At 66.6% G+C, this 115,343-nt stretch carries 87 protein-coding genes (2 of these 87 only partly in view); 42 read left to right on the forward strand and 45 right to left on the reverse strand.

The genetic code is table 11. The annotated features are described in order from the left end of the window. The 6 genes from ACZK2R_RS09470 to cueR all read left to right on the forward strand — a co-directional run. On the forward strand, positions 1-697 hold the 3' portion of the coding sequence (locus ACZK2R_RS09470) for a glucokinase family protein (protein WP_125892819.1). The gene continues 326 nt to the left of window position 1, outside the view; only the last 697 of its 1,023 coding nucleotides appear in the window; its start codon lies beyond the left edge, outside the window; it ends in the stop codon at positions 695-697. A gap of 51 nt (positions 698-748) precedes the next feature. Beyond that, positions 749-1,747 (forward strand): glycosylasparaginase, encoded by a 999-nt coding sequence (locus ACZK2R_RS09475; RefSeq protein ID WP_180837000.1) that lies wholly within the window; start codon positions 749-751, stop codon positions 1,745-1,747. Beyond that, positions 1,744-2,475, forward strand: coding sequence for a copper homeostasis protein CutC (locus tag ACZK2R_RS09480; RefSeq protein ID WP_049424717.1), 732 nt, complete (start codon positions 1,744-1,746; stop codon positions 2,473-2,475). The genes ACZK2R_RS09475 and ACZK2R_RS09480 overlap by 4 nt, the downstream gene beginning before the upstream one ends. A gap of 403 nt (positions 2,476-2,878) precedes the next feature. Next, positions 2,879-5,836: a TonB-dependent receptor plug domain-containing protein gene (locus ACZK2R_RS09485; protein ID WP_125892815.1), complete on the forward strand. Its 2,958-nt coding sequence runs from the start codon at positions 2,879-2,881 to the stop codon at positions 5,834-5,836. Positions 5,837-6,009: 173 nt separating this feature from the next. Further along, positions 6,010-8,511 (forward strand): heavy metal translocating P-type ATPase, encoded by a 2,502-nt coding sequence (locus ACZK2R_RS09490; RefSeq protein ID WP_125892813.1) that lies wholly within the window; start codon positions 6,010-6,012, stop codon positions 8,509-8,511. An 11-nt stretch (positions 8,512-8,522) separates the two neighbouring features. After that, positions 8,523-8,978 carry a Cu(I)-responsive transcriptional regulator gene (gene cueR, locus ACZK2R_RS09495; protein ID WP_125892811.1) on the forward strand — a complete coding sequence of 152 codons (456 nt, stop codon included), beginning with the start codon at positions 8,523-8,525 and terminating at the stop codon, positions 8,976-8,978. A 79-nt stretch (positions 8,979-9,057) separates the two neighbouring features. Here the strand turns inward: cueR and ACZK2R_RS09500 are convergent, their stop codons facing one another. After that, on the reverse strand, positions 9,058-9,252 hold the full coding sequence (locus ACZK2R_RS09500; RefSeq protein WP_021204511.1) for a heavy-metal-associated domain-containing protein: 195 nt from the start codon (positions 9,250-9,252) through the stop codon (positions 9,058-9,060). A gap of 200 nt (positions 9,253-9,452) precedes the next feature. Next, complete coding sequence (locus tag ACZK2R_RS09505) at positions 9,453-12,530, reverse strand: TonB-dependent receptor (RefSeq protein ID WP_125892809.1); 3,078 nt, start codon at positions 12,528-12,530, stop codon at positions 9,453-9,455. A gap of 1,059 nt (positions 12,531-13,589) precedes the next feature. Between ACZK2R_RS09505 and ACZK2R_RS09510 the strand changes: the two genes are divergently transcribed. The 6 genes from ACZK2R_RS09510 to ACZK2R_RS09535 all read left to right on the forward strand — a co-directional run bounded on the left by ACZK2R_RS09510 (position 13,590) and on the right by ACZK2R_RS09535 (position 23,510). Further along, positions 13,590-16,055 (forward strand): GH92 family glycosyl hydrolase, encoded by a 2,466-nt coding sequence (locus tag ACZK2R_RS09510; protein ID WP_125895902.1) that lies wholly within the window; start codon positions 13,590-13,592, stop codon positions 16,053-16,055. A 96-nt stretch (positions 16,056-16,151) separates the two neighbouring features. Further along, entirely contained in the window at positions 16,152-17,201 is a 1,050-nt protein-coding gene (locus ACZK2R_RS09515; protein WP_049424705.1) for a LacI family DNA-binding transcriptional regulator, read from the forward strand. Positions 17,202-17,317: 116 nt separating this feature from the next. Continuing rightward, positions 17,318-18,574: an L-fucose:H+ symporter permease gene (gene fucP / locus ACZK2R_RS09520; protein ID WP_373695424.1), complete on the forward strand. Its 1,257-nt coding sequence runs from the start codon at positions 17,318-17,320 to the stop codon at positions 18,572-18,574. A 7-nt stretch (positions 18,575-18,581) separates the two neighbouring features. After that, positions 18,582-19,577, forward strand: coding sequence for a carbohydrate kinase family protein (locus ACZK2R_RS09525; RefSeq protein ID WP_032130344.1), 996 nt, complete (start codon positions 18,582-18,584; stop codon positions 19,575-19,577). Next, positions 19,574-20,800, forward strand: a complete 1,227-nt coding sequence (locus ACZK2R_RS09530; protein WP_100468325.1) for an AGE family epimerase/isomerase — start codon at positions 19,574-19,576, stop codon at positions 20,798-20,800. The genes ACZK2R_RS09525 and ACZK2R_RS09530 overlap by 4 nt, the downstream gene beginning before the upstream one ends. Before the next feature lie 91 nt (positions 20,801-20,891). Continuing rightward, on the forward strand, positions 20,892-23,510 hold the full coding sequence (locus tag ACZK2R_RS09535) for a beta-mannosidase (protein WP_180837627.1): 2,619 nt from the start codon (positions 20,892-20,894) through the stop codon (positions 23,508-23,510). A gap of 86 nt (positions 23,511-23,596) precedes the next feature. Here the strand turns inward: ACZK2R_RS09535 and mtnC are convergent, their stop codons facing one another. The 5 genes from mtnC to ACZK2R_RS09560 all read right to left on the reverse strand — a co-directional run bounded on the left by mtnC (position 23,597) and on the right by ACZK2R_RS09560 (position 29,103). Continuing rightward, complete coding sequence (gene mtnC, locus ACZK2R_RS09540; protein ID WP_043397315.1) at positions 23,597-24,292, reverse strand: acireductone synthase; 696 nt, start codon at positions 24,290-24,292, stop codon at positions 23,597-23,599. A 3-nt stretch (positions 24,293-24,295) separates the two neighbouring features. Next, entirely contained in the window at positions 24,296-24,853 is a 558-nt protein-coding gene (locus tag ACZK2R_RS09545; RefSeq protein WP_125895900.1) for a 1,2-dihydroxy-3-keto-5-methylthiopentene dioxygenase, read from the reverse strand. 91 nt (positions 24,854-24,944) lie between these two features. After that, the gene (locus ACZK2R_RS09550) at positions 24,945-25,586 is read right to left on the reverse strand and encodes a methylthioribulose 1-phosphate dehydratase (RefSeq protein WP_049424694.1); all 642 of its coding nucleotides are present in this window, start codon (positions 25,584-25,586) and stop codon (positions 24,945-24,947) included. Between the two features lie 531 nt (positions 25,587-26,117). After that, the gene (locus tag ACZK2R_RS09555) at positions 26,118-27,545 is read right to left on the reverse strand and encodes an amino acid permease (protein WP_032128776.1); all 1,428 of its coding nucleotides are present in this window, start codon (positions 27,543-27,545) and stop codon (positions 26,118-26,120) included. 82 nt (positions 27,546-27,627) lie between these two features. Beyond that, entirely contained in the window at positions 27,628-29,103 is a 1,476-nt protein-coding gene (locus tag ACZK2R_RS09560) for an amino acid permease (RefSeq protein ID WP_121503164.1), read from the reverse strand. Positions 29,104-29,236: 133 nt separating this feature from the next. Between ACZK2R_RS09560 and ACZK2R_RS09565 the strand changes: the two genes are divergently transcribed. Beyond that, positions 29,237-29,851 (forward strand): NUDIX hydrolase, encoded by a 615-nt coding sequence (locus ACZK2R_RS09565; RefSeq protein WP_125895397.1) that lies wholly within the window; start codon positions 29,237-29,239, stop codon positions 29,849-29,851. A gap of 77 nt (positions 29,852-29,928) precedes the next feature. On the opposite strand, the gene serA is transcribed toward ACZK2R_RS09565, so the two are convergent. Beyond that, on the reverse strand, positions 29,929-31,170 hold the full coding sequence (gene serA, locus ACZK2R_RS09570) for a phosphoglycerate dehydrogenase (RefSeq protein WP_125895396.1): 1,242 nt from the start codon (positions 31,168-31,170) through the stop codon (positions 29,929-29,931). A gap of 169 nt (positions 31,171-31,339) precedes the next feature. Here serA and ACZK2R_RS09575 point away from each other — a divergent pair, with 169 nt between their 5' ends. From ACZK2R_RS09575 to ACZK2R_RS09585, 3 genes are all read left to right on the forward strand, one after another. Next, a complete protein-coding gene (locus tag ACZK2R_RS09575; RefSeq protein WP_125895395.1) occupies positions 31,340-32,728 on the forward strand; it encodes an FAD-binding oxidoreductase in 1,389 nt (462 codons plus the stop codon). A gap of 62 nt (positions 32,729-32,790) precedes the next feature. After that, entirely contained in the window at positions 32,791-33,090 is a 300-nt protein-coding gene (locus ACZK2R_RS09580) for a DUF2388 domain-containing protein (protein WP_125895394.1), read from the forward strand. A 40-nt stretch (positions 33,091-33,130) separates the two neighbouring features. Next, positions 33,131-34,927, forward strand: coding sequence for a DUF7844 domain-containing protein (locus ACZK2R_RS09585; protein ID WP_125895393.1), 1,797 nt, complete (start codon positions 33,131-33,133; stop codon positions 34,925-34,927). Here the strand turns inward: ACZK2R_RS09585 and ACZK2R_RS09590 are convergent. Both ACZK2R_RS09590 and ACZK2R_RS09595 read right to left on the reverse strand, forming a co-directional pair. Continuing rightward, on the reverse strand, positions 34,905-35,981 hold the full coding sequence (locus ACZK2R_RS09590; protein ID WP_125895392.1) for an ATP-binding protein: 1,077 nt from the start codon (positions 35,979-35,981) through the stop codon (positions 34,905-34,907). The two genes, ACZK2R_RS09585 and ACZK2R_RS09590, sit on opposite strands and share 23 nt — an antisense overlap. Next, positions 35,981-36,697: a response regulator gene (locus ACZK2R_RS09595; protein ID WP_020424480.1), complete on the reverse strand. Its 717-nt coding sequence runs from the start codon at positions 36,695-36,697 to the stop codon at positions 35,981-35,983. The genes ACZK2R_RS09590 and ACZK2R_RS09595 overlap by 1 nt, the downstream gene beginning before the upstream one ends. 129 nt (positions 36,698-36,826) lie before the next feature. Here ACZK2R_RS09595 and ACZK2R_RS09600 point away from each other — a divergent pair, with 129 nt between their 5' ends. The 4 genes from ACZK2R_RS09600 to ACZK2R_RS09615 all read left to right on the forward strand — a co-directional run bounded on the left by ACZK2R_RS09600 (position 36,827) and on the right by ACZK2R_RS09615 (position 42,319). Then, a complete protein-coding gene (locus ACZK2R_RS09600; RefSeq protein ID WP_125895391.1) occupies positions 36,827-37,975 on the forward strand; it encodes an efflux RND transporter periplasmic adaptor subunit in 1,149 nt (382 codons plus the stop codon). A gap of 36 nt (positions 37,976-38,011) precedes the next feature. Beyond that, positions 38,012-41,161 carry a multidrug efflux RND transporter permease subunit gene (locus tag ACZK2R_RS09605; RefSeq protein ID WP_125895390.1) on the forward strand — a complete coding sequence of 1,050 codons (3,150 nt, stop codon included), beginning with the start codon at positions 38,012-38,014 and terminating at the stop codon, positions 41,159-41,161. Next, a complete protein-coding gene (locus tag ACZK2R_RS09610; protein ID WP_125895389.1) occupies positions 41,142-41,534 on the forward strand; it encodes a nuclear transport factor 2 family protein in 393 nt (130 codons plus the stop codon). Before ACZK2R_RS09605 ends, ACZK2R_RS09610 begins: the two co-directional genes overlap by 20 nt. A gap of 83 nt (positions 41,535-41,617) precedes the next feature. Then, positions 41,618-42,319: a COG3650 family protein gene (locus ACZK2R_RS09615; protein ID WP_180837626.1), complete on the forward strand. Its 702-nt coding sequence runs from the start codon at positions 41,618-41,620 to the stop codon at positions 42,317-42,319. Between the two features lie 154 nt (positions 42,320-42,473). On the opposite strand, the gene yeiP is transcribed toward ACZK2R_RS09615, so the two are convergent. From yeiP to ACZK2R_RS09640, 5 genes are all read right to left on the reverse strand, one after another. Then, complete coding sequence (gene yeiP / locus ACZK2R_RS09620; RefSeq protein ID WP_005409468.1) at positions 42,474-43,040, reverse strand: elongation factor P-like protein YeiP; 567 nt, start codon at positions 43,038-43,040, stop codon at positions 42,474-42,476. Between the two features lie 49 nt (positions 43,041-43,089). Beyond that, positions 43,090-43,860: an SDR family oxidoreductase gene (locus ACZK2R_RS09625; protein WP_049457458.1), complete on the reverse strand. Its 771-nt coding sequence runs from the start codon at positions 43,858-43,860 to the stop codon at positions 43,090-43,092. Positions 43,861-43,960: 100 nt separating this feature from the next. After that, positions 43,961-44,857 (reverse strand): hydroxymethylglutaryl-CoA lyase, encoded by an 897-nt coding sequence (locus tag ACZK2R_RS09630; RefSeq protein ID WP_049400129.1) that lies wholly within the window; start codon positions 44,855-44,857, stop codon positions 43,961-43,963. After that, positions 44,854-45,255, reverse strand: coding sequence for a VOC family protein (locus ACZK2R_RS09635; RefSeq protein ID WP_180837625.1), 402 nt, complete (start codon positions 45,253-45,255; stop codon positions 44,854-44,856). The genes ACZK2R_RS09630 and ACZK2R_RS09635 overlap by 4 nt, the downstream gene beginning before the upstream one ends. A gap of 2 nt (positions 45,256-45,257) precedes the next feature. Next, complete coding sequence (locus ACZK2R_RS09640; RefSeq protein WP_107432688.1) at positions 45,258-46,046, reverse strand: enoyl-CoA hydratase-related protein; 789 nt, start codon at positions 46,044-46,046, stop codon at positions 45,258-45,260. A gap of 119 nt (positions 46,047-46,165) precedes the next feature. Between ACZK2R_RS09640 and ACZK2R_RS09645 the strand changes: the two genes are divergently transcribed. From ACZK2R_RS09645 to ACZK2R_RS09655, 3 genes are read left to right on the forward strand one after another with little or no spacing between them, the layout of a single operon-like run. Continuing rightward, positions 46,166-46,420: a FeoA family protein gene (locus ACZK2R_RS09645; protein WP_032128790.1), complete on the forward strand. Its 255-nt coding sequence runs from the start codon at positions 46,166-46,168 to the stop codon at positions 46,418-46,420. Further along, the gene (gene feoB, locus ACZK2R_RS09650; RefSeq protein ID WP_180837624.1) at positions 46,417-48,282 is read left to right on the forward strand and encodes a ferrous iron transporter B; all 1,866 of its coding nucleotides are present in this window, start codon (positions 46,417-46,419) and stop codon (positions 48,280-48,282) included. The genes ACZK2R_RS09645 and feoB overlap by 4 nt, the downstream gene beginning before the upstream one ends. Next, positions 48,282-48,536, forward strand: coding sequence for a DUF6587 family protein (locus tag ACZK2R_RS09655; RefSeq protein ID WP_180837623.1), 255 nt, complete (start codon positions 48,282-48,284; stop codon positions 48,534-48,536). The genes feoB and ACZK2R_RS09655 overlap by 1 nt, the downstream gene beginning before the upstream one ends. Positions 48,537-48,605: 69 nt before the next feature. Here ACZK2R_RS09655 and ACZK2R_RS09660 read toward each other — a convergent pair whose 3' ends face one another. From ACZK2R_RS09660 to ACZK2R_RS09675, 4 genes are all read right to left on the reverse strand, one after another. Beyond that, the gene (locus ACZK2R_RS09660) at positions 48,606-49,067 is read right to left on the reverse strand and encodes a DUF4304 domain-containing protein (RefSeq protein ID WP_180837622.1); all 462 of its coding nucleotides are present in this window, start codon (positions 49,065-49,067) and stop codon (positions 48,606-48,608) included. 116 nt (positions 49,068-49,183) lie between these two features. Further along, on the reverse strand, positions 49,184-49,765 hold the full coding sequence (locus tag ACZK2R_RS09665) for an NAD(P)H-dependent oxidoreductase (RefSeq protein ID WP_180837621.1): 582 nt from the start codon (positions 49,763-49,765) through the stop codon (positions 49,184-49,186). A gap of 55 nt (positions 49,766-49,820) precedes the next feature. Next, complete coding sequence (locus ACZK2R_RS09670) at positions 49,821-50,216, reverse strand: MerR family transcriptional regulator (RefSeq protein ID WP_180837620.1); 396 nt, start codon at positions 50,214-50,216, stop codon at positions 49,821-49,823. 4 nt (positions 50,217-50,220) lie between these two features. After that, positions 50,221-50,982 carry a 3-oxoacyl-ACP reductase gene (locus ACZK2R_RS09675; protein WP_429000076.1) on the reverse strand — a complete coding sequence of 254 codons (762 nt, stop codon included), beginning with the start codon at positions 50,980-50,982 and terminating at the stop codon, positions 50,221-50,223. 138 nt (positions 50,983-51,120) lie between these two features. Here ACZK2R_RS09675 and ACZK2R_RS09680 point away from each other — a divergent pair, with 138 nt between their 5' ends. From ACZK2R_RS09680 to recJ, 6 genes are all read left to right on the forward strand, one after another. Continuing rightward, a complete protein-coding gene (locus ACZK2R_RS09680) occupies positions 51,121-51,801 on the forward strand; it encodes a 4-hydroxy-tetrahydrodipicolinate reductase (RefSeq protein ID WP_478478353.1) in 681 nt (226 codons plus the stop codon). 308 nt (positions 51,802-52,109) lie between these two features. Beyond that, on the forward strand, positions 52,110-53,237 hold the full coding sequence (gene carA / locus ACZK2R_RS09685; RefSeq protein WP_005413213.1) for a glutamine-hydrolyzing carbamoyl-phosphate synthase small subunit: 1,128 nt from the start codon (positions 52,110-52,112) through the stop codon (positions 53,235-53,237). Between the two features lie 148 nt (positions 53,238-53,385). Beyond that, on the forward strand, positions 53,386-56,628 hold the full coding sequence (gene carB / locus ACZK2R_RS09690) for a carbamoyl-phosphate synthase large subunit (RefSeq protein WP_180837619.1): 3,243 nt from the start codon (positions 53,386-53,388) through the stop codon (positions 56,626-56,628). A gap of 8 nt (positions 56,629-56,636) precedes the next feature. Further along, positions 56,637-57,101 carry a transcription elongation factor GreA gene (gene greA, locus ACZK2R_RS09695; RefSeq protein ID WP_026347191.1) on the forward strand — a complete coding sequence of 155 codons (465 nt, stop codon included), beginning with the start codon at positions 56,637-56,639 and terminating at the stop codon, positions 57,099-57,101. Positions 57,102-57,105: 4 nt separating this feature from the next. Continuing rightward, positions 57,106-58,023 (forward strand): phosphoglycerate mutase, encoded by a 918-nt coding sequence (locus ACZK2R_RS09700; RefSeq protein ID WP_180837618.1) that lies wholly within the window; start codon positions 57,106-57,108, stop codon positions 58,021-58,023. 160 nt (positions 58,024-58,183) lie between these two features. After that, positions 58,184-59,941 (forward strand): single-stranded-DNA-specific exonuclease RecJ, encoded by a 1,758-nt coding sequence (recJ, locus tag ACZK2R_RS09705; protein ID WP_180837617.1) that lies wholly within the window; start codon positions 58,184-58,186, stop codon positions 59,939-59,941. Between the two features lie 83 nt (positions 59,942-60,024). Here recJ and ACZK2R_RS09710 read toward each other — a convergent pair whose 3' ends face one another. Then, positions 60,025-61,074: a DUF1176 domain-containing protein gene (locus ACZK2R_RS09710; protein WP_180837616.1), complete on the reverse strand. Its 1,050-nt coding sequence runs from the start codon at positions 61,072-61,074 to the stop codon at positions 60,025-60,027. A gap of 131 nt (positions 61,075-61,205) precedes the next feature. Between ACZK2R_RS09710 and ACZK2R_RS09715 the strand changes: the two genes are divergently transcribed. Then, positions 61,206-64,115: a VIT domain-containing protein gene (locus ACZK2R_RS09715; RefSeq protein ID WP_180837615.1), complete on the forward strand. Its 2,910-nt coding sequence runs from the start codon at positions 61,206-61,208 to the stop codon at positions 64,113-64,115. A 114-nt stretch (positions 64,116-64,229) separates the two neighbouring features. On the opposite strand, the gene ACZK2R_RS09720 is transcribed toward ACZK2R_RS09715, so the two are convergent. Next, a complete protein-coding gene (locus ACZK2R_RS09720) occupies positions 64,230-65,432 on the reverse strand; it encodes an acyltransferase family protein (RefSeq protein ID WP_180837614.1) in 1,203 nt (400 codons plus the stop codon). A gap of 175 nt (positions 65,433-65,607) precedes the next feature. On the opposite strand from ACZK2R_RS09720, the gene ACZK2R_RS09725 reads away from it, so the two are divergent. The 3 genes from ACZK2R_RS09725 to ACZK2R_RS09735 all read left to right on the forward strand — a co-directional run bounded on the left by ACZK2R_RS09725 (position 65,608) and on the right by ACZK2R_RS09735 (position 68,601). Further along, positions 65,608-66,468: a LytTR family DNA-binding domain-containing protein gene (locus tag ACZK2R_RS09725; protein ID WP_107432702.1), complete on the forward strand. Its 861-nt coding sequence runs from the start codon at positions 65,608-65,610 to the stop codon at positions 66,466-66,468. A 70-nt stretch (positions 66,469-66,538) separates the two neighbouring features. After that, positions 66,539-67,664 (forward strand): peptide chain release factor 2 gene (gene prfB / locus ACZK2R_RS09730; protein ID WP_097048047.1). Its coding sequence is split into 2 segments (ribosomal slippage): positions 66,539-66,613 and positions 66,615-67,664, totalling 1,125 coding nucleotides; the frame shifts between segments, so codons are not numbered across the junction. Positions 67,665-67,818: 154 nt separating this feature from the next. Then, positions 67,819-68,601 (forward strand): helix-turn-helix transcriptional regulator, encoded by a 783-nt coding sequence (locus tag ACZK2R_RS09735; protein WP_180837613.1) that lies wholly within the window; start codon positions 67,819-67,821, stop codon positions 68,599-68,601. A gap of 228 nt (positions 68,602-68,829) precedes the next feature. On the opposite strand, the gene ACZK2R_RS09740 is transcribed toward ACZK2R_RS09735, so the two are convergent. Then, positions 68,830-69,744 (reverse strand): IS110 family RNA-guided transposase, encoded by a 915-nt coding sequence (locus ACZK2R_RS09740; protein ID WP_180838801.1) that lies wholly within the window; start codon positions 69,742-69,744, stop codon positions 68,830-68,832. Between the two features lie 689 nt (positions 69,745-70,433). Here ACZK2R_RS09740 and ACZK2R_RS09745 point away from each other — a divergent pair. The 5 genes from ACZK2R_RS09745 (at position 70,434) to ACZK2R_RS09765 (ending at position 79,450) form a co-directional block, all read left to right on the forward strand. Beyond that, positions 70,434-71,819, forward strand: a complete 1,386-nt coding sequence (locus tag ACZK2R_RS09745; protein WP_180837612.1) for an NAD-dependent succinate-semialdehyde dehydrogenase — start codon at positions 70,434-70,436, stop codon at positions 71,817-71,819. A 63-nt stretch (positions 71,820-71,882) separates the two neighbouring features. Next, entirely contained in the window at positions 71,883-73,523 is a 1,641-nt protein-coding gene (locus tag ACZK2R_RS09750) for an acetolactate synthase large subunit (RefSeq protein ID WP_180837611.1), read from the forward strand. Between the two features lie 360 nt (positions 73,524-73,883). After that, complete coding sequence (gene lysS, locus ACZK2R_RS09755; protein ID WP_478488033.1) at positions 73,884-75,380, forward strand: lysine--tRNA ligase; 1,497 nt, start codon at positions 73,884-73,886, stop codon at positions 75,378-75,380. 205 nt (positions 75,381-75,585) lie between these two features. Beyond that, complete coding sequence (rpfG, locus tag ACZK2R_RS09760) at positions 75,586-76,725, forward strand: cyclic di-GMP phosphodiesterase response regulator RpfG (protein WP_006364528.1); 1,140 nt, start codon at positions 75,586-75,588, stop codon at positions 76,723-76,725. A 1-nt stretch (position 76,726) separates the two neighbouring features. Continuing rightward, on the forward strand, positions 76,727-79,450 hold the full coding sequence (locus ACZK2R_RS09765; RefSeq protein ID WP_258015762.1) for a response regulator: 2,724 nt from the start codon (positions 76,727-76,729) through the stop codon (positions 79,448-79,450). A gap of 12 nt (positions 79,451-79,462) precedes the next feature. On the opposite strand, the gene rpfF is transcribed toward ACZK2R_RS09765, so the two are convergent. The 5 genes from rpfF to betI form a co-directional block, all read right to left on the reverse strand. Then, complete coding sequence (gene rpfF / locus ACZK2R_RS09770) at positions 79,463-80,332, reverse strand: diffusible signal factor synthase RpfF (RefSeq protein WP_012480080.1); 870 nt, start codon at positions 80,330-80,332, stop codon at positions 79,463-79,465. A 199-nt stretch (positions 80,333-80,531) separates the two neighbouring features. After that, the gene (locus ACZK2R_RS09775; RefSeq protein WP_180837610.1) at positions 80,532-82,208 is read right to left on the reverse strand and encodes a long-chain fatty acid--CoA ligase; all 1,677 of its coding nucleotides are present in this window, start codon (positions 82,206-82,208) and stop codon (positions 80,532-80,534) included. A gap of 222 nt (positions 82,209-82,430) precedes the next feature. Then, entirely contained in the window at positions 82,431-84,113 is a 1,683-nt protein-coding gene (gene betA, locus ACZK2R_RS09780; RefSeq protein WP_180837609.1) for a choline dehydrogenase, read from the reverse strand. 101 nt (positions 84,114-84,214) lie between these two features. Beyond that, on the reverse strand, positions 84,215-85,687 hold the full coding sequence (gene betB / locus ACZK2R_RS09785; RefSeq protein ID WP_478445782.1) for a betaine-aldehyde dehydrogenase: 1,473 nt from the start codon (positions 85,685-85,687) through the stop codon (positions 84,215-84,217). 38 nt (positions 85,688-85,725) lie between these two features. Continuing rightward, on the reverse strand, positions 85,726-86,316 hold the full coding sequence (gene betI, locus ACZK2R_RS09790) for a transcriptional regulator BetI (protein ID WP_005416394.1): 591 nt from the start codon (positions 86,314-86,316) through the stop codon (positions 85,726-85,728). Positions 86,317-86,486: 170 nt separating this feature from the next. On the opposite strand from betI, the gene ACZK2R_RS09795 reads away from it, so the two are divergent. Beyond that, positions 86,487-88,037, forward strand: a complete 1,551-nt coding sequence (locus ACZK2R_RS09795) for a BCCT family transporter (protein WP_180837606.1) — start codon at positions 86,487-86,489, stop codon at positions 88,035-88,037. A 188-nt stretch (positions 88,038-88,225) separates the two neighbouring features. Here ACZK2R_RS09795 and acnA read toward each other — a convergent pair whose 3' ends face one another. After that, positions 88,226-90,979 carry an aconitate hydratase AcnA gene (gene acnA / locus ACZK2R_RS09800; RefSeq protein WP_125895862.1) on the reverse strand — a complete coding sequence of 918 codons (2,754 nt, stop codon included), beginning with the start codon at positions 90,977-90,979 and terminating at the stop codon, positions 88,226-88,228. Positions 90,980-91,281: 302 nt separating this feature from the next. Here acnA and ACZK2R_RS09805 point away from each other — a divergent pair, with 302 nt between their 5' ends. The 3 genes from ACZK2R_RS09805 to acnB are packed head-to-tail and all read left to right on the forward strand — an operon-like array spanning position 91,282 to position 94,546. After that, complete coding sequence (locus ACZK2R_RS09805; RefSeq protein ID WP_005409505.1) at positions 91,282-91,506, forward strand: AbrB/MazE/SpoVT family DNA-binding domain-containing protein; 225 nt, start codon at positions 91,282-91,284, stop codon at positions 91,504-91,506. A gap of 6 nt (positions 91,507-91,512) precedes the next feature. After that, positions 91,513-91,911, forward strand: a complete 399-nt coding sequence (locus ACZK2R_RS09810; RefSeq protein ID WP_008267153.1) for a type II toxin-antitoxin system VapC family toxin — start codon at positions 91,513-91,515, stop codon at positions 91,909-91,911. A 43-nt stretch (positions 91,912-91,954) separates the two neighbouring features. Then, the gene (acnB, locus tag ACZK2R_RS09815) at positions 91,955-94,546 is read left to right on the forward strand and encodes a bifunctional aconitate hydratase 2/2-methylisocitrate dehydratase (RefSeq protein WP_032129839.1); all 2,592 of its coding nucleotides are present in this window, start codon (positions 91,955-91,957) and stop codon (positions 94,544-94,546) included. A 273-nt stretch (positions 94,547-94,819) separates the two neighbouring features. Here acnB and ACZK2R_RS09820 read toward each other — a convergent pair whose 3' ends face one another. The 17 genes from ACZK2R_RS09820 to ACZK2R_RS09900 all read right to left on the reverse strand — a co-directional run. Next, a complete protein-coding gene (locus ACZK2R_RS09820) occupies positions 94,820-95,893 on the reverse strand; it encodes a protein-glutamate methylesterase/protein-glutamine glutaminase (RefSeq protein ID WP_125895860.1) in 1,074 nt (357 codons plus the stop codon). Next, the gene (gene cheD, locus ACZK2R_RS09825) at positions 95,890-96,486 is read right to left on the reverse strand and encodes a chemoreceptor glutamine deamidase CheD (RefSeq protein WP_008264676.1); all 597 of its coding nucleotides are present in this window, start codon (positions 96,484-96,486) and stop codon (positions 95,890-95,892) included. Before cheD ends, ACZK2R_RS09820 begins: the two co-directional genes overlap by 4 nt. Then, positions 96,483-97,352 (reverse strand): CheR family methyltransferase, encoded by an 870-nt coding sequence (locus ACZK2R_RS09830; RefSeq protein WP_050509861.1) that lies wholly within the window; start codon positions 97,350-97,352, stop codon positions 96,483-96,485. The genes cheD and ACZK2R_RS09830 overlap by 4 nt, the downstream gene beginning before the upstream one ends. 37 nt (positions 97,353-97,389) lie before the next feature. Continuing rightward, the gene (locus ACZK2R_RS09835; protein ID WP_180837605.1) at positions 97,390-99,663 is read right to left on the reverse strand and encodes a methyl-accepting chemotaxis protein; all 2,274 of its coding nucleotides are present in this window, start codon (positions 99,661-99,663) and stop codon (positions 97,390-97,392) included. 737 nt (positions 99,664-100,400) lie between these two features. Next, positions 100,401-102,779, reverse strand: a complete 2,379-nt coding sequence (locus tag ACZK2R_RS09840; RefSeq protein ID WP_125895427.1) for a methyl-accepting chemotaxis protein — start codon at positions 102,777-102,779, stop codon at positions 100,401-100,403. Positions 102,780-102,880: 101 nt separating this feature from the next. After that, a complete protein-coding gene (locus ACZK2R_RS09845; protein ID WP_010482470.1) occupies positions 102,881-103,264 on the reverse strand; it encodes a hypothetical protein in 384 nt (127 codons plus the stop codon). Between the two features lie 136 nt (positions 103,265-103,400). After that, positions 103,401-103,892 (reverse strand): chemotaxis protein CheW, encoded by a 492-nt coding sequence (locus ACZK2R_RS09850; protein WP_049401162.1) that lies wholly within the window; start codon positions 103,890-103,892, stop codon positions 103,401-103,403. Positions 103,893-104,134: 242 nt separating this feature from the next. Beyond that, positions 104,135-104,908, reverse strand: a complete 774-nt coding sequence (locus tag ACZK2R_RS09855; RefSeq protein ID WP_032129226.1) for a flagellar brake protein — start codon at positions 104,906-104,908, stop codon at positions 104,135-104,137. A gap of 158 nt (positions 104,909-105,066) precedes the next feature. Then, positions 105,067-107,316 (reverse strand): methyl-accepting chemotaxis protein, encoded by a 2,250-nt coding sequence (locus ACZK2R_RS09860; RefSeq protein ID WP_478487979.1) that lies wholly within the window; start codon positions 107,314-107,316, stop codon positions 105,067-105,069. Positions 107,317-107,670: 354 nt separating this feature from the next. Then, positions 107,671-109,659, reverse strand: coding sequence for a chemotaxis protein CheA (locus ACZK2R_RS09865; RefSeq protein WP_032129224.1), 1,989 nt, complete (start codon positions 109,657-109,659; stop codon positions 107,671-107,673). Positions 109,660-109,704: 45 nt separating this feature from the next. Further along, positions 109,705-110,070: a response regulator gene (locus tag ACZK2R_RS09870; RefSeq protein WP_005409521.1), complete on the reverse strand. Its 366-nt coding sequence runs from the start codon at positions 110,068-110,070 to the stop codon at positions 109,705-109,707. Beyond that, complete coding sequence (locus ACZK2R_RS09875; protein WP_014037092.1) at positions 110,067-110,375, reverse strand: STAS domain-containing protein; 309 nt, start codon at positions 110,373-110,375, stop codon at positions 110,067-110,069. The genes ACZK2R_RS09870 and ACZK2R_RS09875 overlap by 4 nt, the downstream gene beginning before the upstream one ends. 287 nt (positions 110,376-110,662) lie before the next feature. Continuing rightward, positions 110,663-111,865: a chemotaxis protein CheW gene (locus ACZK2R_RS09880; protein ID WP_180837602.1), complete on the reverse strand. Its 1,203-nt coding sequence runs from the start codon at positions 111,863-111,865 to the stop codon at positions 110,663-110,665. Then, complete coding sequence (locus ACZK2R_RS09885) at positions 111,862-112,644, reverse strand: ParA family protein (protein WP_180837601.1); 783 nt, start codon at positions 112,642-112,644, stop codon at positions 111,862-111,864. The genes ACZK2R_RS09880 and ACZK2R_RS09885 overlap by 4 nt, the downstream gene beginning before the upstream one ends. 4 nt (positions 112,645-112,648) lie before the next feature. Next, positions 112,649-113,665, reverse strand: a complete 1,017-nt coding sequence (motD, locus tag ACZK2R_RS09890; protein ID WP_180837600.1) for a flagellar motor protein MotD — start codon at positions 113,663-113,665, stop codon at positions 112,649-112,651. Position 113,666: 1 nt separating this feature from the next. Beyond that, on the reverse strand, positions 113,667-114,407 hold the full coding sequence (locus ACZK2R_RS09895) for a flagellar motor protein (RefSeq protein ID WP_010482457.1): 741 nt from the start codon (positions 114,405-114,407) through the stop codon (positions 113,667-113,669). Positions 114,408-114,508: 101 nt separating this feature from the next. Next, positions 114,509-115,343: the 3' end of a chemotaxis protein CheA gene (locus ACZK2R_RS09900; RefSeq protein ID WP_132810051.1), read on the reverse strand. 998 nt of this gene lie beyond the right edge of the window; only the last 835 of its 1,833 coding nucleotides appear in the window; its start codon lies off the right edge, out of view; it ends in the stop codon at positions 114,509-114,511.

A 115,343-nucleotide genomic window follows, 5' to 3' on the forward strand; every position in this document is an offset into this window, starting at 1 on the left:
GTCCGGCCTGCGCGAACTGCAGCTGATCAATGATTTCGAAGCGGTGGCGCTGGCCATCCCGTACCTGCAGCCGGAAACCCTGGTCCCACTGAATGGTGACGCCGATCCGGCGCAGGCCTTCCCGGCGCTGGTGCTGGGTGCCGGTACCGGCCTGGGTGCCGCGCTGCGTTTCGCCGATGGCGAGCGCCCGGTGCTGGCCAGCGAGATCGGCCATGCCGCGCTCGGCGCCGGCAACGCGCTGGAACTGCAGGTGCTGGGCAAGTTGCTGCAGCGCTGGGCGCACGTGGACAACGAGCGAGTGCTGTCCGGCAGCGGCCTGATGAACCTGTATCCGTGCCTGTGCGAACTGCGCGGTGTCACCCCGGTGTGGACCAGTACCGAGGCGCTGATCGGCGCGGCGCGCAGCGGCGAGGATGCACTGGCGGTGGAAACGCTGCAGGTGTTCTGTGCCTGGCTGGGCAGCCTGGCCGGCGACGCGGCGATCGCCGTCGGCGCGCGTTCGGTGTACCTGGCCGGGGGCATTTCCGCGCATGTGCAGGATTTCCTGGCCGATGGCCGCTTCCGTGAGCGCTTCCTCAACAAGGGCGTGCTGACCGAAGTGCTGCGCCAGGTACCGGTGTGGCGGGTGGAGCACGGCCAGCTGGGTGTGCTCGGTGCAGCGGTCTGGCACGCAGCGCGGCAACCCACGCACGACTGATCGGCAGGGCCGGCATCGGGCCGGCCATGCATTGCAGACTGGGAGGGGACGATGGTGGATCGCAGGCAGTTCCTGCAGGCCGGTGCACTGGCCGCAGGCATGGCGGCTTTGCCGGGCGTGCAGGCGCGCACGCTGGGTGGGGCCAAGGTGGTTTCGACCTGGGACTTCGGCGTGCCGGCCAACCAGGCTGCATGGCAGGTGCTGGCGCAGGGTGGCAGCGCACTGGATGCAGTCGAAGCCGGTGCACGCTGGGCCGAGAGCGAGCTGTGCAACCCCACTGTCGGTCATTGCGGCAACCCGGATCGCGACGGCGTGCTGAGCCTGGATGCGAGCATCATGGATGGCGATGGCCGTTGTGGTGCGGTGGCGGCGCTGGTCGACATCCTGCATCCGGTGTCGGTGGCGCGCAAAGTGATGGAGAACAGCCCGCACGTGCTGCTGGTGGGCGAGGGCGCGCAGCAGTTCGCGGTGCAGCAGGGCTTCGAACGCAAGCACCTGCTGACGCCGCAGGCCGAAGCGGCCTGGCGCGAGTGGCTGAAGACCGAGAAGTACCAGCCACAGATCAATGCCGAGCGCCGCGGTATTCCCGGCAACAGCGACAACCACGACACCATCGGCATGCTGGCGCTGGATGCCAAGGGCCATCTGGCCGGTGCCTGCACCACCAGCGGCATGGCCTGGAAACTGCATGGCCGCGTCGGCGACAGCCCGATCATCGGTGCCGGCCTGTACGTCGACAACGACGTGGGTGCGGCCACCGCCTCGGGCGTCGGCGAGGAAATGATCCGCAACGCTGCTTCGTTCCTGGTGGTCGAACTGATGCGCCACGGACGCTCTCCCGCGCAGGCCTGCCGCGAAGCGATCGACCGCGTGGTGCGCAAGCGCCCGGAAGCGAGCAAGACACTGCAGGTCTGCTTCCTGGCCATGAACAAGCAGGGCGAGGTCGGCGCTTACGCGCTGCATCGCGGCTTTGTCTACGCGGTCTGCGATGGGCAGCGCCAGGATGACCTGTGCGACTCGCCATCGATCTACACGAGCACCCAGACGTGAGCACGCGGCTCACCCTGGAGATCGCCAGCAATTCGCTGGCATCGGCGCTGGCCGCGCAGGCCGGCGGTGCCGACCGCATCGAGCTGTTCGACAACCTGGCCGAAGGCGGCACCACACCGTCGTTCGCCAGCATTGCGATTGCCCGCGAACGCCTGTCGATTCCGCTGTTCGTGCTGGTGCGGCCGCGCCCGGGCGACTTCCACTACGACGGGCTGGAAGCCGAACTGATGCTGCGTGACATCGCGCAGTGCCGCGCACTGGGCTGCGATGGCGTGGTGATCGGCGCGCTGGATGTACAGGGCGGGATCGACGTGGCGCTGTGCCGCGAGCTGGTGCAGGCTGCCGGGCCGTTGCAGGTGACCTTCCACCGTGCCTTCGATGCCGCCCGCGATCTGCCGGCGGCGCTGGAGCAGGTGATCGGGCTGGGTTGCCAGCGCGTGCTGACCTCGGGCGGTCAGGTCAGTGCCGAGGCGGGTGCCGATGTGCTGGCAGGCCTCGTTACCCAGGCAGCAGGCCGCATTACGGTGATGGCTGGTGCCGGATTGGCACCGGGCAACATCGCTACCGTGGCAAGGCAGACCGGCTGCACCGAACTGCACGCCTCGGCCAAGGGCCTGCGCCGCTCGGCGATGCAGTTCCAGAACCCGGCGCTGCGCGGACTGGACCCGGACTGGAGCCAGACCGCAACCGCCACCGTAGCCGCGCTGCGGCAGGCGCTGGACGCCTGATCGCAAGTCCCGGGTCGGATCCCTTCGCAGAAGGGCTCTGACCCCATCTGGATGCAGTCGGGTCAGAGCCCCTCCGTGAGGGGATCCGACCTCGTACGCCGGCCCGCCACGGACAAAATAGTTCCGCGCACGATTGTCGCGATCGTGTCATTGACGTGTGCTCCGTCTTCTCAGCGATGTTTCGCAACCCGTTGATTGTTTTGGATACCTGCAGCCGATAACGGCATTACGCCACGTGTTGCTGCGTCGCCGCATGCCGGGCGTGGTTCAGCTGTGCTTTAGTTTGGATCGATCCACAGGGGAGGGTGTCGGGACGGTCTTGAACCGATCCAGGTGCCCGGATCAGCCGTAGTGCCGCGCCACCACCCGTCCGTGCGTCCACACTTTCGAAGAGCAACCACCCATGGCTCAGATCGTCCGCAAGCGTCGTCACCTGCTGTCCCAGGCCCTGGTCCTGGCCCTGTTGCCCCTGGCGGCCAGCGCGCAGGAGGCCGCCAGTTCGTCCACCAAGGATCTCGACGTGGTCACCGTCACCGGTTCGCGCATCAAGCGCGCCAGCGTTGAAGGCCCAGCGCCGGTCAACGTGATCACCGCCGCACAGATCCAGAAGGAAGGCTTCGTCAGCGTTTACGACGCACTGAAGACGCTCACTGAAGCCACCGGTACCGTCGAGGCGGCCTCGCAGTGGGGTTCGCACACGCCCAATGCCAGCGGCCTGAACCTGCGCGGGATGGGCCCGAACCGTTCGCTGCTGCTGGTCAACGGGCGTCGCGTAGCGGACTACCCGCTGCCCTACGGCGGCGAAACCAACTTCTCCAACTACGGCAACATTCCCGCTGCCGCGGTGGAGCGCATCGAAGTGCTGACCGGTGGCGCCTCGGCCATCTATGGCTCGGATGCGATCGCCGGCGTGGTCAACGTCATCCTGAAGACGAACTACGACGGCGACGAAGTGCGCGTGCGCGGCGGCACCTCCACCGAAGGCGGTCGCGATACCTGGGATCTGTCCTGGGCCGGCGGCAAGACCGGCGACAACTGGAGCGTGACCTACGCGCTGCAGTACACCAAGCGCGATCCGCTGTTCGGCCGTGACCGTCCGCAGATGGACGATGCCGACGATGCGCCGTACCCGTCCTGGAACATGGAACAACGCAAGGTCGGGTTCCGTCCCACCGCCGGCCTGGCGCTGATCGATCCCACCACCGGCCAGCGCCTGGCGCCGCCCACCGGTACCTGCGAGAAGTTCGATGGCGAGTACTACACCGCCGATCGCCTGGTCTACAACTACGCCGCCAACACCATCACCAACACCGGCCGCCTGTGCGGCATGAGCGCCGACTACGCCAACTGGCTGCTCACCGGCGGTGCCGAGAACGTGTCCGGCAACCTGTATGCCACCTTCGATTTCAGCAACGACCTGCAGGCCTGGACCAACCTGGCGGTATACCGTTCCGAAGCGATCTGGGGCACCAATCCGCCCGGCGTGTCGCTGATCGACGATGACAACGGCTACTACTGGGATGCCAACCGCAACCGCCCGATCCTCGGCGTGCGCCAGTTCACCCCGAACGAGGTGGGCGGCCTGGATACGCTGCGCAACACCAACCGCGAACTGTCCTGGGACTGGAGTGTGGGCCTGCGTGGTCGCCTGGCCGATCGCTTCGACTGGAGCGCCACGGTGGGCCGTTCCTACTACCGCGTTGAAGAGCGGCAGAACGTGGTCGACAAGCAGAAGTCGTACGACTATTTCCTCGGCCCGAAGCTGGGCACTACCGCCGACGGCGAGGCGATCTATGCGTTGAACGAATCGCGCTGGTGGAACCCGCTGACGCCGGATCAGTACTGGCAGATGGGCACCGTGGCGAAGAACCGTGCGTCCTCATGGGTCAATCAGGCTTCGGCGGACATCACCGGCGAGCTGTTCCAGGGCTGGGCCGGCCCGATCTCGTTCGCGGCGGTGGCCGAAGTCGCGCAGCAGGGCTATCACCTCAGTCCGGATCCGCGCGCCGGCATCGATTTCGACCTGCAGAACGTCGATCGCGGTGGCGGCGAGCGTACCCGCTATTCGGCCGGCGTCGAGTTCAAGATCCCGCTGCTGGAAAGCGTGACCGCCACTGCGGCCGCGCGCTATGACCGCTATGGCAGCTACAAGGCTGACAACAGCGGCGAAGCGCTGGACATCGGCAGCCAGAAGGAGACCACCTGGAATGTCGGCCTGGAATGGCGCCCGGTGGAGTCGCTGCTGGTGCGTGGCTCCTATGCCACCAGCTTCCATGCGCCGGACATGCACTACCTGCTGGGCCAGCCCAGCAGCTCCGAAGTGCAGACCTATGACCGCCTGCGCTGCATCCAGAGCGGTGCGTACCTGGTCAACAACTGTGGCGTGGGCAATACCGATGTCTGGTACACGTTCGATGTGAACCGGCGTGGCACGCCGCTGCTGCGCTCGGAGACCGGTGATTCGTGGACGGTCGGTTTCGTCTGGGACGTGATGCCCAATCTGTCGGTCAGTGCCGACTACTGGGCAATCAAGCTGGAAGACATGATCGTCGACGTTGGCGCCGACGAGGTGCTGGCCAGCGAAGCGGGCTGCCTGACCGGCAAGAACATGGACGGTACGCCGTGGGCCAATCCGGCCGGTGGCGAGTACTGCGCCGGCATCCTGGCCCGCGTGAACCGTGACAGCAATGGTCGCCTGGTATCGATTGAACGTGGCCCGTTCAACCTGGCCAGCCGCGAAGTGCGCGGCATCGACCTGACCGCACGCTATCGCCTTGAAACCGCGCAGTGGGGCAGCTTCCAGCTCGGCCTTAACTACACCAACCAGATCTCAACCAAGGAACAGCGCTACGCCAACGATCCGAATCCGGAACGCCGCGATCGCGACCTGCGCAGCAAGCTGCGTGCAAGCCTGGCCTGGCAGCGCGGCAACTGGAACGCCAATGTCTATGCCGATCGCATCGGTTCGGTGCCGGGCGTGCGCTATCACTGGGGCACCGATCGCCTGAACAATCCTGGCGGCTGCCTGCCGTTCGCCGATGGTTACGTGCCCAGCGACAGCCCGTCGCTCAACTGCCTGGAGCCGGCGACGCGTCCGGACGGCTCGCCGAATCCGAATCCCAACGCCGGCCAGCAGACGGCGCGCTACTACGGGCGGGTCGGGCCGTTCATCACCTGGAACTTCAACGTGGGCTACCAGGTGACCGAGCACGCCAAGGTCAACGTCTACGTCAACAACGCGTTCAACTCGGCCAGCTGGAACCACAAGGACCCGTACAAGCTGGACTACGATTTCGCCCCGACCCGCCTGCTCGGCGCGGTTGGCCGCGAGTTCGCGTTGGAGTACGTGTTCACCTTCTGAGGCGGACAGCGGGGGCGTCGGGCCTTGATCCGCAAGGCGCCCCCGTCCGCCCGGTAGATCCACGCCATGCGTGGATGAATCCCTTCATGAACCCCGGGGTGGCTGGATTTGACCTTCCCACGATGGCAAGGTTTAGCCTGTCCGCATCCAGAAGGAACCCCGGGAATCCGATCATGAGCACGCCCCGCGCCACTGCAGTCCCCGCAAGCCCGTCCACCATCAGCCTGCCCATTGAGGGCATGACCTGCGCCAGCTGCGTCGGTCGTGTCGAAGCGGCGCTGTCCAAGGTCGAGGGCGTCGGCAGTGTTTCGGTCAATCTGGCCACCGAACGTGCGGATATCCGCGCGTCCGGTCCGGTTGATCGCGCCGCGCTGATCCAGGCGGTGGAGCGGGTGGGTTATGACGTGCCGGCCGGCACCATCGAGCTGGCAGTGGAAGGCATGACCTGTGCCTCCTGCGTCGGCCGCGTCGAGCGCGCGCTGCTGGCGGTACCGGGCGTCAGCCAGGCCAGCGTCAACCTGGCCACGGAGCGTGCGACCGTGCGCGGCGTTGCGGGCGTAGACGCGCTGATAGCGGCCATCGACAAGGTCGGTTATGCCGCCCATGCCATCGAAGCGGGCGTTCAGTCCGATGACGAAGCGGCGGAAAAGAAGGATGCCGAGCGCGCCGAACTGAAACGCGACCTGATCGTGGCCACCGCACTTGCACTTCCGGTGTTCGTGCTGGAAATGGGTTCGCACCTGATTCCCGGCATGCACGAATGGGTGATGGCCACCCTCGGCATGCAGACCAGCTGGTACCTGCAGTTCGTACTGACCCTGCTGGTGCTGGCCATTCCCGGCCGCCGTTTCTACCAGAAGGGTTTCCCGGCACTGCTGCGGCTGGCGCCGGACATGAACTCGCTGGTGGCGGTGGGTACCGCCGCAGCGTTCGGTTACTCGGTGGTGGCGACCTTTGCACCGCGGTTGCTGCCGCCGGGCACGGTGAACGTCTACTACGAAGCAGCGGCGGTGATCGTCGCGCTGATCCTGCTCGGCCGCTTCCTTGAGGCGCGCGCGAAGGGCCGTACCTCGGAGGCGATCAAGCGCCTGGTCAACCTGCAGGCCAAGGTCGCGCATGTGATCCGTGACGGCCGCACGATCGAGATCCCGGTCAACGAGGTTCTGAGCGGCGATGTGGTGGAAGTGCGCCCGGGTGAGCGCGTGCCGGTCGATGGCGAGGTGATCGAGGGCCGCAGCTACATCGACGAGTCGATGATCAGCGGCGAACCGATTCCGGTAGAGAAGCAGCCGGGCAGCAGCGTGGTGGGCGGCACGGTCAACCAGAAAGGTGCATTGACCGTGCGTGCCACGGCGGTGGGCGCGCAGACCATGCTGGCGCAGATCATCCGCATGGTCGAACAGGCACAGGGCTCGAAGCTGCCGATCCAGGCGGTGGTCGACAAGGTCACCCTGTGGTTCGTGCCGGCGGTGATGCTGGCCGCACTGGCCACGTTCCTGGTCTGGTTGATCTTCGGCCCATCGCCGGCGCTGAGCTTCGCGCTGGTCAATGCGGTGGCGGTGCTGATCATTGCCTGCCCGTGCGCGATGGGCCTGGCGACGCCGACGTCGATCATGGTCGGTACCGGCCGTGGCGCCGAAATGGGCGTACTGTTCCGCAAGGGTGAAGCGCTGCAGTTGCTGAAGGACGCGCAGGTGGTGGCGGTGGACAAGACCGGCACGCTGACCGAAGGTCGCCCGCGCCTGACCGACCTGGAGATCGCCGACGGCTTCGATCGCGCCACGGTACTGGCCGCGGTGGCTACCGTGGAGTCACGTTCGGAGCATCCGATCGCCCGTGCCATTGTCGATGCAGCCACCGAGCAGGGCCTCGCATTGCCGGCCATGGTCGACTTCGAATCGGTCACCGGTATGGGTGTACGCGCCAGCGTGGAGGGTGCGCGTGTGGAGGTCGGTGCTGATCGCTTCATGCGCGACCTGGGCGTGGACATCACTGCATTTGCGGCGCTGGCGGCCGAACTCGGCGCGCAGGGCAAGTCGCCGTTGTACGCGGCCATCGATGGACGCCTGGCAGCGATCATCGCAGTATCCGATCCGATCAAGCCGAGCACGCCGGCCGCGATCGCGGCACTGCACCAGCTGGGCCTGAAGGTGGCGATGATCACCGGCGACAATGCCGGCACCGCGCAGGCGATCGCACGCCAGCTGGGTATCGATGAAGTCGTTGCCGAGGTGCTGCCGGAAGGCAAGGTCGAAGCGGTGCGTCGCTTGAAGGCCACGCACGGCCATGTCGCCTTCGTTGGTGACGGCATCAACGATGCGCCGGCGCTGGCCGAGGCCGATGTCGGCCTGGCGATCGGGACCGGCACCGATATCGCGGTGGAGTCGGCCGATGTGGTGCTGATGTCGGGCAACCTGCAGGGCGTGCCGAATGCCATCGCGCTGTCGAAGGCAACGCTGGGCAACATCCGGCAGAACCTGTTCTGGGCCTTTGCCTACAACACCGCGCTGATTCCGGTGGCTGGCGGCGTGCTGTACCCGGTCTGGGGCGTGCTGCTGTCGCCGGTGTTCGCCGCCGGTGCGATGGCGCTGTCCAGCGTGTTCGTGCTGGGCAACGCGCTGCGCCTGCGCCGCTTCCAGGCGCCGATGGCGGATACCCCCGCCGCGAGCCACTGAAGGAGAACCGCATGAACATCGGTGAAGCCGCCAAGGCCTCCAGCGTTTCGGCGAAGATGATCCGCTACTACGAACAGATCGGCCTGATTCCCGCGGCCGATCGCACCGAGTCCGGCTACCGGGCGTACTCGCAGGCGGACATCCACCGCCTGCGCTTCATTCGGCGGGCGCGCGATCTTGGCTTCCAGGTGGCCGAGATCACCGATCTGCTCGGCCTGTGGAACGACACCTCGCGGCACAGTGCCGACGTCAAGCAACTTGCCGAACAGCACATCGCCGACCTGGAGCAGCGTATCGAAAGCATGCGGCAGATGGCCGACACGCTGAAGTCGTTGATCAGCTGCTGTGCGGGCGATGAGCGCCCGGAATGCCCGATCCTGCAGCGGCTGGGCGAGGACGAAGAGACCCTGGCACCGCCGGAGACCGCGAAGACCGGTGCAGTACGGCGCCGCACGCACAAGCACTGACCTGGCGTTGCATACATGAAAAACCCGCCCGGTGCAGCTGCACCGGGCGGGTTTTTCGTTGCAGGCGCAGGCTAGGGGATCAGGCCGTGCGCGGCGGGAAGCCTGCATCGGTCAGCGCCGCCACGATCTGCGCTTCGCTGGCCGAGGTCTGTACCTGCACGCGACGGCTGGCGGGATCTGCCTGCACGCTGGCCTGCGGATCGACCAGCTCGATCGCCTTGGTCACGCTGCGTGCGCAGCCGCCGCAGGTCATGCCTTCCACGTGGAATTCCATCTGTAGCTCCTTCGGTGCTCTTGGGGTGGCGCCAGTGTGCACCTTCCAACATTGGCAGGGTCAAGCGCAGGGCTGAACCGAAGACAAAGCACCAATGAAAACGGCAGCCACCTGTACCAGCGCGGCTGCCGTGGAGGAACGTCCCCGCCAGGGCGGGGCGTGGGTTGCACCGGGGCGGGCCCGGGCAACCCGGTGTTGCCTTAGAACTTCCAGGTAGCGCCGAAGTACAGCTGGCGGCCTGCGTAGGTATTGGAGATCAGGCGTGCCTTGGTGTCGCTTCCCAGGTGCACGCGCTGCTCGGACTTGGTGGCATTGATCACCGAGGCGGTCAGGGTCCAGTCCGGGGTCAGGTTGTAGGCCACGTTCAGATCCAGCTGGTCATACGGCTCGGTGTAGACGGTGAGGCCATTGTTGAGCCCACCGACAACCTGACCGCGACGGTTGAACGAGGCGCGCGCGAGGAACTTCTCGTTCTCGTAGAACACCGTCACGTTGGCTTGGTTCTTGGCGCTGCCGACCAGTGGCGAGGAGCCGATTTCCTGACCGTCCAGAACAATGGAGGCCAGGTTGGTGTCGTTGTAGGTGTAGTTGGCCTGCACGCCGAAGCCGAAATCGAAGGTGTACTGGCCATACAGCTCGACGCCTTGCGAGACACCATCGCGGCCATTGGCCTGGGTCTCGTAGCGCTGCACGTTCACCGCTTCACCGTTGATGACCATCGGCGTGTCGCGCACCACCGGCAGGGTGAAGTTGTCCACGTTCTTGCGGAACAGGCCGACGCCGGCGACCGCGCCCGGCTGGAAGTACCACTCCAGGCCCAGGTCGAACTGGGTGGCCTTGAACGGTTCCAGCTGCTTGTTGCTGCCCTGGCCGACCCAGCCTGCGGTCGATGCGCCACCGGCAACGCGGCGATCATTGACGTACTCCTCGCTGTAGTAGCTCAGTGCACCCGGTGCTGCGATGTCGGTGTAGCCGGGGCGGGCGATCACCTTCGACGCGGCACCACGCAGCACCAGCGTGTCGGTGATGTCCCAGGCGATATTGAAACTCGGCAGTACGTCAGTGTAGGTGCGATCCACGCCGATCAGGCTGTAGGTCTTGCTCTGCGCCAGATCGTGCGGCAGGCGCACGAAGCCGCTCTCGCAGCTGTAGGTCGGGTAGGCCGCAGCGGCCGGATCGGTGCACGCCATCGGTGCGCCGGACGCGTTGTCCAGGAAGTAGTCGTTGAACTTCTCGATCGAGTCGGAGGACTGCGCGAACTGCTTGGTACGCACCACGCGCACGCCGACATTGCCGCGCACGCGTTCGGTGCGGAAGTTGGCCTGGAAGTAGCCCGAGTAGATCTTCTCGTTGACGTTGTAGACGAAGTCTTCCTCGGTGCGGTTGTGAGAACCACCGTAGGTCTTGTTCAGGTAATCGATGTAGGCCGGGTAGTTGATGCCCGGGAACACGTTGGCATTGAAGCCGCCCGCGATGTTGTTGATCGGATTGGACAGGAAGAAGCCCGGCTGCGCGTCGCCCGCAGTCGGATCGCAGCCACTCTGGTAGCGGCTGTTGTCATAGTCGGCCGGGTCGCGGCCCGGGCACACCCAGTAGGTGTTGCCGGTATTGCGGTGGACCTTGCCGTCACGGTACTTGGCGCCGAACTGGATCGAGTCCAGCCAGCCGGACTCGAACAGCTTGGTGACGTCAGCCTGGAAGTAGTTCTGCTTGACCTCGGTGCGCTTCCACGACGAATCGGTCGAGCCGGTGTCGACTTCGGCGATGCCGTTCATCAGCTGCTGCTGCAGGTCGGGCGAGAAGGTGGCCGACGGCGTACCGGTCAGGTCCCAGGCGCTGTACAGGTTGCCCGACAGGTAATCGTTGCCGACCTTGCGGCGCGGCTTGGCCGACATCCGGAAGTTCATCGACGGACCACCTTCGGACCAGGTACGGCCGCCGGTGAACGAGGCCTTCCACAGCGGGCTGATGTCCCAGTCGATGGTCAGGTCAGCGGTCTGCGAGAGCGCCTTTTCCTTGCTGTAGCCACCGGTCAGCTGCGGCGTCGGAACCGTGCAGTCGTCCGGGCCCCAGCCGCCGGGCTTGAGGCCAGCGGCCTTGGCCTGGTCTTCGCTGCAGTAGTAGGTCTTTCCAGCCAGCTTTTCGAACTGGGCGCCGGTAACGGTGTTGCCGCTGGGATCGAAATCCAGGCCGTTGAGCAGGCGGCCGCCGGCCCAGTTTCCATCGCCGTTGAAGCGGGCCATGCTCCATTCCGGAATCTTCAGCATGTTCTGGGTGTAGTCACCCTGCAGCTCGAAGCGGAAGTAGTTGGCCGTCATCGTAACGTTGTCGACCGGCTTGAACTGGAAGGTCAGCTGGCCGCCCTTGCGTTCGCGCTTCTCTTCCTTTACCGCGAAGTTGACCGACGTCGGCATGAAGAAGTCGCTGTAGTTGCCGCCGGTCTGGTTGTTGAAGCCGGACTTGCCCCACCAGTAGTGGATGCCATCCTGCGCCTGCACGTTGCCATAGGCATCGCGCGCCTTGCCGGCGCCATACCACTGGTAGTCCTCGGTGCTGGCTTCCATGGTGCGGGTGGTGCGCTTCTGCTGCGTCACGCCGATCAGCACACCGAAACGCTCGTCCTTGCTGTGCCACGAATACAGGGCCGACGCCTGCGGGTCGATATCGTGGTGGGTATCGGAGGAGGTGCCCTCGAGCGTGACGAAGCCCGAGTTGGATTCCATGTCCAGCGGGCGACGGGTGTGCAGGATGACCGTGCCGCCGATGCCGCCTTCATCGATGCGTGCTTCCGGCGACTTGAACAGCTCGGCGCTGGACAGCATGTTCGACGGCAGCAGGGTGTAGTTGAACGAACGGGTGGCTTCGTCGTTGGTTTCCGACGTGGCCACGTAGTTGCCGTTCAACTGGGTCAGGGTCAGGTCGGGTGCCAGGCCACGCACGCTGACGCTCTTGCCTTCGCCGCCACTGCGGGTGATGACCACGCCGGGCACGCGCTGCAGTGCGTCGGCCACGTTCTTGTCGGGGAACTTGCCGACGTCTTCGGCGGTGATCACTTCGACCACGGCGTTGGCGTCGCGCTTCTGCTCAAGGCTCTTTTCAATGGCGTAGCGGTAGCCGGTGACCTGGACGCTGTCCAGGTTGGTGGCTTCCTGCGAGCCGGTGGAAGCGGCCTGCTGCGCGGCGGCGCCAGCCGGAATGACGGCGGCGGCCAAGGCCAGCGCGATGGCCAGCGCCAGTGCGTCCTGGCCATGCGTACGTGTTGAATGCTTCATTCCCATCTCTCCCTCTCTCCTGGATTGATCCGGTGACGTGGCACGGACAACTTGAATCGATCTAATTTGAAGTGACATTGTCGCTATTGCCATGCAGTGGCAGTAGCACCGTGCGCGTGGCCTGGTACGTCCTGTTGCTGCTCCCCCAACTCCCGGCCATCGCAGTGTCGTTCTTGGATCGATCTAAGCGATGGGCGGGCGTTTTTTAGCATGGGTCGCCCGCGGGCGCATGCTGCTCCGCAATATGGTACTGGCGTGGCGAAGGCATGACGGTTTGCTGAAATCAGTGAAATCGTTTTCGTGCGCAGGGGAGGGTGGGGCGGCAGGGCTGCGCCCTGCACCTGCTGTAGTGCCGGCCGCTGGCCGGCAACAGCCAAAGCCAAAGCCAAAGCGGCTCTGGGTTTCTGCTGGTTTGGCGGGGCGGTGTGGGCTGGCAGGACACGCCGTAAACCCGTCCATGGGGGCTCGATGGCGCCATCCATGGCGCCAACGGTCCTGCCAGCCCACACCGCCCCACCATTGACAGTTTCCCGGTGACGGTTGGATAGGTCCTGGGATCACCGGGGTCATGGGGTCAGATCCGTTTTCCATTGGAAAACGGATCTGACTCCCGATTGATTTCGATATCCGACAGAGATTGATCCACGCATGGCGTGGATCTACTGCAGATCGCGAGAAACTGTCGAAGGCGGGGTGGGTCCGGTTGCGGGGGCGTGAGCCGCATGGATGCGGCGACCGAGCTTACATGGACGTACTTGCAGCGGCCCCCGCAACCGGACCCACCCCGCCTCCCCACAGGAAATCAGCTTCTGCTGTTGCTGTTGCTGTTGCTCCAGCTCGGAGCGGGTGCAGGGCGCAGCCCTGCCGCCCCCCCCCTCTCATGCTGCGCCGCAGAATGCATTCGGCTGAACCTGCATGCTCTACTTGAATCGATCTAAATTCACGGTCTGGTGGGTCGGGCGTCATTCCAGGGGGAGCTTTCTGCCAGTCATGGCGGGGCTCAGCGGAACGGTGCCGGACGGCCCCGGCCGTCTGCCTCCGCCTCATCGACTACAGGAACCCGACATGCGTCCAGTGCCGTCCGCTCCCGCCGTCCCAGTGTCCTCGCGCCCGCTGCTGCGCCTGGCCTGCCTGCTCGCACTGTCGTCAGTGCCGGTGCTGCTGCAGGCCGCGCCGGCTGCGCTGGAGCGCGAGGTCAACACCTTCATCGGCAGCAAGGACGACGGCAACACGTTCCCGGGCGCGTCGGCACCGTTCGGCCTGATCCAGGTCAGCCCGATCGGCAGCCACTATTCGGGCTGGCGCTACGACGACGAGAAGATCCGCGGTTTCGGCCACTCCTTCATCTCCGGCGCAGGTTGCTGGGAGCAGGGCGGGCAGGTGTCGGTGCTGCCGGTGACCGGTTCGATCGGTCCCGGCGGCGATTTCGATACCGGCAACGCGAAGAAGTTTGACCACAAGGCCTATGCCGCGTCGTACACGCATGACGGCGAGATCGGCCAGGCGGGCTATTACAAGGTGCGGCTGACCAGCTACGGCGGCATCGATGCCGAGACCACCGCGCGTACGCGTGCCGCGGCCGAGCGCTACACCTTCAGCCAGCGCAGTGGCGATGGCCACGTGCTAGTCAATGTCGGCCAGGCGAACGAGCGCCACTCGGTGATCGGCAGCGTGGTTGATGTGGTCGGCGACCGCGTGGTGGAAGGCAAGCTGGTCACCAAGAGTTTCTGTGGTGGCCATCAGTACACCACCTGGTTCCGCATCGAGTTCGACCGCCCGTTCAAGGCACACGGTACCTGGGGCGAAGGCGGTGGCCTGCCGGGTGCGCGCCACAGCATGGAAGGCGAGCAGAAGCCGAACGGCGCCTGGCTCAGCTTCGACCTGGCCAAGGGCCAGTCGGTGACGGCGGTCAGCGCGATCTCGCATGTGGACGCCGAAGGCGCGCGCATCAATCTGCGCGCAGACGGCATGCAGGGTGGGGCGCTGCTCGGTTTCGACCGCATGCGTGCGCTGTCCCAGCAGTCGTGGCGCGAGCAGCTGGGTCGGGTGCGTGTGCAGGGCGGTACGTCCGATGACCGCACCGTGTTCTACAGTGCGGCCTACCACGCGCTGCTGCAGCCGATGACCGGCAACGACGCCGACGGCCGTTATCGCGGCTATGACGATGGTATCCACCGCGCCGATGGCTGGACCTATTACGAGTACTTCTCGCTGTGGGATACCTACCGCGCGCAGAACCAGTGGCTGGCACTGACCCGCCCGGACGTGGCGCGTGACATCGGCCGTACCCTGCTGGCGATCGACGAGCAGGGTGGCTGGCTGCCGCGCTGGGGCTATGCCAACTTCGAGACCAACATCATGACCGGCGATCCAGTCACGCCGTTCATGGTCGACCTGTGGCGCTTCGGTGCGCTCAAGGGCCGTGAATCGCAGGCGTGGGATGCGCTGCGCCGCAACGCGTTCGGTACTCCTCCGCTGAACTCGCGCATGGCCGGCCGTTCCGGCAACCCGACCTACCTGGACAAGGGCTACGTGGTCTACGACCGCGCATTCCCATCCAAGGGCATGGACGTCGATCCGCACCACGGCGGTTCGGCCACCTTGGAATATGCGCTGGCCGACTGCGCGCTTTCGCAGATGGCCGATGGCTTGGGCCATGCGCAGGACGCGGCGACGCTGCGTGAGCGCGGCCGCAACTGGCGCAAGGTGTGGGACCCGCAGGTGCGTGACGCCGAGACCGGCTTCACCGGTTTCCCGCGCCCGCGTACCGAAGACGGCCAGTGGTACACGCCGGCCGATGGTCACTACAGCCCGCGCTCGCACCACGGTTTCCATGAAGGCACGGCGTGGCAGTACCAGTGGCTGGCGCAGCAGGACGTGCCGGGCCTGGTCGACGCGATGGATGGCCGCGAACAGGCTGGCCGACGCCTGGATGCGTTCTTCGCGATGGACGCGCTGCAGGCCGACCCGCTCAATGCAGCCCGCAAGGAGTGGGTGGTCGGGCCGTACAGCTACTACAACCAGTTCCGCTACAACCCGAACAACGAGCCGGACCTGCACTCGCCGTGGCTGTACACGCTGATCGGCCAGCCGTGGAAGACCGCTGCGGTAGTGCGCGCCGCGCAGCAGTTGTTCACCAATGCCCCGAATGGCGTGACCGGCAATGATGACCTCGGCACGATGTCGGCCTGGTACCTGTTCAGTGCCATCGGTGTGTATCCGGCGGTGCCGGGCAGCGGCCAGTTCCTGCTGCACACCCCGCGTTTCAGCAAGGTGGAAGTGGACATGGGCAATGGCCGCACCCTGCGCATCGACGCGCCGGGTGCCGATGGCCGTCGCCTGCAGTACGTGCAGGGCGTGAAGGTCGATGGCCAGGCGCATGCGCCGGTGTGGCTGGACTGGAACCAGCTGCAGCAGGGCCCGCGCCTGCAGTTCGCGCTCGACGCGAAGGCGCCGGAGCAGGGCTGGGGTACGGCGGTGAAGGACCTGCCGGTATCGTGGTGCGCGGCACCGGGCAGCCAGCTGCGCTGAGACGGACTGTGCCGTTCGCGGTGACCCAGCGAACGGCACGGCACGACAGGGCCCTGATCCATTAGGCTTGAGCCTCCAGCGGAGTCCGGGAAGACGATGAACGACAACGGCAGCAGTCCCAGCAAGCGCGCCGGCAAGGCGGTGACGGTGACCGACATCGCGCGTGCGATCGGCGTGTCACGGGCAACCGTGTCGCTGGTGCTGCGCGGCAGCCCGCTGGTCAACGTCGATACCCGCGCCAAGGTCGAGGCCGAACTGCGCCGCCAGCGCTATGTCTACAACCGCGCGGCGGCCAACCTGCGCCGGCGGACCTCGTCGAGCATCGCGCTGGTGATCAACGATCTGTCCAACCCGTTCTTCGCCGAATTCGCGTCCGGCGTGGATGAGGCGCTGGGCGGACGCGGTTACGTGACCCTGCTCGGCAGTACCGGTGAATCGCCGGAGCGGCAGCAGGCGGTGCTGTCCACGCTGATGGAGCACACCCCGGCCGGCCTGATCCTGTCGCCGGCCGAGGGCAGCGATACCGCGCTGCTGCGGCAGGCACTAGGTGCCAATGCCAACGTGCTGCTGTTCAACCGCGAGCTGGACGGGGCCGACTGGGATTTCCTGACCCTGGACAACCAGCACGGCGCCTATCTGGCCACGCGCCACCTGATCGAACGCGGCCATCGCCAGATCGCCTTCTTCGGCGGCCACGCTGCATCGAGCTCGTGCCACCAGCGCCGTGCCGGTTTCCAGCAGGCGCTGGCCGAGGCCGGTCTGTCGCTGCCGCCGGGCTGGATGATCGAGTCGGCGCCGAACCGCCTGGAAGCTGCGGCGCGCACCGATGAGCTGTTTGCCGACGGACATCGCCCGAGTGCAGCGGTCTGCTACAACGACACCGTCGCGCTGGGCCTGATGCTGGGCTTGAATTCGCGTGGCATCCGTCCGGGCGGTGACTTTGCCGTTACCGGTTTCGATGATATTTCCGAGGCGTCGGTCGCGGTGCCGCCGTTGACCACGCTCACTGCCGATCCGCGCGAGCGGGGCCGGCAAGCTGCCGCGCTGCTGCTGCAACGACTGGACGAACCGGATGCGCCGCCACGGCGCACGGTTGCGCCGGTGCAGCTGCGCATCCGCGAAAGCAGTGCCGCACGACCGAACTGATTCCTTCGTACACCCCTTCCACGCAACAACGACCTTCCGCGCATCGAGGCGCGTACCGCATGCCGATCTCCGCAACGCCCCGTCCATCGGGTACCTCCAGCAGCCAGGCGCCGGTCATGAATGTCCGTGCTGCTCTGGCGGTTGCCACCACCATATTCTTCATGTGGGGCTTCCTGACCAGCCTCAACGACGTGCTGATTCCGCACCTGAAGGCGGTGTTCGAACTGAATTACACCCGCGCGATGCTGGTGCAGTTCACCTTCTTCGGCGCGTACTTCCTGATGTCGGTGCCGGCCGGTCGGCTGGTGGCCCACCTGGGCTACAAGAAGGGCATCATCGCCGGCCTGCTGATCGCCGGCGTGGGCGCGCTGGGCTTCTGGCCGTCGGCTGCATTGCGCACCTATGAAGCGTTCCTTGGTTCGCTGTTCGTACTTGCCACCGGCATTACCGTGCTGCAGGTGGCAGCCAATCCCTACGTCGCGCTGCTGGGCCCGGAACAGACCGCATCGAGCCGTCTGACCCTGGCGCAGGCACTCAACTCGTTGGGTACCACGCTGGCGCCGCTGTTTGGTGGTTTCCTGATTCTGAGCACCGCAGTGAAGAGCGGCGACGAGATCAACGCGCTGCCCGTGGCCGAACAGATTGCCTACCGTACCGCCGAAGCGCAGTCGGTGCAGGGCCCGTACGTGGGCCTGGCCATCGCACTGGTGCTGCTGGCAGTGTTCGTCTACCTGTTCCGCCTGCCCAGCCTGACCGAGACAACCGAGCAGGCCGACAGCGGCCACCACACGCTGCTGGATGCACTCAAGCATCCGCACGTACTTTTCGGCGTGCTGGCTATTTTCTTCTACGTCGGTGCTGAGGTGTCCATCGGCAGCCTGATGGTGAACTACCTGGCACTGCCGGAGATCGGCGGCATGACTGAACAGCAGGCCACGCACTATGTGTCGGCCTACTGGGGCTGCGCCATGGTTGGTCGCTTTGCAGGTGCGTGGCTGCTGGCCAAGTACTCGCCGCGCGGCCTGCTGGCCGGATTCGCAGTGGCCAATGTGGTGCTGCTGGGCGTCACGCTGGCGTCGGGTGGCAAGGTCGCGCTGTACGGCATCGTGGCGACCGGTCTGTTCAATTCCATCATGTTCCCGACCATCTTCTCGCTGGCCATCGAACGCCTGGGCCCGCTGACCAACAAGGCGTCCAGCCTGTTGATCATGGCCATTGTCGGCGGCGCGATCATCCCGCTGCTGCAGGGCATGCTGGCCGACCGCATCGGTCTGCACCTCAGCTTCGTGCTGCCGGTGGTCTGCTACGTCTACATCATCTTCTACGGTCTGGTGGGTTCGCGCCCGCCGGCTTCCGCAACGCAGGGAGGCTGAGTCGGAAATGGGTGCCATTGTCTGCTTCGGCGAAATTTTGATCGATCTACTAGCGCAGCCGCCGGCCTCGGCCGATACCCCGCGCGCGTTCCTGCAGTACGCCGGCGGTGCGCCGGCCAACGTGGCGGTGGCGGCTGCGCGGCTGGGGGCGAAGACCCAGTTCGTCGGCATGCTTGGCCGCGACATGTTCGGTGACTTCCTGGCCGACAGTCTGGTCGAGCACGGCGTGGGCACGGATTACATCGTGCGCACCGACGCCGCCAAGACTGCGTTGGCCTTCGTCGCGCTGGATGCCAGTGGCGAGCGCAGCTTCAGTTTCTACCGCCCGCCGGCGGCTGACCTGCTGTTCCGTGACAGTGACTTCCAGGCGGAGTGCCTCGACAGCGCGCAGTGCTTCCACGTCTGTTCCAACAGCCTGACCGAGCCGGCCATCGCCGAGGCGACCTTCGCCGGCATGGAGCGCGCCCGTGCCGCCGGTGCGGTGGTCAGCCTGGACCTCAACCTGCGCCCGGCTCTGTGGCCAGCCAACGAAGATCCGACGCCGCGCCTGTGGCAGGCGCTGGAGCGCGCCGACCTGGTCAAGCTGTCGCGCGAGGAGCTGGATTACCTGGCGGCACCGCTGGGTGCCGATGGCGAGTCAGTGGTGCTCAAGCGCCTTCTGGCCGCGCAGGCGCGCTGGGTCATCGTTACCGATGGTGCGGCCACGCTGCACTGGTACACGCGCGACAACCACGGCACGGTCACCAGCTTCCGCGTGGCCACCGTCGATACCACGGCCGCCGGCGATGCCTTCGTCGGTGGCGTGCTGGTCGGCCTGCTGGAGCGTGGTGGGGCGGGCGCAGGCTTTGCCGCGTTCTGCCAGGACCCGGAGGCGATCACCGCCACGCTGCGCTTCGGTGCCGCCGTGGGTGCGCTGGCTGTTACCCGCAAGGGCGCGTTCGCCGCGATGCCCTCGCTCGATGAAGTGCAGCAGCTGCTGCAGGCCCAGGACATTACCGCATGAGCACCTCGCCCGATTTCCGTTCGCCCGCGTTCCTGCGCGCGCATATCGCCGACACGATGGCGTTCTACCACCCGCGCTGCATCGATCCGGACGGCGGTTTCTTCCACTACTTCCGTGATGACGGCAGCATCTACGATGCCAGCCACCGCCACCTGGTGAGCAGCACCCGCTTCGTCTTCAACTATGCGATGGCCTACCGCGAGTTCGGCAATGCCGAATACCGGGAGGCTGTCGAGCATGGCGTGCGCTATCTGCGCGAGGTGCACCGCAACCCGGCCACCGGCGGTTATGCCTGGACCCTGCGCGACGGCAAGGTCGAGGACGATATGAACCACTGCTACGGCGTGGCCTTCGTGCTGCTGGCCTACAGTTGCGCGCTGAAGGCGGGCATCGAGCAGGCGCGCGACTGGATGGACGAGACCTGGCAGCTGCTGGAAGCACGCTTCTGGGAGCCGCAGCATGGCCTGTACAAGGACGAGGCTGACGGCCAGTGGAGCTTCACTGGCTACCGCGGCCAGAACGCCAACATGCACATGTGCGAGGCGATGCTGGCCGCGTTCGAGGCCAGTGGCGAGCAGCGCTATGTCGAGCGCGCGCTGCAGCTGGCCGACAACATGACCCGCCGCCAGGCCGCCAAGGCCGGTGGCCTGGTCTGGGAACATTACGATGTGAACTGGGAAATCGACTGGGACTACAACCTGGACGATCCCAAGCACCTGTTCCGCCCGTGGGGCTTCCAGCCGGGGCATCAGACCGAGTGGGCCAAACTGCTGCTGATCCTCGATCGCCACGTGCAGGCCGACTGGCTGGTGCCGACCGCGCAGCATCTGTTCGACGTCGCCGTCGCACGCAGTTGGGACGACACCCGTGGTGGCCTGTACTACGGCTTCGCACCGGAATCGCGCCGGCAGCCCGGTATGGACGGCGCCCCGATCGGCGGCGACAGCTTCGTCTGCGACGATGACAAGTACTTCTGGGTGCAGGCCGAAACGCTGGCTACGGCCGCGCTGATGGCCAAGCGCACCGGCGATGACCGCTACTGGCAGTGGTACGAACGCATCTGGGCGTATTCGTGGGAGCACTTCGTCGACCACCAGTACGGTGCATGGTTCCGCATTCTCGATGCCGACAACCGCAAGTACAGCGACGAGAAAAGCCCTGCCGGCAAGGTGGATTACCACACCATGGGCGCGTGCTACGAAGTGTTGAACGTCGTGCGTTGAAGATCGTTCGAATGCAGTAGTGCCAGGCCATGCCTGGCAATCCGAAATCGGTAGCGCTGGGTCACGCCCGGCGGAAAAACAGGAGCGCCACGTGCATCGCCTTTCCCTCGTTGTCCGTCTGCTCCTGCTGCTGGTCGCAGCCTCCGCTTTCCCGGCAACTGCAGCGCCTCTGCAGGCGCAGTGGGAATTCCGCATGCTGCCCGGCGACGCCGAGGGTGCAGCCCACCCGGGCCTGCAGCAATGGCGGGCGGCGAAGGTGCCGGGCAGCATGCACACCGACCTGCTGGCGCATGGGCTGATCCGCGATCCGTACGTCGGTGCACCCGAGGCCGAGCTGCAATGGATCGGCCTGGCTGCCTGGGAGTACCGCGCCCGCTTTGACGTGGATGCGGCGACGCTGGCCAAGCCGAATGCCGAGCTGCGTTTCGACGGGCTGGATACCTTCGCCGAGGTCAGCCTCAACGGCAAGCCGCTGCTGCGCGCGGACAACGCGCACCGCACGTGGCATGCACGTGTGGACGGGCGCCTGCGCGCGAGCGGCAACGAATTGCAGATCGTGTTCCGCTCACCGATCCGCACGCTGCTGCCGAGCGTACAGGCGATGCCGCACAAGATTGCCGGCAACTATCCTTCACCCTATGGGGATGAGCCCAAAGACGCGATGGTCGGCAACTTCGCGCGCAAACCGGCCTATCACTTCGGCTGGGACTGGGGCCCGCGCTATGTCACCGCCGGCGTGTGGCGCGGGGTCGACCTGCAGGCCTGGGACGCGCACCGTCTGACCGATCTTGCCGTGCGCACCGATGCATTGAGTGCAGAGCAGGCGAAGCTGGCGGTATTGCTGCAGGTGGAGCAGGGCAGCGCTGCCGGTTCTGCGATGGTCACTGTGGATGTGCAGGATCCGGAAGGCCGCAACGTTGCCCAGGTGCAACGCACGGTGTTGCTGAAGCCGGGCCAGAATACGGTTGAGCTGCCGGTTGAGCTGGCCACGCCGCGGCGCTGGTGGCCGGTGGGCCATGGTGCGCAGGATCGCTATACCGTGAAGGCTCGCCTGGATGGTGGCGGCGATGCAACGCTGGCGCGCGAGCAGCGCATCGGCCTGCGCACGGTCGAACTGCGCCGCGAGGAAGACGGCAAGGGAGGGCAGGGCTTCGCCTTCGTCATCAATGGTGTGGAGATCTTTGCCAAGGGCGCCAACGTCATTCCGTTCGACGCCTTCCCCGCACGCGTCGATGCCGCACGCCTGCGCCAGGTGCTGACCGCCGCGCGCGACGCCAACATGAACATGCTGCGCAACTGGGGCGGCGGCTACTACGAGGACGATGCGTTCTTTGACATCGCTGATGAGCTGGGCCTGCTGGTCTGGCAGGACTTCATGTTCGGCGGCGGCATGCAGCCGGGCTACGATCCGGCCTTCCGGGCAAGCGTGGTGGCCGAGGCGCGCGACAACGTGCGCCGGCTGCGCCATCACCCCAGCATCGTGCTGTGGTGTGGCAACAACGAGGAAGAAACCGCCTGGAAGGACTGGGGCCACGGCCGCGACCTGAAGGCGGCCGACCCGGCATTTGCGGCGAAGGTCTGGCAGGGCTACGTCGACCTGTTCGGCAACGACCTGCGCCAGGTGGTGGGTGAGGAGGGGCTGGGCGTGCCGTACTGGTCCAGCTCGCCCAGCAATGATCTGGATGAGAAGGCCAACGATTCCACCCGCGGCGACAAGCACTACTGGCAGGTCTGGGGCAATCCAGCGCTTCCGGTGCAGGCCTACTTGCGTGAGACCCCGCGCTTCATGTCCGAGTACGGGCTGCAGGCGTGGCCGTCGGTGGCGACGGTGGACCAGATCGCCACCCGCGCCGAGCAGCGCATCGACAGCCCGGTGATCCGCGCGCACCAGAAATTCATGGCCGGCGAGGGCAACAGCCGCCTGCTGCACTACATCGAACTGGGCTACGGCACGCCGAAGGACTTCGAGGACTTCGTCTACCTCAGCCAGGTGATGCAGGCCGATGGCATCGCACTGGCGGCGCTGCATCATCGCGCCTCGCGGCCGTACACGATGGGCTCGCTGTACTGGCAGCTCAACGACGTCTGGCCAGGTGCTTCATGGTCCAGCGTGGACTACTTCGGTCGCTGGAAGGCGCTGCACTTCGCCGCGCGGCGTTTCTTCGCGCCGGTGGCGGTGGCGGCGTTGCGCGACGAGGGCAGTACGCGGGTGCGCCTGATCAACGACGGTGCCGCGCTGGATGCACGCTGGCGGTTGCGGGTGGTGGATGTAGACGGCAAGGTGCTTCGCCGCCGCGAGGAAGCGGTGTCGCTGGCTGCCGCCGGTGTCACCTCGATCGGTGATTTCCGCGACGCCGAATTGCTGGCCGGTGCCGATCCAAAGCGCACGGTGGCCGTGTTCGAACTGCTGCAGAACGGGGCGGTGAGTGCCCGCCAGGTGGTCGGCTTCGTTGAGGCCAAGGATCAGATCCTGCCGCGGCAGAAGCTCAAGGCCAGCCTGTCCATTGATGGCGACCACTACCGTCTGCGATTGGAAAGCGCGGCCTACATGCGTTCGGCGTGGATCGACTTCGGTGCATTGGACGTGCAGGTGGAAGACAACCTGCTGGATCTGCTGCCGGGCGAAACCCGCAACATCGCAGTGCGTGGCCCGGTGGATCTGACGACGCTGCGCGAAGCGCTGAAGGTAAAAACCCTCAACGATCGTTGAGCAAAAAAGGGGACGGAGGGGATTAAGTCGTTTGTGGCCCATGTGTGCCACAAACGACTTAATCCCCTCCGTCCCCTTTTTCTTGCTTACAGCTGGATCTGCTGGAAATTCTCGACCCGCTCGTGGCCGTTGGCGGCCTGGCCGGTGCGCGGCAGCGGGTAGTCATCCAGGCGATCAATCAGGCGGGTCTGCAGGCCGGCTTCGCGGGCAGCATCCAGTTCTTCCACCACATCCGACAGGAACAGGATCTCGCCGGCCGGCACGCCAATGGCCTGCACGATGCGGCGGTAGCTGTCGGCCTCGCGCTTGCCGCCGACTTCGGTGTCGAACCAGCCCGACACCAACGGGCTGAGGTCACCGGCGTCGCTGAAGCCGAAGAACAGCTTCTGCGCCGGCACCGAGCCGGAGGAGTACACGTACAGCGGCAGGCCGGAGGCGTGCCAGCCCTTCAGCACCGGCGCCACTTCCGGGTAGAAGTGCGCGGTGTAGTCGCCGCGGCGGTAGCCTTCGTCCCAGATCAGGCCCTGCAGCGCCTTCAGTGCGGTGTGCTTGCGGTCCTGGTCGATCCAGCCCTGCAGCGTCTCGGCTACCAGGCTGTCCTGGCAGGCGCCGCCGATCTCGGTGGCCACCGCATCCAGCCAGCGGCGGACTTCCGGCTGCTGGCCGTGCTCGGCGACGAACGCGGGCAGCGCCTTGCGGGCATAGGGGAACAGCACGTTCTTGACGAACGAGATGCTGCTGGTGGTGCCTTCGATATCGGTCAGGATGACGCGGGGCTGCATGGATCAGGATGCCTGGGTGGGTACGTAACGGGGGAACTTCTGCGCGATGTCGGTGCCGGTGAAGTGACCGACCCAGCCATCCGGTTCGGTGAAGAAGCGGATCGCCACGAAGCTGGGCTCTTCGCCCATGTCGAACCAGTGGGTGGTGCCATCGGGCACGGCGATCAGGTCGTCCTTCACACACTCGATCTCATAGACCTTGTCACCCACGTGCAGGGTGAACAGGCCGGAACCTGCGACGAAGAAGCGCACCTCGTCTTCCTTGTGGAAGTGTTCGTCGAGGAACTTCCTGCGCAGCTCGGCGCGGTTCGGGTTGTCCGGGGCGATCGAGGCCACGTCCACGCTCTTGAAGCCGCGCTCGGCAACCAGGCGGTCGATGTCGGCGCGGTAAGCGGCGAACACTTCATCCTGGCTGGCGCCCGGTGCGACCGGTGCGGTGGCCTGCCAGCGCTCGAAGGTGACGCCGATCTTCTGCAGCTCGGCAGCGATGACCGCGCCGTCCTGGGTGTCCAGCAGCGGTGATTCGGGGCGGGTGTCGTCGTAGATGCGCAGTCGGCTCATGGCGGCAGCTTGAACGTCTCGGGGGAAGACAGGGTAGCAGGGTGGGCACGAGGTGCAGATTCCGGATCGGCATCTGCACCTGCGTGCGGGTTCAGCCGCGCAGTTTGCGCAGTTCCAGTTCGCAGTGGAACAGGAACTCGAACGCTTCCAGGTGGCGGCGTGCCTCGGCCATGTCGCGGCCCCAGGCATACAGGCCGTGGCCGTCGATCAGGTAGCCCCACAGGTTCTGCCGGTCGAGCAGGTCATCGACCTGCTTCGAAAGCACGTTCATGTCCTGGGTGTTGGCGAACACCGGCACGTCGATGGCCATCTCGTGGGTGCTGTTGCCGGCGAAGGCCTTCAGCAGTTCGTAGCCTTCCAGGCGGATGTGGCCCTGCGGCGCGTACAGGCGCGAGGCGACGGTCTGCACCGGCGAGTGGGTGTGCAGCACGCAGCCGATTTCCGGGAAGCGGCGATACAGCTGGGTGTGCAGCAGGGTTTCGGCGGACGGGCGCAGCGGGCGGCCGACGGCCTGGCCGTCGAAGTCCACCACCATGATGTCGTCCTCGATCAGGCGGCCTTTGTCCTTGCCGGAGACGGTGATCGCGGCGTGGCGGTCATCCAGGCGGTGGGAGAAGTTGCTGCTGGTGGCCGGCGTCCAGCCGGCGTGGGCCAGCTCGCGGACGTTGTCGATCAGCAGCTGGGCCAGTTCGCTCAGGCGCGCGGTGTCGTAGGGGAAGGTGGGGGCGTTCATGCCGTCGATTTTACTGGATTCGGCCAACGGCTGAGCCCCTCGTGGCTGTCTCGCCGGGCTGGATTTCTTGCTTTGGCCGGGCGGGTGGGCTGTGCAGGGGACGCCGTAGACCCTTCCTTGGGGGCTTGGCCGCGGCATCCATGCCGCGGACACCCCTGCACAACCCACCCGCCCGACCACGGACAGGTTCCGTGCGCGTCAGCCACGGAGTGAAGAAGGAAAGGCAGAAGCGGGTCGCGGCGCTGCGCTTGCTCGGAGCCGAGCATGGCTCGGCTCTACAGAGAATTCATTTCCCAGACCGAATTCATCCACGCATGGCGTGGATCCACCGGATGCGCCGGGAGACTGTCATGGGCGGGGAGGCATGGGTTCGCGGGGGTATCCGCGCCATGGATGGCGCGGCTAAGCCTCCATGGACGGATTCACGGCGTCCCCCGCGAACCCATGCCTCCCCGCCAAACCCCTCAGCCCAGCTGTTGCCGTTGCTCCGGCTTCAAAGGCGGGTGCAGGGCCGCAGGCCCTGCAATCCCTTTACTTACCCCGCAGCCGGCTGTGCCGGAACCCGTAGCAGAAATAGATCACGAAGCCGACGAACGTCCACACGCCCATCAGCATCCAGTTGTGCATCGTCATCGCCGACAGCAGCGCAAGGCAACTCAGCACGCCCAGGCTGCAGATCAGCCATGCCATCGGCATGCGGAACGGACGCGGTAGGTCCGGCTGGGTGCGGCGCAGGATCAGCACGCCCGCGCACACCGCCGCGAACGCGATCAGCGTGCCCATCGAGGTCAGCTCGCCGAGGATGTCCAGCGGGAACAGCGCCGCCAGCAGCGCGATGCCGATACCGGTGATCACCGTGTTGATGTGCGGGGTACGGTACTTCGGGTGGATCTTGGTGAACACCGGCGGCAGCAGGCCGTCGCGGCCCATGATCATGAAGATGCGCGGCTGGCCGATGATCATCACCAGCACCACCGAGGACAGGCCGACCAGTGCGCCGACCTCGACCACCCAGCGCAACCAGCCCAGCTGCGGATGCGCGGCCACCGCGGTCACCACCGGCTCGTCGGTGCCCAGCAGTTGGAACGGCACCAGGCCGGTCATCACTGCGGCCATCGCGATGTACAGCACGGTGCAGATCACCAGCGACAGCATCATGCCGAACGGCATGTCGCGCTGTGGATTCTTCGATTCCTGCGCCGCCACCGACACCGCCTCGAAGCCGATGTAGGCGAAGAACACCATCGCCGCGCCACGCAGCACGCCTTCCATGCCGTACTTGCCGGGGCCTTCGTTGGCCGGAATGAACGGGGTCCAGTTGCTGGTGTCCACGTACTTCCAGCCGACCACGATGACCAGCACGATCAGGCCGGTCTTGAGCACGACCATCGCCATGTTCATCGCCGAGGACTTGCTGATGCCGACGTAGCACAGCCAGGTCAGCAGCAGCACCAGTGCGGCGGCCGGCAGGTTGGCGATCGCGCCGGTGGGGCGCAGCTGTGCATCGAGTGGGGCACTGACCAGCGCCGCCGGTAGATGGATGTCGAACTGGCTGAGCAGGCTGAGGAAATAGCCGGTCCAGCTGACCGCGACCGCCGAGGCGGAGACGCCGTATTCGAGCACCAGCATCCAGCCGATGAACCAGGCCGAGAGCTCGCCGAAGGTGGCGTAGGTGTAGGTGTAGGCGCTGCCGGAGACCGGCACCATCGAGGCGAACTCGGCATAGGCCAGCGCGCAGAAGGCGCAGCAGATGGCGGCCAGTACGAAGGACAGCATGATGGCCGGGCCGGCGTGGTTGGCGGCGGCCTGGCCGGTGATGACGAAGATGCCGCCGCCGATCACCGCGCCGATACCCAGGGCAGTCAGCCCCCAGGGGCCGAGGTGGCGGCGCAGGCTCAGGCCGTTGGCGTCTTCATGGGCGGCATGCGGGTGCTTGGTGGCCCACAGTTGCTTGAACATGTGTGGTGGTCTTGTCGAAGCGCGCCATGACCGGCGCGCGGGGAAAACGGACGGGCCGGCGCGAGGCCGGCCCGTAGGCGGATCAGGGCGACTTGGCCAGCTTGCTGTTGCGGATGCCGTAGCCCAGGTAGATCAGCAGGCCGAGCAGGGTCCAGCCAACGAACAGGTGCCAGTGCACCACGAACGCCTGCCAGAACAGGAACAGGCAGGTGGCTGCGCCGAGGGGGCAGATGATCCAGACCGCCGGCACGCGGAACGGGCGGTGGATCTCCGGCTTGGTATAGCGCAGCACCAGCACGCCGATGCAGACCGTGGCGAAGGCCAGCAGGGTGCCCATCGAGACCAGTTCGCCCAGCACGTTCAGCGGTACCAGGCCGGCCAGTGCCGCGGCGATCACGCCGACCACGATGGTGGCGACGTACGGGGTGCGGAAGCGGGCGTGGACCCTGCCGAAGAACTTCGGCAGCAGGCCGTCGCGGGAGATGGTGTAGGCGATGCGGGTCTGGCCCATCATCATCACCAGCACCACCGAGGACAGGCCGGCGATGGCGCCGATCTCGACCAGGGTCTTCAGCCAGGACAGGGTCGGGTAGGGTTCCAGCGCGGTGGCCACCGGCTTGTCGGTGCCCAGCAGGTGGTACGGCATCATGCCGGTCAGCACCGCGCAGACGATGATGTAGACGATGGTGCACACGGCCAGCGAGCCGAGCAGGCCGATCGGCATGTTGCGCTGCGGGTCCTTGGTTTCACCGGCGGCGGTGGAGACCGCATCGAAGCCGATGTAGGCGAAGAACACGATGGTGGCCGCACGGAACACGCCGCTCCAGCCGAACTCACCCGCCACGCCGGTGTTTTCCGGGATGAACGGCTGCCAGTTGGCCGGGTCGATGTGGGCCGCGCCGATGCCGATGAACAGGCAGATGACGGTGACCTTGATCGCCACGATGATCGCGTTGACGAAGGCCGATTGGGTCACGCCCACGTACAGCAGGCCGGACACCGCCGCCACGATCAGTACTGCAGGCAGGTTGAACAGCTTGCCTGAGGCGATGAACTCGCTGCCGGTCCAGGCGATCGGGGCTGCGCTGAGCGCATCCGGGAACGGCATGTGCAGCGTGGTGGTGATGAAGCTGATCAGGTACGCCGACCAGCCCACCGCGACCGAGGCCGAGGCGAACAGGTATTCCAGCACCAGGCACCAGCCGATGAACCAGGCCATGCCCTCGCCGAGGGTGGCGTAGGAGTAGGAGTAGGCGCTGCCGGAGACCGGCATCATCGCCGCGAATTCGGCGTAGCACAGGCCCGCCAGGGCGCAGGCGAAACCGGCGATGACGAACGACAGCATCACTGCCGGGCCAGCGTGGTTGGCCGCAGCCTGGCCGGTCAGCACGAAGATACCTGCGCCGATCACCGCACCCACGCCAAGCAGGATGAGGTGTTTAGCCGTGAGGGTCCGTTTCAACGTGGCTTCGCCGTCCAGGCTGCCTTCGATGGGTTCGCCAGCATCGACGTGCCCGGCCGGTTCAACCGGCTTGACCCTCAACAGAGCTTTCAGCATGCAGTACTTCCTAGTGATCGGATTGGGTGGGCCGCCGATACGTTGCCGGCAACCCTGGAATGGTGAAGGCCGCGCGAACGGCCCGCTGTACCTTAGCCAAAGCTGAAGCCAACGCACAAGCGCAATCGCAACAATGAACGGCGATAATGAGCAGTATTTTTCCAAACGCCGCCCATTCATGAGCCAGACCGCCGAAACCCTTGCCGTGCTTGACGATCGCCTGCGTGGCCTGCTGCGGGACTACGCCCGCCGCGAGCCCGCCCACGACGCATTGGCTGCCGAATTCGGCACATTGTTGGACGATCCGGAAGATCCGTTCCGGCGCGAACGGCTGGCCGGCCACTTCACCGCCAGCTGCTGGCTGGTCAGTGCCGACGGCCAGCGCCTGCTGCTGACCCATCACCGCAAGCTGCAGCGCTGGCTGCAGCTGGGCGGCCACGCCGACGGCGACCGCGACCTGGCCCAGGTGGCGCTGAAGGAAGCCGAGGAGGAGTCGGGCCTGAGCGGCCTGGTGTTGGAAGACCCGGCCATCTTCGATCTGGACAAGCATTGGATTCCGGAGCGCAAGGACGTGCCGGGGCACTGGCACTACGACGTGCGTTTCGTGATCCGGGCGCTGGGTGGCGAGGCCTTCGTGCTCAGCGAGGAATCGCTGGAGCTGGCCTGGCGGCCGGTGACCGAGGTCGCCGCCGATCCGGAATCGGACGAATCCATGCAGCGCATGGCGCGCCGGTGGCTGACGCGCTGAAGAAAAAGGGGACGGAGGGGATTAAGTCGTTTACGCCGCATGTGCCGCAAACGACTTAATCCCCTCCGTCCCTTTTTTCAGTACAGGATGCGCGTGCGCAGCGTGCCCGGAATCGCGGCCAGCTCGTCGCGCACGGCGGCGGCTTGTTCCTCGCTGGCGGTGATGTCGATCACCACGTAGCCCACCTTCGGGTCGGTGCGCAGGAACTGGCCGTCGATGTTGACGTTGTGGCGCGAGAAGATCTCGTTGACCTTGGACAGCACGCCCGGCACGTTCTGGTGGATGTGCAGCAGGCGCAGGCTGTCTTCGTGTTCGGGCAGGGTCACTTCCGGGAAGTTGACCGCCGACAGGGTGCTGCCGTTGTCGCTGTAGCGCACCAGCTTGGCCGCCACCTCCACGCCGATGTTGTCCTGCGCCTCCAGCGTGCTGCCGCCCACGTGCGGGGTCAGGATCACATTGTCGTGGCGGGTCAGCGGCGATTCGAAGATATCGCCATTGCCCTTCGGCTCGACCGGGAACACGTCCAGCGCGGCGCCGCCGACGTGGCCGCTGGCCAGCGCCGCGTCCAGCGCATCGATGTCGACCACGGTGCCGCGCGCGGCGTTGATCAGGTGCGCGCCCTTGCGCATCTTCGCCAGCTCGGTGCTGCCGATCATCCACTGCGTGGACGGGGTCTCCGGCACGTGCAGGGTGACGATGTCGGCGCGGGCCAGCAGGTCGTCCAGGCTGGCCGCAGCACGCGCATTGCCCAGCGCCAGCTTGGTTTCCACGTCGTGGAAGATCACCTGCATGCCCAGCGATTCGGCCAGCACGCCGACCTGGGTGCCGATGTGGCCATAGCCGATGATGCCCAGGGTCTTGCCACGCACCTCATGGCTGCCGCTGGCCGACTTGGACCAGCCGCCGCGATGGCACTCGGCGTTCTTCTGCGGAATGCCACGGGTCAGCATGATGGCCTCGGCAATCACCAGCTCGGCCACGCTGCGGGTGTTCGAATAGGGCGCATTGAACACCGGGATGCCGGCCAGCTCGGCCGCGTCCAGGTCGACCTGGTTGGTGCCGATGCAGAAGCAGCCCACCGCGATCAGGCGCTTGGCCTCGGCCAGCACTTCGGCGCTGAGCTGGGTGCGCGAACGGATCCCGACGATGTGCGCCTCGGCGATGCGCGCCTTTAGTTCGTCCTCGGGCAGCGCCTTGGTGTGCGCTTCGATCTGGCTGTAGCCGGCGGCGCTGAATACCTCCACGGCGGTCTGGCTGACCCCCTCCAGCAACAGCACGCGGATATCCTGCTTCGGGAACGAGGTCTTCTTCGGCGACATGGGGCGACACGGCCAGTGGGACAGGGGCTGACCACTATGCCAGATCGCAGCGACCATGGTGCAGTGCGCAATTGGTTGCATCCGTAGCTATCTGCACGGCTGCGGGGCTGGACGCTGGCGCGTGCCGCTGGCACGCTTGCCCGTTCTTCACGCACCGCGCTGGACCGTCATGACCGATTCCCGCATTGCCTCGCTGCAACAAGCCTGCCCCGGCCTGAAGCTGAAGACCGATCCGTCCGACCTGGAGCATTACGGGCGCGACTGGACCCGGCGCTGGACGCCGGCGCCGCTGGCGATCGCACTGCCGGCCACGGTCGAGGAAGTGCAGGCGGTGATGCGCTGGAGCGCAGGCGAGGGCGTGGCCGTGGTGCCGTCCGGTGGCCGCACCGGCCTCTCGGGTGGTGCGGTGGCCGCCAACGGCGAGCTGGTGCTCAGCCTGGAACGGATGAACAAGGCACTGGCCTACGACGCGGTCGATCGCACCCTGGTGGTGCAGGCCGGCATGCCGCTGGAGGCCGTGCACAACGCCGCGTTGGATCACGGCCTGATCTACCCGGTGGATTTCGCCGCGCGCGGGTCCTGCTCGATCGGCGGCAACATCGCTACCAATGCCGGTGGCATCCGCGTGATCCGCTACGGCAACACCCGCGAGTGGATCGCCGGGCTGAAAGTGGTCACGGCTGATGGCGAGTTGCTGGAGCTCAACAAGGGCCTGATCAAGAACTCCAGCGGCTACGACTTCCGCCAGCTGCTGATCGGCTCGGAAGGCACGCTGGGCGTGATCGTCGAAGCCACGGTGAAATTGACCGATCCGCCGCCGGCCAGCAACGTGATGCTGCTGGCAGTGCCGAGCTTTGAAGTTCTGATGCAGGTGTTCGCCGCGTTCCGCGCGCGCCTGCAGCTGCAGGCCTTCGAATTCTTCACCGACCGGGCGCTGGAGCACGTGCTGGCACATGGCGCACAGGCACCGTTCGACGAGGTGCATCCGTACTACGTGGTGACCGAGTTCGCCGCGGGCGACGAGGCCCAGGAAGCGGCGGCGATGGCCGCGTTCGAGGACTGCATGGGCAATGACTGGGTCAGCGATGGCGTAATCAGTGCCAGCGACGCGCAGGCCGCGCAGCTGTGGCGCCTGCGCGAAGGCATCACTGAGTCGCTTGCCCGTTACAAGCCCTACAAAAACGATGTTTCGGTGCGGATCTCGTCGATGCCGGCGTTCCTGGCCGAGACCCAGGCGCTGATCGGGCAGGCCTATCCGCATTTCGACGTGGTCTGGTTCGGCCACATCGGTGACGGCAATCTGCACATCAATGTGCTCAAGCCGGACGACACCAGCGACGCTGATTTCGTGGCGCAATGCGAGCACGTAACCAAGCTGTTGGCGCAGGTGCTGGCCCGCTTCGATGGCAGCATCTCGGCCGAGCACGGCATCGGCCTGGTCAAGAAGGGCTACCTGGACAGCACCCGCGGCCCGGCCGAGATCGCCCTGATGAAGGCGGTCAAACGCGCGTTCGATCCCCAAGCGCGGCTGAATCCCGGCAAGCTGTTCGACGTTTGAGCCGGGCAAATCCTTCACGCACCCGTTACGCTCCACGCTTCCTAACAACCGGCTTCGAACCGATGACCCGTCCGCTTCTGCTGCTCGCCCTGCTGTCCCTGCCGCTGGCCGGCTTCGCTTCCAGCTTCGCCGGCACGTCGGCCGGTTCGGCCACGGGTGCTTCCTCCGGTTCCTCGGGCAGCAGCTCGGGTGACGACAAGGTGGTGATGGCTGCACGCGACGATGCCGCTGCGTTCGTCGCCAGCGACGGCCAGATCCGTGGCGCTCGCCTGCAGGCGGCGCTTGTCCACCTGCGTGAGCAGAGCACTGCCGCACAGCAGCAGAGCGACCTGGAACTGGCCCGCGCGCTGCTGGCGCGTTGATCCCGCCTTCGGGTAGTGCCGGCCGCTGGCCGGCAACGCCATGACATCTGCACGGAACGCAGCCACGCACGGCGTGGCTCTACTGCTGATCGCTCATGTCGCGCACGCGGCTGATCGCCTGCAGCTCGATCCTGCGGGGCTGAGCCCTGCACAGCAGCAGGTGGCGACGCAGACCCTGACCGACGTACAGTCACTGCTGCCGGAGGGTCTGCTGCGCGCCCTGCCGGCGCAGGTGCAGGTGCGCTGGAGTGATGGCCTTCCCGCCGAGGTGCATGGCCGCGCCTTCGCCGGCCGCATCACGTTGCGCCGCGATCTGCTGGATGATGCCGTGCCCGGTGCGCGCCGCGCACGCCGCAGCGCGCTGGTACACGAACTGAGCCATGTTGCCGACCGTACGGCGGCGAACTGGTCGCGCAGTGTGCGCTGGCGTGATCTGGCCGGATGGCAGCGCAAGCCCTGGCATCTCGGCCGTGGCGGCAATGACTTCCGAGACCGTAGTCCCGATGCGTATGAACTGAAAGATCCGGCCGAGTACCTGGCAGTGAACGCCGAGCATTTCGTGCTCGACAGCGAGTTTGCCTGCCGGCGCCCGGCACTGGCGCAGTGGTACCAGGCCCATTTCGGAACCCCGCCATCGCTGCCGCAGTCGCACTGCGCGACCACGCTGCCGTTGCTGCAGGCTGAATCGGAAGAGGGCGCGGCGTCGTTGCTGCAACTCGACCCGGCACGCGTCTACGCGGTGGACTACCTGTTTGCCGAAGGCAGCGCGCAGCCGATGAGCCGCTGGGGCCACAGCATGCTGCGGCTGGTGATCTGCCGGCCGGGCCGTGCGCCGGGGCCGGACTGTCGACTGGACCTGGAGTACCACCGGGTGCTGTCGTTCCGTGCCTTCGTTGGTGACGTGCAGATTTCCAACTGGCGTGGCCTTACCGGTGGCTACCCGTCGCGACTGTTCGTGCTGTCGCTGCAGCAGGTGGTGGATGAGTACACCAAGGTGGAACTGCGCGGGTTGCAGTCGCTGCCGTTGCAGTTGTCGCCCGGCGAGATCGCCAGCCTGCTCGAGCGCACTGCGCAGGTGCACTGGAGCTATGACGGGCGCTATTACTTCGTCAGCAACAACTGCGCGGTGGAAACCGCCAAGCTGCTGCAGGCGGGTGTGCCGCGGCTGGGGGAGGCCGGGCTGGCCCAGCTGAGTCCGCGTGGTTTGAAGCGTCGGCTGTCGCAGCTGCATGTGCTGGACGAGCAGGTACTCACGGACCGCAATGCAGCACAGGCGCAGGGTTACTACTTCGCCTCGGCACGCGATCACTACCAGCAGTTGTTCGGCGTGGCGGCAGCCCAGCTGGCATTGCCCGCACGCGACGTACGCGGCTGGTTGAAGCTGCCCGCACAGCAGCGTGCGCTGTGGTTGCTGCAGGGCGACCTGCGCGCAAGCGCCGGCCTGCTGCTGCTGGAACAGGCTGCGCAACGCCGCGCCGAGCTGCGCGCGCGCGATGTGCTGAAACGGCGCCTGCTGGCCGCACCGGACAGTGCCGAGACCCGGGGCCTGCGCCAGTTGCTGGAGCAGGGTGGGCAATGGCTGCGCCCGGGTACGCTGCTGGCGGACGGCGGCTACGGGTTGCCGCTGGCCGATGAGCAGGCGGTGCTGGCCGAAGCGGTTGCCACCGCCAGCGCACAGGCGGTACCGGCCTGGCAGGCGCTGCGCGTACAGCTGCGTCAGCAGCTGCCGGAGAAGCAGCGCAACGAAATGGATGCGATCGACGCCAACCTCGCTGCGCTCGGTGCCCGCCTGCGGGAACAGGCCGCTGCACCGGCTACTGGCGCGGCAGTTCGATGACGAAACGGCTGCCCCCGGCACTGCCCGGCGAGCAGTAGACGCGGCCGCCGTGCGCGTCTGCGATGGCCTTGACCACCGCCAGGCCCAGCCCGCTGCCGCCGCCCTGGCGTGAGCGCGAGCCATCGGCGCGCATGAACGGGGTGAAGATGTCGGCGTGCAAGGCCGGGTCGATGCCCGGGCCCTCGTCCTCGATCGCCACCTGCACATGGCCCGGTGTGTCATGCACGGCAATCCGCACCTTGCCCGGGCTGGCATAGCGGCGCGCGTTCTCCAGCAGCGCCAGCAGCGCCTGGCGCAGGCGGGTCGGGTCGCAGTGCGCGTTGTGTTCTTCGCGGCTGGTTTCCAGCTCCAGCACGAAGCCGGCGGCGCGGAACTGGGGATCGACCAGGGTCATCACCGAATGCACTTCGGCCACCACGTCGGTACGTGCGCGGCGCACGTCCAGCCGCGCATTGTCGGACAGGCTCAGCACGCGCAGATCCTCGATCAGTCTTGACAGGCCCTCGACCTGGGCGAGCAGGCTGCGGAACTGTGATTCGTCCGGCTGGAAGACGCCCTCGGCCAGGCCCTGCAGGCGGCCGCGCAGGATCGTCACCGGCGTCCGCAGTTCATGGGCGATGGCTGCATGCCACATCGCACGCTCGCTCTCCACGTGCTGCAGCCGCCGCGCCATGGCATTGAAGTCCTCGACCAAGGTGGCCACTTCGCCCGGCGAGTTTTCCTCGACGCTGGCACGAGCACCGAGGTCGCCGCCCGCGAGCGCGCGCACGCTGTCCACCAGCGAATTCAACGGCGACAGGATGCGATGGGCAAGACGGAACGAGGCGGCGATGGCCAGCGCCAGGCCGGTCAGGATCACGCCGACCATCCATGCCAGTTCAGGGCCGGTCGGCAGCCAGCTTTCCGGTTCCTCGGTAGTGCCGGGGAAGAATTCGACCAGCACCGCATACAGCAGCCAGGACGACAGGATCATCATCACGATGACGCCGATCACCATCAACGACATCGAGACGATGATGTGGCGGCTGAGCCCGGAGCGGCGCAGGCGGGCCATCAGCGGTCGGCCATCAACCGGTAGCCGACGCCACGCACGCTGGCCGGCACGTTGACCATGCCCACTTCATCCAGCTTGCGGCGCAGCTTGCTGACATGGCTGTCGACCGTGCGCTCCAGCGCCTCGCTTTCCGGCAGGCATTCGTGCATCAGTTCACTGCGGCTGAAGATGCGGGTCGGCGCCAGCGCCATGCAGTGCAGCAGCTTGAACTCGGTGAGCGTGAGCAGCACTTCGTGGCTGTAGCCTTCGCCTTCCACGTGTACGGCGTGGGTGGCCGAGTCGATCAGCAGCGGGCCCGCCCGCAGCGCGGTCGGGGCGTCCACGCGCGAGGCGCGCAACGTACGCCGCAGCACGGCGCGCACGCGCGCCGCCACTTCGGCCGGATTGAATGGTTTGACCACGTAGTCATCAGCGCCCATGCGCAGTGCGGTCAGCTTGTCCAGGTCCTGGTCCAGTGCGGTCAGCATGATCACCGGCGTCTCGCCGCGCTGGCGCAGCTGGGTCAGCACGCTCCAGCCATCCAGCCGCGGCAGCTGCACGTCGAGCAGGACCAGGTCGGGGCGGGCACTGCGATGCAGGTCCAGTGCGCTGTGGCCGTCGGCGGCGCGCAGCGTACGCAGTCCTTCGCGTTCCAGATAGGCGGTAAGAATGTCGGCGATCTCGGCCTCATCCTCGACGATCAGGACGAGGGCGGCGAGGGCAGGGGCGGCATGCATGCAGGGGCGGGGCCTTAAGGTGCTTGCCTCCATCGTATCTCCACAGTTCCTCCATCGAAACCCCATCATCGCCACGCACACTGGGTTCTTCAGAACCTATCAGCCGCCCGCGCGGCATTGTGCACAGCAATGAGAACCTTCAGGACTCCGGTCGCGTTGATCGCGGCCCTCGCCCTGGCCATGACGGCCTGCTCCACCCCCGAAGCCACGCCCGAAGCCGCACCCCGCGTGAGCGTGGTTACCGTCGGCCCGCAGGTGGTGCAGCGTGACGACGAACTGCCTGGCCGCGTGGCCGCCGTGCGCACCGCGCAGATCCGAGCGCAGGTGGGTGGCATCGTGCAGCGCCGGCTGTTTGACCAGGGCGCGGAAGTAGACGCCGGCCAGGCCCTGTTCCAGATCGATCCGGCGGCCTTCCGTGCCGATGTCGATTCGGCACTGGCCGCGCTGCAGCGCAGTGAGGCCGCCCTGGGCCGCAGTCGCGTGCAGTCGCAGCGCCTGCATGCACTGGCCGCGGCACAGGCCGTCAGCCAGCAGCATCGCGACGATGCCAGTGCCGAGTACGAACAGGCCCGTGCCGCGGTGAATGAAGCGCGCGCGATCCTGGCCCGTCGCCAGCTCGACCTGCGCTATGCCACGGTCAGCGCGCCGATTGCCGGCCGCATCGATCAGGCGCTGGTGACCGAAGGTGCACTGGTCGGCGTGGCCGATGCCGAGCCGATGGCGGTGGTACAGCAGATCGACCAGGTCTACGTCGATGTGCGCCAGCCGGCGGCCCAGCTGGAATCGCTGCAGCGCAGTGCTGCCGGTGGTGGCGAGCTGCCGGTGACGATCATCGGTGCCGCCGGCAAGCCGCTGCCCGAGCGTGGCCAGATGCTGTTCTCCGGCATCAACGTCGATGCGCGTACCGGTGATGTGATCCTCCGCATCCTGGTCGACAACCCGCAGCGCCAGCTGCTGCCCGGCATGTATGTGCGCGCGAAAGTGCCGCGGGGTGCACCGGCCAGTGCGCTGACCGTGCCGCAGCAGGCCGTGCTGCGCAGCGCCGGTGGCCAGGCTTATGCCTGGGTGATCGGGGGCGATGGCAAGGCGGTGATCCGCACGCTGGAGGTCGACGGCAGCGTTGATCGCCAGTGGCTGGTGCGCACCGGTCTGAAGGCGGGCGAAAAGGTGGTGGTCGAGGGCCAGGAACGCCTGCAGGAAGGCGTGGTGGTCGATGCGCGCGACTGGCAGGTGCCGGTCGCCAGCGCCGGCGCGGTGCAGGCCGGCAGCAAGGGCTGAGCCTTTCCCGGGCCAGCCCCTCCAGGAAAATCCAACATGGCACGTTTCTTCATCGATCGCCCGGTGTTCGCCTGGGTGCTGGCGATCTTCATCATCCTGGCCGGCGTACTGGCGATTCCGCGCTTGGCCGTGGAGCGCTATCCGGCGGTCGCGCCGCCCAGTGTCAGCATCTATGCCAGCTACCCGGGGGCCAGCCCGCAGACGCTGAATGATGCGGTGGTCGGGCTGATCGAGCGCGAGCTGTCCAGCGTCAAGCACCTGCTGTACTTCGAATCGTCGGTGGACACCTCCGGCGAAGCCTCGATCACTGCGACCTTCAAGCCCGGTACCAACCCGGAGCTGGCGCAGGTGGACGTGCAGAACCGGATCAAGGCGATCGAGCCGCGCCTGCCGCGCAGCGTGCGCCAGAACGGCCTGTTCGTGGAGGCCGCCGATTCCGGCTTCCTGATGCTGGTCGGCCTGCGTTCGCCGGATGCCAGCGTCAGCGAGGCCGCGCTGGGCGATTTCATGGCGCGCAACATCATCGAAGAGCTGCGCCGCATCGATGGCGTCGGCCGCGTGCAGCTGTTCGGTGCCGAACAGGCGATGCGCGTTTGGCTGGACCCGACCCGGTTGACCGGCTACGGCCTGACCATGGGCGATGTGGCCACCGCCATCGAGCAGCAGAACCTGGAGATCTCGCCCGGACGCATCGGTGATTCGCCGGGTGTTCCAGGCCAGCGCATCACCGTGCCGCTCAGCGCCGATGGGCAGCTGTCCACGCCGGAGCAGTTCGCAGCCATCGTGCTGCGCGCCGGGGCAGACGGTTCACGGGTGGTGCTGGGCGATGTCGCCCGCGTCGAACTGGGCGCGCAGAGCTATGCGTGGGGCACCCGCGAGGATGGCCACCCAGCGACCGCCGCCGGGGTGCAGTTGCGTCCTGGCGCGAACGCAGTGCGCACCGCGTCGGCGGTCCGTGAGCGCATGGCCGAACTGGCGCCGCTGCTGCCGCGCGGCGTGGAGTCGAGCATTCCGTTCGACACCGCACCGTTCGTGAAGATCTCGATCCAGAAGGTGGTGCAGACGCTGCTGGAGGCCATGCTGCTGGTGTTCGCGGTGATGTGCCTGTTCCTGCAGAACTGGCGCTACACGCTGATTCCGGCGCTGGTCGCACCGATCGCGCTGCTCGGCACCTTCGCGGTGATGCTGGCACTGGGCTTCTCGATCAACGTGCTGACCATGTTCGGCATGGTGCTGGCGATCGGCATCATCGTCGACGACGCCATCGTGGTGGTCGAGGGCGTGGAACGGATCATGGCCGAGGAAGGACTGCCGCCGCGCGAGGCCACCATCAAGGCGATGCGCGAGCTGACCGGCGCGGTGATCGGCATCACCCTGGTGCTGACCGCCGTGTTTATTCCGATGGCGTTGGCCAGCGGCTCGGTGGGCGCGATCTACCGCCAGTTCACCGTGGCGATGGCGGTGTCGATCCTGTTCTCGGCGCTGCTGGCATTGAGCCTGACGCCGGCGCTGTGCGCGACCCTGCTGCGCCCGAATACCCATGGACACCATGGTCGTGTCGGGCTGTTCGGTGCCTTCAATCGTGGCTTCGAGAAGATGACCGGGCGCTACCAGCGTGGCGTGGCCTCGGTGCTGCAGCGCAGTGGGCGGGTGATGGGCGTGTTCGCCGCACTGGTGGTGGCGCTGCTGCTGGGCCTGCACTGGTTGCCGGGCGCATTCCTGCCGGAAGAAGACCAGGGCTATTTCATGACTTCGATCCAGCTGCCGGCCGAAGCCACCGCCGAGCGCACGCTGGCCGTGGTCGAAGCCTACGAGCGGCACGTGGCCTCGCGTCCGGGCATCGGCTCCAACCAGTCGATCCTCGGCTACAGCTTCTCCGGCTCCGGCCCGAGCGCGGCGCTGACCTACACCATGCTCAAGGACTGGAGCGAGCGTGCAGGCGCCACCGCGGCCGGCGAGGTGGAGGCCGCGCAGAAGGCGATGTCCACGATTGCCGAGGGCGAGGTGATGAGCGTGATGCCGCCGGCGATCGACAGCCTGGGCCGTTCGTCCGGCTTCTCGCTCGCCCTGCAGGCGCGTACTGGGCAGAGCCAGGCCGAACTACGCGCGGCCCTGCAGCAGCTGCTGAAGCTGGCCGAGGCCAGCCCGCTGCTGTCCGAGGTGCATGCCGATGGCCTGCCGGCCGGCACCAGCGTGCGGCTGGACATCGACCGGGCCAAGGCCGAGGCGATGGGCGTGGGCTTCGAACACATCAGCAGCACGCTGTCGGCTGCGATGGGCTCGCAGTACGTCAATGACTTCCCCAACAAGGGCCGGTTGCAGCAGGTGATCCTGCAGGCAGACGCCTCGCACCGGATGGAACTGGAGGACGTGCTGAAGCTGTACGTGCGTAACAGCGAGGGCGGCATGGTGGCGCTGTCCGAACTGGTGACCCCGCACTGGACCGAGGCGCCGCTGCAGCTGCAGCGCTATCTCGGCTTCCCGGCGCTGAATCTGTCCGGCGCCCCGGCCTCCGGCGTGTCGACCGGTCAGGCGATGGCGGAGATGGAGCGGTTGGCGGAGAAGCTGCCGTCTGGCTTCACCCTGCAATGGACCAGCCAGTCGCTGCAGGAGCGCGAATCCGGTGCGCAGGCGCCGTGGCTGTTGCTGCTGTCGATGCTGGTGGTGTTCCTGGTGCTGGCGGCGCTGTACGAGAGCTGGTCGATTCCGCTGGCGGTGATGCTGGTGGTGCCGCTGGGCCTGCTCGGCGCGGTCGCCGCCGTGTTGTTGCGCGGCATGCCCAACGACGTGTTCTTCAAGGTCGGCATGATCACGGTGATCGGGCTGTCGGCGAAGAACGCGATCCTCATCGTCGAGTTCGCACGCCAGCTGCAGCAGCAGGGCCGTGGCCTGGTCGAAGCGGCCTTGGAGGCGGCACGGCTGCGCCTGCGGCCGATCGTGATGACCTCGCTGGCTTTCGCGCTGGGCGTGGTGCCGCTGATGCTGGCGCAGGGCGCATCGAAGGAAACCCAGCAGGCGATCGGAACCGGCGTGTTCGGCGGCATGGTCAGTGCGACCGTGCTGGCGGTGTTCTTCGTGCCGGTCTTCTATGTAGTAGTGCAGGGTGCGCGGCAGTGGATCGCGCAGCGCCTGCGCAGGCGCCGGCCGATGCCGGAAGGAATCGTGGATGGAACGGAACATCGTTGAAGATCTGCACGAGCAACAGTTGATGGCGCTGGAGCAGCGCCTGTGCGCAGCGCTGCTGGAAAATGATCACGATGCGCTGACCGCGCTGGTATCGCCGGCCTTGTTCATGATGGACGGCCATGGCGGCCGCATGCTCGACCTGCCGTGGCTGGGCGATTGGCTGGCCGGTGGCCTGCAGGTACGGAACCTGCAGTTGCACGCGGTGGAAACGCTGCTGTGCGGACGCCTGGCATTGTTGTCCAGTGACGTGCGCTTGTCGGTGCGCGGGCAGGGCCAGGAGCGCGAGCTGAAACTGCGCCTGCTGCGGGTCTGGACCTGCAGTTCCGGCGGCAGCGGTGCGCAGTTGTTGTCGATGGCGGTGCTGGCCGCGTGAGTGCGGTCAGGCCGCTTTCAGGCCCCGCTCACCGGCAGGTGGTAGGGTCGAAGATCTCTGTAGTGTCGACAAGGAGTCGAGCCATGCGTGTAGTCCCCAGTCTGTTGGCAGCCTCCCTCGGGTTGGTCCTGGCCGCGTGCCAGCCGGCACAGCCACCCGCTGCGGGCGGCACTGATGCCGCGCCGCCGGCCGCGCCCGAACCGGCTGCCAGCACCGGCGCCGGTACCGGCAGCGAGACCATGTACCGGTGTGGTGATCTGAACGTGCGCGCGACCTTCAATGGCGAGGATGCGGCGACGGTAGTGATCGGCGAACGTACCTTCGCCATGACCTCCGAGCGTGCGGCGTCGGGCGCGAAGTATGGCGATGGCCAGGGCAACAGCTTCTGGACCAAGGGCAGCGATGACGGCCTGTTGAGCCTGAAGGGCCAGGCCGATCGCGAGTGCCATGCGGTCGAAGCCACCGAAGGCGATGGCAGCGCCGGCAATGCCGCGTTCCGTGCCACCGGCAATGAACCCGGCTGGCTTGCAGTCGTTGACGGCGATGCGCCGGGCCTGCAGGTGGAAGTCGATTACGGCGAGCGCCGCTTCGATGTGGCCAAGCCCGCCGAGGGGGCCGACGGATGGAGTGGCAAGGCGTCCGACGGTACCGACGTCAAGCTCAGCTTCCAGCGCACCACCTGCCAGGACGACATGAGTGGTGAGGCGTTCGAGGCCAAGGTGAACCTGACCATCGGCACCCGCCAGTACCACGGCTGCGGCAATTTCGGCGCGAAGCAGCCGTAAGCTACCTGTAGAGCCGAGCCACGCTCGGCTGCAGTCCCTGTCCAACGCACAGCAGCCGAGCGTGGGCTCGGTGCTACCCGACTGCTACATCCGATGGCCTGCCTGCGGCGAGTACGCCGCAGGCAGGGACAGGCAGCCGATCAGCGCGAGGCGCTTAGTCGGCACGGCCAGCGAATTCGCCGGTGGCGGTGTTCACCAGCACGCGCTCGCCGTTGACGATGTACTCCGGCACCATGATTTCGATGCCGGTGTTGAGCTTGGCCGGCTTCGGGCGCTTGGTGGCGGTGCCGCCCTTCAGTTCCGGCGGGGTTTCAATCACTTCCAGCACCACCGAGGCCGGCAGCTGGATCGCCACCGGCTGCTCGTCGATCACCTGCACGTAGATGCCGGTCAGGCCGTCGGTGATGTAGCCGGCGTCGTCGCCGATCACGTCCGCGTCCAGGGTGTACGGGGTGTAGTCCTCGTCATCGAGGAACACGAACGCATCGCCGTCCTTGTACGAATAGGTGGACTGGCGGCGCAGCAGTTCGACCTCGACCAGGTTGTCGTCGGCATCGAAGCTGGCGTCGAGCTTGTTGCCGCCCGGCACGCTGTACATGATGAAGCGGAAGCGGACGTTGCCGCCGCGACCCTGCGGCGAGCTGCGCTCGATGTCGCGGATCTGGTACACGCCGTTGTTGTACTCGACGACGTTGCCCTTCTTGATGTCGTTGGCTTTCATGGTGATCTAGGTCGTTGGGGGAGGGCGCCGTCCCGGCGCCCGGGGGGAATCACTTCGGAGCGAGGCGGGTAGCGCCGTCCAGGCGGATGGTCTCGCCATTGAGGTAGGTGTTGCCGAGGATGAAGCCGACCAGGCTGGCGAAGTCTTCCGGCTTGCCCAGGCGCGACGGGAACGGGATCGACGCGGCCAGCGACTGCTGCACCGCCTCGGGCATGCCGTCGACCATCGGCGTCCAGAACACGCCTGGAGCAATCGTATTGACGCGGATGCCGAAGCGCGACAGTTCGCGCGCCATCGGCAGCGTCATCGACACCACGCCGCCCTTGCTGGCGGCATACGCGGCCTGGCCAATCTGGCCTTCATAGGCGGCGATGCTGGCGGTGTTGATGATCACGCCGCGCTCGCCGTCGGTGCCGGCCTCGTTGTGCTGCATGCGGTTGGCCGCGGCCTTTGCAACGTTGAAGCTGCCGACCAGGTTGACCATCACCGTGCCCTGGAAGCCGGCCAGCGGCATCGGGCCTTCCTTGCCCAGCACGCGGCCAGCGCCGAGGATGCCGGCGCAGTTCATCGCCACGTTCAGGCCGCCGAGGAAATCGTGGGCCTGGTCGATGGCTGCCGAAACGGCCGCTTCATCGCTGACGTTGACGTTGAAATAGCGGGCCTTGTCGGCACCCAGCCCGGCAACGGCGGCTGCGCCCTTGTCGTCGTTGAGGTCGAACAGGGCCACCTTGCCGCCCTGGGCGACGAGGTGCTGGGCCACGGCCAGGCCGAGGCCGGAGACGCCGCCAGTGATCACGGCACGTACGGAAGACAGCTGCATTGAACGGTCCTGCAGGTTCGAGAACCGCCGATTCTAACGGAAGCCGTGACCGCCGCTGTTGTGCACTGCGCCGCCGGTGCAGGGCGGCGCAGTGCAGCGGTCAGCCGGCGGCGGCCAGTGCCTGGCCGGTGCGGCTGGCAGTGGCGCGGCCGAGCAGACCGGCCAGCCAGCGGCCGGTCTCGGCCAGTGCCGGCAGGTCTACGCCGCTGTCCAGGCCCAGGCCCTGCAGCAGGTAGACCACATCCTCGCTGGCGACGTTGCCGCTGGCGCCCTTGGCATACGGGCAGCCACCGGCGCCGGACACCGCGCTGTCAACCACGCGCACGCCTTCTTCCAGGCAGGTGGCGATGTTGGCAATGGCCTGGCCGTAGGTGTCGTGGAAGTGCACGGCCAGTGCCGCCATTGGAATCTCGGCGGCAACCGCCTGTAGCATCGCCCGTGCCTTGCGCGGGGTGCCGACGCCGATGGTGTCGCCCAGCGAGATTTCGTAACAGCCCATCTGGTGCAGGGCGCGCGCCACCCGCACCACGTCGGCCAGTGGCACCTCGCCCTGGTAAGGGCAGCCGAGTACGGTGGACACGTAACCGCGCACGCGCACGCCATCGGCGGCGGCGCGGCGCAGGATCGGCTCGAACCGGGCCAGCGATTCGTCGATGCCGGCATTGGTGTTGGTGCGGTTGAACGCCTCCGAAGCGGCGGTGAACACCGCCACTTCCTCCACGCCCACCGCACGGGCGCGGTCGTAGCCCTGTTCGTTCGGTACCAGCACCGGGTAGTGGATGCCGGCCCGGCGCTGGATGCCGGCGTAGACCTCGGCGGCATCGGCCAGCTGCGGGATCCACTTCGGGCTGACGAAGCTGGTCGCCTCGATGCTGCGCAGGCCGGTGGCCGACAGGCGGTTGATCAGTTCGATCTTGTCCGCGGTGGACACCGACTGCTTTTCGTTCTGCAGCCCGTCACGCGGGCCGACTTCGACGATGCGGACATAGTCGCTCATGCGGCCACCTCGCTGACGGGGCGATGGCAGACCACCTCGATGTTGTTGCCGTCGGGGTCGAGCACGAAGGCGCCGTAGTAGTCGGGGTGGTACCACGGGCGCAGGCCCGGCGCGCCGTTGTCGCGACCGCCGGCGGCGAGGGCAGCGGCATGGAAGGCGTCCACCTGGGTGCGGCTGGCGCAGGCGAAGGCCACGTGCACGCCGTGGCTGGCGGTGCCGCCATTGCCAAGCCAGAAGAACGGCTTGCCCTCGCTGCCGAAGCCGATGTGGTCGTGCGCGCCGGTCTGTTCGGCGGTGACTTCCATCACCACGCCGATCTGCAGCGGCGCCAGCGCCTGCAGGAAGAAGGTCTTGCTGCGCGCCAGGTCGGCGCTGGTCAAACCAAGATGATCGAGCATGTTCAGGCTTCCGTGACCCAGTGGGGCGCGCGCTTGTCGAGGAAGGCGCCCAGGCCTTCCTGGCCCTCGGCGGACACCCGCAGGCGCGCGATCAGGGCGGCATTATCGCGATCCAGGGCATCGCGGTCATGGCTGTCACGCACCTGCCGCACCAGCTGCTTGGCGCTGGAAGAAGCGATCGGGCCGGCCTTGTCGAGCAGGGCCAGCTGGCGCTGCACGGCCTCGTCCAAGCGTTCCGGCTCGACCAGCTGGTGGACCAGGCCGATGCGCAGCGCAGTCTCGGCGTCGAAATGCTCGCCGGTGGCGAACCAGCGACGGGCCTGGCGCGGGCCGATGGCCTCGATCACGTAGGGAGAGATCACCGCTGGCAGCAGGCCGAGGCGGCTTTCGGTCAGGCCGAAGCGGGCCGCGGTGCTGGCGATGGCGATGTCGCAGCAGGCGACCAGGCCGACGCCGCCACCGAAGGCCGCGCCATGGACCCGGGCCAGGGTCGGCTTGGGCAGCTCGTCCAGGGTGCGCATCAGCCGCGCCAGGGCCAGCGAGTCCTCGCGGTTGTCGGCCTCGCTGGCGGCGGCCATGCCACGCATCCACTGCATGTCAGCGCCGGCCGAGAAGGAGGCGCCGTGGCCGGCCACCACTACCGCGCGCACCGCGTCGTCGCGTCCGGCGGCTTCGAGGGCGGCGGTCAGCCGCGCTATCAAGCCGGCGTCAAAGGCATTGTGCAGCTCGGGCCGGTTCAGCCAGAGGGTGAGGACGGCGCCGCTGCGCTCGATCTGCAAAGCATCGTTCATGGGATTCCAGGGTCACTCCATACCTGTATGGATCATAGCGGGCCATTGGTCATGGGCCATGACGCGACGCGGGAATGTTAGAATCGAGAACCATTTACATCCAGCAGAGAATGCGCTAGATGACGCTGTCCGAACTGCCGCTGCACGCCTCGGCCGTGGTCGAGTCCGTGCAGGACCTCCATGCCAACGATGCCATCGCCCGTCGCCTGCGCGAGCTGGGTTTCGTGAAGGGCGAGGAAGTGCGCCTGGTGGCCAAGGGCCCGGTCGGTGGCGAGCCGCTGCTGGTGCAGGTCGGGTTCACCCGGTTTGCGCTGCGGATCAGTGAAGCCAAGCGCGTCGTGGTCGACGCCAACCGCCAGGAGCGTCGCGCATGACCGCTGCAACTTCTACCGCGCCCCTGCGCATTGCGCTGGTCGGTAATCCCAACAGTGGCAAGACCGCGCTGTTCAACCAGCTGACCGGCAGCCGGCAGAAGGTTGCCAACTACACCGGCGTCACCGTTGAGCGCAAGGAAGGCCGCCTGCGCGCGCCGTCCGGCCGCGAGTTCGCCGTACTCGACCTGCCCGGTGCCTACAGCCTGCACCCGGCCAGCCTGGACGAGGCGATCACCCGTGACCTGTGCCGGGGCTTCTACCCGGGCGAGGCTGCACCGGACGTGCTGCTGTGCGTGATCGACGCCACCAACCTGCGTCTGCACCTGCGCTTCGCGCTGGAACTGCGCGAGCTGGGCAAGCCGATGGTGGTTGCGCTGAACATGGTCGATGCGGCCCAGCGCCGTGGCATCCAGGTGGACGTGGCCGCGCTGGAGCGCGAGCTGGGCGTGCCGGTGGTGGAAACCGTGGCGGTGCGCAAGCAGGGCGCCAAGGCCCTGGTCGAGCGCCTCGATGCGATGGTGCCGCACCTGGATGCGCCGGTGCCGGGCCCGGAAGGTGGCATCGACTACCACGCCAAGGTGCGCGAGATCCTGTCGGTGGCCGTGCGCATGCCGGCACGGACCGCCAAAGTCGACGACGCGCTGGACCGCTGGCTGCTGCACCCGGTGTTCGGCCTGATCAGCCTGGCGGTGGTGATGTTCCTGATCTTCCAGGCGGTGTATGCCTGGGCGACACCGTTGATGGACGGCATCGAGGCCGGTTTCGCCTGGCTTGGTGCCTTCGTCGGCAGCGTGCTGCCGGAAGGCCCGCTGGCCAGCCTGCTGACTGACGGCATCATCGCCGGTGTGGGTGGCGTGGTGGTGTTCCTGCCGCAGATCCTGATCCTGTTCTTCTTCATCCTGGTGCTGGAGGAATCCGGCTACCTGCCGCGTGCGGCGTTCCTGCTCGACCGCATGATGGCCGCCGCCGGCCTGTCCGGCCGCTCGTTCATCCCGCTGCTGTCCAGCTTCGCCTGCGCGGTGCCGGGCATCATGTCCACGCGCAGCATCCAGGACCCGCGTGACCGCCTGGCCACGATCCTGGTGGCGCCGCTGATGACCTGCTCGGCACGCCTGCCGGTGTACGCGCTGCTGATCGGTGCGTTCATCCCGCAGAAGACGGTGTGGGGCGCGTTCAACCAGCAGGGCCTGGTGCTGTTCGGCCTGTATGCGGCCGGCATTCTCAGTGCACTGGCGATGTCGTGGATCATGAAGAAGTGGCGCCGCGACAAGAGCGAGCACCCGCTGATGCTGGAGCTGCCGTCGTACCGGCTGCCGCATGTGCGCGATCTGGCGGTGGGCCTGTACGAGCGCGGCATGATCTTCCTCAAGCGCGTCGGCGGCATCATCCTGGCGCTGACCATCCTGCTGTGGGTGCTGCTGTCGTTCCCGGCGGCGCCGGTCGGCGCCACCATGCCGGCCATCGATTACAGCTATGCGGGCCAGATCGGCCATGCGATGGCGGTGTTCTTCGCGCCGCTGGGCTTCAACTGGCAGATCTGCATTGCGCTGATTCCGGGCCTGGCCGCGCGCGAAGTGGCGGTGTCCTCGCTGGCGACCGTGTACGCGCTGTCCGCAGCCGATGACGATGCCGCCAGCCAGGCGCTGACCCCGCTGATCAGCGACGGCTGGTCGCTGGCCACCGCGCTGTCGCTGCTGGTCTGGTACATCTACGCCCCGATGTGCATCTCGACGCTGGCCACCATCAAACGCGAGACCAATTCGTGGAAGACGATGGCCTTCTCGGCGTTCTACCTGTTTGCTGCGGCCTACGTGGCGGCGCTGATCACCTACCAGGTGACCAAGGCGCTGGGAGGCGGCTGATGGATACCGGCCTGCTGATCCAGTACCTGATCATCGCGGTGGCCGTACTGGTCAGTGCCTGGGTGGTGTTGAAGAAGCAGTTCCCCGGCACCGTGCGCAGGCTGCGCGGGGCGCTGGCGCTGGCCCTGCTGAAGCCGGGCCGCGCTGCCTGGCTGCAGGCGCTGGGGCGGAAGATCGCACCGCCGGTGAGCGGAGGCGGTGGCGCCTGTGGCGGTTGCGACAGCTGCGGGCCGACGCCGCCCAAACAGCACTGAATGTGTCCTGGTAGGTGCGAACCTTGGTTCGCACGCTCCTGGAGTCCATCCACGCATGGCGTGGATCTGCTAGACCTCTCTGCGGATGAGCGCGCGGAAGTTCCCGTCCTGATTCAACCGCCGCACCGACTCGCGGTTTCCATGGGTTGCCGCGAAGCCCGCCACGTCGGCAAGGGCATCGAGCAGGAGGCATTTCATCCCATCGCGATTGCCGGCCTCCAGCAGATCATCCAGATCCTGCTGGATGAAGGCCCGGCGCAGGCCCGGCGTCTCTTCGATCCGCCAGTCGACATGGGGCGTGGGAATACTGGAGCGGTATCTGAAGGCGGTTTCAAGGTCGTCAGGCGCGAGGGGATACGCGAGCAGTTCTGGAAAGTAGAGCCCGGCATTCACATAGAAGCCCCGGCTTTCGCTGGCGCGTTGGTGATTGACGACAAGCAGGGCGGCATCCAGCAAGCGGTAGCGGGTCGTCGACGTGCCGGAAAAGCCGGTCTTCCTGGCGCACTTGCTGAAGACAGTCGAGGATTTCATGGGCTTTGCCTGGGCCGTAAGAAGTGCCTACAGCCTTGAGGCGCGGTGCCTGGCGGTCAATTGGCAAACGCGACACATGGAACGTGGCCGGCATTTCATCCACGCATGGCGTGGATCTACCTGGCGCGTGAACCCAGCTCTGCTGCCAGCGCCAGCCACTTGCTGCGTTGTGCTGGGGTACTGCTGCGCACCGCACCGAGACGGCTGACCCGCACCGGGCGGATGCCGCAGAATTCCAGAATGGTGGCGCGGATCTGGGTGATGCCCGGGTCGCGGTAGATCCAGCGGTAGTACCAGGGCGGCGTATCCAGCGTGGTGATCACCCGCGCGCTGCGCCCGGCCAGCAGCCGGTCCCACCACACCGAATCGCGCCGGTAGCGGAAGGCGTACCCCGGCAACAGCACGCGGTCGAAGAAGCCCTTCAGCAGCGCCGGCATCGCACCCCACCAGGTGGGATAGACCAGCACCAGATGGTCGCAGGCCTCGATCGCATCCGCCGCGTCCTGCAGGCCGGCTTCCAGTGGCTGGATCTGGCGGTAGCCATGGCGCAGCACCGGATCGAACTCGAGGTCACCCAATGCGATCAGGCGCACCCGGTGGCCGGCATTCTCGGCGGCCGTGGCGTAGCGCTGGGCGAGGGCGCCGCACAGGCTGTCGCGGTCGGGATGGCCAAGCAGGATCAGGATGGAACGGGACACGGCAACCTCGGGCAATGGAATGTGCGCGAGGTTGGGCTATGCCCCAGGGACAGAGTCAAACGCCAGAGGTGCAGCCGCTGGGTTGCAGGATGCAGTCACTGCTGCCGGAGTGCAGCCATTGCCGCAGTTCGTCGCTGACCTGCTGCAGGTCGAGCTCGACCTGCGCCAGCCGTGCCCGCTCGCTGGCAATGCGGCTGCGCTGCTGCTCAAGCAGGGTCAGCATTGCCTGCCAGTCGAGCCGCCCGTCGCGGCCCTGCAGGCGCGAGATTGCCGCCAGCGTGATACCCAGCCGCAGCGCCTGGCGGATCAGCTGCACCCAGGCCACGTCCTGTTCGCTGTAGTCGCGGTAGCGGTTCAGTCGTGGCACCGGCGGCAGCAGGCCGCGCGCCTCGTACAGTCGGATGGCCTTGGCGCTGGCACCGGTCAGGCGGCTGACCTCGGAGATGCGCATCGGCTCAGTCCCGCACCAGTCCGCCATCCACCACCAGGTTCTGGCCGGTCACCGCGCGTGACCACGGGCTGGCGAAGAACAGCGCGGCATCGGCGAATTCGGTCGGGGTGGTGACGCTGCGCAGTGGGGTGTTGGCGGCGATGTAGTCGAATACCGCTTCGGGTGTGGCGGCGCTGGCATCGGTGGTGCGCAGCAGGCCGCCGGACAGCATGTTGACGGTGATGCCGTGCGGGCCGAGGTCGCCGGCCAGGGTGCGGGTCAGCGACAGCAGCGCGGCCTTGGCGGCGGTGTAGTCGTGGTAGGGCACCACCGGGTTCTGGAACAGGTTGGTGCCGATGTTGATGACGCGACCGAAACGGCGCGCCTGCATCCCGGGCAGGGCGGCCTGCACGGTGTTCAGCGCACCGCGCACACTGCCCTCGAACTGGGCCTGGAAGGCCGGCCAGCCGATGTCGGCAGCACTGTCGCGGGCGTCACCATTGAACGAGAAGGCGGCCAGCGCGTTGTTGACCACGGTGGTGACGCCCTGGCCGAAGTGCGCCAGCGCGTGCTGCAGCATTGCATCGACCTGGGCGCGGTCGGTGACATCGGCCGGCAGCGCGATCGCCTGGCCACCCAGCTCGCTGGCCAGCGCGCGTGCGCCGGCCTCGCTGCGGTGATAGTTGATGATGACGCGGGCGCCCTGTGCGGCGAAGGCGCGGGCGATGTGCTTGCCAAGCCCGCGGCCGGCGCCGGTGACCAGCACCAGCTGTTCGCTGATCTGCATGGTGGAACTGCCATCCATTGCATGAAAGGGCATGCAGCGTAGCAGCGATGGCGCTTGCCGGAGCGGGCGTGCTGCCGCTAGCCTGCGGGCATGAACCAGACTCCCCTGCGATTGCTCATTCATGGCGCTTCCGGGCGCATGGGCCAGGCCCTGCTGCGGCTGGCCGCCGAACACCCCGAAACCCTGCAGATCGTGGCTGCGGTAACCGGCCGTGCGCCGACCCAGCGCGTGGTCGACGGCGTGCCGTTCTTTGCTGCCAGCGAGCTGCCCGGTGCGCCGGCGTTCGACGTGGCGATCGACTTCAGCCTGCCAGAGGGCTTCGACCCGCTGCTGGCGCTGTGCGTAGAGCGGGGTGCGGGCCTGGTTTCAGGCACTACCGGCATCTCCAGTGCCCAGCGCCAGGCGCTGGACGCGGCGGCGGCGAAGATCCCGCTGGTATGGGCCTCGAACTTCAGCCTGGGCGTGGCGGTACTGGACGAACTGGTGGAGCGCGCGGCGCAGGCGCTGGCCGGCTGGGACTGCGATATCGTTGAATCGCACCACACCCAGAAGAAGGATGCGCCATCGGGCACCGCGCTGACCCTGGGCGCGGCTGCGCAACGGGGCGGGGCGGAGCCGCACTACGCCAGCCTGCGTGCCGGTGACATCGTGGGCGAGCACCTGGTGCAGTTCACCGGTCTGGGCGAGCGCATCGAGCTGGTGCATCGGGCCACCAACCGCGACATCTTCGCCCGCGGCGCCCTGTTCGCCGCCCGCCAGCTGCAGGGCCGGGCCCCGGGCAGCTATCGGGTGCGGGACCTGCTGGACGGCCCCCGGTAACGGTCCAGGCCGATGGTAGATGCCAACCTTGGTTGGCAGGCTTTCCGGGAAGCGCCAACCAAGGTTGGCGTCTACCAGGGTCATGGCGGCCCGCATACGCCGCCGGATTGAAATGAATGCGCAATCGCCTGTTCATGAAGTGCGATAACCGCTGGCGCGAGCGCCCCGGCAGCGCTACAATTCGCACTCGCCGAATCACGAAAGCCGGACCGGTCCCAGACCGTACGTCCGCGCTTTTTTGCAACCGGATTTCCGTGAAGCGCAGGCGTGACTTCGGCAGCCCCCTCGGTAGCCAAAGTGAGATTCCCGTGACCCAAGCCGCAATCCTCGTCCTCGAAGACGGCACCGTATTCGAGGGCGAATCCGTAGGCGCGCCCGGCCTGTCCGTCGGTGAGGTGGTGTTCAACACCGCCATGACCGGCTACCAGGAAGTGCTGACCGACCCGTCCTACGCCCGGCAGATGGTCACGCTGACCTATCCGCATATCGGTAACACCGGCATGACCGACCAGGACAATGAAGCGTCCAAGGTGTGGTCGGCCGGCCTGATCGTGCGCGACGTTCCCCGCCGTCCCAGCAACTGGCGCAGCCAGGTGTCGCTGCAGGACTGGCTGATCCAGCGTGGCGTGGTCGCCATCGCCGGCATCGACACCCGCAAGCTGACCCGCATCCTGCGCGAGAAGGGCGCGCAGAACGGTGCGTTGATGGCCGGTGACATCGACGTGGAAAAGGCACTGGAAGCCGCCCGCAAGTTCCCGGGGCTGAAGGGCATGGATCTGGCCAAGGTCGTCACTACCGAGAAGACCTACACCTGGACCGAGGGCCAGCTGGACCTGGATGCCAACGCCTTCGTCAGCGTGCCGGCCAAGTACAAGGTCGTGGCCTACGATTTCGGCGTGAAGACCAACATTCTGCGCATGCTGGCCGAGCGTGGCTGCGAAGTGACCGTGGTGCCGGCACAGACCCCGGCCGCCGAAGTGCTGGCGCTGAAGCCGGATGGCGTGTTCCTGTCCAATGGCCCGGGTGACCCGGAACCGTGCGACTACGCCATCGAAGCGATCAAGACCTTCATCGACGTGAAGATCCCGACCTTCGGCATCTGCCTGGGCCACCAGCTGCTGGGCCTGGCCTCGGGCGCACAGACCATGAAGATGGGCCACGGCCACCACGGTGCCAACCACCCGGTGCAGGACCTGGACAGCGGCCGGGTGATGATCACCTCGCAGAACCACGGCTTCGCGATCGATGAAGCGACCCTGCCGCCGACCCTGCGCGTGACCCACCGCTCGCTGTTCGACGGCACCAACCAGGGCGTGGCCCGCACCGACGTGCCGGCGTTCTCGTTCCAGGGCCACCCGGAAGCGTCGCCGGGCCCGACCGATGTCGGTCCGCTGTTCGACCGCTTCGTGGTGCTGATGGAGCAGGCCAAGGCGTGATCAGTACGCCGCCGGCCCCCCGGTGGCGTCGCGATGGACCGTAAACCCCGCAACGCTGCTGCCGCTGGCGCGGCGCTGCGGATCAAGATTCCTGATCGACAGCGTGCGATCACCCCCCTTGTCACGCTGTACTGACTTAGAGAAGAAAATGCCCAAGCGCACTGACCTCAAGACCATCCTCATCATCGGTGCTGGCCCGATCGTCATCGGCCAGGCCTGCGAGTTCGACTACTCCGGCGCCCAGGCCTGCAAGGCCCTGCGTGACGAGGGTTACCGCGTGGTGCTGGTCAACAGCAACCCGGCCACGATCATGACCGACCCGGAGATGGCCGACGCCGTCTACATCGAGCCGATCAACTGGCAGACGGTCGAGAAGATCATCGCCAAGGAAAAGCCCGATGCGCTGCTGCCGACCATGGGTGGCCAGACCGCGTTGAACTGCGCGCTGGACCTGGCCGACAACGGCGTGCTGGAGAAGTACAACGTCGAGCTGATCGGCGCCAAACGCGAAGCGATCCGCATGGCCGAAGACCGCGAGCTGTTCCGCGTCGCCATGGGTGAGATCGGCCTGGAATGCCCGACCGCCGCCGTCGCCCACACCCTGGACGAAGCGCTGGAGATCCAGACCCGCGTCGGTTACCCGACCATCATCCGCCCCAGCTTCACCCTGGGCGGCAGCGGTGGCGGCATCGCCTACAACCGCGAAGAGCTGGTCGAGATCGTCAGCCGCGGCCTGGAACTGTCGCCGACCACCGAAGTGCTGGTGGAAGAGTCGGTGCTGGGCTGGAAGGAATTCGAGATGGAAGTGGTCCGCGATACTGCGGACAACTGCATCATCGTCTGCTCGATCGAGAACCTGGACCCGATGGGCGTGCACACCGGTGACTCGATCACCGTGGCGCCGGCGCAGACCCTGACCGACAAGGAGTACCAGCGCCTGCGCGATGCCTCCATCGCCGTGCTGCGCAAGATCGGCGTCGATACCGGTGGCTCGAACGTGCAGTTCGGCATCAACCCGAAGACCGGCCGCGTGGTCGTCATCGAGATGAACCCGCGCGTGTCGCGTTCCTCGGCGCTGGCCTCCAAGGCCACCGGCTTCCCGATCGCCAAGGTCGCCGCCAAGCTGGCCGTGGGTTACACCCTGGACGAACTGAAGAACGAAATCACCGGTGGCCTGACCCCGGCCTCGTTCGAGCCGTCGATCGACTACGTCGTCACCAAGATCCCGCGTTTCGCCTTCGAGAAGTTCCCGGCCGCCGATGCCCGCCTGACCACCCAGATGAAGTCGGTGGGCGAGGTGATGGCAATGGGCCGTACCTTCCAGGAGTCGGTGCAGAAGGCGCTGCGTGGCCTGGAAACCGGCAAGGTCGGCTTCGACCCGACCGGCCTGGACCTGAGCAACGAAGAAGACCTGCAGACCCTGCGCCGCGAGCTGAAGGCCCCGGGCCCGGAGCGCCTGTTCTTCGTCGCCGATGCGTTCCGTGCCGGCGTGAGCGTGGAAGAGATCTACGCACTGTCGTTCATCGATCACTGGTTCCTGGACCAGATCGAGGAAATCATCGCGGCCGAAGCCGAAGTCGCTGCCGGTGGCATCGACGCGCTGGACGCCGCCCGCCTGCGCAAGCTGAAGCGCGCTGGCTTCTCCGACGCGCGCCTGGCGCAGCTGACCGGCACCAACGAAGCCGCCATCCGCGCGCTGCGTCGTGCGCACAAGGTGCGCCCGGTCTACAAGCGCGTGGACTCCTGTGCCGGCGAGTTCTCCACCGGTACCGCCTACCTGTACTCGACCTACGAGGACGAGTGCGAGGCCGCGCCGAGCAACCGCGACAAGATCATGATCCTGGGCGGTGGCCCAAACCGCATCGGCCAGGGCATCGAGTTCGACTACTGCTGCGTGCACGCGGCACTGGCGCTGCGCGAGGATGGCTATGAAACCATCATGGTCAACTGCAACCCGGAAACCGTGTCGACCGACTACGACACCTCCGACCGCCTGTACTTCGAACCGCTGACCCTGGAAGACGTGCTGGAAATCGTCGAACTGGAACAGCCGAAGGGCGTGATCGTGCAGTACGGCGGCCAGACCCCGCTGAAGCTGGCGCGCGCGCTGGAAGCCAACGGCGTGCCGGTGATCGGCACCAGCCCGGACTCCATCGACCTGGCCGAAGACCGTGAGCGCTTCCAGCAGCTGGTCGACAAGCTGGGCCTGAAGCAGCCGCCGAACCGCATCGCCCGCAACGACCAGGAAGCCCTGCTGCTGGCCCGCGAGATCGGCTACCCGTTGGTGGTGCGCCCGAGCTACGTGCTGGGCGGCCGTGCGATGGAAATCGTCTACGGCGAAGCCGACCTGGCCCGCTACGTGCGCGACGCGGTGAAGGTGTCCAACGATTCGCCGGTGCTGCTGGACCGCTTCCTCGACAATGCCGTGGAGTGCGACGTCGACATCATTGCCGATGCCCAGGGCAACGTCCTGATCGGCGGCGTGATGGAGCACATCGAAGAAGCCGGCGTGCACTCGGGCGATTCCTCGTGCTCGCTGCCGCCGTACTCGCTGTCGGCTGAAACCCAGGCCGAGCTGCGTCGCCAGGTGGTGGAACTGGCCAAGGCCCTGAACGTGGTCGGCCTGATGAACACCCAGTTCGCGATCCAGACCAGCGATGAAGGTGCCGACACCATCTACCTGCTGGAAGTGAACCCGCGTGCTTCGCGCACCGTGCCGTTCGTGTCCAAGGCCACCGGCATGCCGCTGGCCAAGATCGCCGCCCGCTGCATGGCCGGCAAGACCCTGGCCGAGCAGGGCGCGACCAAGGAAATCGTGCCGGACTACTACTCGGTGAAGGAGGCGATCTTCCCGTTCGCCAAGTTCCAGGGCGTCGACCCGATCCTCGGGCCGGAGATGCGCTCCACCGGTGAGGTGATGGGCGTCGGCCGCACCTTCAACGCTGCCTTCGCGCGTGCGCAGGAAGCCGGTGGCATCAAGGCACCGCCGGTCGGCAAGGCCTTCGTCTCGGTCCGCGATCCGGACAAGAAGCGCGTTCTGCCGGTGGCCAAGGCGCTGCTGGCGCGTGGCTACAGCCTGGTCGCCACCCGTGGCACCGCCGCGTGGCTGCAGCAGCACGGCATGGACTGCGAGATCATCAACAAGGTGGTCGAAGGCCGTCCGCACATCGTCGACTCGATCAAGAACGGCGAGATCGTCTACATCGTCAACACGACCGAAGGTCGTTCGGCGATCAACGACTCGTTCTCGATCCGTCGCGAGGCGCTGCAGCATCGCGTCACCTACTCGACCACCATTGCCGGCGCCAAGGCGCTGGTGGATTCACTGGAATTCCGCGGCACCGGCCCCGTCTGGTCGCTGCAGGAGCTGCACAAGGAGTTGAATGCATGAGAGCCCCCATCACGATGAAGGGCGCGCAGAAGCTGCGCGACGAACTGGATCACCTGAAGTCGGTCAAGCGCCCGAAGGTGATCGCTGCGATCGCCGAAGCGCGTGAGCATGGCGACCTGAAGGAAAATGCCGAGTACCACGCCGCGCGCGAGGAGCAGGGCTTCATCGAAGGCCGCATCAAGCAGCTGGAAGGCGAGCTGTCGCACGCCGAGATCATCGACGTGAGCAAGCTCAATGCCGGCTCGAAGGTGGTGTTCGGCGCCAGCGTGACCCTGGCCGACGTGGAAACCGACGAAGAGAAGAAGTACCAGATCGTCGGTGACCTGGAAGCGGACATCAAGCTGGGCCTGATCGCCATCTCCTCGCCGGTGGCGCGCGCGATGATCGGCAAGCTGGAAGGCGATTCGATCGTGATCGACGCCCCGGCCGGCCAGCGCGAGTACGAGATCGTCAGCGTCAGCTACGTGGACTGACCCGGTGGCAACGGCGACCCTGCTGTTGCCCGCGCGCAGCCGCTTTGCCGCGGCTGCGCTGCCTGATGACGTGGCGCGTGCCCTGGGCCGCGCCAACGCCTCGCAGTTCGAAGCCGGCGAGCGGGCACAGCTGCAGCGCCATTTCACGGTCGCCGCGCCGCACTGGCCGGTGGCCGCACTGAGCCGCCAGCGTGACGTCGGCGATGCTGCCGGCGCGTGCTGGCTGCGTGCCGATCCGGCCTGCATGGTGCCGGACATGCACGGTGCGCGGATGATGGCCTATGGCGAAACACTGCGGCCGACGCTGGCCGACAGCCTGGCCCTGCTGCCGGTGCTGCAGCCGTTGTTCGCCGATGCCGGGTTCGTGCTCGACGCGCCCGATCCCTCGCGCTGGTACCTGCGGCTTCCGATCGACCTGGCCCTGCCGGACTTCGACAGTCCGGACGAGGTGCTGGGCGATGACCTGTTCTCGCACCTGCCGGAAGGCGAGGGCGGTCGCCGCTGGCGGGCGCTCATGACCGAAGCGCAGGTGCTGCTGCACAACCATTCCTGGAACCAGCAGCGCGCCGCGCAGGGACAACAGCCGATCAATTCGCTGTGGTTCTGGGGCGGTGGCGTGATGCCAGTGTCGGTCAACACGGCGCATGCGCAGGTGCGCAGTCGTGATGCCCTGCTGCAGGGCCTGGCTCTGGCGGCGGGCGTGGCCGTGGATGGCGAGCAGGCGGTGGATGCACTGGTCGACCTGCGCCAGCTGCGCTCCCTGCAGCAGCTCGGCAATGATGCGATCCGGCCACTGCTGGCCGCGCTGAAACGCGGCGAGCTGCAGCGACTGGTGCTGGATTTCGAGGATGGCCTGCAGTTTCAGCTGGATCGTGGCCAGCGCTGGCAGTTCTGGAAAAAGCCGCGGCAGCTTCACGATTGAGCGGGATCGGATCCGTTTTCCATGGGAAAACGGCTCTGACCCCCGATGTTTGCCGGGGTTGCCGGCCAGCGGCCGGCACTACCGCCGGAGCCGGGCGCAATCCCGCCAGCCTCTCCCACGCGCGGTATCATCCCTCTGTCTTTCGTAACCGGCGATGCCGATGTCCCTTGCCGCCGATGCCGTGCAGCCCTCCTCTGATACGCCGACGATCCGCCGCCGCGATGCGGTTGCGCCCGCCAACTGGCCGGAGGGCACTCTGCCGTTGCTGGCGCGGCTCTACGCCAGTCGCGGTGCCGGTACCCCGGAGCTGGCGCTGCCGAAGCTGGGCAGCCTGCATGCGCCCGAGCTGCTGACCGGCATCGACGATGCAGTGGGCCTGCTGGTCGAGGCCATCGCCAACGATAAGCGCATCCTGGTGGTCGGCGATTTCGACTGCGATGGTGCTACCGCCTGTGCGGTCGGTGTGCGCGGCCTGCGCATGCTCGGCGCGCAGCATGTTTTCCACGCGGTGCCGAACCGCATGGTGCACGGCTATGGCCTGTCGCCGTCGCTGGTGGAGGAGCTGGTCGCGCTACAGCCGGACCTGCTGGTCACGGTCGATCACGGCATTGCCTGCCACGCGGGCGTGACCGCGGCCAAGGCGCGTGGCTGGCAGGTGCTCGTCACCGATCACCATCTGCCGGGCCCGCAGCTGCCGCCGGCTGACGTGATCGTTGATCCGAATCTGGACGGCGACGCCTTCCCCAGCAAGTCGTTGGCCGGTGTCGGCGTGATCTTCTACGTGCTGATGGCGCTGCGCCGGCAGATGCGCGAGGCCGGCGTCTTTGCCGATGGCAAGGGGCCGGACCTGACCACGCTGCTGGACCTGGTGGCGGTCGGCACCGTTGCCGACCTGGTGGCACTGGATCCGAACAACCGTGCGCTGGTCAGTGCGGGCCTACGCCGTCTACGCGCAGGGCAGGGCTGTGTCGGCCTGCGTGCGCTGATCGAAGCCAGTGGCCGTGATGCCGCGCGACTGACGGCCACCGATATCGGCTTCGCACTCGGCCCGCGCCTGAACGCTGCGGGCCGGCTGGAAGACATGGCGCTGGGCATCGCGCTGCTGCTGACCGAAGACCCGCGCCAGGCGCGCGAGATCGCGCAGACGCTGGAGCAGATCAATTCGGAACGGCGCGCCGTGCAGCAGTCGATGACTGACGACGCCGAGCAGGCGTTGACCCGCGTGGTGCTGGACATGGCCGGCCAGCGACCGGTGGCGGCCTGCCTGTTCGACGCCGATTGGCACCCGGGCGTGGTCGGCCTGGTCGCGTCGAAGATGAAGGATCGCCTGCATCGCCCGGTGATCGCCTTCGCGCCTGCAGAACCCGGTGCCGACACGCTGCGTGGCTCGGCGCGCTCGATTCCCGGCCTGCACATCCGTGACGCACTGGCGCTGGTCGATGCGCGGCATCCGGGACTGATCGAACGCTTCGGTGGGCATGCCATGGCGGCTGGATTGAGCATGCGGCTGGATCACGTCGATGACTTCAAGGCGGCCTTCGTGGCTGTCGTGCTGGAAATGCTCGACCCCGCAGCATTGCAGCAGCAGGTTCTCAGCGACGGCGAACTGGCCGCAGACGAGCTCGACCATCGCCACGCCGATGCGTTGCGCCTGGCTGGACCGTGGGGCCAGGGCTTCCCCGAGCCGCTGTTCGATGGCCACTTCGAAGTGGCCAACTGGCGCGTGTTGAAAGAGCGCCACCTGAAGCTGGAACTGCGCCTGCCCGGTGTACCCGGCACGATCAACGCGATCCATTTCGGCGGCTGGCACGGTAACGCGCCCGGCCGTCATGTGCATCTGGCCTATCGGCTGGCCTGCGATGACTATCGTGGCGGCAGCGCCATCCAGCTGATCGTCGAGCACTGCCTGCCTGCATGAAAAAGGGGACGGAGGGGATTAAGTCGCTTGTGCCTTGTTTGCCACTTGCGACTTAATCCCCTCCGTCCCCTTTTTCTGTGGCGTCAGCGGACCTCGCTGACCAGCATCGGCAGTTCCCAGGTGCCACCGGGCACGCCCCGGCATAGACCCGGTGCCACCTCGGACGTCGCGATGAAGTTCGTCCCGTCCCACGTCCAGGTTGCGTGCGAAATGCAGTCAGCGAGGCCGCGGCCCTTCTGCGCGGCAATGATCTGGCCGTCGGTGTAGTCGATCGCATCGCTGGTCACCCATTGCGCCTGGAACGGCGCCTGCGGGCTGGCGACCCAATAGCCATCGCCGATGTTGTAGGCCCCGCGCCAACACGGGACCGTGACCAGCACATGCTGCGCGTCCAGGCGCCGGACCTGCAGCGGGGAGTTGCTGAGCGGAACGTCGGCATCAGTTTCCTGCAGGCCTTCGCAGCTGTCGTCCTCCAGCGTGGCGCGCAGTGCTGCGCGCAGGGCGGGTGAGGCGGCCAGCCGAGCAAACGCGGGATCATCCGGAGTTGAGTCCAGGGTAGCGGCCTTGCGCACAACCGGCACCGGCAGTGCGGCGGGGACGCTGGATTCAGGCGTGCTGCCCTTGCGCATCACGGCGCCGGGCGTGCCGAGGCGGCCCTGGTACTCATCGATCTTCAGCAGTACCGCCGCGGCACCCTTGTCCGACAGCGGCCAGCGATGGCCAGCGCCATCGGTCACGCTGATTCCACCGCCGCGCACCAATGCGTAAAGCAGTGCGCTGGTCTGCGCAGCAGTCAAGCTGTGCCTGCCTGCGCTCTTCAAGGGAGCAAGGACACCCAGGTCCTGTTGCTGGATGCGCAGATGCAGCGCGCCCTTGGGCTGGGTCTGGCCTTCTTCCGGCTGCAGCGTCAGGCGGCCCTGGATGGCCTGATCCGGGCCGCCCTTGCGGGTGAGCAGCACACTCAGGGTGCTGTCATCGTCGGTGGCGTAGCCGGCGGCGCGGCAGGTCAAGGTGTTGTCACAGGCCACGACCCAGTCGTGGTGCTGGAAATACAGGCTTTTGGCCGGAGCCGCAGCAAGGGCCGTCAGGGGGCAGGCCAGTGCCAACAGAGTGGCCAGCAGGGGCAATCGCATCGGCATCCTTGCGCGTGTGGGAGCGTGGGGCATGGTGCCTGTGGATGGGGGCAAAGAAAAGCCGCGCACGGTCCAACCCCATTCCGGCTGTCCGTGCGTTCAAATGTCCACGATCCCTCTGGAGCCCTGTCATGGTCTTCGTCCGTTGCTGCGCTGTGTTGTTGCTGGCCCTCGCGGCCGGGCCTGTCGGCGCTCAGTCGCCACGCATTGCCAGGCCGCAAGCCACCACCCCGCTGTTGATTGCGCCCGCCGCCGAACAGCCGGTGCAACTGCAGCGCGCCCGCATCGAAGGCGAGGTCCAGGCCGGCGTCGCCCAGACCCGGATCACCCTCGAATTCCATAACCCGAACCGGCGCGTGCTGGAGGGCGAGCTGCAGTTCCCGCTGGCCGATGGCCAGCAGATCACGGGCTTCGCGCTGGACATCAACGGTGAACTGCGTGACGCCGTGCCGGTGCCCAAGGACCGTGGCCGCCAGGTATTCGAGGAAATCGCCCGCCGCGGTGTCGACCCGGGCCTGCTGGAACAGACCGCCGGCAACCAGTTCCGCCTGCGCATCTATCCGCTGCCGGCCGGTGGCAGCCGACGCGTGCAGCTGGTGATTCGCGAACCGCTGGCCTTCGCCGGCCAGGGCTGGCAGTGGACGCTGCCGCTGCAGTTCGCCGCTGGCGCTGCATCGGTTGAGCTGAAGCTGCAGGCGCCGGAAGCGGCCACCGCAGGTACGGCTCCGTTCCGTATCAACGCAGGCCGGCTGCAGTGGCAGGGCAGGGGCGCGCAGTTGCCGGCGCAGCTGCAGTGGAGCCTGCCGGCGGCACGTCAGGCACAGGTGCAGGTGGCACCCTGGCAGGATGGTCACTACCTGCTGGCGCAGCTGCCGGTGACGGTCAGCCGCACGCCGCGCACGCTTCCCAGCGAAATCGGCCTGCTGTGGGACGGTTCCGGTTCGGCGGGCCAGCGCGATCGCACACGTGAGTTCGCCTTGCTGGATCGCTATTTCGCAGCGCTGGGTGACGGCACTGTGGCATTGACCGTGCTGCGTGACCGTGCCGAACCGATGCGTCGCTTCCGTGTCCGTGCAGGCAACTGGAGCGAGCTGCGTGCAGCACTGCAGGCCGTACGCCCTGACGGTGCCAGCGCGCTGGCGCAGTGGCAGCCGCAACCGAGCGTGAAGGAATACCTGCTGGTCAGCGATGGCCTGCTGACCTATGGACCGGAAGCACTGCCAGCACTCGCACCGCAGCAGCGCCTGTTCGCGGTCAGCAGTGCTGGTGCGCGAACCGATGTAGTGCGCCTGCGCGGCTGGAGCGAAGCGCATGGCGGTCGCTTTGTCGCGCTGGGCAAGGATGTTGATGCGGCCGCTCGCGAACTGCTGTCGTCGCCGTTGGACGTGCAGGTCGATGCGGGCCGTGGCGTACAGGATGTTGTGATCGATCGTCGCAGCGAGGCCGAAGGCTGGCTATGGCTGCATGCCCGCCTTGCGGCGGACGGCGTGCCGATGCGGGTGCGCGTGGGCGGCGGTGAATGGCAGGCGCTGCCGGCAACGCAGAAGCGTGACGACGGTGAGCTGCTGGCCGGCTTGTGGGCGCAGGCCCGTCTGCAGCAACTCGGCGCCGACCGCCGAGGCAACCGCGAGGCAATGCAACTGCTGTCGCAGCAGTTCGGCCTGGTCGGACCGGACACCTCGCTGATCGTGCTGGAGACCCTGGAGGACTACCTGCGCTACGCGATCCGCCCGTCCGGCAAGCTGCGTGCCGAGTACGATGCCCGCTTCGCACGGCAGGTGAGCGATCGCGCCGCTGCCGATCGCCAGCGCCTGGACCAGGTTGCCGCACGTTGGAAGGAGCGCCAGCAGTGGTGGAACCGAAGCTGGCCGAAGGGAGCGCCTCCGCAGTTGAAGGGCGGGGCGCTGGAAGTTGCATCCGCGGACTACGCGATGGACTCGGCGCCGGTGGCGATGCTCGCCGCGCCGGCCCCTGCGGCACCACCCGCGCCGGCACCGATGGCCGCCGCCGAGCAACGCATGGAAGCCAGCAGCGCGCGTGCACGTCGCTCAGCGTCCGCATCGAACAAAGCACTGGATGTGGTCGCGCTCACCGGCAGCGTTGTCGCTGCATCCGCTGCCGCCAACGAGGGCGAGCTCGGCATCCAGCTGGCGGCCTGGCAGCCGGATTCGGCCATCGCCCGGCGGCTGCGCCAGGGCCCGGCGTCGCAACTGTATGACCGCTACCTGGCCGAGCGCGATGCACATGCCGACAGCAGCGCGTTCTTCCTCGATGTGGCCGATCTGTTGCTGGAGCAGGGCCAGCGCGAACTTGCACTGCGCGTGCTGTCGAACCTGGCCGAGATGGACCTGGACAACCGCCACCTGCTGCGTGTGCTCGGCTACCGGTTGATGCAGGCGGATGCCCCCGCGCTGGCGGTGCCGGTGTTCGAGCAGGTGCTGGCGATGGGCCAGGAAGAACCGCAGAGCTTCCGCGATCTTGGCCTGGCACTGGCGGATGCGGGCAAGCCGCAGCAGGCGTTGGCGCCGCTGTATCAGGTGGTGGTGCGGCCGTGGGACAACCGCTTCGACGGCATCGCCCTGATCGCGCTGGATGAGCTGAACAACCTGGTGGCACGCAGCACGCCACGGCTGGATACCCGCAGCATCGACCCGCGCCTGCTGCAGGCGATGCCGCTGGACCTGCGCGTGGTGCTGTCGTGGGATGCCGACAACAGCGACATGGACCTGTGGGTGACCGACCCGAACGGCGAGCGCGCGTACTACGGCAACCGCCTGACCTACCAAGGCGGGCAGATGTCGCAGGACTTCACCGGCGGCTATGGCCCCGAGCAGTTCTCGCTGCGCAATGCCAAGCCCGGCAAGTACAAGGTGGAGGCCAATTACTTCGGCAGCCGCCAGCAGCTGGTGACCGGTGCGACGACCCTGATGCTGCGGCTGACCACGCACTGGGGCACGCCGAAGCAGAAGGACCAGATGGTCACGATGCGGCTGAAGGACCGCGCCGAGACCGTGCTGGTGGGCGAGTTCGAGGTGAAATGATCGATCCCGGGCTTTTGTAGAGTCGAGCTTGCTCGACTGCCTCAAGGTGGAGCCGAGCCTCGGCTCACGGCAGAAGCAGCCGAGCGCGGGCTCGGCTCTACAACGGCACCGAACTCAGCGCGCCGTTGCGGCGCGTGCAATCGGCGACGCTGGCGGATCGGCACGGAGGCCGAACAGCGGCCGCAGCCAGCGCGAGCGGCGGATCAGCAGCTCGTGGATCAGCAGGCAGCCGCCGATGGTACCGGCCAGCAGCAGGGCCGGTTCCATCCACGGGCCCAGTTGCAGTGGCTTGAGCCAGAACAACAGCACGATGATCAGGCTCTGGTGCAGCATGTACCAGGGATAGATGGCCTCGGTGCAGTACCGCAGCCAGCGGAACGGGCGATCAAGGAACACCTTTCCCCAGCCCAGGATGGCCAGCAGCACGGTCCAGACGTACAGCGACTGGCTGGTCCGGACCTGCAGGTCCCAGAACGGTTCGGGCCATTGCCGCAGGGGGGAATCGGCCGCCAGCACCTGGCCAAGGATGCGCAGGCCCATGTACCAGCCGACCGCCGCCAGTGCCAGCCACAGCGTGGTGCGGCGCAGGGCCACCACCCGTTCCCAGAACAGTGGCTCGCGACTCAGCAGGTAGCCGGCCAGGAACACCGTGGCGTACTTCGCGTGCTGGTACCAGTCGCCGAGCAGGGCATTGGTGGACGGATAGATCGGCTCCAGCCAGATCACCCAGGCCAGCAACAGGGCGAACGGAATGCCAATCAGCAGCGCGGGCGAGGCTGCAACGCGTGCCATCGCGCCGCGCACTACTGTCGTTCCCAGCAATGGCATCAACAGGGCCAGCGCCAGGGTGTAGTTCCACAGGTAGGCCAGGTACCACAGGTGGTTCCAGGTGATGCCGTACTGCCAGCCGGCGAAGCTGCCTTCCGGCCAGGGCCGCACCTGCCAGTAGCGCAGCAGGAAGTGGCCGAAGCCCGGTGCCACATGGCCGTTGGACACGCCTTCGCAATACGGCTGGATCGGTACGATCACGAACATGCCGAACAGCAGGGGCAACAGCAGCTTCCAGGTGCGCAGGCAGGCGAAGCGCAGCAACCTGCCTTCGGGTCGCATCAGCGCGATGGCGATGCCCGAGATCAGGAACAGCAGTGACATCCGCCAGCGATTGACGAACACCATCGGCCACTGCAGCCATTCGGCCGTGTGCACGCTCTTGAGGTGGAAGCCCCAGTCGTCCACATAGGCCATGGCGGTGTGATAGAGGATCAGCAGGGCGAAGGCGAACACGCGCAGGGCGTCGATGTCGTGGCGTCGGGTCATGGGGGTGGTGTGCCGGAGAGTCGAGCCAAGGTGACGCCGCCCGGTCCGAGCAGCGACTTCCAAGGGGCCGCCGGAAGCCGCGCAGTGACCAATGGCGGGGGTGGTGGGACCAATGGAGCCGCTACCCTCGGTCCCTTGAGGCAGGCTGGAGCACCGCAACGACATGGATGCAGCAATGACCCAGGGCCGACCACCGCGCTGGCGCACGTCAACCCGCCTGCTGGTATGGGCGGCCATCCTGTCCGCTTCAGCAGTGACCAATGCGCTGGTGGAAGTGATGGATGCCGGTCGCCGTGGTGCCGATCTGGGTTTGTGGGAGCCGATGATCTGGGAGTTCAGCAGCCTCGTCCCGATCCTGCTGACCCTGCCGCTGCTGTGGCGGGCCTGCGAGCGTTGGCCGCTGCATGCCGATACCTGGAAGCAGCGATTGCCGCTGTATCTGCTGGCCAGCGTCGGCTGGTCGCTGCTGCACGTGGTGGGGATGATGCTGCTGCGGCACCTGGCCTATGGAGCGCTGGGCTATCGGTACCAGGACGATGCCGGCTGGCTGGAGCGTTTTGCGTACGAATACCTGAAGGATGTACGCACGTTTGCGATGTTCGTGGCACTGGAGCACTTTGCGAGCTGGTTTGGCCGGCGCCGGCAGGGTGAGGCGCACCTGCTGGCCGAGCCCGATGTCGGCCCGCCGGTGGAGCCGGTCGAGCGCCCCCAGCACTTCCTGGTGCGCAAGCTGGGCAAGGAGTTCCTGGTCGCCACCGCCGACGTGGAGTACGCCCAGGCGGCGGGGAACTACGTGAACCTGCGGGTACGCGGCCACGACTACCCGCTGCGGATCACCATGGCGGTGCTGGAGCAGCGGCTGGATCCGGGCGAGTTCCTGCGCCCGCACCGCAGCTGGCTGATCCATCGCGGCCAGCTGCGCTCGATCGAGCCGCTGGACGGGGGCGAGGCCCTGCTGCACATGGCCGATGGAGCCAAAGTGCCCTGCAGCCGGCGCCAGTTGCCGTTGCTGCGGCAGGCGCTGGGGGCAGGGTGAGGCCCTCATTCCGGGCATCCCCGGCCTGCGGTATCATTACCAGTCATCTTTTGAATGCATAACCGCCGACATGATCGAACTGAATCCTGTCCGCCAGCGCATCACCGATCTGACCGATCGCGTGCTGTCGCTTCGGGGGTATCTTTGACTACGACGCCAAGAAAGAGCGTCTTGAAGAAGTAACGCGGGAGCTGGAAAGCCCCGACGTCTGGAACAACGCCGAATACGCCCAGAACCTGGGCCGCGAGCGTTCCAGCCTGGAAAAGACCGTGGGCGGCATCGCCTCGGTGCTGGACGGCCTGGCTGATGCCACCGAACTGCTTGAGCTGGCTGAGTCCGAACAGGACGAGGACACCGCGCTGGCCGTGGTCGCCGACCTGGACAAGCACCAGTCGCACGTGGAGAAGCTGGAGTTCCAGCGCATGTTCTCCGGCGAGATGGACAATGCTGCCGCGTTCGTCGACATCCAGGCCGGTGCCGGTGGCACCGAAGCCCAGGACTGGGCCGAGATCCTGCTGCGCATGTACCTGCGCTGGTGTGAATCGCGCGGCTGGAAGACCGAGCTGATGGAAGTCTCCGGTGGCGACGTTGCCGGCATCAAGTCGGCCACGCTGCGCGTGGAAGGCGACTATGCCTACGGCTGGCTGAAGACCGAGACCGGCGTGCACCGCTTGGTGCGCAAGTCGCCGTTCGATTCGGACAACCGACGCCACACCAGTTTCACCTCGGTGTTCGTGTCGCCGGAAATCGACGACAACATCGACATCACCATCAACCCGGCCGACCTGCGTACCGACGTGTACCGTTCGTCCGGTGCCGGTGGCCAGCACGTGAACAAGACCGAGTCGGCGGTGCGTATCACCCACATCCCGACCAACATCGTCGTGGCCTGCCAGACCGGCCGCAGCCAGCACCAGAACCGCGACAACGCGATGAAGATGCTGGCCGCCAAGCTGTACGAGCTGGAGATCCAGAAGCGCAACGCCGAGAAGGACGCCGTGGAAGCCACCAAGTCCGACATCGGCTGGGGCAGCCAGATCCGCAACTACGTGCTCGACCAGAGCCGTATCAAGGACCTGCGTACCGGCATCGAGCGTTCGGATACGCAGAAGGTGCTGGACGGCGACCTCGACGAATTCGTCGAAGCCAGCCTGAAGGCCGGCCTGGCCGTGGGCTCCAAGCGCGTCGATGCCTGATCGACGTGCCTGCGCGGAGATCGTCACCCTCGCGCGCAACGCCGAGGGTGGCTGAACTGGCTTTACTGTAGAGCTGAGCCATGCTCAGCTGCTGTTCGCGCGGTAGTAGATGCGTCGAGCATGGCTCGACGCTACAACAGGTACGGCGGTAGCGATGATGCGCAGCGAAAGTGAACGCAAGGAACTCGGCGGCTTCCTCAAGGCCTGCCGCGCCCGTGTCGATCCCGCCACGCTCGGCCTGCCGGCCGGGCGCCGGCGTACCCCGGGCCTGAAGCGCGAGGAAGTGGCACTGGCGATCGGGGTCAGTGTCAGCTGGTACACCTGGATCGAGCAGGGCCGCGAAGTGCGCGCCTCGCCCGAAGTGCTGGAGCGCCTGGCGCAGGTACTGCGCATGAGTGACGACGAGCGCGCCTATGCGTTCGCGCTGTCCGGCTACGGCGTGCCACTGGAATCTCCCGACGAAACGGTGACCGATGGCCTGCGCCAACTGGTCGAAGCGATGCAGCCGATCCCGGCTTACGTGCGCAATACCCGTTACGACATCCTGGCGTGGAACCCGGCCATCGCCGAGCTGTTCGTGGATTACAGCCAGCTGGCGCCGCACGAACGCAACACGCTGCGGCTGATGTTCCTGTATCCGCCGTACCGCACGCTGATCCTCAACTGGGAAGAAATGACCCGCGGCCTGCTGGCCGGCTTCCGCGCGGCGATGGCGCAGGCGCCGGACAAGGCCCCGTTCCTGGCGCTGGCCGAGGACATCGCCACGCACAGCGAGGAGTTCCGCCAGTGGTGGCCGGAGCACGACGTGCGCCGGTTCGACGAAGGTGCGAAGAAGCTGAACCATCCCACGCGCGGGTTGCTGGACCTGCAGTACGTGGCGCTGGTGCCGGAGAGCCGGCACGACCTGTCACTGGTTACCTACCTGCCGCGTAGGTAGGGGGTTGTTCGGCAGGGCTTGCAGCCCTGCACCTGCTTCAAGCCGAAGCAACGGCAACAGCAACAGCGAGCTATCCGTGGGTTGGCGGGGCGGTGTCGGAGTGCGGGGACGCCGCAAGTACGTCCGTGTAGCAACTGTGTTGCTGGAGAGTCTCAGGCCCGTCAGGTAAACGGGCACGGTAGTGCCGGCCGCTGGCCGGCAGCCTTTGGTCTTTCGCCCTGGCTCGCCTCAGGCGGGGACTAGCCCGCTTTCAGCGTCGCGCACACGGGCGTTGAGGATGACCAGCATCTTCCGCATCACTGCCACGATGGCCACCTTGCCTTCCTTGCCGCGGGCTCGTAGCGACTGGTAAAAATCGCGCAGCCGAGGTTCATGCCGCATGGCCGACATTGCCGCCATGTAGAGCACTTGCCGGATTTCGGCTCTTCCACCGTGGATGCTTCGTTTTCCTCTCATCGTGCCGCTGTCGTGGGACATCGGGGCTACCCCGACCAGGCTGGCGATGCGCTTGCCAGTGATCCTGCCAAGCTCTGGCAGATAGCTGGCTAGAACTGCCTGCAGCACAGGCCCTACGCCCTTCATCGACTTCAGCATCTTCAGTTGAGGCTGCTGACCAACCTGCTCGACGATCTGCTTGCCCAGACGCTCAACCAACGTTTGTAGGCGGGTGATGTTGCCCTGCAGTAGTCGGCGCAGTTCACGATCAAGCACCATTTCCTGCTGTTGCCGCGCGATGGTCAGGGCGTCCATCGCCTGCCGACGTGCCCGAACGAACTCCCGCATCTTCTGCTGCCAAGACTGCAGCGGCTGATAGGGAGGCAGCTTCACCAGGGCGGCCATCTGCGCCAACGCGTAGGCATCCAAACGGTCGGTTTTGGCAGTCTGACCCAACCCCTGAGCCAGTTTCCGGGCGCGCAAGGCATTGGCACGGGCCACCGGATGACCGGCCTTGTGCAGGAAATCCAGCACCGGCTGCTCATAGCCACCCGTGGCTTCAAGCACGATCTGGCGGGTCGGACGCTTCTTCAGCCAAACATCCAGTTCAGAAAACCCGGAGCGGTTGTTGCTGACCTGCAGGGTTTCTCCGTCCGTCGTACCGATATCCAGCTGACGCTTGCTGACATCAATCCCGATCCCGTTCATCACCTGACTCCGTATAGTCTGGAAGGGTCGAGAGCTCCCCCGCTTGCCCAGTCTTATCGCTTCGAGTGGTCGCTCCAGCAACTGTTCGGGCGGATCAAGGGAGATTCCGGCGTGGGCGCCAAGCTACATGGCGATCGTCGCGATCCTGGTTACGGATCGTCGAGATCTAGGCTCGCACGGCGGCCCACGCCGGCTCTCGACGCCTACGCTGCCAGATTCCGATCAGATAAGGCTTGGCAGCCGCATCCATGCGGCTGACACCCCGCACTCCGACACCGCCCCGCCTTTGACAGTTTCTCGTGATCTGGTAGATCCACGCCATGCGTGGATGGTTTTCGATCTCAATTGGAGATATTTGATTCCGAAAGAGATTCAGCCACGAATGACGTGGATCTACTGTGGCGACCGACTCGCGTCTGGGGCAGAGCCCCCTGAGTCAGGGGGCGGCCGCGAAGCGGCGGGGGGCTGGGAGCTGGTAAGTGGGGCCCGCGGTTCGCGTAGCGAAGCGTGGGAGCGGCAGCGCGCATGCGATGGCGCGTACCCAGGGCGCAGCCCTGCCGATAACCCAATTCAGGCAGGTAACTGCAGGTCACAGGATAAGCAGACGCCTTGTTGCCTCCGCCAATCGGGTCCACATTCCTGTGCAGGAGACGGGCCGCCGCCCGTTGTCGAGACACCAGGAGACCTGCATGTCCGCTGCCCCCACTACTGCCATTTCCCGCGATCCGGCCACCGGCCAGCAGATCGCCAGCCATCCCTTTGCCACCGACGCCGAACTGGAAACAATCCTGGATCGCGGCCAGGTTGGCTTTGCGGCCTGGAGCGCCAAGAGCCTTGAACAGCGTGCAGACGTACTGCGTGCGATGGCGGTGGTACTGCGCCGTGACCGTGAAAAGCTGGCCGCGCTGGCCACCGCCGAAATGGGCAAGGTCCAGGCCGAGTCGCTGGCCGAGATCGAGAAGTGCGCCGTGCTGTGCGACTGGTACGCCGACCACGGTGCGCAGTTCCTGCGCGACGAACCGACCCAGGTGCCCGACGACAAGGCTTACGTGTCCTACCTGCCGCTGGGCGTGGTGCTGGGCATCATGCCGTGGAACTTCCCGTACTGGCAGGTGATGCGCGCGGCGGTACCGATCCTGATGGGCGGCAACGGCTTCCTGCTGAAGCCGGCCGAGAACATCGTCGGTACCGCGCAGCTGCTCGACGCCGCCTGGCGCGATGCCGGCCTGCCGGAAGGCACCTTCATCGCCGCCAACATCAGCCGCGACGGCACCAGCCGCGCGATCGCCGATGACCGCATCGCGGCGGTGACCCTGACCGGCAGCGTGGCCGCCGGCCGTAGCATCGCCGCCCAGGCCGGGCAGGCGCTGAAAAAGGTGGTGCTGGAACTGGGCGGCTCGGATCCGTTCATCGTGCTGGCAGATGCCGATCTGGACGCTGCGGTCGATGCCGCCGTGGCCTCGCGCTTCCAGAACACTGGGCAGGTCTGCATCGCCGGCAAGCGCATCATCGTCGAAGACGCGGTCTACGACCGGTTCGTGGCGCAGTTCTGCCAGAAGGTGCAGGCGCTGACCATCGGCGACGGCCGTGAAGCCGGCAACCGTATCGGCCCGATGGCGCGCCAGGACCTGCTGGAACAGCTCGACGCACAGGTACGCGCTTCGGTGGAGGCCGGTGCGCAGCTGCTGGTCGGCGGCCATCAGCTGGATCGCCCGGGCGCGTTCTACGCCCCCACCGTGCTGGCCGACGTGGAGCCGGGCATGCAGGCTTTCGATACCGAGACCTTCGGGCCGGTGGCCTCGATCAGCCGCGCCCGCGATGCCGACCATGCGGTGGAACTGGCCAACCAGAGCGAGTTCGGCCTCAGCGGCAACCTGTGGAGCGGCGACCGCGCACGGGCCATGCAGCTGGCGCGCCGGCTGCAGACCGGCGGCGTGTTCGTCAACGGTTTCTCCGCCTCTGACCCGCGCGTGCCGATCGGTGGCGTGAAGAAGAGCGGCTTCGGCCGTGAGCTCTCGCACTTCGGCATCCGCGAATTCGTCAACGCGCAGACGGTGTGGTTCGACAAGCGTTGACGCGCAGCTTCCATCCATCCTGCAACGATCCACCATCAGTCCAGCGAAAAGGACGGCATTCCAATGTCCAAGGGTTCAGATCTGCTTGTCGCCGCGCTTGAGAACGAAGGCGTCGAGCGTATTTTCGGCATCCCCGGCGAGGAGAACCTCGACGTGGTCGAATCACTCCGCCATTCCAGCATCGAGCTGGTCATCACCCGCCACGAACAGGCCGCGGTGTTCATGGCGGCCACTTATGGCCGCCTGACCGGCAAGCCGGGCGTGTGCCTGGCCACGCTCGGCCCGGGCGCGCTCAACTTCACCACCGGCGCCGCCTACGCGCTGCTGGGTGCGTGGCCGGTGATCATGATCACCGGCCAGAAGGGCATCGTCGCCAGCAAGCAGGCACGCTTCCAGATCGTCGACATCGTCAGCACCATGAAGCCGCTGACCAAGCAGGCGCGGCAGATCGTCTCGGCGCGCACCATTCCGACCATCGTCCGCGAGGCATTCCGTACCGCGCTGGAAGAGCGCCCGGGCCCGGTGTTGCTGGAGCTGCCCGAAGACATCGCGGCCGATGAGGTCGGGGACGTAGCGCTGATTCCGCCGCATGCGGTGGATCGTCCGATTGCCAGTCCGGAAGCACTGGACCGCGCGGCGGAGATCATCCGCAATGCCAAGCGCCCGCTGCTGATGATCGCCTCGGCGGCGTCGCGGCCGCAGTCCAGCGAAGCGTTGTCGGCCTTCGTGCTGCGTGCCGGCATTCCGTTCTTCACCACGCAGATGGGCAAGGGCGCGGTGGCCGGTGGTTCGGGCCTGTACATGGGCACCGCGGCGCTGACCGAGCGCGACTACGTGCACATGGCGATCGACCAGGCCGACGTGATCGTGACGATCGGCCATGAGGTCACCGAGAAACCGCCGTTCGTGATGCGCCCGGGTGGGCCGACGGTCATCCACATCGGCTATTCGCAGGCGGCGGTGGAGCAGGTCTATTTCCCGCAGGTGGAGGTGATCGGCGATATCGGCCGTTCGCTGACCCAGCTGGCCGACCGCATCGAAGGCGCGGTGCCGAATGCCGACGCGCTGCTGCCGCTGCGCACTACCATTCTGGAACACCTGGCTGACCGTGCCGAGGAAGCTGGATTCACCCCGCAGCGGCTGGTGCACGACGTGCGCCAGGTGATGCCGCCGGACGGCATCGTGGCGCTGGACAATGGCATGTACAAGATCTGGTTTGCGCGCAATTACCGCACCCAGGTGGCGAATTCGCTGCTGCTGGACAACGCGCTGGCGACGATGGGTGCGGGCCTGCCGTCGGCAATCATGGCTTCGATCCTGTACCCGCAGCGGCGGGTGCTGGCGGTGTGTGGCGATGGCGGTTTCATGATGAACAGCCAGGAGCTGGAGACCGCGCGACGGCTGGGCCTGAACCTGGTGGTGCTGATCCTCAACGATGGCGCCTACGGGATGATCCGCTGGAAGCAGGCGGTGGATGGCTTCACCGACTACGGCATGACCTTCAGTAACCCGGATTTCGTGAAGTATGCGGAAGCCTATGGCTGCAAGGGGCATGAGGTGACGGCCATCGAGCAGTTCATCCCGACGCTGGAGGCGGCGTTCAACGAGGGTGGGGTGCACCTGGTATCGGTGCCGATCGACTACTCGGAGAACCAGCGGGTGCTGGTGGACGAGCTGCGTCAGGCGTTCCCCGGGAACGGTTGACGCCTACCGGGGCATCGGTTCCCCGGAATCCGGTAGGTGTCGACCTTGGTCGACACGCGGACCGCCAACCAAGGTTGGCGGCTACCAGAGCGGCGGGCAGCGGACCTGGTAGGTGTCGACCTTGGTCGACACGATGGAGCGCCAACCAAGGTTGGCGGCTACCAGGCGGCGGGCAGTGGGCCTGGTAGGTGTCGACCTTGATCGACACACGGACCGCCAACCAAGGTTGGCGACGACCAGGCAGGGGCCCGGCCCAGGGCTGGGGCGGGGCGGTTTTGGTATGCTGGGCAACCGGCTGTGCCGGGCGCAACATCCCCCCCTCACTACACGATTCCCGCAGATCCATGAGCGAAGCTACCGATACCCCCCCCCGTTGACGAAAACAAGTTGATCGCCGAGCGCCGCGAGAAACTCAAAACGCTGCGTGGGCAGGGCATCGCGTACCCGAACGACTTCCGTCGCGAGGACTTCGCCGGCCGCCTGCAGGAAGAATTCGCCGACGCCGAGCAGTGGACCGCCGAGGCCCTGGAAGGCAACGGCCGCCAGGTGAAGATGGCCGGTCGCCTGATGGCCAAGCGCATCATGGGCAAGGCCAGTTTCGCGCAGATCCAGGACGAGTCCGGCCGCATCCAGCTGTTCCTGCAGGGCACGGTGCTGGGCGATGCCTACACCGCCTTCAAGGGCTGGGACGTGGGCGACATCATCGCCGTCGAAGGCGGCCTGACCCGTACCAAGACCGGTGAGCTGTCGGTCAAGGCCGAATCGATCCGCCTGCTGACCAAGTCGCTGCGCCCGCTGCCGGACAAGTGGCATGGTCTGGCCGACGTCGAGCAGCGCTACCGCCAGCGCTATGTCGACCTGATCGTGACCCCGGAGTCGCGCGCGGTGTTCATCAAGCGCTCGAAGATCATCCGCGCGATGCGCGCGTGGCTGGACAACCGCGACTTCCTGGAAGTCGAAACGCCGATGATGCATTACATCCCCGGCGGCGCGGCGGCCAAGCCGTTCACCACCCACCACAATGCGCTGGACCTGGACCTGTACCTGCGCGTGGCGCCGGAGCTGTACCTCAAGCGCCTGACCGTGGGTGGCCTGGAGCGCGTGTACGAGATCAACCGCAACTTCCGCAATGAAGGCGTCAGCACCCGCCACAACCCGGAATTCACCATGATGGAGCTGTACGAGGCCTATGCCACGTACAACGAGATCATGGACCTGACCGAAGGCGTGATCCGTGACGTGGCCACGACCGTCAACGGTTCCACCGAAGTGGAGTGGGACGGCGCGAAGATCGACCTGGGCCCGGCGTTCCGCCGCTGGCGCATGGACGAGGCTGTGCGCCACCACAACCCGGAAATCTCTGCTGCCGACTGCACCGACCGCGAGGCGCTGCTGCGCCATTGCGAGCGCTTGAAGATCCGCGTCAAGCCGTCTTACGGCTGGGGCAAGCTGCTGCTGGAGATCTTCGAAGCCACCGTCGAGCACACCCTGATCCAGCCGACCTTCATCACCGACCATCCGGTCGAGGTCTCGCCGCTGGCCCGTGCCAATGACAACGACCCGGGCTACACGGATCGCTTCGAGCTGTTCGTCAACGGCAAGGAGCTGGCCAACGGCTTCTCCGAACTGAACGACCCGGAAGACCAGGCCCAGCGTTTCCAGGCCCAGGTAGCAGCGAAGGAGGGCGGCGATGACGAGGCGATGCACTACGACGCCGACTACATCCGTGCGCTGGAGTACGGCATGGCCCCGACCGGCGGCCTCGGTATCGGCGTCGATCGCCTGGTGATGCTGCTGACCGGCAGCAGCTCGATCCGCGATGTGCTGCTGTTCCCGTACATGCGTCCGGAGCAGTAAGTCGTCTTTTTGACTCCTGTTTGTGCGCGCCGTCGCGAAATGAGACGGCGCGATTGACGCCTCCCGCACTCGGCGTATCGTTAATGCACTACCTTGACGTCTGTTGTGGCTTGATCGGCGCCAGGGGGAGTGCGCACTGTGGAGAGTCCGCTTCACAATGTGATGACGATCATGAACCGGGACGCATGACACGGGAGTCAGGCCGATGCAGGGTGCGAGCGTTCGCAGCGGCAGGGTATCCTCGCCTGCTGATGATCCAGCATGGTCGAGAAACCAGGCAGAGTACGCGTTGAACATCGTCATTGTTGACGACCAGACGTCCGCCCGGACGATGCTGCGTCACGTCATCGAAGATATCGCGCCGGAACTGAGCGTGTATGACTTCGGTGATCCGTTGACCGCATTGGCCTGGTGCGAGGCGCATCCGGTCGACCTGCTGCTGCTCGATTACCGCATGCCGGAAATGGACGGGCTGGAGTTCGCCCGCCGTTTCCGTCGCCTGCCCAAGCATCGCGACATTCCGGTGATCCTGATCACCGTGGTCGGCGACGAGCCGATCCGTCAGGCGGCGCTGGAAGCGGGGGTCATCGACTTCCTGGTCAAGCCCATCCGCCCGCGCGAACTGCGTGCGCGCTGCTACAACCTGCTGCAGCTGCGCCAGCAGACCGAGAACGTGAAGCAACGCGCCTTGTCGCTGGAGCAGCGCTTGCTGGCCAGCATGCACGAGGTTGAAGAGCGTGAGCGCGAGACCCTGTCGCGATTGGCTCGGGCGATCGAGTTCCGTGATGCTGGCACCAGTGCCTACCTCGAACGCATGGCGCGCGTGGCAGGGCTGATCGCCGAGCAGCTCGGCCTGCCCGAAGACGACGTGCGCCTGATCGAGATGGCCGCGCCGCTGCATGACATGGGCAAGATCGCCATTCCCGATGCAGTGCTGCTCAAGCAGGGCAAGCTCAACGACGAGGAGCTGGCGATCATGCGCCGGCACCCACGCATCGGCCATGAGCTGCTCAGTGGCAGCCAGAACCGCTTCATCCAGGTCGGCGCATTGATCGCGCTGCGCCACCACGAACGTTACGACGGCAGCGGCTACCCGGATGGGCTGGTCGGTGAGGCGATTCCGCTGGAAGCGCGCATCGTCGCCGTGGCCGACGTCTTCGACGCACTCATCTCACCCCGTCCGTACAAGGAAGCATGGACCATGGAAGCCACACTGGCCTATCTGTATGCCCAGCGTGGCCGCCTGTTCGATCCACGCTGCGTGGATGCGCTGATGCGCGGCCACCAGCAGTTGATGGATATCTGCGCCCAGCACTCGACGGCATCGACGCGACCGGGTGGGTGACATGCAGGACCTGTTCGCACGCGTGAAGCGCCGGTTGGCGCAGCGTCCGGATTCGGAGCATGGCCAGGCGATCGTGCGGGTGGCGCTGATCTCGCTGATCCTGGTCTATGTGCTGCTGTCCGGTGCCCGTCTGCATCGGCTGGATCAATACCAGGGCGTGCTGGCAACGGTGCTGACCGGGCTGGGCCTGTCACTGCTGCTGATTGGCTGGTTGCTGTGGAAGCCGGAGCGCTCCGATCCGCGGCGGGTGGCCGGGATGCTGGCCGACTACGGCCTGATCGCGGTCGGCATGATCCAGATGGGTGAGCCGCTGGCGTGGGTGTATGCGGTGGTGATGTGGGTCACGGTGGGCAACGGCCTGCGCTTCGGGCCGCGTTACCTGGCCGCTGCCATCGTGCTGGCGATGGTCAGTTTCGGCACCACCGTGCTGTTGACCCCTTACTGGCAGGCCAACCTGGGGCTGGCCATTTCCCTGTGGTTGGGGTTGCTGGCAGTACCGTTGTGCTGCTCCTCCCTGCTGCGCCGAAGGATGCGACATCCGACCATGGATACGACTCCCGCCGCTGGCTCCGACAAGCGCTCGCTGCTGGCACGCTTCAAGCAACGCCTGTCCGGGCGCGAGGACAGCGAGCACGCGCAGAACCTGATCCGCATCATCATCACTGCGCTGTTCATCAGCTATCTCGGCTGGCGCTCGCTGAGCGGCGGCGGTGAGGCATTGACTGCGACGTGGCTGATCCTCGCCTTCGAGCTGACCATTTCCGCCGGCCTGCTGACCGCGATCCTGGTCAATCCGGGTGTGTCGCATGTGCGCCGGGTGATCGGCATGCTGACCGACTACACCTGCATGGCCTGGATCATGACCATCCAGGGTGAGCCGGCGGCACCGCTGTATGCGGTGATGCTGTGGGTCACGATCGGCAACGGCATGCGCTACGGCAGCACCTACCTGCGCGTGGCCACGGCCATGGGCTGCCTGGCCTTCCTGTGCACGGTGATGCTGTCGCCGTACTGGCGCGGCCACGACTATCTGGGCTGGGGCCTGCTGCTGGGCCTGGGCGCGATTCCGCTGTACTTCGATTCGCTGCTGCATGCCTTGACCCGGGCGGTGGCAGAGGCGCGCCAGGCCAACGAAGCCAAGAGCCGTTTCCTGGCCAACATGAGCCATGAGTTCCGCACGCCGTTGAACGGGCTGGCCGGCATGACCGAAGTGCTGGCCACCACCCGCCTGGACGACGAACAGCGCGAGTGTCTGAACACCATCCAGGCCTCGACCCGCAGTCTGTTGGCGCTGGTGGAAGAGGTGCTGGACATCTCCGCGATCGAAGCCGGCAAGGTGCGCGTGGAGTGGCACGAGTTCGCGCTGGCCGACGTGCTGCAGGCGATCAACCTGATCCTGACCCCGCAGACCCGCTCCAAATCGCTGGACTATCGCGTGCAGGTGGATGACAACGTGCCGCCGCGCCTGCTGGGTGATGCCGGTCATCTGCAGCAGATCCTGCTCAATCTGATGGGTAACGCGGTCAAGTTCACCGACAGCGGCTACGTGCATCTGCGCGTGTCCAGCCCCGATGTGCTGGGCAGCGAGCGGATGCGCCTGCGATTCGAGATCGTCGACAGCGGCATCGGCGTGCCGGTGGCGCTGCGCGGCCGGCTGTTCAATGCCTTCGAGCAGGGCGATGTCGGCCTGGCCCGCCGGCATGAAGGCACCGGTCTGGGCACCGCCATTGCCAAGGGCCTGGTCGAGTCGATGGGCGGGCAGGTCGGTTATGCGCCGAACAGCCCGCGTGGCAGCGTGTTCTGGGTCGAGATCACGCTGGACGTCGCAGACACTTCATCAGCCCCGGCGGTTCCGTCCGAGGTGGCTGAAGCCGGCAATGTCATCGCGTTCTCCAATCCCTTCCTGCGCCATCGTGCGCGCGTGCGCAGCCTGCGGGTGCTGGTGGCCGACGACCACGAAGCCAACCGCATGGTGCTGCAGCGGTTGCTGGAGAAGGCCGGCCACAAGGTCACCTGCGTCAATGGCGGCGCCGAAGTGCTCGATGCGTTGGAGCAGGCCAGTTACGACGCAGCGATCGTCGATCTGCACATGCCCGGCATGAGCGGACTGGACCTGCTCAAGCAGTTGCGGGTGATGCAGGCCAGTGGCATGCCTTACGTTCCGGTCATGGTGCTGAGCGCGGACGTCACCCCCGAGTCCATCCTGCGTTGCGAGCAGGCCGGTGCCCGCGCCTTCCTTGCCAAGCCCGTGGTGGCCACCCGTCTGCTGGAAGTGCTGGCCGATGTCGCCGCCAACACCCGCGCCGAGTCCGGCATCCAGTCGGTGCCGGCATTGCCGGTTGGCGATGGCGTGCTCGATACCGCGGTGCTGGACGAGCTGGCGTCGCTGGGTATGGGCGATGGCTTCGAACGCAAGTTCATCGACCAGTGCCTGGCGGACGTCGACGCGAGCATGGGCCAGCTGCAGGGCTGCGGCGAGCGCCAGGCCTGGGAGGATTTCCGCGAGCACGCACACGCGCTGCGCGGTGTGGCGAGCAACCTGGGGCTTGTCCAGGTTGCCGCCTCCAGTGGCGAAATCATGCGCATGGCGGACTGGCAGCTGAAGGGGGAATGGAACGCCCGCCTCGGCAGCCTGGCGACCGCCCTGCGCAACGGCAGGAATGCGTTGGCTGCCCGTAGTGCGGGAGCATCGCACCGCGACGACAGCGAGCGCAGCCCGTCCTGACCCGCCAGACGGTCAGGCCGGGTCGCCATTGCGCCGGGCCTGCGCCCGTACCAGCCGATCCATGGTGCGCAGGGACTTCTCGCCGAGCTGCATGGCGGTGTCCACCCAGATCTCGGTGATCCGCATCATTTCATGCAGCGGCACCATGGTGGCGATCTCGTTGACCTCACGCATCGCCGCCCACGCGTGCGGAATGCGCCGGCTTTCCTTGATCACCTGTTCGACCGCGGCAACGCCTTCGCCCACCGGCACCACGATGTCGACCAGGCCCATCTCCTTCAGCTGGCTGGCGGTGTAGAGGTTGCCTTCCAGCATGATCTTCTCGGCCAGGCGCGGGCTGATCCGCTGGCACAGGAAGGAGTAGGCGCCCATGCCCGGGAACAGGTCGAACAGCACCTCGGGCAGGCCCATCAGCACGCCTTCCTCGGCGACGATGGTGTGGCAGCTCAGTGCGGCCTCGAAGCCGCCACCCAGTGCATTGCCCTGGACCAGGGCGATGCTGTGGGCACGGGTGCCCAGGCCGGCATGGAAGGCATGCACGCCGCGCACGCAGCGTTGGGCATAGTCGAGCAGGCGGGCACGGTCGCCCTCGCGGATCAGGCGGCAGAACAGTTCGAGATCGCCACCCAGGTTGAACACGTCGCTGTCCGAGGCAAGAACGACATGGGGTGACAGAGCGTGCGAGGCGCTGAGGCGATCGCCCAGTTCGCGCTGGTAGTCGACGATGTCATCGACCAGACGCGAGGCGAAGCACGGCCGGCCCGGCTGGTTGACCAGGTTGGCGTGCATGTGGATCCAGTAGACATCCCGCTCGGGTTCTTCGGTGATACGCAGGGTAGGGTGCTGCGAGGGACGGGTGATGATGGGGCGTACTGCGGACATGGGAGTTCTCCGTGTGACCGTCCGGCCAACCGCAGAGCGGACGGAGAGGAGTGAGGGGGCGGGCTGAACGTGCGGCGGCGACTGATTCTATGCACCCGTCGTGAACCGCCCGCAAGCGCTGTACCGGCCATGTTCCGGTAATAAAAAGACCCCGCCGTCTCCGGCGGGGTCCCTGTACTCTCCCGTTGCCCGGAAACCCTTACTGGGCGGGCGTATCACGCAGCTCGCGACGGAGGATCTTGCCGACGTTGGTCTTCGGCAGCTCCTTTCGGAATTCTACGATTCTGGGGTGCTTGTAACCGGTCAGGTTTGCCCGCGCATGTTCCTTGACCATTTCTGCGGTCAGGTTCGGGTCCTTCTTCACGATCACGACCTTGACCACTTCGCCGGACTTTTCGTCCGGGACACCGACGGCGGCGACTTCCAGCACGCCCGGCATCATCGCGATGACGTCTTCGACCTCATTCGGGTACACGTTGAAGCCGGACACCAGGATCATGTCCTTCTTGCGGTCGACGATGTAGAAGAAGCCCTGTTCGTCCATCTTCGCCATGTCGCCGGTGTGCAGCCAGCCGTCCGCATCGATGGCGGTGGCGGTTTCTTCCGGACGCTGCCAGTAGCCCTTCATCACCTGCGGGCCCTTGATGCACAGCTCGCCCACTTCGCCCAGCGCCAGGATGTTGCCGTTGTCGTCCTTGATGCAGGCATCGGTGGACGGGATCGGCAGGCCGATGGCACCGTTGTACTCGGGCAGGGTGAGCGGATTGATGCAGGCCGCGGGCGAGGTCTCGGTCAGGCCATAGGCTTCGACCAGGGTCACGCCGGTGACCTTCTTCCAGCGTTCGGCCACGGCACGTTGCACCGCCATGCCGCCGCCCAGGGTGAATTTGACCGAAGAGAAGTCGATCTCGTCGAAGCCCGGGGTGTTGAGCAGGCCGTTGAACAGCGTGTTGACGCCGGTGATGGCGGTGAAGCGGGTGCCCTTGAGCTCCTTGACGAAGCCCTTCATGTCGCGTGGGTTGGTGATCAGGTGGTTGCAGCCACCGAACTTCATGAAGACCAGGCCGTTCGCGGTCAACGCGAAGATGTGGTACAGCGGCAGGGCAGTGATGATCACTTCCTTGCCCGGCTCGATGCCCGAGGTGGACAGCCACGCCGACGCCTGCTGCATGTTGGCGATCAGGTTGCGGTTGGTCAGCATCGCGCCCTTGGCCACGCCGGTGGTCCCGCCGGTGTACTGCAGGAAGGCAATGTCGTCGTGGTCGATCTCGACCGGCGGAAGCGCGTGGCGGCTGCCCAGCTTGAGCGCCTGCTTGAAGCGGACGACGCCCTTGATGTGGTAGTTGGGCACCATCTTCTTGATGTACTTCAGCACGAAGTTGACGATCGCGCCCTTGGCGCCGAGCAGGTCGCCCAGGCCGGTGGTGACCACGTGCTTGACCGGTGTATCGGCGATGACCTGTTCGACGGTGTCGCCGAAGTTGTCGACCACCACCAGGGCACTGACGCCGGCATCAACCAGCTGGTGCTTGAGTTCGCGCGCGGTGTACAGCGGGTTGACGTTGACCACGGTCAGGCCGGCGCGCAGCACGCCGAAGGTGGCCACCGGGTACTGCAGGCAGTTGGGCATCATCAGGGCGACGCGGTCACCCTTCTTGAGCTTGAGCTCACCCAGCAGGTAGGCGGCGAACTGGGTGACCAGCGCGTCCGTCTCACCATAGGTGAGGACCTTGCCGAAGCTGGAGTAGGCGGGACGGTCGCGGAATTTCGCGACGGAAGCGTCGAAGACCGAGGCGACCGAATGGAATTCGTTGACGTCGATTTCGGCGGGAACGCCTTTCGGATAGCTCTGCAGCCAGGGACGATCCAGACTCATATTCCCCCTCCAGGAATCGTGATGTTTTAGGTTACGGCCCTGAGCGTATCGACAATGGCCGTTCATTGCAGCATACCCCGCCGTAGGGAAAACGCGAAGAGGCCCCGAGGGGCCTCTTTGCTTGGTAATGCCGGCCGCTGGCCGGCATCTGCGCTCGATCGGGATTCCGGTGGATGCCGGCCAGCGGCCGGCAGTACCGTGGCCACAAGCGGGGCGCTTGCGTCAGCTCTGCTTGCGTACCGGTGCGCCGTTGGCCTTGTAGTACGGCGCGGTGCTGCGGGCCAGCGGGGTGCGGCCACGGATCACGTCGGCCAGCTTCTCGGCCATCATGATGGTTGGTGCGTTGAGGTTGCCGGTCACCACCTGCGGCATGATCGAGGCATCGACGATGCGCAGGCCTTCCAGCCCGTGCACGCGGCCCTGGCCGTCGACCACCGCCATCGGGTCATCGGCATGGCCCATCTTGTTCGAGCACGACGGGTGGTAGGCGGTCTCGGCATGCTCGCGGACGAACGCATCGATCTGCGCATCGGTCTGCAGTGCGCTGCCCGGCGAGATCTCGCGGCCGCTGTACGGAGCCAGTGCCGGCTGCGCGAAGATCTCGCGGGTGATGCGGATCGCCGCGCGGAACTCGCGCCAGTCCTGGTCGTGCGACATGTAGTTGAACAGGATGCTCGGATGTTCGCGCGGATCCTTCGAACGCACGTGGATGCGGCCGCGGCTGGGCGAGCGCATCGAACCGACGTGCATCTGGAAGCTGTGTGCCTTGATCGGGTTGGAGCCGTTGTAATTGATCGCCACCGGCAGGAAGTGATACTGCAGGTTCGGCCAGTCGAATTCGGCGTCGCTGCGGATGAAGCCACCGGCCTCGAACTGGTTGCTGGCGCCGATGCCGGTGCCCAGGAACAGCCACTCGGCACCGATGGCCGGCTGGTTGTACAGCTTCAGAGCCGGGGCCAGCGAGACGGGCTTCTTGCACTCGTACTGCAGGTACATCTCCAGGTGATCCTGCAGGTTGGCGCCGACGCCCGGCAGGTGGTGCACCAGGTCGATGTCCAGGCTGCGCAGCAGGTCGGCAGGGCCGACGCCCGAGCGCTGCAGGATCTGCGGCGAGGCGATGGCGCCGCCACACAGCAGCACTTCGCGGCGGGCGGTGGCACGCTGCGGCTGGTCGTTGTGCAGCCACTGCACGCCCACCGCACGCTTGCCCGAGAACAGGATGCGGTCGGTCAGCGCGTGGGTGACGATGGTCAGGTTCGGGCGCGGCTTGGCCAGGTCCAGGTAGCCACGGGCGGTGCTGGAACGACGGCCCTTCGGGGTCACCGTGCGGTCCATCGGGCCGAAGCCTTCCTGCTGGTAGCCGTTGAGGTCGTCGGTGCGCGGGTAGCCGGCCTGCACGCCGGCCTCGACCATCGCGGCGAACAGCTCGTTGTTGCCGGCCTTCGGCGTGGTCACGCGCAGCGGACCTTCGCCACCGTGGTAGTCGTTGGGGCCGATGTCACGGGTTTCGGCCTTGCGGAAGTACGGCAGGCAGTCCAGGTAGGTCCAGTCTTCCAGGCCGGGCATGCTGGCCCAGTTGTCGTAGTCCATCGCGTTGCCGCGGATGTAGCACATGCCGTTGATCAGCGACGAGCCACCCAGCCCCTTGCCACGGCCGCAGTCCATGCGGCGGTTGTTCATGAAGGGCTCGGGATCGGTCTTGTACGCCCAGTTGTAGCGCTTGCCCTGCAGCGGGAAGGCCAGTGCCGCCGGCATCTGGGTACGGAAGTCGAGCCGGTAGTCCGGGCCACCGGCTTCCAGCAGCAGCACGCTGACATCGGCATCTTCGGTGAGGCGGGTGGCCAGCACGTTGCCGGCCGAACCGGCGCCGATGATGATGTAGTCGTACTCGTTATGGGTGCTCATGGGTGTCTCCTGCAGGCCGGGGCGCGCTGCATGCAGGCGTCCCGGCGGAATGTCGGATCGGCGCAGTGGCCGGACGAAGGTGCGCGCTCGGGGCGCGCCGATCAGAACACGCTGGCGTAGTCGCCCAGTTCCACCTGCACCGACTTGATGCGGGTGTAGTGGCCGAGGGTGGAGAGGCCGTTCTCACGGCCGACGCCGGATTCCTTGTAACCGCCGACCGGCATTTCGGCCGGCGATTCGCCCCAGGTGTTGATCCAGCAGATGCCGGCTTCCAGGCGGTGGATGATGCGATGGGCGCGGCTGACGTCCTTGCTGACCACACCGGCGGCGAGGCCGAAGGTGGTGTCGTTGGCTCGACGCACCACTTCGTCTTCGTCGTCGTAGGCGAGGATGCTCATCACCGGCCCGAAGATCTCTTCCTTGACGATGGTCATGTCATCGCGGCAGTCGGAGAACACGGTCGGCAGCACGTAGGCGCCATTGGCCAGCGCGCCTTCGGTGGCACGGCCGCCGCCGGTCAGCAGGCGAGCGCCTTCGGCCTTGCCGCTTTCGATGTAGCGCAGCACGTTTTCCATGTGCGGGAAGCTGGTCAGCGGGCCGAAGTTGGTCTCGGCGGCCATCGGGTCGCCGATGCGGATGCGCTTGACGCGCTCGACCACGGCGGCTTCGAACGCGGCCAGCATGCTGCGCGGCACGAACACGCGGGTGCCGTTGGTGCAGACCTGGCCAGAGCTGAAGAAGTTGGCCATCACCGCGATGTCGGCTGCGCGGTCCAGATCGGCGTCATCGCAGATCACCAGCGGCGACTTGCCGCCCAGCTCCATGGTCACTTCCTTCAGCGACGAGGAGGCGGCGCTGGCCATCACCTTCTTGCCGGTGGCGACGCCGCCGGTGAAGGAGATCTTCTCGATCACCGGGTGCTCGGTCAGCCACTGGCCGATCTCGCGGCCCGGGCCCTGCACGACGTTGAACACGCCGGCCGGCACACCGGCTTCGGTGTAGATCTCGGCCAGCCGGATCGCTGTCAGCGGGGTCACTTCGGACGGCTTGAACACCATCGCGTTGCCGGCGGCCAGGGCCGGGGCCGACTTCCACATGGCGATCTGGATCGGGTAGTTCCAGGCGCCGATGCCGGCGACCACGCCCAGCGGCTCGCGGCGGGTGTAGAAGAAGCTCGATTCGCGCAGCGGCAGCTGGATGCCTTCGATGGCGGTGGCCAGGCCGGCGTAGTACTCGACCACGTCGGCGCCGGTGACGATGTCCACGGTGGTGGTTTCGGCCAGCGCCTTGCCGGTGTCCAGGGTTTCCAGGTGGGCCAGTTCGTCGTTGCGCTCGCGCAGGATCTCGACGGCGCGGCGCAGGATGCGCGAACGCTCCATGGCAGTCATCGCCGCCCACACCTTCTGGCCTTCGGCCGCGCTCTGCACGGCGCGTTCGACGTCGGCCTGGCTGGCGACCTGCACTTCAGCGATCACCTCGCCGGTGGCCGGGTTCACGGTCCTGAAGGTCTTGCCGCTGGTGGCATCGACGCGCTGGCCGTGGATGTAGAGCTGTTGGACGGGCAGGGTGGTCATGGGGCGTACTCCTTGGAAGGGGGCGGGTGCTGAAGCGCTTATAGCGCGACAGCCTGCAACTGGAAGTCGATGTAGCCGTATGCAATGCGCCGGGACTTCTCGGCGTTGAACTGGCCGCCGACCAGGCTGCCGCGCAGCCAGAGGCCGTCGATCATCGCGGCCAGGCCACGGGCGGCCAGGCGGGCCTGCGGGTGGGGCAGCAGGCGGTTGAACTGGTGGCACAGGTTGGAGAACAGGCGCTGGTCGTTGGCGCGCTGCAGCCGGGCCAGTTCCGGCTGGTGCATGCTCGCGGCCCAGAAGGTCAGCCAGACGCGCATCGCGGTGCCGTTGATCTGGCTGTCGTCGAAGTTGCCATCGACGATGGCGCGCAGCTGCTCGCGCGGGTCGTCACCAGCGTCGGCACGGTAGCGGGCGACCGCGTCCTTAAGTTCACGCAGGATCTGCCGCATTGCAGCATTGAGCAGGCCGTCCTTGTCGCCGAAGTAGTGGGCGACGATGCCGCTGGACAGCCCTGCTTTCTTCGCGATGGTGGCGACGGTCGCATCGGCCATGCCGATCTCGTCGATGGTCTGGAAAGTGGCCCGGATCAGCTGCTCGCGCCGTACCGGTTCCACGCCTTTCTTCGGCATTGTCTCTCCACGGATTGCGACCCGAAGGATCGGGCTGCCCGCCATTATGCTTTTTATTGATTGAACGTTCAATCAATAAACTCTAGGATGCGCTCGCGCCCCACGCCATGGGCCCGGTTTACCGGTCCGGCCCCGCCCATGTGCCCCCTCGGACTTGATGAGACGACCCCATGTCTTCCCTGGCTCATCCCAAGCGTTCGCCCCTGCGCTTGAACCGTTTTGTCTTCTTCAGCTCCTCGGTGTCGATCGGCATCCTCGGGCTGCTTACCGTTCTCTATCCCGAAAGCAGCGAGCACTGGCTGCAGTGGGCGCAGGCCGAAGTCTCGGCGGCGTTCGGCTGGTGGTACATGCTGCTGATCGTGCTGTGCCTGGGCTTCGTGCTGTGGCTGGCGTTCTCACCGTACGGCCGCATCCGCCTGGGCCACAACGAGGAATCACCGGCGTTCGGCTACGTGGCCTGGGTGTCGATGCTGTTCTCGGCCGGCATCGGCATCGCGCTGTTGTACTACGGCGCCTACGAGCCGCTGGACCATTTCCTCAATCCGCCCGGGCAGCCCGGCGGAACCGTGGCCGCCGGCCGCGAGGCGATGGTGCTGACCTTCCTGCACTGGGGCCTGCACGGCTGGGCGCTGTACGCGCTGGTCGGCGTGGCGCTGGGCTACTTCGCCTACCGCCGCGACCTGCCGCTGGCGCTGCGCTCGGCGCTGTACCCGATCTTCGGTGAGCGCATCCATGGCCGCATCGGCGACATGGTCGATGGCTTCGGCATCCTTGCCACGCTGATCTCGATGGTGACCAACCTCGGCATCGGCGCGCTGGTGGTGCAGTCCGGCCTGGTCTACCTGTTCCACATTCCGGATACGCCGCAGGTGCTGGTGGCAATTGTGCTGGTGATGATGGTGGTGGCCACCATCGGCGTGGTCGCCGGTGTGGAAAAGGGCATTGCCTGGCTCTCCAACCTCAATGTGCGCCTGCTGTGTGGCCTGCTGCTGTTCGTGCTGATCACCGGCCCGACCCTGCACCTGTTCGATGGTCTGATCCAGAACACCGGCGATTATCTCGGTGCATTCGTGCGCAAGAGCTTCGACATGTACCTCAACGACCCGAAGGGCCGTGAGTGGATGGGCTCGTGGACGCTGTTCTACTGGGCGTGGTGGATCGCCTGGGCGCCGTTCGTCGGTCTTTTCGTGGCGCGCATCTCGCGTGGTCGCACCATCCGCGAAGTGATCATGGGCGTGCTGCTGATCCCGCTCGGCTTCACCCTGGCCTGGCTGTCGATCTTCGGCAACACCGCCATCGACCTGGTGCTCAACCACGGCCAGGCGATCCTGGGTGACGTGGCCCAGCATGATGCGGCGATGACGCTGTTCAAGCTGCTGGAGTACCTGCCCGCCGCGCCGTACGTGGCCGGCGCCGCAGTGGTGATCGGCTTCGTGCTGTTCCTGACTCCGGTCGATTCGGGCACGCTGATGATCGCCAACCTGTGCACGCGTCGCGTCGACGATGGCGTGGAGGACGGCCATGACGCGCCGATCTGGCTGCGCGTGTTCTGGGCAGCCGGCATCACCGTGGCCAGCGTCGGCCTGCTGCTGGCCGGCAACTTCAGTGCGATGCAGACCGCGGTGGTGCTGTGCGGCCTGCCGTTCTCGTTCACCCTGGCGTTCTACATGTGGGGCCTGCTGAAGGCACTGCGCACCGACCCGGACGCACCGCGCCGGTGATCGGGCACCTGGCATCTATCCCGATGCCGTCGGTGACGCAGTAGAGCCAGGCCATGCCTGGCTGCGGAGAAACAGGAAGGGCCGGATCCGCGAGGATCCGGCCCTTCTTCTTGTTGTAGAGCCGAGCCATGCTCGGCTGATGCTGTGGCAATGTAGCCGAGCGCAGGCTCGGCTCTACAGGTGACGCGTTACTTGCTGGCCAGCTGGCGCAGCACGTACTGCAGCAGGCCGCCATGGCGGAAGTACTCGACTTCCTTCGGGGTCAGCAGCATCACCGAGACTTCGAAGGTCTTCTTGGTGCCGTCAGCCTTGGTCGCGGTGACCGTGGCGCGCTTGCTGGCACCGTCCTGCAGGCCGGTGATGTCGATCACTTCCGAACCGTCCAGGCCCAGGCTCTGTGCGTTCTCGCCGTTGCGGAACTGCAGCGGCAGCACGCCCATGCCGACCAGGTTGGAGCGGTGGATGCGCTCAAAGCTCTCGGCCACGACCGCCTTCACCCCCAGCAGCAGGGTGCCCTTGGCCGCCCAGTCACGCGACGAACCGGTGCCGTATTCCTTGCCGGCCAGCACTACCAGCGGCACCTTGTCGGCTTTGTACTTCATGGCTGCATCGTAGATCGCCAGCTTTTCCGGCTGGCCGCCGCCGGCCGGGTAGTACAGGGTGTTGCCGCCTTCCTCGCCACCGAACATCAGGTTCTTGATGCGGATGTTGGCGAAGGTGCCGCGGACCATCACGTCATCGTTGCCGCGGCGGCTGCCGTAGCTGTTGAAGTCGGCCGGCTGCACGCCGCGCTCCTGCAGGAAGCGGCCTGCAGGCGAGTCCTTCTTGATGTTGCCGGCCGGGGAGATGTGGTCGGTGGTGATCGAATCACCGAACAGGCCCATCACGCGTGCACCGTGCACATCGTCGATGCTGCCGGTCTGCATGGTCATGCCATCGAAGTACGGCGGGTTCTTGATGTAGGTGGAGGCATCGCTCCACTCGTACAGGTTGCCGTCCGGCGAAGCGATGGTGTTCCAGCGGGTATCGCCCTTGAACACATCGGCGTAGTTCTGCTTGAACATCTCCGGGCCGATGGTGGCGGCGATGACGTCGCCGATTTCCTTGTTGCTCGGCCAGATGTCGCGCAGGAACACCGGCTGGCCATCGCTGCCGGTACCCAGCGGCTGGGTGGTCAGGTCGATGTCGGTGGTGCCGGCGATGGCATAGGCCACCACCAGCGGCGGGCTGGCCAGGTAGTTCATCTTCACTTCGGGGTGCACGCGGCCCTCGAAGTTGCGGTTGCCGGACAGCACCGAGGTGACCACCAGATCGCCGGTGGCGATGCCGGCGCTGACTTCGGTCGGCAGCGGGCCGGAGTTGCCGATGCAGGTGGTGCAGCCGTAGCCGACCACGTAGAAGCCGATCTTCTCCAGCTCCTTCAGTACGCCGGCCTTTTCCAGGTAATCGGTGACCACGCGCGAACCTGGGCCGAGCGAGGTCTTCACCCACGGCTGGCGGTTCAGGCCCTTGGCGGCCGCGTTGCGGGCCAACAGGCCCGCGCCGATCATCACCGCCGGGTTGGAGGTGTTGGTGCACGAGGTGATGGCCGCGATGACCACCGCGCCGTCCTTCAGGCGGACCTTGCGGCCTTCGGTTTCGATGTCGGCGTAGCCCTTGGCCAGCTGCTCGTTGCCGACCGCGGCACCGCCGCCTTCGTTGACGAACGAGGAGACATCGTCGCTGCGCTTGTCACGGTTGGTGGTCAGGCCAACCAGGGCTTCGCGGTAGTTCTTCTGCACGTCTTCCAGCAGCACACGGTCCTGCGGACGCTTCGGGCCGGCCAGCGACGGCTTCACCGTGCCCATGTCCAGTTCCAGCGTGGTGCTGTACTGCGCGTGCGGGCTGCCCGGTTCGTGCCACAGGCCCTGCGCCTTGGCATAGGCTTCAACCAGATCGATCTGCTCTTCGCTGCGGCCGGACAGGCGCAGGTAGTTCAGCGACTCGGCGTCGATCGGGAAGATGCCGCAGGTGGCGCCGTATTCCGGCGCCATGTTGCCAATGGTGGCGCGGTCGGCCAGCGGCAGGTGCTGCAGGCCGTCACCGTAGAACTCGACGAACTTGCCGACCACGCCCAGCTTGCGCAGCATCTGGGTGACGGTCAGCACCAGGTCGGTGGCGGTGGCGCCCTCGGGCAGCTTGCCGGTCAGCTTGAAGCCGACCACCTGCGGGATCAGCATCGACGACGGCTGGCCGAGCATGGCCGCCTCCGCTTCGATGCCGCCCACGCCCCAGCCCAGCACGCCGATGCCGTTGATCATCGTGGTGTGGCTGTCGGTACCGAACACGGTATCGGGGTAGGCGACCGCCTTGCCGTCCTTGTCCGCCGTCATCACCACGCGGGCCAGGTTCTCCAGGTTCACCTGGTGGACGATGCCGGTGTTCGGCGGCACTACCTTGAAGTTGTCGAAGGCCTTCTGGCCCCAGCGCAGGAAGCCGTAGCGTTCCTGGTTGCGCTGGAACTCGATCTTGCCGTTGAGGTCCAGCGCGTCCGGCTTGCCGAACACGTCGACCTGCACCGAGTGGTCGATGACCAGTTCGGAGGGAATCTGCGGGTTGATCTGCTCAGGCGAGCCGCCGAGCTTGACCACCGCGTCGCGCATCGCGGCGAGGTCGACCACGCAGGGCACGCCGGTGAAGTCCTGCAGGACCACGCGCGCCGGCATGAAGGCGATTTCGGTGTCCGGCTCGGCCGCCGGGTTCCAGCGGGCCACGGCTTCGATGTGGTCCTTGCCGACGGTGATGCCGCCGTCCTCGTGCCGGAGCAGGTTCTCCAGCAGGATCTTCATCGAGTAGGGCAGGTGGGAGATATCGAAGCGCTGGCCCAGCGTGGGCAGGCTGAAGTAGTCGTAGGTCTTGCCGCCGACGTTCAGCTGGCTGCGGGTGGAGAACGAATCGCTCATGCGGGGTAACTCCTTCTTGCGGATGGCTTGCAGTGGCCCGCGCATGGGCGGACCTGCTTGCGGTCGCCGCGGGCCTGACGGCCCCGGTGGTCCCAGTATGAACCCCAGACTGAATGGATTCATCCGGGCCGGGTTCCGGCCTGCGGCATCGGTTCCAGACTACAGGGGAAGGTGTATGGCGTATGTCACGTTTGTGGCCGATCCTTTGCGAGGCAAGGGCTGGCGGGTTGCCGGTCCTGTTCAGGGTGGAAGTATGCCCGGGGAAGTATGTATAATTTGTGCATACTCTGGAGGGCCTACCGATGGAAGCCACTGTTGCAGAACGCGGACAGATCACCCTGCCCAAGGCGGTGCGTGATGCCCTCGGCCTGACCAAGGGCACGCTGCTGAAGGTCGAGCTGGACGGCAGCCGCATCATCCTGCGCAAGAGTGTTGACGATGCCATTTCACGGGCGCGCGGCAAGTTCGCGCTGGACGGTTTCGAATCGTCCGACGCAGCGGTACGTGCGGTGCGTGACGAGGAATAAGCCGTGATGATCGCCGTCGACTCTCCGGTGCTGGTCGAGCTGCTCAGCAATGGCCCGCAGGCCGATGCCGTGGAAGCCATCCTCAGGCAGAGCCTGGTCGGTGGCCGCGTGGTGGTCTGCGGCGCGACCCTGGCCGAGGTCTGCGCATCGCTGCGTGGCGGTGCCGAGGTGCTCGAAGCGCTGGAAGAAATGGGCGTGCACTTCAACCCGATGGAAGCCAAGTCGGCGCTGCGCGCCGGCGAGATGCACCGCCGCCACCGCCAGCGCAGCGGCAGCCGCCGCAGCCTGGACGAATTCATGGTCGGCGCCCACGCACTGCTGCAGTGCGATGGCCTGATCACCTGGAACGACACGTTTTACCGCGACTACTTCAAGGGCCTGAAGCTGATCGTGCCGCAAGCCTGAGCCCATTTTGTTTTCTCAACCTACGCATTACCCGGGAGTTGTCATGTTGGAAGCCTACCGCCACCACGTCGCCGAGCGCGCTGCGCTTGGCATCCCGCCGCTGCCGCTGAGCGCGCAGCAGACGGCCGATGTCATCGAACTGCTGAAGAACCCGCCGCAGGGCGAGGCCGAGTTCCTGCTCGACCTGCTGACCCACCGCGTGCCGGCCGGCGTCGATGACGCGGCCAAGGTCAAGGCCTCGTACCTGGCGGCGATCGCCCTGGGCAGCGAGCAGAACCCGCTGATCAGCCGTGAGCGCGCCACCGAACTGCTGGGCACCATGCTCGGCGGTTACAACGTCGCCCCGCTGGTGCAGCTGCTGGACGATGCCAGCGTCGGCACCATCGCCGCCAACGGTCTGAAGAAGACCCTGCTGGTGTTCGATGCCTTCCATGACGTGCAGGAAAAGGCCAAGGCCGGCAATGCCAACGCCCAGTCCGTGCTGCAGAGCTGGGCCGACGCCGAGTGGTTCACCAGCAACCCGGAAGTGCCGCAGAGCCTGACCGTCACCGTGTTCAAGGTGCCGGGCGAAACCAACACCGACGACCTGTCGCCGGCGCCGGACGCGACCACCCGCCCGGACATCCCGATGCACGCCCTGGCGATGCTGAAGAACAAGCGCGACGACGCGCCGTTCACCCCGGAAGAAGACGGCAAGCGCGGCCCGATCCAGCAGATCCTCGACCTGAAGGACAAGGGTCACCTGGTCGCCTACGTTGGCGACGTGGTCGGCACCGGTTCCTCGCGCAAGTCGGCCACCAACAGCGTGCTGTGGTGGACCGGTGATGACATTCCGTTCATCCCGAACAAGCGCGCCGGTGGCGTCTGCCTGGGTTCGAAGATCGCCCCGATCTTCTACAACACCATGGAAGATGCCGGTGCACTGCCGATCGAGCTGGACGTGTCGAAGATGGAGCACGGCGATGTGGTCGAGCTGCGTCCGTACGAAGGCAAGGCGCTGAAGAACGGTGAAGTGATCGCCGAGTTCCAGGTCAAGTCCGAAGTGCTGTTCGACGAAGTGCGCGCCGGTGGCCGCATTCCGCTGATCATCGGCCGTGGCCTGACCGGCAAGGCACGCGAAGCGCTGGGCCTGGCCCCGACCGACCTGTTCCGCCTGCCGGTGCAGCCGGTCGATACCGGCAAGGGCTTCTCGCTGGCGCAGAAGATGGTTGGCCGCGCCTGTGGCCTGCCGGAAGGCCAGGGCATGCGCCCGGGCACCTATTGCGAACCGAAGATGACCTCGGTCGGCTCGCAGGACACCACTGGCCCGATGACCCGTGACGAGCTGAAGGACCTGGCCTGCCTGGGCTTCTCGGCCGACCTGGTGATGCAGTCGTTCTGCCACACCGCCGCTTACCCGAAGCCGGTGGACGTGAAGACCCACCACACCCTGCCGGAGTTCATCTCCACCCGTGGCGGCGTCTCGCTGCGTCCGGGCGACGGCGTGATCCACAGCTGGCTCAACCGCATGCTGCTGCCGGACACCGTCGGCACCGGTGGTGACTCGCACACCCGTTTCCCGGTGGGCATTTCGTTCCCGGCCGGTTCGGGCCTGGTTGCCTTCGCCGCTGCCACCGGCGTGATGCCGCTGGACATGCCGGAGTCGGTGCTGGTGCGCTTCAAGGGCAAGATGCAGCCGGGCGTGACCCTGCGTGACCTGGTCAACGCGATTCCGCTGTACGCGATCAAGTCGGGCCTGCTGACCGTGGCCAAGGCTGGCAAGAAGAACATCTTCTCCGGTCGCATCCTGGAAATCGAAGGCCTGCCGGAGCTGAAGGTCGAACAGGCGTTCGAACTGTCCGACGCCTCGGCCGAGCGTTCGGCGGCCGGTTGCTCGGTGCGCCTGAACAAGGAGCCGATCATCGAGTACCTCAACAGCAACATCACCCTGCTGAAGTGGATGATCGCCGAGGGTTACCAGGACCCGCGTTCGCTGCAGCGCCGTATCGAGAAGATGGAAGCGTGGCTGGCCAACCCGGAGCTGCTGGAGCCGGATGCCGACGCCGAGTACGCCGCTGTCATTGAGATCGACCTGGCCGACATCCATGAGCCGATCGTGGCCTGCCCGAACGACCCGGACGACGTGAAGACCCTGTCCGAAGTGGCCGGCGCCAAGATCGACGAAGTGTTCATCGGTTCGTGCATGACCAACATCGGTCACTTCCGTGCGGCTGCCAAGCTGCTGGAAGGCAAGCGTGACCTGCCGACCCGCCTGTGGGTGGCCCCGCCGACCAAGATGGATGCCTCGGAGCTGACCAAGGAAGGCGTGTACGGCACCTTCGGCGCCACCGGTGCACGCATGGAAATGCCGGGCTGCTCGCTGTGCATGGGCAACCAGGCGCAGATCCGCGAAGGTTCCACCGCGATGTCGACCTCGACCCGCAACTTCCCGAACCGCCTGGGCCGCAACACCAACGTGTACCTGGGTTCGGCGGAACTGGCGGCGATCTGCTCGCGTCTGGGCCGCATCCCGACCAAGGAGGAGTACATGGCGGACATCGGCGTGATCAACGCCAATGGTGCGGAGATCTACCGCTACATGAACTTCGACCAGATCGAGGAATACCAGGACGTGGCCAAGACGGTCGCCGCCTGATGCGGTAACGAAAAGCCCCCGGCTCGCGCCGGGGGTTTTTTTGTGGGCCGACGACGCATGGTAGTGCCGGCCGCTGGCCGGCAACCCGTTGAAACGAAGAAGCCCCGGTGAAAGCCAGGGTTTTTTTTGTTGCCTGATGGCCTGTAGCACCGAGTCCATGCTTGGCTGCTGTTCGCGCCATGCGCGATGAGTCGAGCGTGGCTCGACTCTACAACGGCATCCACGCATGGCGTGGATCTACTGCAAGCGGAGTCCTTGAGCCGGGGCGCGCAATCAGCCGCGCGCCAGCGCCAGCAACCGTTCCGCAATCCGTTCCAGCGGCACCTGTTCCTCGGCGGCGCCGAGCTTGAACGCGGCACCGGGCATGCCCCAGACCACGCTGCTGGCCTCGTCCTGCACCAGCGTCGGGGCGCCGGCCTGACGCATCTCTAGCAGGCCGCGTGCACCGTCATCGCCCATGCCGGTGAGAATGGCACCGATGGCGTTGCCGCCGGCGTTCTGCGCGACCGAGCGGAACAGCACATCCACCGCGGGCTTGTGCCGGTTCACGGCCGGGCCGTCGTCGACCCGGCAGCGCCAGCGCGCACCGTCGCGGATGATCCGCAGATGCTTGCCACCCGGTGGCAGGTAGGCGTGGCCGGGCAGCACCGCTTCACCGTCGCTGGCCTCACGCACTGCCATGGCGGAATGGCGATCCAGTCGTTCGGCGAAAGCCGTGCTGAAGCTGGCCGGCAGGTGCTGGGTCATCACCACGGCCGGACCGTCGGCGGGCATGCCTTCCAGCACTACACGCAGGGCCTCGGTGCCACCGGCCGATGAGCCGATCGCGATCAGCCGGTCGGTGGTGCGGAACTGGGGCGTGGCGGGACGCGTCGCTGGGGAGGCGTCCAGCAGGAGCTTCGGTGCGGCAGCGCGCACCAGCGGGCGAACGCGCGAACGCGCCGCCATCTTCACTTTGGCGATGATCTCGTCGGCGTAGCCCTGCAGGCCCCGCGCAACGTCCAGCTTCGGCTTGGAGACGAAATCCACCGCGCCCAGCGCCAACGCCTGCAGGGTAGTGTCGGCGCCGCGTTCGGTCAGCGAGGAGATCATCACCACCGGCAGCGGGTGCAGGCGCATCAGGTTTTCCAGGAACGCCAGCCCGTCCATGCGCGGCATTTCCACGTCCAGCGTGATCACGTCCGGGGCCAGGCGCTTGATCTTCTCGCGTGCCAGCAGCGGGTCGGCGGCGGTGCCGACCACGTCGATGGACGGATCGCTGGACAGGATCTCGGTGAGCATCTGGCGCACGACGGCGGAGTCGTCGACGATCAGGACCCGGCAGGGGGCGTTGCCGGTCAGGGTCATTCGAACAGCTCCACGCCACCGGTGACCGGAGCCTTGGACAGGCGTGCACGCACGGCCGATTCGGTCGCAGCCACTTCGGCTTCATGGGCATGCGGCAGACGCTGCACCACCACGCGGCCGGTATCGGCGAAGAACCAGATCTTGCGCGGATGGATGCCGCACAGGTCTTCGGCGATGATCGGAATGTGCTCGGCCTGCAGGTACTGGCGCACGAACTCGGCGTTGCGGGTGCCGACCGGATTGCTGGTGAACCCCTTGAGCACGTTGGCGCCGCCGAACACCTTGGCCTCGATGCGCTTGCGGTGCGCGCCGCGCTTGAGCATGTCGTTGATCAGCAGTTCCATCGCGTAGCTGCCGTAGCGCGCGGGTGCGCCATCGCCGGCGTTGCCTTCGGGCAGCAGGAAGTGGTTCATGCCGCCGATCTTCAGCACCGGGTCGCGCAGGCAGGCGGCCACGCAGGAGCCGAGTGTAGTGGTCAGCGCGGTGGTGTCGTCGACCACCAGGTACTGGGTCGGCAGCAGCTTGGCCGCAATGGTCTTGAAGCGCGCGTCCTGGTAACGCATCACATCATCGGTACGCAGCGATGCGTTCATGCGCCGGCCTTTGCCGCACGGCGGTACAGGGTGCGTCCGCAGGGCTGGATCAGGTCGGCGGCGTGCAGGTAGTTCTCCGAGTGGCCGGTGTAGAGCAGGCCATCGTCGGACAGGTGCTGCACCAGCCGGCCCAGGATCGCGCGCTGGGTCGGCTTGTCGAAGTAGATCATCACGTTGCGGCAGAACAGCGCATCGAACGGGCCACCGACGTCGTAGCGCGGCGCGAGCAGGTTCAGCGGACGGAACTCGATCAGCTCGCGCAGTGCCGGCAGCACGCGGCACTGGCCCTCGTTGGGGCCGCTGCCGCGCTGGAAGTAGCGGCGGCGCAGGTCCGGGTCGAGGCTGGTGACGCGGTCGATGTTGTAGACGCCACGGCCGGCCGTGGCCAGCACCTGGGTATCGACGTCGGTGGCGATGATGCGTACCGGTGGCTTCAGGGTGCCGAAGGCTTCGCAGGCGGTGATCGCCATCGAGTAGGGCTCTTCGCCGGTGGAGGCGGCGCACGACCACAGCAGCAGCGGCGTGCGGCTGGAGCGCTGCTGCAGCTCCTCGCGCAGCTTGTCGAAGTGGTGCGGCTCACGGAAGAACGAGGTCAGGTTGGTGGTCAGTGCGTTGGTGAACGCCTGCCACTCGTCACCGTCTTCCTGCTCCAGATGGTCCAGATACTGCTGGAAGCTGCGCATGCCCAGCGTGCGCAGGCGGCGCGACAGGCGGCCATAGACCATGTCGCGTTTTGCCGGGGCGAGGGCGATGCCCACGCGCTGGTAGATCAGGTCGCAGACGCGGCGGAAATCACGGTCGGCGAACTCGAATTCGCGCGGGCCGGTGACGATGGGAGTAGGACTTTGCACGGGGGACGTGTCCATCGGCAGAGGCGGCGGCCGAAGCCGCCGCGGGTGGGTCTCAGAATTCCTGCCAGTCGCTGTCGCTGGCGACGAAGGTGCTGGCGTTGCTGCTGCGGCGGACCGGTGCTGGCGTCGGAGCCGGCCGCGGACGCGCCACGGCGGCGGCAACATGCGCCGGCTCGACACGCGCGGCCACTGCCTTCATCGCGGCCGAGACCTGGTTGTCCAGGCGGAAGATCGCCACGGCGTCGGCCAGCTGGCCAGCCTGTTCTTCCATCGCACGTGCGGCGGCGGTGGCTTCTTCCACCAGCGCAGCATTCTGCTGGGTGGTTTCGTCCATCTGCACCACGGTCTGGTTGACCTGCTCGATGCCAGCCGACTGCTCCTGCGAAGCCGCGGAGATCTCGGCCATGATGTCGGTCACGCGCTGCACCGAGGCGACGATCTCGCCCATGGTGCTACCGGCCTGGTGCACAAGGCTGGAGCCTTCGGCGACCTTGCCGACCGAATCATCGATCAGGCCCTTGATCTCCTTGGCCGCGGCGGCCGAGCGCTGGGCGAGGGTACGCACTTCGCTGGCGACCACGGCGAAGCCGCGGCCCTGTTCGCCGGCACGTGCGGCTTCCACTGCGGCGTTCAGCGCCAGGATGTTGGTCTGGAAGGCGATGCCGTCGATGACCGAGATGATCTCGGCGATCTTCTTCGACGAAGCTTCGATGGCCGACATGGTGTTGACCACCTGGCCGACCACGCTGCCGCCTTGGGAAGCAACACCCTGCGCGCCGATCGCCAGCTGATTGGCCTGGCGGGCGTGCTCGGCGTTCTGGCGCACGGTGGAGGTCAGTTCCTCCATTGACGCGGCGGTTTCTTCCAGATTGGCGGCCTGCTGCTCGGTACGGCGCGACAGGTCACTGTTGCCCGAGGCGATCTCACCGGCGGCCAGGGTGATGCTGCCGGCGCTGGCCTGGATCTGGCCGACGATCTGGGTCAGCTGGGTGACGGTGGTGTTGGCGTCGTCCCGCATGCGTGCGAACACGCCCTGGTAGTCGCCGTGCATGCGCGCGGTCAGGTCGCCTTCGGCGATGGCCGACAGCAGCTGCGAGAGCTTGCCGAGGTTGTCATCGCTGACCGCCATCATCGCGTTGAGGTTTTCCAGCATCAGGCGGAAATCGTGATCGAAGCGCTGCGCGTCGCCACGGCGGCTGAAGTCGCCTGCGGCGGCGGCACTGGCCAGCTGCTTGATCTCGGCGTTGATGCGGCCGAGGTTGGCCTTGACCGTGTCGACGGTGGTGGTCATCGCGGCCTTCTCGCCGGGGTAGCGCGCGACGTCGCGGCTCAGATCGCCCACCGCGTACTGCTGCACCACGTCCAGCACATCGTGCAGGGTCTGCACGTGGCCGCCGACCAGGGCATTGGTTTCCTGCACCATCAGCCCGTACTCGCCGGGGAAGGCGCTGGCATCGATGCGGTAGCTCAGTTCGCCGCCGTCGTGGCGACGCGCCATCTCGCGCTGGCCGCTGATCACCGCGTGCAGCTGCTGCTGCATGCCCGACATGGCGTCCAGCAGGCGGCCGGTCTCGTCATGCGGCTGCGGGCCGATGTGGCTGTCCAGCTTGCCGCGGGCGATACCCTCGGCGACGGCCGTTGCCTGCTTCAGCGGTACGGCGATGCGGTTGCCGATGAGCCAGCTCAGGGCCAGCACGATCAGTACCAGCACGCCACCGGAGACGGCCATGATGGCGGTGAACACCAGTGCCTGCTTCTGCACGTCGTCCATGTAGACGCCACTGCTGACCACCCAGTTCCAGGGCGCGAACAGGCCGGCGTAAGCCACCTTCTCGACCTCGCCCTTGCTGCCGGGCTTGGCCCAGCGGTAGTTGACGAAGCCGCCACCGGCCTTGGCTGCTTCCACCTGGTCGTAGTAGATGCGCACGCCGTCGTCGGTGCGGAAATCCTTCATGTCCTTGCCGACCAGGTCCTTGCGGAACGGGTGCATCAGCAGGCGGTAGCCGGTGTCGTAGATGTTGAAGTAGTAGGCATCGTTATCGGCGCGCATCACTTCCAGCGCCTGCAGGGCGGCGGCCTTGGCAGCGTCTTCGCTGAGCTCGCCGGTACCGGCCAGGCGATGGTAGTGCTGGAGGATGCCGTAGCTGAGTTCGACCTGGGTCTTCAGCGCGGTCTTGCGGGTCTCGGTCAGGTCGAGGTACTGCATGCGGGCGGCGATCACCGAGAGCGCGATCACGCCAAGCGCGATGAGCAGCGTCAGCAGGTTGAGCTTGCGCCGGACGGAGAGGTTGCTGAAGTAGTGTTGCCAGCGATGCATGAGATTCATCGAGCAGGACCAGGTCGAAGCGGGCGGGCGGCGCCGTGCCGGTCACAGCGGGACAAGCGGTGACAACCCCGTTATCGGCCGCGCGGGCGGGGGATTGAGGTGCGGTGTCCGAACGTATTCAGGTTTCCTTGCAGCGGCGGCTGCGGCGCTGCCTGCGGCAGGCTTTTGAAGCAACAGCAACAGCAACAGCAACAGCAACGGCGGTTGGTCGGCTCTGAATTTTCAGTGGGTGGCTGGATCGGGGTAGGCTGGCGGGACACGCCGTAAACCCGTCCTTGGGGGCTCGATGGCGCCATCCATGGCGCCAACGGTCCCGCCAGCCCACCCCGACCCAGCCCTCTCGGCATTCCTGTGACGGACGGCAAGAGCGTTGGCTTTCCAAGTGGGAAGAGGGGGCAGATCCGTTTTCCTGCGGAAAGCGAATCTGAACCCGGAAGCGGTGCTGTTGCTCTTGCTCTTCTTTCTTCAATCCGGGGTGGACGCGCACGGAAACTGTCCGTGGCCGGGAGGGTGGGCTGCGCAGGGGCGTGAGCCGCATGGATGCGGCGACCGAGCTTACATGGACGTACTTGCAGCGGCCCCTGCGCAGCCCACCCTCCCGGCCAACCCTCAGTAGCCACGCGCCTACCGCGACCCCCCCGAGGGGCTTCGCCGTTGGCTGGATATCCAGATACCCCGTAAACAAAAACGCCCCAGCGCAGGGCCAGGGCGTTCTCGTACATCAGGTCAGGCAGGCATCAGAATTCCTGCCAGTCTCCATCGGCCAGTTCGGTGGCCATGGGGCGACCACCGGCGGTGCGGCGGGCCGGCGGGGCGACCGGGGCCGGTGCGGCCGGTGCGGCAGCACGCGGGACCGGGGCAGCGGCGATGCGCGGGGCAACCACGGTCTCGGCTTCATCCACCACGAAGATCGACACGGCCTCGCTGAGGTGACCGGCCTGTTCTTCCATTGCGCGTGCGGCGGCGGTGGCTTCTTCCACCAGCGCGGCGTTCTGCTGGGTGGTTTCGTCCATCTGCACCACGGTCTGGTTGACCTGCTCGATGCCAGCACTCTGTTCCTGCGAAGCCGCAGAGATCTCGGCCATGATGTCAGTCACGCGCTGCACCGAGGCGACGATCTCGCCCATGGTGGCGCCGGCCTTGTGCACCAGTGCCGAGCCGTCGTTGACCTTGCCGACCGAATCATCGATCAGGCCCTTGATCTCCTTGGCCGCGGCGGCCGAGCGCTGGGCGAGGGTACGCACTTCGCTGGCGACCACGGCAAAGCCACGGCCCTGTTCGCCGGCGCGTGCGGCTTCCACCGCGGCGTTCAGCGCCAGGATGTTGGTCTGGAAGGCGATCCCGTCGATGACCGAAATGATCTCCGAGATCTTCTTCGACGAAGCCTGGATGGCCGACATGGTGGTGACCACCTGGCCGACCACTTCACCGCCCTGCGAGGCGACGCCATGCGCGCCGATGGCGAGCTGATTGGCCTGGCGGGCGTGTTCGGCGTTCTGGCGCACGGTGGAGGTCAGCTCCTCCATCGAGGCGGCGGTTTCTTCCAGGTTGGCGGCCTGCTGCTCGGTGCGGCGCGACAGGTCACTGTTGCCCGAGGCGATCTCGCCGGCGGCCGAGCTGATCGCGCGGCTGGACTGCTTGATGCGGGTGACGATCTCGCTCAGCTGCGCGGCGGTCGCGTTGGCGTCGTCGCGCATACGGGCGAACACGCCCTGGTAGTCGCCGTGCATGCGCACGGTCAGGTCACCCTGCGACAGCGCGGCGAGCAGGCCGGAGATCTGTTCGATGCTGCCGGCGTTGGCATCCAGCAGGCCGTTGATCTGCTGGGCCAGCTGCAGGAAGAAGCCTTCCTTGTCGGTGGCATCGATGCGGCCGGACAGGTCGCCAGCGGCGGCCTGGGCGATCACGCGGGCCACTTCGGCTTCCACCTGCGCTTCCTGGGTGCGGTCGCGCCATTCCACCACGTAGCCGACGGTGTCGCCGCCTTCATTGCGGATGGTGGAAACCACCTGGGCGAACTGGGCATCGCCGTACTGCATCGGGCGACGGGCGACGCCGTGTGCCTTCAGGTTGCCCAGCAGGGTCTGGTCCATCTCGCCGCGATGCTCCAGCACGGTGACCGGCTTGCCGATCAGCGAGGCCTGCGCGTCGAAGTCCGGCAGGTCACGGCGCACGTCGTCCTGGTACTGGCTCAGGGTCTGTTGCAGGGCGCGATTGGTGTAGACGATGGTATTGCTGGTGTCGGTCAGGTACACGCCGGTGGAGCTGTAGTCCAGCGCGGTGCGGATGCGCAGGTTCTCGCGGGCGATGGCCTGGTCGGTTTCGGTGCGCTCGCGCAGGTCGCGCTGCATGCGCTGCATCGCCTGCATCAGTTCGCCCACTTCGTCCTGGCGGCTGACGTCGATGTGGCCATCGAGCTTGCCGCCGGCCACATCGTTGGCAACCGAGACGGCGCCGCGCACGCTGCCGACCAGGGCACGGGCAAACAGCCAGACCAGCACCAGGCCGAGTGCGGCGCCGCCCAGCAGGGCGATCACGGTCAGCACGGCCGAGGCGGAGTAGGTGGATTCGGCCTCTTCGCGCGAGGCGCGGGCGAGGCGGTTGTCTTCGGCGATCAGCGCTTCCAGCGCCGAAGCGGCCTTGCGGTGCTTGGTGCGGGTCTCGCCGACGAAGGTATCGATGGCGTCGTCCGGCAGGTCCAGTTCCAGCATCTCGGTGACGCTGTCATAGGAGGCCAGGGCATCCTTCCACTCCTTGGCGAAGGTGTCGAACAGCTTCTTCTGCTGTGCGTTGTCGACCAGCTTCGGATAGTCCTTGATCGACTTGTCCATGCTGGTACGCAGCTCGACGGTCTGCTTGCGTGCATCAGCCTTGACGTCGTCACTGGCGCGGATCAGCTGCTGATAGGCGGCGTTGCGGTATTCACCCAGCATGCCGCGCATCTCGCCGGCCATGCGGATGCTCTCCATGCGAGAACCCGCCAGCTCGGTGGTGACGTTGTTCAGCGAGTGCAGGCCGCGATAGGCGACGATACCCTGCAGCAGCATCACCAGCAGGAGGACACCGAAGGTCAGCAGCAGCTTCGGCATCAGTTTCAGGTTGTTGATCCACGGCATGGGCGTTGCGAGCTCCTAAGGCAGACGCGCCCGGGCATCGGGCCCGGTTGCAGCAGAAACCACGCCGGCACCAGGTCCGGCGTGGTTCGACGGACAGCGGATTACTTGATGTTTGCCAGCTTCAGGCCGGCCGGCGAGCTGACTTCGATTTCGGCGCGCGAGGCGTCGCGCTGGATCTTGCCGATCACGCAGACGGTCTTGCCTTCCAGGGTTTCCAGCGGGAAGGAGAACTTGCCGCGGTTCTCGCCAGCGATGCGGGCCGAGAAGGTGTGGCGCGGGAAGGCGCCGCCCATGTACAGGAAGGTCGGCTGGCCTTCGGAACCTTCTGCATAGCGGGCCTTCTCGACCTTGCCGCAGACCATGCCGTCCTTGCCGACCGAGCGCGGTGCCAGTTCCGGCGGGATCATGTCGGCCGACTGGGCGAACGCGGCGGAAGCAGTGGTGGCCAGGACAGCGGCCGAAACGAACGCAAGCAGGGACTTCATCGAGGTGTATCTCCGGGGATGGTGATGGTCGTTCCGGTTCTGCGCGCTCCTGCGCGACCGGCTTCTGTCCCCCTATCGGCACTGCCGGAGGGAACTGAAGGGGTTTGTGACCAGAACGTGAAGCAGGTCCGTTCGATCAGGCAGCGGCGTCTTCAACGACGCTGGCCTGGCCCATGTCGGCGCTGTCCAGCAGAGTCTCGATGTCGAGCAGGATCAGCATGCGGTCGTCCTGCGTGCCGATGCCGGAGATGAAGCGGGTATCGACGGCGGCGCCGAATTCAGGGGTCGGGCGGATCTGCTCGGCCGACAGCGGGATCACGTCCGAGACGCTGTCGACGACGATGCCGACCACGCGGTCATCGACGTTCAGCACGATCATCACGGTGAAGGCGTCGTAGCGGGCATCGTCCAGGCGCAGCTTCAGGCGCAGGTCGATCACCGGAACGATGGTGCCGCGCAGGTTGATCACGCCCTTGATGTAGTCCGGTGCATCCGGGACCCGGGTCACCGCGTCATAGCCGCGGATTTCCTGGACCTTGAGGATGTCCACGCCGTAGTGCTCGGCACCGAGGGTGAAGCTGAGGAATTCGCCACCGGCGCTGGCGGCGGAGCTGGTCTTGTCGTTCATCGAGGGGTCCTGGTTCTGCCGGAAGTCCCGGTGTCAGGCTCGATATCGGCCCCTCGTCGGGGGACTTTAGGTGCCGGGGAAGACATCCACGCATGGCGTGGATCTACCGGGGAAGATGGGGGCATCCACGCATGGCGTGGATCTACACGGGAAGCGCTAGTGCCGGGCGCTGGCCGGCAACCTGGCAACAATGTGGATGCGGCCATTGCCGGCCAGCGGCCGGCACTACCGGTCGGGAGGCCTTACAGCTCGCCGTTGCGGCGCGCCTTGCGCTGGCGGTCGATGCGGAAGATGTAGCGCTGGATGGCACTGTCGGCGCCACGCGGCAGGATGTCGAAGCGCATGCCCACGCGCTTGATCTCGATGCCATTGGGTTGGCGCTGCGGCAGCAGGTTGCAGACGACCAGCTCGATCTCCAGGTCGGGGCCGTCGGGCAGCGACAGCATCGCCGGGTAGCGCTTCTGCAGGCTGAACACCGCGCAGTCGGTAGGCACGGCCACCGCCAGGCCGCCGCCACTGATGTCCACCACCCGCATCGACAGCGCTTCGGCACGGCTCTCGCCGGCGGGGATCAGCAGCTGGGGTGAATCGGTGACTGGCGTCTCCAGCCGGTACATCTCACGTCGCTGCAGATGGACCAGTTCGTCCGGCAGAGGGGCACGGAAGGCGACGTGGCCGTCGTTGTCCACACGTTGCAGTGCCTGCAGACGGAACCGCACCAGCACGCGTTCGAGCTGGGCAAAGCACAGCAGATGGTCGGCCTGTTCGGCGGCGCGGTTGGACGCCTCCTGCGGGCTGCCATCGAGCAGCAGGGTGTCGTCGTCCTCGTCGAGCTCAAGCAGCGCGGTCGGGAACGAGCGGTCGCGGCCGTCGATATGCGCATTGATCAGTGATCGCTGGTCGATCAACGATCGCAGCAGCTGCCGCAGCTGGCGCGGATTACGGACCAGGAAACGTTCGTCAGCGGCATCAGCCGCGTGGACATCATGCACTGCAGTGTCGTTGCCGTCGGACATGGAATCTACGGTCAGGGGCGGGCGCCAGCACGCGTTGGCGCGAGGCTCGATGGGGATATCGGCCACTGTGCCCGATTATGAAGTGAGAATTGCATCACTTTCCATGCGTCAGGGGTCGGATCCCTTTCCCGAAGGAAAGGGATCCGACCCCGGGTACATCAGAACTCCTGCCAGTCGCCGTCTGCGGCCAGCGCCGGCTGGGCCGTCGCCGTGCGCAGCGTACGCGCCGGGACCGGCTTTGCGGCCGGTGCGGCGGCTGCGACCTGGCGCGGCACCGGTGCCGCCAGCGGGCGTGCCGGGATGGCCGTCGTGCCCTGTGATGCCAGCCGGAAGCGGGCCACGGCTTCACCCAGCTGCACGGCCTGGTCTTCCATTGCACGTGCGGCAGCGGTGGCTTCTTCCACCAGCGCAGCATTCTGCTGGGTGGTCTCGTCCATCTGCACCACGGTCTGGTTGACCTGCTCGATGCCGGCACTCTGTTCCTGCGACGCTGCGGAGATCTCGGCCATGATGTCGGTCACGCGCTGCACCGAGGCGACGATCTCGCCCATGGTGCTGCCGGCCTGGTGCACCAGGCTGGAACCTTCGGCGACCTTGCCGACGGAGTCGTCGATCAGGCCCTTGATCTCCTTGGCGGCCGCAGCCGAGCGCTGGGCGAGGGTGCGCACTTCGCTGGCGACCACGGCGAAGCCACGGCCCTGTTCACCTGCGCGGGCAGCTTCCACTGCAGCATTCAACGCCAGGATGTTGGTCTGGAAGGCGATTCCGTCGATGACCGAGATGATCTCAGCGATCTTCTTCGACGAGGCTTCGATGGCCGACATGGTGGTGACCACCTGGCCGACCACTTCACCGCCCTGCGAGGCGACGCCATGTGCGCCGATGGCGAGCTGGTTGGCCTGGCGGGCGTGCTCGGCGTTCTGGCGCACGGTGGAGGTCAGCTCCTCCATCGACGCGGCGGTTTCTTCCAGATTGGCGGCCTGCTGCTCGGTGCGGCGCGACAGATCGCTGTTGCCCGACGCGATCTCGCCAGCGGCGAGGGTGATGCTGGACGCGCTGGCCTGGATCTGGCCGACGATCTGCGTCAGCTGCGCGACGGTGGTGTTGGCGTCGTCACGCATGCGTGCGAACACGCCGTTGAACTGGCCGTCCATGCGCGCGGTCAGGTCGCCGGCGGCGATCGACTGCAGCAGCTGCGAGAGCTGGCCGAGGTTGCCGTCGGCCACCTGCATCATGCTGTTGAGCTGCTCGATCATCACGCGGAAATCGTGATTGAAACGCTGCGCATCACCGCGCTGGCTGAAGTCGCCGGCTGCGGCGGCCGAGGCCAGCTGCTGGATCTGCGTGTTGATGGCCAGCAGGCTGGCCTTGGCCGCATCCATCGACTCGTGCAGGATCGCGCGGCTGCCGGGCAGGCGGCGTGCGTCCGGGGTGAGGTTGCCGGTGGCGTACTGGTTGAGCACGTCGATGGCATCGCGGATCGCGTCGAGATGTTCGAAAATGACCGTGTTGATACCGCTGGCCAGCTGCCCATAGACGCCCGGGAAGTCTTCCGGAATGCGGTGGCTGATGTCCGGACCGGCGTGCATCTGCGCCATCAGCTGGGTCTGCTCGGAGAAGCGGCGCAGCATCGCGGTCATTTCGGTAGTGGCGGCCAGCATCTTGCCGGCTTCGTCCTTGCTGGTGGCCTGGGTGCTGACGCTGAGATCGCCACGGGCAACGGCCTGGATCGCGTGCACGGCCTTGCCGAGCGGGCCGGTGACGGCGCGCGAGATGACCGTCGCCAGCGCGGCCGCCACTAGCGACAGCAGCACGATGCAGCCGATGATGGCGATCATGCTGGCGCGGTGGGTGGCATTTGCATCGGCGATCTTGGCATCCATCAGGCCGGCGATATGGGTGCCGAGGGTCTTCATCGCAGCGAACAGGTCACGGCGGGCCGGGCGCGACTGTTCGTCGGAGATCTGCCGCGCCAAGGTGCCGTCGCCTGCCGCGACGGCTTCGCGCATGGCCTTGTTGGCAGCGAAGTAGCGGTCCAGCTGCACGTTTGCCGCAGCGTACAGCTCGCGCTCCTTGGCCAGGGCTGGCAGTGCCGAGTAGGCGGCCAGTTCGTCATGTACGGCCTTGGCGGTGTCGTCCATGCGCTTGTAGTAGTCGGCCACCTTGTCAGGCTGGTCGAGCATGCTCAACAGAGCCAGCTCGTAGGTGCGGAACTCGCCGAGTTGCGAGCGCGCCTCGCCGAGATGCTGCACCGAGGGAATATCGTTGCTGGCCATCTCGCCCAGTTGCTTGTTGGCCTCGTTGAGCCGCAGCAGTGCGAATGCGCCGAGGACGAGGGTCATCAAGGTGGTGAGGGTGAACCCCACGGCCAGCTTGCGGGCGATGGGCAGATCGTGGAACCACTTCATGCAGGGTGCTCCAGGTGGGCAGGGCGCCGGCGTCGTTGCGTCGGCTGGGGGGGGGGGTGCAGAGCGAACGGTGGTGCCCGGTGGGGGTTCGGTGACGGCCGTCAAAGCGAAATAGCGGCGCAGTTCGGATGGACTTTATGGACGCAGATCACATTCGGTTGCGTAGGGATGACGTCGCGAAAGTGGTGCCATGACAGGGCTTTCGCTTGAACGGCAAGGTTGCGCCCGAAACCTTCGTGCAGACGGAGTTCACGGTATGCCTGGCGAAGCGAGCGCGGTCAGATCGTGGCCGTGCGCGCAAACGAAAACCGCCGCCCCGAAGGGCGGCGGCTCAGTGCACGCATTCAACGTGGATCAGGCGGCCTGCGGCATCCGCAGCGAACGCACCAGACCGCCGATGTCGACGATCAGGGCCACGCGGCCATCGCCAAGGATGGTGGCACCGGATACCCCGCCGATGCGGCGGTAGTTGTTCTCGATGTTCTTCACCACCACCTGCTGCTGACCGACCAGCTCGTCCACTTCCAGCGCAATCTTCTGGCCATCACCTTCAACCACCACCACCAGCGATTCGCTGCCCGGTGCGCGGTTGCCGTAGCCGTAGTACTCGCTCAGCGACAGGATCGGCAGATACTCGCCACGCACGCGCAGCACGCGGCCTTCGCCGGCCATGCTGCGGATGTCCTCGGCCTGCGGCTGCAGGGCCTCAAGCACATAAGCCAGCGGCAGGATCAGGGTTTCACCGGCCACCGCCACGGTCATGCCGTCGAGGATGGCCAGGGTCAGCGGCAGGCGGATCAGCGTGCGGGTGCCAGCGCCGAGGCTGCTTTCGATCTGGACCTCGCCCCCCAGCGCCTGGATGTTGCGGCGGACCACGTCCATGCCAACGCCACGGCCGGACAGGTCGGTGACTGCATCGGCGGTGGAGAAACCCGGCTGGAAAATCAGGTCCCAGACCTGCGAATCGGTCGGGTTGTCCGGCACCGCCAGGCCGCGTTCGGTGGCCTTGGCCAGGATCTTGGCGCGGTCCAGGCCGCGGCCGTCGTCGCTGACTTCGATGACGATATGGCCGCCCTGATGCGAGGCTGCCAGGGTGATCGTGCCGGTCTCGTCCTTGCCCGCACCGCGACGCACGTCGGGCATTTCCAGACCGTGGTCGATCGAGTTGCGCACCAGGTGCACCAGCGGATCGGCGATCTTTTCGATCAGGCCCTTGTCCAGTTCGGTGCCTTCGCCGACGGTGCGCAGGCGGACCTGCTTGCCGAGACGGCTGGACAGGTCGCGGACCAGGCGCGGGAAGCGGCGGAACACCGCATCGACCGGCAGCATGCGCACGCCGATCACCGCTTCCTGCAGATCGCGGGTGTTGCGTTCAAGCTGGTCCAGGCCGGCGAACAGGCTCTCGGCGTGGACCGGGTCCAGCGCGTGCGAGACCTGCTTGAGCATGGCCTGGGTGATGACCAGTTCGCCGACCAGGTTGATCAGCGCATCGACCTTGTCGACGCTGACCCGGATCGAGGTTTCGGCTTCCTGGCCGCCAGCGCTGCTGGCAGCGGCGGCGGGTGCCGCCGGTACAACGGCAGCCGGTGTGGAAGGGGCGGGTGTGGCGGGTGCCTCGGTGGCCAGGCTCGGCGGCGCAGCCGGACGGATGTCCAGTTCGCAGTCGTCCAGCACCCAGGCGAAGGTGTCTTCGATCTTGCTGCGCGGCACCTTGCCGACCAGGCCGAGATCCCACGCCAGGTGGGCCTCCAGCGGGTCGAGCTGGGCGAAGCCGGGCAGGCGTTCCATGCGCGCGGCGACCTGCAGCGAACCGAGATGTTCCAGTTCGCGGATGATGCGCAGCGGGTCGTTGCCGCTCATGAACAGCGATGGCGCCGGGGTGAAACCGATCTGCCAGGCTTCCGGCGTATCGTCCACCTTGGCTGCGGCGGCCGCGGGGGCGCTCGCTGCGGCCTCCCCGGAAAGAACCGCCTCCAGGCGCGCCTTCACCGCAGCAACTGCGGCGGGATCGGCGGCCTGGCCGTGTTCGGCTTCGCGCAGCAGGGCGCGCAGCACGTCCACCGAGGACAGCATGGCGTCGACGGCGTGGCCTTCCAGCGCCCGCTTGCCGGCACGCAGCTCATCGAGCAGCGTTTCCAGCACATGGGTCAGGCCGGCGATCGCATCGAAGCCGAAGGTGCCGGCGCCGCCCTTGATCGAGTGGGCGGCGCGGAACACCGAATTGATGATCTCCGCGTCCTGCTGCCCCGATTCCAGGGCCAGCAGGCCAGCCTCCATCGCGTCGAGGCCTTCGCGGCTCTCCTCGAAGAAGGTGGCGTGGAAGCGTTGCAGGTCCATGCTCATGGCAGTGGTGGTCCAGAAGCGAAGAAGGGGAGCGGTGGCGGGCGATCAGCCCAGCACTTTCTGCACGGTGGCGACCAGCTGTTCCGGATTGAACGGCTTGACCAGCCAGCCGGTGGCACCGGCGGCCTTGCCTTCGGACTTCTTGTCGGCGGCCGATTCGGTGGTCAGCATCAGCAGCGGCGTGAACTTGTAGTCCGGCAGCTGGCGCAGTTCGCGGATCAGCGCGATGCCGTCCATGTTCGGCATGTTGACGTCGGTGACCACCGCATTGAAGCGCTGGCCCTTGGCGCGACCGAGCGCGACCGCGCCGTCTTCAGCTTCTTCGACGGCAAAACCGGCCGAGGTGAGGGCGAAGGACACCATCTGGCGCATTGACGCCGAATCGTCCACCACCAAGATACGTGCGCTCATGCAGCGTTCTCCACAGATTTCAGGTTGTCATGGGTTACGTCCAGGCCCAGGGCCTGGGTGACGCCCAGCAGGCGCGCGGCGTCACGGAAGGTTGCAGTGCAACCGTGGAAGCCGGTGCCGAGGCCTGCCTCGCGGCGGGCCTGCACGAACGCACACAGCACCTGCACGGCGGCCGTGTGGATGCGGGCGACCTGGCTGGCATCCAGGGTCAGCTCGCCTGCCTGCGCCACCAGCGGGGCGAGGCGGTTCTTGAGCTCGGTGGTGCTCTCGATGCCGAGATCCCCACCCAGTTCGACAGTGCTCATCGTTGCTCCGGACAAACGGTTCCGTGATCCATAACGGCACCCCGGCGGGGTTCTTTAGGGGAATCGACGCGGTGCGTCGATGCGGTCGCTGTTGAAAAGGGGACGGAGGGGATTAAGTCGCAACTGGCTCGGCGCTTTGCGCCGATGCGGTGCCTGTCGGGGACGCAAGGCGTTGATCCGTTGGATCAACACCTTACGTCCCCACTGCGTGGTCGCCGTTGCCGAGGGTGGCTGCGGAAGAGCCTGGTCGATTGCGACTTAATCCCCTCCGTCCCCTTTTTTTCCGCTCAACTCAGCAACCGGGTGGCATCCAGCAGGATCATCGGGCGCTGGCTGACCCGGGCGACGCCACGGAACAGGTCGTTGGAGATCTGGCAGATGCGCGCGGTATCGGGCGGTTCGATCTGCGAATCGGTGAGGTTGGCGACATCTTCCACTGCCGACACGCGCAGGCCGATGGTCTCGCCGTCTTCCTCCAGCACCACGATGCGGGTCTGTGAGTCGTCTTCGGCGGCTGCGGCGCCCAGGTGCAGGCCGAGGTCCATCACCGGTACCACCTGGCCACGCAGGTTCATGATGCCCAGCATGGCCGGCGCAGTGCCGCGCAAGGGCAGCAGCGGCACTGGCAGCACCACTTCCTGCACTTTCAGCAGTTCCAGTGCATAGGCCTGGGTGCCGCAGCGCAGGCGCAGCCAGCGCGAGGTGCGCTCGCCGGCGCGTCGGTTCTGTGGATGCGGGCTGCTGGCGGGCCGATGTGCCTGTGCCTGCAGCTCCTGCCAGCTGCTCGGGCGGTTGCCTGCTGGCGCGTCCACGGCCACGCGCGGGGGCGGCGCGGCATCGGTGCGTGCAACTGGAGCGGGTGCTGCGACCACGGCCGCTGGTGGCGCAGGAACGTCCTCGCCGCCGGCTGCGGCCTCGAACGCGGCCTCCAGGCCGGGGCTGTCGGTGTGGGCGAGTCGATGGCTGTCGGCCGGATCGGTCTCGTAGATCACTTCGTCCGGCAGGTCGTCCCATGTAGGTTCCGGGCCGGACTTGGCGGTGGCGGGAGCAGTGGCCGTTTCGTGGATCACCTCGTCAGGTAGGTCATCCCAGGTCGGTTCGCGCGCGGGGGCGGCGACAGGCATTGCGGCGGCCTCGAAGGCGGCCTCCAGTGCTGCGTCGTCCTCTGCCGCGGCAGCAGCAACAGTCTCCGTTTCGTAGATCACTTCGGCGGGCAGATCGTCCCAAGTGGGCTCGCGCTCAGCCGTTGCGGCCGCCTCGAAGGCGGCTTCGAGTGCGGCGTTGTCGACGGCAGGCGCAGCGGCGACGGTCTCGGTTTCGTAGATCACCTCGGCCGGCAGGTCATCCCAGGTCGGCTCGCGTTCGGCGTCGGCTGCAATTGCTGGGCACGCTTCGTCGCTCGCCGGCGGCGGTGCAGCCGGTGGTGCCGCGGCGATCGCTTCGCCCAGCAGTTCGTCCAGGTAGTCGTCCAGTACACCGGTGCTGTTCATGCGGCCTGCTCCAGAGCACGGGCATCCTCGCCGAGGATCCAGTTCAGCGCGCGGCGATAGGCGGCCAGGCCGCGACCCGGGTAATCCTCACCAACGCTCGGCAGGGCCAGGCCGGCGGCGTTGCTGATGCGGGTGTCGATCGGAATCGCGTCTTCCCACACACGGGTGCCGTGACGATCCTGCATCGTGCGCAGCGACTCGTTGCCGGCGCGGGTGCGGCGGTCGAACAGGGTCGGCAGGATCGAGATCGGCAGCGGGCGGCGGCGCGAGCGTTCGACCATCTCGCCGGTGCGGACCATGCCATCCAGGCCATGCAGGGCCAGCGGCTCGGCCTGGGTGGGGATGATCAGGCGATCGGCGGCGGCCAGCGCATTGATCATCAATAGGCCGAGGGTGGGCGCGCAGTCCAGCAGGATGTAGTCGTGCTGGCCCTGGTGGCGCGCAAGCGCATTCTGCAGCGCCAGGCCAAGGCCAGGCTGGTTGGCGCTGCGGCGTTCCAGCGTGGCCAGCGCGGACTGTGCGCAGACATAGTCCAGGCCATGGATGCTGCTTGCATGGCACAGGCTGGAAAGATCGGCGGGCGGGGCGCCGAACAGCTCCAGCACGCCAGCCGGCGGCGGGTCCACCGGTACGCCGAACGCGCGGCTGAGCGAGGCATGCGGATCGAGGTCGATCAGCAGCACGCGATGGCCAAGTACGGCCAGTCCGCGGCCGAGGGCGAGGGTGGTGGTGGTCTTGCCGACTCCGCCCTTCTGGTTGGCGACTGCCCAGATGCGCATCGGTTTACTCCTTCATTGCCGGGGGAACGGCGGCGCCGACGCGGCTGCCAGCCGGCACCGGCGGCAACTTCACCGGTGCGATGGGGTAGGTCGGGGCGGTAGCCGGAGTTGCCGCGGCTTGTTCGGTATCGGTGTTCCGGGTGGCACCGGTGGCTGCGTTCAGGCGCTGACCGAGCGGGTCCACCGAGTGCGAGGTGTCGGCCAGGATGATGACCATCACCCGGCGGTTGCGGTTGCGGCCCTGCGCGCTGTCGTTCTCTTCGCGCGGGCGGAACTGGCCGTAGCCGACCATCGCCAGCCGCGACGGCTGCACGCCCTGGTCGGCGAACAGGTGCACCACGCTGGCCGCGCGCCCGGCCGACAGTTCCCAGTTCGACGGGAAGGTGGCGGTGGCGATCGGTACGTTGTCGGTGTGGCCTTCCACGCGCACGCTGTTGGGTACGTCGCGCAGGACCTCGGCCAGGCTGGCCAGGGTCTGCCGCGCATGCACGTCCAGCGCCGCCGAGCCGGTGGGGAACAGGATGTCGCTGTTGATCTCGACTTCGATCCACAGCTCGGTGCGGCGCACGCTGATCATGCCGCGGTCGATCAGCGGCGCGAGCGCGGCGGTCAGGCGGTCGGCGATGCTGTTGAGCTGGCGCTCGGCGCGCGCGATCTGCTCCTGGTTGTGCACCGAAACAGGCATACGCATCTGCGAGGCCATCGACGGCAGCAGGGTCGGGTCGTGCGACGGCGCAGGCGCCGAGGGCCCGATCTTGGTGCCGGACTTGATCACCGAGGGGCTGTCCCAGCCGCCACCCTGCACCTGCTTGTTGCCGACCTGTACCGGATTGATCGTGCGCGGCGCGCCCCCGAAGGCATCGGTCAGCGCGTCGGCCATGATCCGGTACTTGCCTTCGTTCACCGAGGAAATCGCGTACATGACCACGAAGAAGGCGAGCAGCAGCGTCATCAGGTCGGCATAGGGGATCGCCCATGCTTCGTGGTTGGCGTGCTCTTCGTGGTGCTTGCGGCGGGCCATGTCAGTGCAGGAAGCCGGAGAGGTTGGTTTCGATGTTGCGCGGGTTTTCGCCCTGGGCGATCGAGATCAGGCCTTCAATGACCATTTCGCGGTCGCGGGTGTTGTGCGAGATCACACTCTTGAGCTTGGCGGCCACCGGCAGGAACAGCAGGTTGGCCGAGGCGATGCCGTAGATGGTGGCGGTGAACGCTGCGGCGATGCCGTGGCCGAGCTTGCTCGGGTCGGCCAGGTTCTTCATCACCGCGATCAGGCCAAGCACGGCACCGATGATGCCCAGCGTCGGTGCATAGATGCCCATCGCTTCGAAGACCTTGGCACCGGCCTGGTCCTGGTGTTCCTGGCTGCCCAGTTCGATTTCCAGCATGTGCCGCATCGATTCGGGTTCGACGCCGTCCACCAGCAGCTGCAGGCCCTTGCGCAGGAACGGGTCCTGCTGTGCTTCCACCTGCGATTCCAGGCCCAGCAGGCCCTGGCGGCGGGCGATGTTGCTCCACTCGACGATCTGCTGGATCAGTTCGCGGCGATCGCTGTGCGGCGGGCGCACGACCCAGCGTACGATCTTGAAGGCATGCTTGAACACCGCCGGCGAGGTATGCAGCAGGATCGCGGCGACGGTGCCGACGATGACGATCACGAACGCCGCAGGCGACCACAACGACGCCAGGCCGGCGCCCTTGAGGATGCTGCCGCCGACCAGCGAGGCCAGGGCGAGAAAGAGTCCAATGAGGCTGAGTCTATCCATGGTTCCGGTATCGGCGTGTATGAATGGGACTTGAGACACCGGTAGATCGCGTACAGACGGTGGTCACAGTTTTCGGGGCGCCGGGCATGGCCCGGTGGGGTTCATCGCAGCCCGTCCACGTCCAGGATCAGCGCCATGCGACCATCGCCGATCAAGGTTGCACCGGCATAACCGCGCAGGCCGCGCAGCGCTTTCGGCAGCGGCTTGATGACCACTTCCTCACGCCCGCGTACCTGGTCCACGACCAGCCCGAAGCGCGCTTCGCCAGCCTGCAGCACCACGATGGTCAGCAGCGGCGAGGCGGCCGGCGTCACATCCAGCCACTGGCGCAGATCGACCAGCGGCAGCGTGTGCGAGCGGCGGTCGAGCACGGCACGGCCATCGAACCAGCCCAGCGAGGTGCGCGGCGCGTGCAGCACTTCCATCACGCGGGCCAGCGGCAGCGCATAGACGTCCTCGCCGGCCTGCACCAGCAGGGTCGGCAGGATCGCCAGGGTCAGCGGCACGCGGATCAGGAAGCGGCTGCCACGGCCCAGTTCCGACTGGATCTGGATCTGGCCGCTCAGTTCGCGGATGCGTGACTGCACCACGTCCATGCCGACGCCACGACCGGAGATGTCGGTGACCTGCTGCTTGGTCGAGAAGCCGGGCAGGAACACCAGGTGCAGGCACTCCTCGCTGCTCAGGCGCGCGGCGGCTTCCGGATCGATCAGGCCCTTCTCGCGCGCCTTGGCACGCAGCTTTTCCGGGTCGATGCCGGCGCCATCGTCCTGCACCTCGATGCTGACGTAGTCGCCTTCCTGCTGTGCGGACAGGCGCACATGGCCCATCCGTGGCTTGCCCTGTGCCTCGCGCAGGTCGGGCATTTCCACGCCATGGTCGATGGCGTTGCGGACCAGGTGCACCAGCGGGTCGGCCAGCGCTTCCACCAAGTTG

This window comes from Stenotrophomonas sp. 96582_Sma, assembly GCF_056480905.1.

Excerpts from the sequence above, each read along its gene's own strand:
- ACZK2R_RS09475 (WP_180837000.1), top strand. The coding sequence starts at position 749 with ATGGTGGATCGCAGGCAGTTCCTGCAGGCCGGTGCACTGGCCGCAGGC.
- ACZK2R_RS09485 (WP_125892815.1), top strand. The coding sequence starts at position 2,879 with ATGGCTCAGATCGTCCGCAAGCGTCGTCACCTGCTGTCCCAGGCCCTG.
- ACZK2R_RS09490 (WP_125892813.1), top strand. The coding sequence starts at position 6,010 with ATGAGCACGCCCCGCGCCACTGCAGTCCCCGCAAGCCCGTCCACCATC.
- cueR (WP_125892811.1), top strand. The coding sequence starts at position 8,523 with ATGAACATCGGTGAAGCCGCCAAGGCCTCCAGCGTTTCGGCGAAGATG.
- ACZK2R_RS09500 (WP_021204511.1), bottom strand. The coding sequence starts at position 9,252 with ATGGAATTCCACGTGGAAGGCATGACCTGCGGCGGCTGCGCACGCAGC.
- ACZK2R_RS09505 (WP_125892809.1), bottom strand. The coding sequence starts at position 12,530 with ATGGGAATGAAGCATTCAACACGTACGCATGGCCAGGACGCACTGGCG.
- ACZK2R_RS09510 (WP_125895902.1), top strand. The coding sequence starts at position 13,590 with ATGCGTCCAGTGCCGTCCGCTCCCGCCGTCCCAGTGTCCTCGCGCCCG.
- ACZK2R_RS09515 (WP_049424705.1), top strand. The coding sequence starts at position 16,152 with ATGAACGACAACGGCAGCAGTCCCAGCAAGCGCGCCGGCAAGGCGGTG.
- fucP (WP_373695424.1), top strand. The coding sequence starts at position 17,318 with ATGAATGTCCGTGCTGCTCTGGCGGTTGCCACCACCATATTCTTCATG.
- ACZK2R_RS09525 (WP_032130344.1), top strand. The coding sequence starts at position 18,582 with ATGGGTGCCATTGTCTGCTTCGGCGAAATTTTGATCGATCTACTAGCG.
- ACZK2R_RS09530 (WP_100468325.1), top strand. The coding sequence starts at position 19,574 with ATGAGCACCTCGCCCGATTTCCGTTCGCCCGCGTTCCTGCGCGCGCAT.
- mtnC (WP_043397315.1), bottom strand. The coding sequence starts at position 24,292 with ATGCAGCCCCGCGTCATCCTGACCGATATCGAAGGCACCACCAGCAGC.
- ACZK2R_RS09545 (WP_125895900.1), bottom strand. The coding sequence starts at position 24,853 with ATGAGCCGACTGCGCATCTACGACGACACCCGCCCCGAATCACCGCTG.
- ACZK2R_RS09550 (WP_049424694.1), bottom strand. The coding sequence starts at position 25,586 with ATGAACGCCCCCACCTTCCCCTACGACACCGCGCGCCTGAGCGAACTG.
- ACZK2R_RS09555 (WP_032128776.1), bottom strand. The coding sequence starts at position 27,545 with ATGTTCAAGCAACTGTGGGCCACCAAGCACCCGCATGCCGCCCATGAA.
- ACZK2R_RS09560 (WP_121503164.1), bottom strand. The coding sequence starts at position 29,103 with ATGCTGAAAGCTCTGTTGAGGGTCAAGCCGGTTGAACCGGCCGGGCAC.
- ACZK2R_RS09565 (WP_125895397.1), top strand. The coding sequence starts at position 29,237 with ATGAACGGCGATAATGAGCAGTATTTTTCCAAACGCCGCCCATTCATG.
- serA (WP_125895396.1), bottom strand. The coding sequence starts at position 31,170 with ATGTCGCCGAAGAAGACCTCGTTCCCGAAGCAGGATATCCGCGTGCTG.
- ACZK2R_RS09575 (WP_125895395.1), top strand. The coding sequence starts at position 31,340 with ATGACCGATTCCCGCATTGCCTCGCTGCAACAAGCCTGCCCCGGCCTG.
- ACZK2R_RS09580 (WP_125895394.1), top strand. The coding sequence starts at position 32,791 with ATGACCCGTCCGCTTCTGCTGCTCGCCCTGCTGTCCCTGCCGCTGGCC.
- ACZK2R_RS09585 (WP_125895393.1), top strand. The coding sequence starts at position 33,131 with ATGACATCTGCACGGAACGCAGCCACGCACGGCGTGGCTCTACTGCTG.
- ACZK2R_RS09590 (WP_125895392.1), bottom strand. The coding sequence starts at position 35,981 with ATGGCCCGCCTGCGCCGCTCCGGGCTCAGCCGCCACATCATCGTCTCG.
- ACZK2R_RS09595 (WP_020424480.1), bottom strand. The coding sequence starts at position 36,697 with ATGCATGCCGCCCCTGCCCTCGCCGCCCTCGTCCTGATCGTCGAGGAT.
- ACZK2R_RS09600 (WP_125895391.1), top strand. The coding sequence starts at position 36,827 with ATGAGAACCTTCAGGACTCCGGTCGCGTTGATCGCGGCCCTCGCCCTG.
- ACZK2R_RS09605 (WP_125895390.1), top strand. The coding sequence starts at position 38,012 with ATGGCACGTTTCTTCATCGATCGCCCGGTGTTCGCCTGGGTGCTGGCG.
- ACZK2R_RS09610 (WP_125895389.1), top strand. The coding sequence starts at position 41,142 with ATGGAACGGAACATCGTTGAAGATCTGCACGAGCAACAGTTGATGGCG.
- ACZK2R_RS09615 (WP_180837626.1), top strand. The coding sequence starts at position 41,618 with ATGCGTGTAGTCCCCAGTCTGTTGGCAGCCTCCCTCGGGTTGGTCCTG.
- yeiP (WP_005409468.1), bottom strand. The coding sequence starts at position 43,040 with ATGAAAGCCAACGACATCAAGAAGGGCAACGTCGTCGAGTACAACAAC.
- ACZK2R_RS09625 (WP_049457458.1), bottom strand. The coding sequence starts at position 43,860 with ATGCAGCTGTCTTCCGTACGTGCCGTGATCACTGGCGGCGTCTCCGGC.
- ACZK2R_RS09630 (WP_049400129.1), bottom strand. The coding sequence starts at position 44,857 with ATGAGCGACTATGTCCGCATCGTCGAAGTCGGCCCGCGTGACGGGCTG.
- ACZK2R_RS09635 (WP_180837625.1), bottom strand. The coding sequence starts at position 45,255 with ATGCTCGATCATCTTGGTTTGACCAGCGCCGACCTGGCGCGCAGCAAG.
- ACZK2R_RS09640 (WP_107432688.1), bottom strand. The coding sequence starts at position 46,046 with ATGAACGATGCTTTGCAGATCGAGCGCAGCGGCGCCGTCCTCACCCTC.
- ACZK2R_RS09645 (WP_032128790.1), top strand. The coding sequence starts at position 46,166 with ATGACGCTGTCCGAACTGCCGCTGCACGCCTCGGCCGTGGTCGAGTCC.
- feoB (WP_180837624.1), top strand. The coding sequence starts at position 46,417 with ATGACCGCTGCAACTTCTACCGCGCCCCTGCGCATTGCGCTGGTCGGT.
- ACZK2R_RS09655 (WP_180837623.1), top strand. The coding sequence starts at position 48,282 with ATGGATACCGGCCTGCTGATCCAGTACCTGATCATCGCGGTGGCCGTA.
- ACZK2R_RS09660 (WP_180837622.1), bottom strand. The coding sequence starts at position 49,067 with ATGAAATCCTCGACTGTCTTCAGCAAGTGCGCCAGGAAGACCGGCTTT.
- ACZK2R_RS09670 (WP_180837620.1), bottom strand. The coding sequence starts at position 50,216 with ATGCGCATCTCCGAGGTCAGCCGCCTGACCGGTGCCAGCGCCAAGGCC.
- ACZK2R_RS09675 (WP_429000076.1), bottom strand. The coding sequence starts at position 50,982 with ATGCAGATCAGCGAACAGCTGGTGCTGGTCACCGGCGCCGGCCGCGGG.
- ACZK2R_RS09680 (WP_478478353.1), top strand. The coding sequence starts at position 51,121 with ATGGGCCAGGCCCTGCTGCGGCTGGCCGCCGAACACCCCGAAACCCTG.
- carB (WP_180837619.1), top strand. The coding sequence starts at position 53,386 with ATGCCCAAGCGCACTGACCTCAAGACCATCCTCATCATCGGTGCTGGC.
- recJ (WP_180837617.1), top strand. The coding sequence starts at position 58,184 with ATGTCCCTTGCCGCCGATGCCGTGCAGCCCTCCTCTGATACGCCGACG.
- ACZK2R_RS09710 (WP_180837616.1), bottom strand. The coding sequence starts at position 61,074 with ATGCGATTGCCCCTGCTGGCCACTCTGTTGGCACTGGCCTGCCCCCTG.
- ACZK2R_RS09715 (WP_180837615.1), top strand. The coding sequence starts at position 61,206 with ATGGTCTTCGTCCGTTGCTGCGCTGTGTTGTTGCTGGCCCTCGCGGCC.
- ACZK2R_RS09720 (WP_180837614.1), bottom strand. The coding sequence starts at position 65,432 with ATGACCCGACGCCACGACATCGACGCCCTGCGCGTGTTCGCCTTCGCC.
- ACZK2R_RS09725 (WP_107432702.1), top strand. The coding sequence starts at position 65,608 with ATGACCCAGGGCCGACCACCGCGCTGGCGCACGTCAACCCGCCTGCTG.
- ACZK2R_RS09735 (WP_180837613.1), top strand. The coding sequence starts at position 67,819 with ATGATGCGCAGCGAAAGTGAACGCAAGGAACTCGGCGGCTTCCTCAAG.
- ACZK2R_RS09740 (WP_180838801.1), bottom strand. The coding sequence starts at position 69,744 with ATGAACGGGATCGGGATTGATGTCAGCAAGCGTCAGCTGGATATCGGT.
- ACZK2R_RS09745 (WP_180837612.1), top strand. The coding sequence starts at position 70,434 with ATGTCCGCTGCCCCCACTACTGCCATTTCCCGCGATCCGGCCACCGGC.
- ACZK2R_RS09750 (WP_180837611.1), top strand. The coding sequence starts at position 71,883 with ATGTCCAAGGGTTCAGATCTGCTTGTCGCCGCGCTTGAGAACGAAGGC.
- rpfG (WP_006364528.1), top strand. The coding sequence starts at position 75,586 with ATGCAGGGTGCGAGCGTTCGCAGCGGCAGGGTATCCTCGCCTGCTGAT.
- ACZK2R_RS09765 (WP_258015762.1), top strand. The coding sequence starts at position 76,727 with ATGCAGGACCTGTTCGCACGCGTGAAGCGCCGGTTGGCGCAGCGTCCG.
- rpfF (WP_012480080.1), bottom strand. The coding sequence starts at position 80,332 with ATGTCCGCAGTACGCCCCATCATCACCCGTCCCTCGCAGCACCCTACC.
- ACZK2R_RS09775 (WP_180837610.1), bottom strand. The coding sequence starts at position 82,208 with ATGAGTCTGGATCGTCCCTGGCTGCAGAGCTATCCGAAAGGCGTTCCC.
- betA (WP_180837609.1), bottom strand. The coding sequence starts at position 84,113 with ATGAGCACCCATAACGAGTACGACTACATCATCATCGGCGCCGGTTCG.
- betB (WP_478445782.1), bottom strand. The coding sequence starts at position 85,687 with ATGACCACCCTGCCCGTCCAACAGCTCTACATCCACGGCCAGCGCGTC.
- betI (WP_005416394.1), bottom strand. The coding sequence starts at position 86,316 with ATGCCGAAGAAAGGCGTGGAACCGGTACGGCGCGAGCAGCTGATCCGG.
- ACZK2R_RS09795 (WP_180837606.1), top strand. The coding sequence starts at position 86,487 with ATGTCTTCCCTGGCTCATCCCAAGCGTTCGCCCCTGCGCTTGAACCGT.
- acnA (WP_125895862.1), bottom strand. The coding sequence starts at position 90,979 with ATGAGCGATTCGTTCTCCACCCGCAGCCAGCTGAACGTCGGCGGCAAG.
- ACZK2R_RS09805 (WP_005409505.1), top strand. The coding sequence starts at position 91,282 with ATGGAAGCCACTGTTGCAGAACGCGGACAGATCACCCTGCCCAAGGCG.
- ACZK2R_RS09810 (WP_008267153.1), top strand. The coding sequence starts at position 91,513 with ATGATCGCCGTCGACTCTCCGGTGCTGGTCGAGCTGCTCAGCAATGGC.
- acnB (WP_032129839.1), top strand. The coding sequence starts at position 91,955 with ATGTTGGAAGCCTACCGCCACCACGTCGCCGAGCGCGCTGCGCTTGGC.
- ACZK2R_RS09820 (WP_125895860.1), bottom strand. The coding sequence starts at position 95,893 with ATGACCCTGACCGGCAACGCCCCCTGCCGGGTCCTGATCGTCGACGAC.
- cheD (WP_008264676.1), bottom strand. The coding sequence starts at position 96,486 with ATGAACGCATCGCTGCGTACCGATGATGTGATGCGTTACCAGGACGCG.
- ACZK2R_RS09830 (WP_050509861.1), bottom strand. The coding sequence starts at position 97,352 with ATGGACACGTCCCCCGTGCAAAGTCCTACTCCCATCGTCACCGGCCCG.
- ACZK2R_RS09835 (WP_180837605.1), bottom strand. The coding sequence starts at position 99,663 with ATGAATCTCATGCATCGCTGGCAACACTACTTCAGCAACCTCTCCGTC.
- ACZK2R_RS09840 (WP_125895427.1), bottom strand. The coding sequence starts at position 102,779 with ATGCCGTGGATCAACAACCTGAAACTGATGCCGAAGCTGCTGCTGACC.
- ACZK2R_RS09845 (WP_010482470.1), bottom strand. The coding sequence starts at position 103,264 with ATGAAGTCCCTGCTTGCGTTCGTTTCGGCCGCTGTCCTGGCCACCACT.
- ACZK2R_RS09850 (WP_049401162.1), bottom strand. The coding sequence starts at position 103,892 with ATGAACGACAAGACCAGCTCCGCCGCCAGCGCCGGTGGCGAATTCCTC.
- ACZK2R_RS09855 (WP_032129226.1), bottom strand. The coding sequence starts at position 104,908 with ATGTCCGACGGCAACGACACTGCAGTGCATGATGTCCACGCGGCTGAT.
- ACZK2R_RS09860 (WP_478487979.1), bottom strand. The coding sequence starts at position 107,316 with ATGAAGTGGTTCCACGATCTGCCCATCGCCCGCAAGCTGGCCGTGGGG.
- ACZK2R_RS09865 (WP_032129224.1), bottom strand. The coding sequence starts at position 109,659 with ATGAGCATGGACCTGCAACGCTTCCACGCCACCTTCTTCGAGGAGAGC.
- ACZK2R_RS09870 (WP_005409521.1), bottom strand. The coding sequence starts at position 110,070 with ATGAGCGCACGTATCTTGGTGGTGGACGATTCGGCGTCAATGCGCCAG.
- ACZK2R_RS09875 (WP_014037092.1), bottom strand. The coding sequence starts at position 110,375 with ATGAGCACTGTCGAACTGGGTGGGGATCTCGGCATCGAGAGCACCACC.
- ACZK2R_RS09880 (WP_180837602.1), bottom strand. The coding sequence starts at position 111,865 with ATGAACAGCACCGGTGTACTGGACGACTACCTGGACGAACTGCTGGGC.
- ACZK2R_RS09885 (WP_180837601.1), bottom strand. The coding sequence starts at position 112,644 with ATGCGCATCTGGGCAGTCGCCAACCAGAAGGGCGGAGTCGGCAAGACC.
- motD (WP_180837600.1), bottom strand. The coding sequence starts at position 113,665 with ATGGCCCGCCGCAAGCACCACGAAGAGCACGCCAACCACGAAGCATGG.
- ACZK2R_RS09895 (WP_010482457.1), bottom strand. The coding sequence starts at position 114,407 with ATGGATAGACTCAGCCTCATTGGACTCTTTCTCGCCCTGGCCTCGCTG.